At 71.6% G+C, this 115,343-nt stretch carries 94 protein-coding genes, 2 tRNA genes and 3 pseudogenes (1 of these 99 only partly in view); 56 read left to right on the top strand and 43 right to left on the bottom strand.

All coding sequences use genetic code 11. From position 1 onward, the window contains the following. The 8 genes from ACYVMZ_RS04605 to ACYVMZ_RS04570 form a co-directional block, all read right to left on the bottom strand. On the bottom strand, window positions 1-931 hold the 5' portion of the coding sequence (locus tag ACYVMZ_RS04605; protein ID WP_461075652.1) for an FHA domain-containing protein. Its footprint begins 377 nt before the window's first position; the window shows 931 of its 1,308 coding nt (coding positions 1-931); its start codon is at window positions 929-931; its stop codon lies off the left edge, out of view. A gap of 21 nt (window positions 932-952) precedes the next feature. Beyond that, window positions 953-2,299, bottom strand: coding sequence for a vWA domain-containing protein (locus ACYVMZ_RS04600; protein ID WP_461075650.1), 1,347 nt, complete (start codon window positions 2,297-2,299; stop codon window positions 953-955). Window positions 2,300-2,399: 100 nt separating this feature from the next. Beyond that, a complete protein-coding gene (locus ACYVMZ_RS04595) occupies window positions 2,400-4,031 on the bottom strand; it encodes a PP2C family serine/threonine-protein phosphatase (RefSeq protein WP_461075648.1) in 1,632 nt (543 codons plus the stop codon). 3 nt (window positions 4,032-4,034) lie between these two features. Beyond that, on the bottom strand, window positions 4,035-6,617 hold the full coding sequence (locus ACYVMZ_RS04590) for a serine/threonine-protein kinase (RefSeq protein WP_461075646.1): 2,583 nt from the start codon (window positions 6,615-6,617) through the stop codon (window positions 4,035-4,037). 22 nt (window positions 6,618-6,639) lie between these two features. Continuing rightward, window positions 6,640-7,986, bottom strand: coding sequence for a coiled-coil domain-containing protein (locus ACYVMZ_RS04585; protein ID WP_461075644.1), 1,347 nt, complete (start codon window positions 7,984-7,986; stop codon window positions 6,640-6,642). A 131-nt stretch (window positions 7,987-8,117) separates the two neighbouring features. Then, window positions 8,118-9,173, bottom strand: a complete 1,056-nt coding sequence (locus ACYVMZ_RS04580; protein ID WP_461075642.1) for a glutamate ABC transporter substrate-binding protein — start codon at window positions 9,171-9,173, stop codon at window positions 8,118-8,120. 53 nt (window positions 9,174-9,226) lie between these two features. Continuing rightward, on the bottom strand, window positions 9,227-10,675 hold the full coding sequence (locus ACYVMZ_RS04575) for a hypothetical protein (protein WP_461075640.1): 1,449 nt from the start codon (window positions 10,673-10,675) through the stop codon (window positions 9,227-9,229). 305 nt (window positions 10,676-10,980) lie between these two features. After that, window positions 10,981-12,075, bottom strand: coding sequence for a mechanosensitive ion channel family protein (locus ACYVMZ_RS04570; RefSeq protein WP_461075638.1), 1,095 nt, complete (start codon window positions 12,073-12,075; stop codon window positions 10,981-10,983). Window positions 12,076-12,391: 316 nt separating this feature from the next. On the opposite strand from ACYVMZ_RS04570, the gene ACYVMZ_RS04565 reads away from it, so the two are divergent. Then, window positions 12,392-12,928: an HNH endonuclease gene (locus tag ACYVMZ_RS04565; protein ID WP_081237222.1), complete on the top strand. Its 537-nt coding sequence runs from the start codon at window positions 12,392-12,394 to the stop codon at window positions 12,926-12,928. Between the two features lie 168 nt (window positions 12,929-13,096). On the opposite strand, the gene ACYVMZ_RS04560 is transcribed toward ACYVMZ_RS04565, so the two are convergent. From ACYVMZ_RS04560 to ACYVMZ_RS04545, 4 genes are all read right to left on the bottom strand, one after another. Then, a complete protein-coding gene (locus ACYVMZ_RS04560; protein WP_461076343.1) occupies window positions 13,097-14,476 on the bottom strand; it encodes an FtsX-like permease family protein in 1,380 nt (459 codons plus the stop codon). 17 nt (window positions 14,477-14,493) lie between these two features. Further along, entirely contained in the window at window positions 14,494-15,180 is a 687-nt protein-coding gene (locus tag ACYVMZ_RS04555) for an ABC transporter ATP-binding protein (RefSeq protein WP_461075635.1), read from the bottom strand. After that, the gene (locus tag ACYVMZ_RS04550) at window positions 15,177-15,710 is read right to left on the bottom strand and encodes a PadR family transcriptional regulator (protein ID WP_461075633.1); all 534 of its coding nucleotides are present in this window, start codon (window positions 15,708-15,710) and stop codon (window positions 15,177-15,179) included. Before ACYVMZ_RS04550 ends, ACYVMZ_RS04555 begins: the two co-directional genes overlap by 4 nt. 115 nt (window positions 15,711-15,825) lie before the next feature. Beyond that, window positions 15,826-18,690: a beta-N-acetylglucosaminidase domain-containing protein gene (locus ACYVMZ_RS04545; RefSeq protein ID WP_461075631.1), complete on the bottom strand. Its 2,865-nt coding sequence runs from the start codon at window positions 18,688-18,690 to the stop codon at window positions 15,826-15,828. A gap of 242 nt (window positions 18,691-18,932) precedes the next feature. Between ACYVMZ_RS04545 and ACYVMZ_RS04540 the strand changes: the two genes are divergently transcribed. The 3 genes from ACYVMZ_RS04540 (at window position 18,933) to ACYVMZ_RS04530 (ending at window position 21,751) form a co-directional block, all read left to right on the top strand. Beyond that, window positions 18,933-19,175, top strand: coding sequence for a hypothetical protein (locus ACYVMZ_RS04540; protein WP_461075629.1), 243 nt, complete (start codon window positions 18,933-18,935; stop codon window positions 19,173-19,175). After that, window positions 19,176-21,260, top strand: a complete 2,085-nt coding sequence (gene malQ, locus ACYVMZ_RS04535) for a 4-alpha-glucanotransferase (protein ID WP_461075627.1) — start codon at window positions 19,176-19,178, stop codon at window positions 21,258-21,260. 215 nt (window positions 21,261-21,475) lie between these two features. Further along, a complete protein-coding gene (locus ACYVMZ_RS04530; RefSeq protein WP_461075625.1) occupies window positions 21,476-21,751 on the top strand; it encodes a hypothetical protein in 276 nt (91 codons plus the stop codon). 126 nt (window positions 21,752-21,877) lie between these two features. On the opposite strand, the gene ACYVMZ_RS04525 is transcribed toward ACYVMZ_RS04530, so the two are convergent. Then, window positions 21,878-22,489, bottom strand: a complete 612-nt coding sequence (locus ACYVMZ_RS04525) for a TetR/AcrR family transcriptional regulator (protein ID WP_461075623.1) — start codon at window positions 22,487-22,489, stop codon at window positions 21,878-21,880. 155 nt (window positions 22,490-22,644) lie between these two features. On the opposite strand from ACYVMZ_RS04525, the gene ACYVMZ_RS04520 reads away from it, so the two are divergent. Next, window positions 22,645-24,099, top strand: coding sequence for an FAD-dependent monooxygenase (locus tag ACYVMZ_RS04520; RefSeq protein WP_461075621.1), 1,455 nt, complete (start codon window positions 22,645-22,647; stop codon window positions 24,097-24,099). A gap of 13 nt (window positions 24,100-24,112) precedes the next feature. Here ACYVMZ_RS04520 and ACYVMZ_RS04515 read toward each other — a convergent pair whose 3' ends face one another. Then, window positions 24,113-24,622 (bottom strand): MarR family winged helix-turn-helix transcriptional regulator, encoded by a 510-nt coding sequence (locus tag ACYVMZ_RS04515; protein WP_461075619.1) that lies wholly within the window; start codon window positions 24,620-24,622, stop codon window positions 24,113-24,115. A gap of 105 nt (window positions 24,623-24,727) precedes the next feature. On the opposite strand from ACYVMZ_RS04515, the gene ACYVMZ_RS04510 reads away from it, so the two are divergent. Continuing rightward, entirely contained in the window at window positions 24,728-25,699 is a 972-nt protein-coding gene (locus tag ACYVMZ_RS04510) for an EamA family transporter (protein WP_461075617.1), read from the top strand. Between the two features lie 135 nt (window positions 25,700-25,834). On the opposite strand, the gene pepN (ACYVMZ_RS04505) is transcribed toward ACYVMZ_RS04510, so the two are convergent. After that, window positions 25,835-28,429 carry an aminopeptidase N gene (gene pepN, locus ACYVMZ_RS04505; RefSeq protein WP_461075615.1) on the bottom strand — a complete coding sequence of 865 codons (2,595 nt, stop codon included), beginning with the start codon at window positions 28,427-28,429 and terminating at the stop codon, window positions 25,835-25,837. A gap of 201 nt (window positions 28,430-28,630) precedes the next feature. Between pepN (ACYVMZ_RS04505) and ACYVMZ_RS04500 the strand changes: the two genes are divergently transcribed. Beyond that, a complete protein-coding gene (locus ACYVMZ_RS04500) occupies window positions 28,631-29,107 on the top strand; it encodes a DUF1203 domain-containing protein (RefSeq protein ID WP_461075613.1) in 477 nt (158 codons plus the stop codon). Here ACYVMZ_RS04500 and ACYVMZ_RS04495 read toward each other — a convergent pair. After that, window positions 29,104-30,120 carry an aspartate-semialdehyde dehydrogenase gene (locus ACYVMZ_RS04495; RefSeq protein ID WP_461075611.1) on the bottom strand — a complete coding sequence of 339 codons (1,017 nt, stop codon included), beginning with the start codon at window positions 30,118-30,120 and terminating at the stop codon, window positions 29,104-29,106. The two genes, ACYVMZ_RS04500 and ACYVMZ_RS04495, sit on opposite strands and share 4 nt — an antisense overlap. A 335-nt stretch (window positions 30,121-30,455) precedes the next feature. Here ACYVMZ_RS04495 and ACYVMZ_RS04490 point away from each other — a divergent pair, with 335 nt between their 5' ends. Both ACYVMZ_RS04490 and ACYVMZ_RS04485 read left to right on the top strand, forming a co-directional pair. Next, the gene (locus tag ACYVMZ_RS04490) at window positions 30,456-30,995 is read left to right on the top strand and encodes a sigma-70 family RNA polymerase sigma factor (protein WP_461076341.1); all 540 of its coding nucleotides are present in this window, start codon (window positions 30,456-30,458) and stop codon (window positions 30,993-30,995) included. Between the two features lies 1 nt (window position 30,996). Further along, window positions 30,997-32,226, top strand: coding sequence for a hypothetical protein (locus tag ACYVMZ_RS04485; RefSeq protein ID WP_461075609.1), 1,230 nt, complete (start codon window positions 30,997-30,999; stop codon window positions 32,224-32,226). A gap of 149 nt (window positions 32,227-32,375) precedes the next feature. Here ACYVMZ_RS04485 and ACYVMZ_RS04480 read toward each other — a convergent pair whose 3' ends face one another. From ACYVMZ_RS04480 to ACYVMZ_RS04460, 5 genes are all read right to left on the bottom strand, one after another. After that, the gene (locus ACYVMZ_RS04480; RefSeq protein WP_461075607.1) at window positions 32,376-32,624 is read right to left on the bottom strand and encodes a hypothetical protein; all 249 of its coding nucleotides are present in this window, start codon (window positions 32,622-32,624) and stop codon (window positions 32,376-32,378) included. A 115-nt stretch (window positions 32,625-32,739) separates the two neighbouring features. After that, on the bottom strand, window positions 32,740-33,099 hold the full coding sequence (locus tag ACYVMZ_RS04475) for a hypothetical protein (RefSeq protein ID WP_461075605.1): 360 nt from the start codon (window positions 33,097-33,099) through the stop codon (window positions 32,740-32,742). 124 nt (window positions 33,100-33,223) lie between these two features. Beyond that, a complete protein-coding gene (locus ACYVMZ_RS04470; protein WP_461075603.1) occupies window positions 33,224-34,204 on the bottom strand; it encodes a LuxR C-terminal-related transcriptional regulator in 981 nt (326 codons plus the stop codon). 370 nt (window positions 34,205-34,574) lie between these two features. Next, window positions 34,575-37,889 (bottom strand): S8 family serine peptidase, encoded by a 3,315-nt coding sequence (locus ACYVMZ_RS04465; RefSeq protein ID WP_461075601.1) that lies wholly within the window; start codon window positions 37,887-37,889, stop codon window positions 34,575-34,577. 237 nt (window positions 37,890-38,126) lie between these two features. Next, window positions 38,127-38,669: a CGNR zinc finger domain-containing protein gene (locus tag ACYVMZ_RS04460; protein WP_461075599.1), complete on the bottom strand. Its 543-nt coding sequence runs from the start codon at window positions 38,667-38,669 to the stop codon at window positions 38,127-38,129. Between the two features lie 116 nt (window positions 38,670-38,785). Here ACYVMZ_RS04460 and ACYVMZ_RS04455 point away from each other — a divergent pair, with 116 nt between their 5' ends. The 4 genes from ACYVMZ_RS04455 (at window position 38,786) to ACYVMZ_RS04440 (ending at window position 42,607) form a co-directional block, all read left to right on the top strand. Then, window positions 38,786-39,229 (top strand): VOC family protein, encoded by a 444-nt coding sequence (locus ACYVMZ_RS04455; RefSeq protein WP_461075597.1) that lies wholly within the window; start codon window positions 38,786-38,788, stop codon window positions 39,227-39,229. Window positions 39,230-39,231: 2 nt separating this feature from the next. After that, the gene (locus ACYVMZ_RS04450; protein ID WP_461075595.1) at window positions 39,232-40,116 is read left to right on the top strand and encodes a pyridoxamine 5'-phosphate oxidase family protein; all 885 of its coding nucleotides are present in this window, start codon (window positions 39,232-39,234) and stop codon (window positions 40,114-40,116) included. 27 nt (window positions 40,117-40,143) lie between these two features. Then, window positions 40,144-40,587 carry an NUDIX hydrolase gene (locus tag ACYVMZ_RS04445; protein ID WP_461075593.1) on the top strand — a complete coding sequence of 148 codons (444 nt, stop codon included), beginning with the start codon at window positions 40,144-40,146 and terminating at the stop codon, window positions 40,585-40,587. Window positions 40,588-40,840: 253 nt separating this feature from the next. Then, window positions 40,841-42,607 (top strand): TIGR03767 family metallophosphoesterase, encoded by a 1,767-nt coding sequence (locus ACYVMZ_RS04440; protein ID WP_461075591.1) that lies wholly within the window; start codon window positions 40,841-40,843, stop codon window positions 42,605-42,607. A gap of 108 nt (window positions 42,608-42,715) precedes the next feature. Here ACYVMZ_RS04440 and ACYVMZ_RS04435 read toward each other — a convergent pair whose 3' ends face one another. Further along, window positions 42,716-43,765, bottom strand: a complete 1,050-nt coding sequence (locus tag ACYVMZ_RS04435; RefSeq protein WP_461075589.1) for a hypothetical protein — start codon at window positions 43,763-43,765, stop codon at window positions 42,716-42,718. Window positions 43,766-43,966: 201 nt separating this feature from the next. After that, the gene (pepN, locus tag ACYVMZ_RS04430) at window positions 43,967-46,567 is read right to left on the bottom strand and encodes an aminopeptidase N (RefSeq protein WP_461075587.1); all 2,601 of its coding nucleotides are present in this window, start codon (window positions 46,565-46,567) and stop codon (window positions 43,967-43,969) included. A 194-nt stretch (window positions 46,568-46,761) separates the two neighbouring features. On the opposite strand from pepN (ACYVMZ_RS04430), the gene ACYVMZ_RS04425 reads away from it, so the two are divergent. Then, window positions 46,762-47,424: a mycothiol-dependent nitroreductase Rv2466c family protein gene (locus ACYVMZ_RS04425; RefSeq protein WP_461075585.1), complete on the top strand. Its 663-nt coding sequence runs from the start codon at window positions 46,762-46,764 to the stop codon at window positions 47,422-47,424. 3 nt (window positions 47,425-47,427) lie between these two features. Here ACYVMZ_RS04425 and ACYVMZ_RS04420 read toward each other — a convergent pair whose 3' ends face one another. From ACYVMZ_RS04420 to ACYVMZ_RS04375, 10 genes are all read right to left on the bottom strand, one after another. Next, window positions 47,428-47,649, bottom strand: coding sequence for a hypothetical protein (locus tag ACYVMZ_RS04420; protein WP_461075583.1), 222 nt, complete (start codon window positions 47,647-47,649; stop codon window positions 47,428-47,430). Window positions 47,650-47,664: 15 nt separating this feature from the next. Continuing rightward, window positions 47,665-48,774: a glycerophosphodiester phosphodiesterase family protein gene (locus ACYVMZ_RS04415; RefSeq protein ID WP_461075581.1), complete on the bottom strand. Its 1,110-nt coding sequence runs from the start codon at window positions 48,772-48,774 to the stop codon at window positions 47,665-47,667. A 104-nt stretch (window positions 48,775-48,878) separates the two neighbouring features. Then, the gene (locus tag ACYVMZ_RS04410; protein ID WP_461075579.1) at window positions 48,879-50,303 is read right to left on the bottom strand and encodes an FGGY family carbohydrate kinase; all 1,425 of its coding nucleotides are present in this window, start codon (window positions 50,301-50,303) and stop codon (window positions 48,879-48,881) included. An 18-nt stretch (window positions 50,304-50,321) separates the two neighbouring features. Then, entirely contained in the window at window positions 50,322-51,353 is a 1,032-nt protein-coding gene (locus ACYVMZ_RS04405) for a 2-hydroxyacid dehydrogenase (RefSeq protein WP_461075577.1), read from the bottom strand. After that, window positions 51,350-52,426, bottom strand: coding sequence for an ABC transporter ATP-binding protein (locus tag ACYVMZ_RS04400; protein WP_461075575.1), 1,077 nt, complete (start codon window positions 52,424-52,426; stop codon window positions 51,350-51,352). Before ACYVMZ_RS04400 ends, ACYVMZ_RS04405 begins: the two co-directional genes overlap by 4 nt. 15 nt (window positions 52,427-52,441) lie before the next feature. Further along, complete coding sequence (locus tag ACYVMZ_RS04395) at window positions 52,442-53,245, bottom strand: DeoR/GlpR family DNA-binding transcription regulator (protein ID WP_461075573.1); 804 nt, start codon at window positions 53,243-53,245, stop codon at window positions 52,442-52,444. After that, complete coding sequence (locus ACYVMZ_RS04390; RefSeq protein WP_461075571.1) at window positions 53,242-54,333, bottom strand: ABC transporter ATP-binding protein; 1,092 nt, start codon at window positions 54,331-54,333, stop codon at window positions 53,242-53,244. Before ACYVMZ_RS04390 ends, ACYVMZ_RS04395 begins: the two co-directional genes overlap by 4 nt. Next, window positions 54,330-55,160, bottom strand: coding sequence for a carbohydrate ABC transporter permease (locus ACYVMZ_RS04385; RefSeq protein WP_461075569.1), 831 nt, complete (start codon window positions 55,158-55,160; stop codon window positions 54,330-54,332). Before ACYVMZ_RS04385 ends, ACYVMZ_RS04390 begins: the two co-directional genes overlap by 4 nt. Continuing rightward, window positions 55,157-56,035 (bottom strand): carbohydrate ABC transporter permease, encoded by an 879-nt coding sequence (locus ACYVMZ_RS04380; protein WP_461075567.1) that lies wholly within the window; start codon window positions 56,033-56,035, stop codon window positions 55,157-55,159. Before ACYVMZ_RS04380 ends, ACYVMZ_RS04385 begins: the two co-directional genes overlap by 4 nt. 2 nt (window positions 56,036-56,037) lie before the next feature. Continuing rightward, a complete protein-coding gene (locus ACYVMZ_RS04375) occupies window positions 56,038-57,459 on the bottom strand; it encodes an ABC transporter substrate-binding protein (protein WP_461075565.1) in 1,422 nt (473 codons plus the stop codon). A gap of 163 nt (window positions 57,460-57,622) precedes the next feature. Between ACYVMZ_RS04375 and ACYVMZ_RS04370 the strand changes: the two genes are divergently transcribed. From ACYVMZ_RS04370 to ACYVMZ_RS04360, 3 genes are read left to right on the top strand one after another with little or no spacing between them, the layout of a single operon-like run. Next, window positions 57,623-59,116: an FGGY-family carbohydrate kinase gene (locus tag ACYVMZ_RS04370; protein WP_461075563.1), complete on the top strand. Its 1,494-nt coding sequence runs from the start codon at window positions 57,623-57,625 to the stop codon at window positions 59,114-59,116. Then, window positions 59,113-59,736, top strand: a complete 624-nt coding sequence (locus tag ACYVMZ_RS04365; protein WP_461075561.1) for a histidine phosphatase family protein — start codon at window positions 59,113-59,115, stop codon at window positions 59,734-59,736. The genes ACYVMZ_RS04370 and ACYVMZ_RS04365 overlap by 4 nt, the downstream gene beginning before the upstream one ends. 12 nt (window positions 59,737-59,748) lie before the next feature. After that, window positions 59,749-60,525 (top strand): SAM-dependent methyltransferase, encoded by a 777-nt coding sequence (locus ACYVMZ_RS04360; RefSeq protein ID WP_461075559.1) that lies wholly within the window; start codon window positions 59,749-59,751, stop codon window positions 60,523-60,525. Between the two features lie 120 nt (window positions 60,526-60,645). On the opposite strand, the gene ACYVMZ_RS04355 is transcribed toward ACYVMZ_RS04360, so the two are convergent. Beyond that, window positions 60,646-61,293, bottom strand: a complete 648-nt coding sequence (locus ACYVMZ_RS04355) for a superoxide dismutase (protein WP_461075557.1) — start codon at window positions 61,291-61,293, stop codon at window positions 60,646-60,648. 139 nt (window positions 61,294-61,432) lie between these two features. Further along, complete coding sequence (locus ACYVMZ_RS04350) at window positions 61,433-62,821, bottom strand: amino acid permease (protein WP_461075555.1); 1,389 nt, start codon at window positions 62,819-62,821, stop codon at window positions 61,433-61,435. 354 nt (window positions 62,822-63,175) lie between these two features. Here ACYVMZ_RS04350 and ACYVMZ_RS04345 point away from each other — a divergent pair, with 354 nt between their 5' ends. Further along, window positions 63,176-63,760 (top strand): biotin transporter BioY, encoded by a 585-nt coding sequence (locus tag ACYVMZ_RS04345; RefSeq protein WP_461075553.1) that lies wholly within the window; start codon window positions 63,176-63,178, stop codon window positions 63,758-63,760. A gap of 9 nt (window positions 63,761-63,769) precedes the next feature. Here the strand turns inward: ACYVMZ_RS04345 and ACYVMZ_RS04340 are convergent, their stop codons facing one another. Both ACYVMZ_RS04340 and ACYVMZ_RS04335 read right to left on the bottom strand, forming a co-directional pair. Beyond that, complete coding sequence (locus ACYVMZ_RS04340; protein ID WP_461075551.1) at window positions 63,770-65,089, bottom strand: FAD-binding oxidoreductase; 1,320 nt, start codon at window positions 65,087-65,089, stop codon at window positions 63,770-63,772. A 182-nt stretch (window positions 65,090-65,271) separates the two neighbouring features. Beyond that, a complete protein-coding gene (locus ACYVMZ_RS04335; RefSeq protein ID WP_461075549.1) occupies window positions 65,272-66,789 on the bottom strand; it encodes an amino acid permease in 1,518 nt (505 codons plus the stop codon). Between the two features lie 217 nt (window positions 66,790-67,006). Between ACYVMZ_RS04335 and ACYVMZ_RS04330 the strand changes: the two genes are divergently transcribed. Then, the gene (locus ACYVMZ_RS04330) at window positions 67,007-67,492 is read left to right on the top strand and encodes a ribose-5-phosphate isomerase (protein WP_461075547.1); all 486 of its coding nucleotides are present in this window, start codon (window positions 67,007-67,009) and stop codon (window positions 67,490-67,492) included. A 508-nt stretch (window positions 67,493-68,000) separates the two neighbouring features. Further along, on the top strand, window positions 68,001-68,810 hold the full coding sequence (locus ACYVMZ_RS04325) for an Fpg/Nei family DNA glycosylase (RefSeq protein ID WP_461075545.1): 810 nt from the start codon (window positions 68,001-68,003) through the stop codon (window positions 68,808-68,810). 102 nt (window positions 68,811-68,912) lie between these two features. Here the strand turns inward: ACYVMZ_RS04325 and ACYVMZ_RS04320 are convergent, their stop codons facing one another. Further along, a complete protein-coding gene (locus ACYVMZ_RS04320) occupies window positions 68,913-70,169 on the bottom strand; it encodes a GNAT family N-acetyltransferase (RefSeq protein ID WP_461075543.1) in 1,257 nt (418 codons plus the stop codon). Between the two features lie 162 nt (window positions 70,170-70,331). Between ACYVMZ_RS04320 and ACYVMZ_RS04315 the strand changes: the two genes are divergently transcribed. From ACYVMZ_RS04315 to ACYVMZ_RS04300, 4 genes are all read left to right on the top strand, one after another. Next, window positions 70,332-71,510: a SpoIIE family protein phosphatase gene (locus tag ACYVMZ_RS04315; protein ID WP_461075541.1), complete on the top strand. Its 1,179-nt coding sequence runs from the start codon at window positions 70,332-70,334 to the stop codon at window positions 71,508-71,510. Window positions 71,511-71,815: 305 nt separating this feature from the next. Then, the gene (locus ACYVMZ_RS04310; RefSeq protein WP_461076339.1) at window positions 71,816-72,574 is read left to right on the top strand and encodes an ABC transporter ATP-binding protein; all 759 of its coding nucleotides are present in this window, start codon (window positions 71,816-71,818) and stop codon (window positions 72,572-72,574) included. Beyond that, a complete protein-coding gene (locus tag ACYVMZ_RS04305; RefSeq protein WP_461075539.1) occupies window positions 72,574-75,009 on the top strand; it encodes an FtsX-like permease family protein in 2,436 nt (811 codons plus the stop codon). The genes ACYVMZ_RS04310 and ACYVMZ_RS04305 overlap by 1 nt, the downstream gene beginning before the upstream one ends. Then, window positions 75,006-75,467, top strand: a complete 462-nt coding sequence (locus ACYVMZ_RS04300; protein ID WP_461075537.1) for an HD domain-containing protein — start codon at window positions 75,006-75,008, stop codon at window positions 75,465-75,467. The genes ACYVMZ_RS04305 and ACYVMZ_RS04300 overlap by 4 nt, the downstream gene beginning before the upstream one ends. 25 nt (window positions 75,468-75,492) lie before the next feature. Here the strand turns inward: ACYVMZ_RS04300 and ACYVMZ_RS04295 are convergent, their stop codons facing one another. Continuing rightward, the gene (locus ACYVMZ_RS04295; protein ID WP_461075535.1) at window positions 75,493-76,617 is read right to left on the bottom strand and encodes an acyltransferase family protein; all 1,125 of its coding nucleotides are present in this window, start codon (window positions 76,615-76,617) and stop codon (window positions 75,493-75,495) included. Between the two features lie 694 nt (window positions 76,618-77,311). Here ACYVMZ_RS04295 and ACYVMZ_RS04290 point away from each other — a divergent pair. The 4 genes and pseudogenes from ACYVMZ_RS04290 (at window position 77,312) to ACYVMZ_RS04275 (ending at window position 78,904) form a co-directional block, all read left to right on the top strand. Further along, complete coding sequence (locus tag ACYVMZ_RS04290) at window positions 77,312-77,506, top strand: hypothetical protein (RefSeq protein ID WP_461075533.1); 195 nt, start codon at window positions 77,312-77,314, stop codon at window positions 77,504-77,506. 110 nt (window positions 77,507-77,616) lie between these two features. Then, window positions 77,617-78,004: pseudogene (locus tag ACYVMZ_RS04285) on the top strand (protein kinase domain-containing protein); the annotation flags it as partial. Between the two features lie 271 nt (window positions 78,005-78,275). Next, complete coding sequence (locus ACYVMZ_RS04280) at window positions 78,276-78,446, top strand: hypothetical protein (RefSeq protein ID WP_461076378.1); 171 nt, start codon at window positions 78,276-78,278, stop codon at window positions 78,444-78,446. Window positions 78,447-78,514: 68 nt separating this feature from the next. Further along, entirely contained in the window at window positions 78,515-78,904 is a 390-nt protein-coding gene (locus ACYVMZ_RS04275; protein ID WP_461075531.1) for a hypothetical protein, read from the top strand. 186 nt (window positions 78,905-79,090) lie between these two features. Here ACYVMZ_RS04275 and ACYVMZ_RS04270 read toward each other — a convergent pair. Further along, a tRNA-Gly gene (locus ACYVMZ_RS04270) sits at window positions 79,091-79,161 on the bottom strand. 153 nt (window positions 79,162-79,314) lie between these two features. On the opposite strand from ACYVMZ_RS04270, the gene ACYVMZ_RS04265 reads away from it, so the two are divergent. The 5 genes from ACYVMZ_RS04265 (at window position 79,315) to clpX (ending at window position 84,077) form a co-directional block, all read left to right on the top strand. Continuing rightward, window positions 79,315-79,391, top strand: a tRNA-Pro gene (locus ACYVMZ_RS04265). Window positions 79,392-79,594: 203 nt separating this feature from the next. Then, window positions 79,595-80,998 (top strand): trigger factor, encoded by a 1,404-nt coding sequence (gene tig / locus ACYVMZ_RS04260; protein WP_461075529.1) that lies wholly within the window; start codon window positions 79,595-79,597, stop codon window positions 80,996-80,998. A 215-nt stretch (window positions 80,999-81,213) separates the two neighbouring features. Beyond that, entirely contained in the window at window positions 81,214-81,819 is a 606-nt protein-coding gene (locus ACYVMZ_RS04255; RefSeq protein WP_461076337.1) for an ATP-dependent Clp protease proteolytic subunit, read from the top strand. A 110-nt stretch (window positions 81,820-81,929) separates the two neighbouring features. After that, window positions 81,930-82,610: an ATP-dependent Clp protease proteolytic subunit gene (locus ACYVMZ_RS04250; RefSeq protein ID WP_461075527.1), complete on the top strand. Its 681-nt coding sequence runs from the start codon at window positions 81,930-81,932 to the stop codon at window positions 82,608-82,610. A 180-nt stretch (window positions 82,611-82,790) separates the two neighbouring features. Continuing rightward, window positions 82,791-84,077: an ATP-dependent Clp protease ATP-binding subunit ClpX gene (gene clpX, locus ACYVMZ_RS04245; RefSeq protein WP_381016319.1), complete on the top strand. Its 1,287-nt coding sequence runs from the start codon at window positions 82,791-82,793 to the stop codon at window positions 84,075-84,077. Between the two features lie 68 nt (window positions 84,078-84,145). On the opposite strand, the gene ACYVMZ_RS04240 is transcribed toward clpX, so the two are convergent. Beyond that, the gene (locus ACYVMZ_RS04240) at window positions 84,146-85,123 is read right to left on the bottom strand and encodes a hypothetical protein (protein ID WP_461075525.1); all 978 of its coding nucleotides are present in this window, start codon (window positions 85,121-85,123) and stop codon (window positions 84,146-84,148) included. A gap of 138 nt (window positions 85,124-85,261) precedes the next feature. Between ACYVMZ_RS04240 and ACYVMZ_RS04235 the strand changes: the two genes are divergently transcribed. The 16 genes from ACYVMZ_RS04235 to ACYVMZ_RS04160 all read left to right on the top strand — a co-directional run bounded on the left by ACYVMZ_RS04235 (window position 85,262) and on the right by ACYVMZ_RS04160 (window position 103,370). Then, complete coding sequence (locus ACYVMZ_RS04235) at window positions 85,262-87,886, top strand: valine--tRNA ligase (RefSeq protein WP_461075523.1); 2,625 nt, start codon at window positions 85,262-85,264, stop codon at window positions 87,884-87,886. Window positions 87,887-88,069: 183 nt separating this feature from the next. Next, the gene (gene folC / locus ACYVMZ_RS04230) at window positions 88,070-89,590 is read left to right on the top strand and encodes a bifunctional tetrahydrofolate synthase/dihydrofolate synthase (RefSeq protein WP_461075521.1); all 1,521 of its coding nucleotides are present in this window, start codon (window positions 88,070-88,072) and stop codon (window positions 89,588-89,590) included. 10 nt (window positions 89,591-89,600) lie between these two features. Continuing rightward, entirely contained in the window at window positions 89,601-89,951 is a 351-nt protein-coding gene (locus tag ACYVMZ_RS04225) for a DUF4233 domain-containing protein (RefSeq protein ID WP_461075519.1), read from the top strand. A gap of 56 nt (window positions 89,952-90,007) precedes the next feature. After that, window positions 90,008-90,421: a nucleoside-diphosphate kinase gene (gene ndk / locus ACYVMZ_RS04220; protein WP_461075517.1), complete on the top strand. Its 414-nt coding sequence runs from the start codon at window positions 90,008-90,010 to the stop codon at window positions 90,419-90,421. 269 nt (window positions 90,422-90,690) lie between these two features. Then, window positions 90,691-91,710: a rod shape-determining protein gene (locus ACYVMZ_RS04215; RefSeq protein WP_006133575.1), complete on the top strand. Its 1,020-nt coding sequence runs from the start codon at window positions 90,691-90,693 to the stop codon at window positions 91,708-91,710. A 263-nt stretch (window positions 91,711-91,973) separates the two neighbouring features. After that, window positions 91,974-92,948, top strand: a complete 975-nt coding sequence (gene mreC / locus ACYVMZ_RS04210; RefSeq protein WP_461075514.1) for a rod shape-determining protein MreC — start codon at window positions 91,974-91,976, stop codon at window positions 92,946-92,948. A 13-nt stretch (window positions 92,949-92,961) separates the two neighbouring features. Further along, complete coding sequence (gene mreD, locus ACYVMZ_RS04205; RefSeq protein WP_461075512.1) at window positions 92,962-93,630, top strand: rod shape-determining protein MreD; 669 nt, start codon at window positions 92,962-92,964, stop codon at window positions 93,628-93,630. Between the two features lie 224 nt (window positions 93,631-93,854). Further along, complete coding sequence (gene mrdA / locus ACYVMZ_RS04200; protein WP_461075510.1) at window positions 93,855-96,101, top strand: penicillin-binding protein 2; 2,247 nt, start codon at window positions 93,855-93,857, stop codon at window positions 96,099-96,101. Further along, on the top strand, window positions 96,098-97,300 hold the full coding sequence (gene rodA / locus ACYVMZ_RS04195) for a rod shape-determining protein RodA (RefSeq protein WP_461075508.1): 1,203 nt from the start codon (window positions 96,098-96,100) through the stop codon (window positions 97,298-97,300). The genes mrdA and rodA overlap by 4 nt, the downstream gene beginning before the upstream one ends. A 53-nt stretch (window positions 97,301-97,353) precedes the next feature. Next, window positions 97,354-98,925: a CYTH and CHAD domain-containing protein gene (locus ACYVMZ_RS04190; RefSeq protein WP_461075506.1), complete on the top strand. Its 1,572-nt coding sequence runs from the start codon at window positions 97,354-97,356 to the stop codon at window positions 98,923-98,925. A 72-nt stretch (window positions 98,926-98,997) separates the two neighbouring features. Then, window positions 98,998-100,932: a TIGR03960 family B12-binding radical SAM protein gene (locus ACYVMZ_RS04185; RefSeq protein WP_461075504.1), complete on the top strand. Its 1,935-nt coding sequence runs from the start codon at window positions 98,998-99,000 to the stop codon at window positions 100,930-100,932. A 2-nt stretch (window positions 100,933-100,934) separates the two neighbouring features. Continuing rightward, window positions 100,935-101,123, top strand: coding sequence for a hypothetical protein (locus ACYVMZ_RS04180; protein WP_461075502.1), 189 nt, complete (start codon window positions 100,935-100,937; stop codon window positions 101,121-101,123). Between the two features lie 168 nt (window positions 101,124-101,291). Continuing rightward, a complete protein-coding gene (locus ACYVMZ_RS04175) occupies window positions 101,292-101,498 on the top strand; it encodes a hypothetical protein (RefSeq protein ID WP_210989046.1) in 207 nt (68 codons plus the stop codon). Continuing rightward, the gene (locus ACYVMZ_RS04170) at window positions 101,482-102,006 is read left to right on the top strand and encodes a DUF6879 family protein (protein WP_461075500.1); all 525 of its coding nucleotides are present in this window, start codon (window positions 101,482-101,484) and stop codon (window positions 102,004-102,006) included. The genes ACYVMZ_RS04175 and ACYVMZ_RS04170 overlap by 17 nt, the downstream gene beginning before the upstream one ends. Next, a complete protein-coding gene (locus ACYVMZ_RS04165) occupies window positions 102,003-102,836 on the top strand; it encodes a helix-turn-helix domain-containing protein (protein ID WP_461075498.1) in 834 nt (277 codons plus the stop codon). Before ACYVMZ_RS04170 ends, ACYVMZ_RS04165 begins: the two co-directional genes overlap by 4 nt. Before the next feature lie 291 nt (window positions 102,837-103,127). Further along, complete coding sequence (locus tag ACYVMZ_RS04160; RefSeq protein ID WP_461075496.1) at window positions 103,128-103,370, top strand: DUF7848 domain-containing protein; 243 nt, start codon at window positions 103,128-103,130, stop codon at window positions 103,368-103,370. 420 nt (window positions 103,371-103,790) lie between these two features. On the opposite strand, the gene ACYVMZ_RS04155 is transcribed toward ACYVMZ_RS04160, so the two are convergent. Beyond that, window positions 103,791-104,381, bottom strand: coding sequence for a hypothetical protein (locus tag ACYVMZ_RS04155; protein WP_461075494.1), 591 nt, complete (start codon window positions 104,379-104,381; stop codon window positions 103,791-103,793). Window positions 104,382-104,457: 76 nt separating this feature from the next. Between ACYVMZ_RS04155 and ACYVMZ_RS04150 the strand changes: the two are divergent. Then, window positions 104,458-105,429: pseudogene (locus ACYVMZ_RS04150) on the top strand (restriction endonuclease); the annotation flags it as partial. A 37-nt stretch (window positions 105,430-105,466) separates the two neighbouring features. Here the strand turns inward: ACYVMZ_RS04150 and ACYVMZ_RS04145 are convergent. After that, a pseudogene (locus tag ACYVMZ_RS04145) lies at window positions 105,467-105,595 on the bottom strand (ABC transporter permease); the annotation flags it as partial. Between the two features lie 60 nt (window positions 105,596-105,655). Between ACYVMZ_RS04145 and ACYVMZ_RS04140 the strand changes: the two are divergent. The 6 genes from ACYVMZ_RS04140 to obgE all read left to right on the top strand — a co-directional run bounded on the left by ACYVMZ_RS04140 (window position 105,656) and on the right by obgE (window position 115,084). Then, on the top strand, window positions 105,656-106,852 hold the full coding sequence (locus tag ACYVMZ_RS04140) for a hypothetical protein (protein WP_461075492.1): 1,197 nt from the start codon (window positions 105,656-105,658) through the stop codon (window positions 106,850-106,852). A gap of 48 nt (window positions 106,853-106,900) precedes the next feature. Next, entirely contained in the window at window positions 106,901-107,686 is a 786-nt protein-coding gene (locus ACYVMZ_RS04135; protein ID WP_461075490.1) for a TIGR03936 family radical SAM-associated protein, read from the top strand. Between the two features lie 260 nt (window positions 107,687-107,946). Continuing rightward, the gene (locus ACYVMZ_RS04130) at window positions 107,947-112,629 is read left to right on the top strand and encodes an Rne/Rng family ribonuclease (RefSeq protein WP_461075488.1); all 4,683 of its coding nucleotides are present in this window, start codon (window positions 107,947-107,949) and stop codon (window positions 112,627-112,629) included. A gap of 262 nt (window positions 112,630-112,891) precedes the next feature. Beyond that, entirely contained in the window at window positions 112,892-113,212 is a 321-nt protein-coding gene (gene rplU / locus ACYVMZ_RS04125; RefSeq protein ID WP_315878054.1) for a 50S ribosomal protein L21, read from the top strand. A 14-nt stretch (window positions 113,213-113,226) separates the two neighbouring features. Further along, entirely contained in the window at window positions 113,227-113,481 is a 255-nt protein-coding gene (gene rpmA, locus ACYVMZ_RS04120) for a 50S ribosomal protein L27 (protein WP_073938528.1), read from the top strand. A 157-nt stretch (window positions 113,482-113,638) separates the two neighbouring features. Beyond that, window positions 113,639-115,084: a GTPase ObgE gene (gene obgE / locus ACYVMZ_RS04115; protein ID WP_461075485.1), complete on the top strand. Its 1,446-nt coding sequence runs from the start codon at window positions 113,639-113,641 to the stop codon at window positions 115,082-115,084. The last annotated feature ends 259 nt before the right edge of the window (window positions 115,085-115,343 follow it).

The raw sequence follows: 115,343 nt of genomic DNA, 5'->3' as shown, positions 1-115,343 counted from the left end.
CCGGGCCGATCGTCGCCGTCCAGGTCGTCGGCTGCTGGGGCTGCTGAGGCTGCTGCGGGAAGCCGCCGGGGCCGGGCGGGGCCTGGGTGGCGCCGGGCTGCGGATAGCCGTAGCCGCCGCCCTGACCCGGGCCGTTCGGACCACCCGGGCCGCCAGGACCGCCAGGACCGCCAGGACCAGGACCAGGACCACCGGGGCCGCCGTGGCGGGTGGACGACGGCGGGGAGATCACCCAGTCGTCGTCACCGCCGCCGTAGGGCGGACCACCCGGCTGCGGCCGGTGGGTCTCCTGCGGGAATCCGGGCGGGGCCGGCGGGCCGGACTGCTGGTACCCCTGCGGGCCGCCCCCGGGTCCGCCGGGGCCGGGGCCACCGAAGCCGGGCGGACCGGGAGGTCCGGGCGGGCCGGAGGGACCCGAGGGCTCGCCGCCGAAGGGCGGGCCCGGCGGGATCGGCTCGGCCGGCCGGTTCATCTGCGAGGGGCGGGAGCTCTGGTACTCGTACGAGTCACCGCCGCCGTAGGACGGAGCCGGGCCGGGCGGCTGCTGGAAGCGCACGCCCGGGCCGGGCGCCGGCGGGCGCGGCGCGGCGGGCGTGTACGAGGTCGCCGTGTTGGTCAGGAAGTTCCACCGGCACTCCTCGCAGAACGGCGCACCGCCCTCACGCGGCGTACGGCACTGCGGGCACAGCTCCGGCTGCGGGTCCGGTACGGCGGACAGGTGCGGGCGCCCGCCGGGCTGGCCACCGGGACCGCCGCCGGGGCCACCCGGCCCACCGGGACCACCGGGGCCGCCGGGCGGCGGGAAGCCGTAGCCGCCGCCCGGCGGGGGCGGCGGGGGCGGAGGCGGAGGCACGGCACCGGCCATGCGGTGACCGCAGACCTCGCACCAGTCGTCGGAACCCGACTGGTGTCCGTTCGGGCAGGTCGGCATGTCGGCGCTTCCCTCTCTACGTCACTTCTTCACACGAACAGTCTTGGTGGACCGGGTCTCGAGCGTCATCTCGTCGGCCTCCTCGACCTTCGCCTTCAGTCGCACAGTACCGGTCGCGGCATCGACCACGTCCACCACCTTCGCAAGCAGTTTCGCAGTATCCGCGTTCCCGGAGGCACTGGCGAGCTGAACGGCCCGGCCCAGTTTGGCCGTTGCTCCGTCGATGTCTCCTGCTTTGCGTAGATCGAGACCTTGCTGGATGACTTGTGCCAGTTCGGCCTGCCCGGTGTAGTGGGCGACTTGGGGGTTGATCGACGTCGAGGCGGCCATGTCGTCCGTCCACACGGCCCGTACCAGGCCCTGCGCGCCGAGGTTCTGGACGCTGCCGTCGGGCTGCGGGATGACGAGGGAGATCCGGGCGGCGAGCATCTCCTGCCCGATGTTCGCGGCCGGCACCTCGACGCAGACGTGGTAGTCACGGGACTCGTCCCCCCAGGAACCCAGGGGGTAGTCGCCCGCGCGCGGGCCCGCCTCGGTGCGCCGGTCGGTCAACTCCTCGACGGTGGGCGCGACCTGCTTGACGAACTTCACCGTCGTGCCGACCGGGGTCCACAGCCGCAGGGAGACGTCCGCGACCTCCTTGCCCATCGCCGTCTCCATCATCTGCGTGAAGTCGGCGGCCAGTCCGGCCGGGTCGGCGACGATGTCGGCGCTGCCGAGCAGAGCGGAGGCGATCCCTGTGACTTCTTTCACTTCCCAGTCGGTGCCCACGCCGCGCGCGTCACACGTGAAGCGCCCGGCGCACGCGTCGAGCGCCGCCTTGAGGTCCTCGGGCGACTCGTGCTCGTTGCGGCCGTCGGTGAGCAGGATGCCGTGCCGGATGGTGACGTCCGCGGAGGACAGCAGACGGTCGGCCAGCCGGAGCCAGGTGCCGATGGCCGTACCGCCGCCCGCGCTGAGCTTGCGCAGCGCCTGCTTGGCCTGCTCGCGGGTGGTGGCGTCGGCGACCGCGAGGCGCCCGCCGCCCGGGTAGACCTCCTTGGCGACGTGGGTGCCGCCGATCACCGCGAAGTGCACGCCGTCGCGCAGGGTGTCGATCGCGGCGGCCGTGGCGTCCCGGGCGTTGCGCATCTTGGTCGGCGGGTAGTCCATCGACCCGGAGCAGTCGACCATGACCGCCACGGCGGCGGACGGGCCCTGGCCGGGCGCGTACAGGTGGGGCGCCGCGACCGCGCTCCCGATCGTGCCGCCCCCGGTCGCGGTCACCGTGACGATGGCGTTGACCTCGCGGCCGCCCTCCGGCAGGTACTCGTTCTGGTACACGTCCACCGAGAACTGCGGCACGTTGGACTTCGAGAAATTGGCCATGCCTGCTTCGCTCCCCCTTGGAAAGCCCCCACCGGAGCGGGGCGACGACGGTGTGCGGACCGGTCCCCTCCGGTCCGCTGAGGCGTCCCCGTACGCGGCCTCAGGCCGATCCTGCCCCCTGGGGCACGGCCGGGAACGGCACGACGGCCACTGTTACGTTGTCGTGGCCCCCGCCGTCCAGGGCGTGGCCGACCAGGACCCGGGCGCTGTGCAGCGGGTGCGTGGCGGCGTCGAGCGGCACGACCTCGGCCATCTGCTCGGCCGCCTCGGCGTAGTTCCACAGTCCGTCGGTGCACACCACCACCACGCCCGGCCGGTCCGGCTTGAAGGACGCGGTGTGCGGCTCCAGTTCGTAGGCGTCCGCGCCGAGCCAGCCGGTGATCGCGTGGGCGCGGTCGTCGGCGTACGCCTCCGCCTCGCTCATCAGGCCCGCGGCCACCATCTGCGCGGCCCACGAGTCGTCCTCGGTGAGCCGGGCCGGGGGCGCGCTGCGGTCGACCGGGACCCAGTAGGCGCGGCTGTCGCCGACCCACCCGACGACCAGCAGGCCGTTCGTCACCACGGCGCCGACCAGGGTGCAGGCCGGGGCGTTCTGGTGCGGGGCGTGCTCGCGGGCCGTGGCCGGTTCGTTCGCCAGCGCGTTGACGGCGCGTGAGGCGGCGACGATCGCGTCGTGCATCGCCTGCTGGGGGTGCGTGCCGCGCGGCAGGGCGGCCAGCAGTGACTCGCTCGCCGCCTTCGACGCCGCGAGCGAGGCGTCGTCCGGGCGGGTCGCCGAGGAGACGCCGTCGCAGACGATCGCCACGGAGGCGGGGGAGCCGTCGGGCAGCGCGGTGCAGCCGATGGCGAACGCGTCCTCGTTGCGGTGGTGGCGCAGGCCGCGGTCGCTGACCGCGGCGACCGGGCCGGATTCCTGCTCCATGTGGTCCCGTTCGCGCGGCTGGGCGTGGCCGCAGTTCTCGCAGTAGCCGTCGTGGTCCACATGGCCGGCGCGGCAGGCGACGCACACCTTGCCGCCCGCCGCGGCCTGCGCCGCGAGCTCGGCGGCCACCCGCGGGTCCGGGGCCTGGAGCGGATACTCCTCGGGTTGATTCGGATGTGCGCCGGGCTGCGCGGGGCCCGCGTCGGGCCGCGCCGCGTGGGCGTCGGACAGGTGGCCGTCGGGCTGCGGAGGCCGGTCGAACCGTACGCCGGAGGCCGGGGGGACTGGTGGCGGACCGGCGGGCGGGGGCACGGGCGGGGACACCGACGGCTGGGGCTGCTGCGGCGCGCCCGGGGGCGGGGACACCGGCACGCCCGGCTGCGGCGGCACGGGGACGGCCGCGTACGGCGGCACGGGGGTGCCCGGCTGCGGCGGCAGGGCGGTGCCCGGCGCCGGGGCGTGGGGCACGCCCGGGGGTGTCGCCTGCGGCGGCTGCGGTGGCAGGGCGGAGCCGCCCGAGTCCGTGCCGGGCAGGTCCGTCGGCAGGTGCACCGGGGCCGGTCCGCCGGAGCCGTCCGGGCCGGCGGTGGGCCAGGCCGCGTCGGCGGGCGGCGCCGAGGGGGGCTCGGGGTACCCCCGGCCCGGAGCGCCCGGGGGCGGCACCGAGCCGTTCATGGTGACGGTCGGGTTGTCCTGAGGCCGCGCGGGCACGGCGGACAGGTCGTATCCGCACGCTCCGCAGAAACGGTCACCCGACTCGAGGGGTTCCTCGCAGCTCGGGCAGGCGGACAACTGCGGCATCTGCGACATCAACTACACCCACGTCCGGGGGCGGTAACGGTTGGCACGTTCCACCAGGTCGATCCTCTCCTCGCCGCCCCGTGCGAGCCGGGCCAGCGTGCGGTACGAACGCTCCAGACCGAAACGCAGACCCCGCTCGTCCAGGCCGCTGCCGAGCAGCGTCCGTCCCCCGGAGCCGGGCGGGGCGGAACCCTGGCCCCCGGAGAGTACCCAGTCCAGCGCGCAGCCGAGGACTTCGGCCGACAACTGCTCACGGCGCGCCGGATCCAGACCGTACGCCTCCAGCGCCTCCACCTGCCCGGCCGCGGCGGTCAGGTCGTCCAGGAACGGCACGTCCGAGGCGGTCGCCGTACGCTGCCTCAGGCGCGCCCGTACGGCGGCCACGCGCGCGGCCGTGTAGTGGATGGACGACTCCGGCACCGACTCCAGCGTCCGTACGGCACTCCGCCGGTCGCCGGTCGCGAGCTGCACACGGGCCAGGCCGAACGCGGCGCTCACATAGCTCGGGTCGGTCGACCACACCAGCCGGTAGTACTCGGCGGCGTTGTCGAACTGCCCCAGCACCTCCGCGCACAGGCCGAGCGCCAGCTTGGGCGCGATCTCGCCGGGGAAGGCGTCGTAGATCGCGTCGAAGGCGAGGGCGGCGCCCTCGTGGTCGCCGGTCACCAGCGCGGCCACGCCCCGGTACCAGACCACCCGCCAGTCGTCGGGCCGCTCCTCTTCCAGCGTCACCAGGGCCCGCAGCGCGGCGGTCGCGTCGCCGGTCTCCAGCCAGGCCCGGATCTGCCGCAGCCGCGTCTCGATCGACGGGGCCGGGGCGGCGGCGAGGGCGCCGATCAGTTCGGCCGGGGCGGAGGTCATCAGGCCCGCCAGAAAGCCCGCGTTGGGGTCCGACGGGTCGACGTGGGGGACGGGCAGGGCGAGGGCGGCGGCGGGGGCGTTGACGGGTTTGACGAGCCCGGCGCCCCCGGTGAGGGCCGGGGGGACGGGGGCCGGGGATGCGGCGGTCCTTCTCCTGGCCGGCACCGCCCGCGCCCCCAGCCGCGACACCTCGCCGTCCAGCCGCGGGAACAACTCCGCGTCCGTGACCTTGAGTTCAGGACCGAACAGCGTGGACAGCGCGGGCCGGGCGCGGCCCGTCTGGAGGGAGACGACCTCCCGCAGCACGCCCGTGAGCTGCTCGGACATCTCCTGCGCGGAGGCGAACCGGCGGGCCGGGTCGGGGTCGGTGGCGCGGACCAGCAGGCGGTAGAACGACTCGTACTGCCGGAAGACCTCGATGTTGTCCGGGTCGGGCAGCAAGTCCGCGTAGACGGTCGTGTAGCCCTGGAAGTCGAAGGTGAGGACGGCGAGAGTCCGGGCGACCGTGTACAGGTCGGACGCCACCGACGGGCCGACCTCGGCGACCTCGGGCGCCTGGTAGCCGACCGTGCCGTAGATGGCCGACTCGTCGTCGTCCATGCGGCGCACCGCGCCCATGTCGATCAGCTTGAGCTGGTCCTCGGTCTGGATCGCGTTGTCGACCTTGAAGTCGCAGTACAGCAGGTTGCGGCTGTGCAGGTGGCTGAGCGCCTCCAGCGCCTCGATGCCGTACGCGCACGCCTGCTCCACCGGCAGCGGGTCCCGCTTGCCGTCGGGGGTGCGGCGGGCGTTGGCGATCTCCTTCAGGGACTTGCCGCCGACGTACTCCATGACGATGTAGCCGTCGAGGGAGCCGGTGCGCTGGTCGAGGTGCTCGACGAAGTTGTAGATCCGCACGATGTTGGCGTGCTCGATCTCCGCGAGGAAGCGCCGCTCGGAGATCGCCGCCGCCATCGCGTCCTGGTCGCCGGTGTCCAGCAGGCCCTTGAGCACCACCCAGCGGTCGGAGACCGCCCGGTCGACCGCGAGGTAGATCCAGCCCAGGCCGCCGTGCGCCAGGCAGCCGACCACCTCGTACTGGCCGTGCACCACGTCACCGGCCTTCAGCTTCGGGACGAACGAGTACGGGTGGCCGCACTTGGTGCAGAAGCCCTCCGTGCGTCCCGGGCGGCCGGCGCGCGCCCGGCCCACCGGCGCCCCGCAGTCCGAACGCGAACAGAACCGCTTCCGCTCGGGCACCTCGGGGTTCTCCAGGACCATCGCGCGCGGGTCGGGGCGCGGGATCGGCGGGACCTGGACCAGCCCGGCGCCCAGGCGCCCCCGGGCCGAGGAACCGGCGGTGGAGCCGGAGCTGCGCACCGACACCGAGCGGCCCGTCGACTTGCCCGACAGCGAGCGCGACAGCCGTCCCGACACCGAGCGCCGCGACTTCGACGACTGGGACGACGTACGCGAGGAACCGCGGCTGCCGGCGCGGGAACTGCCGCTGCCGCCGGAGCCCCGGGAGCCTTTGCCGCCGCCGGTGATGCCGGTCGGGGGCGAGCCGACCATGCCTTCCCCAAGCTCTCGGCTGCGCTCGAGCAGGGGAGACCCCGATGCCGCGACGACCGGGGCCAGACCGCAGGTGTCGCAGTACAGCTCGCCGCCGCCGACGTCCTCGTACGTCCCGCCGCAGCCCGGCCGCTGGCAGGTGCGCTGCGCCTGGCTCGGCGCCGGGTTCTGTGCCTCACTCATGACGCTGCCTCCCCCTTGTCGCTCATGCGCCGGGCCCCCTCCGGTCCTCCGGCACACCCTGCCCGGGCACCCGCGGTGCGGTGCCGAGCAGTTCGGCCGCCGCCTGCTGGTAGCGCAGCACGGCCTGTTCGGCGGCGCGCAGGTCGCAGGGCGCGCTCCACAGCATGCGGCGCGCCTTCTCGTACCGCTCGACCAGCAGCGGGTCCTCCGCGAGGCCGTGCCGGGCGACCTTCGCCTTGTACGCGTCGAGGCGGCCGCGCAGCTCCGCGCGGACCGCCAGGGGCGCGGTGACCGCGGTCAACGACTCGCGGGCGCGCATCAATTCGTCCTCCGCCTTCTGCTCCAGCGACTCCAGGAGCGGGGACAGGCGATGCCACTGGGCCTGTCTGCGGTACTCGGCGGCCGTCGCCAGCTGCTCCTGCAGCGCGGTCGGCGGTCCGCTGACGACCGGCACCTCCGTCGCGGCGATCTTCGCGAGGACCTCGCCGCGCGCGGTGCGCGCCTCGGCGAGCGTACGGTCCGCGCGGGACAGCACGTCCCGCAGCCTGACGATCCGCTTCTCGGCGTCCTGACGCACCGTCAGTACGGCGTCGATCTCGCGGCGTACGTCCTCCAGGGCGCGCGCCTCCCGGTCGTACACCGTCGTGTCCGGCTTGCCGCCGCCCGGGGCCGAACTGCCCTCGGCGGGCACCCAGAATGCCAGCGGGTCGGAGACCACCTCCTCGCGCAGCTTCGTCAGCGTGCGCGTGATGCGCTCCAGGTCGTCGCCCGCCGGGTGCTCACCGGGGCGCACCCCGACCGAGTGCGCGAGCCGGCGGGTGCGCTGGAGTTCGGCGGACAGTAAGTCGATACGGGCGGGCAGCGCCGACCAGACCGCGTCCGCGGCGACCACCACGTCCAGGCTCGTCGCGTACAGCTCGTTCATCCGGTCGACGAGGGTGGCGAGCGAGTAGCGTTCGCTGAGTTTGTTCGGACCGCCGTGCAGCGTGGGGGCGTTGGCGATTGCCGTCGCGGTCGCTGTCGCGGATCCGGCGATGGTGACGGACTCGCCGCGCAGCAGCTCCGTCAGCTCCACCAGGTCCTCGCGGCTGGACCAGCGGCGGCGGGCGCGGATCTCCCGGGCAGTGCGCAGGGCGTCCGTGTACGCGTCGAAGTACGTCCACAGCAGCGTGATCGACGCCTCCGTGGCCGTCCAGCGCTCCTTGGTGACGCCGGTGAGCTCGGCGCCTTCGAGGAGTCTGCGGCCCGCGTGGTCCTGCAGGGCGAGGAGCGAGGTCTCGATCGCCTCGTGCTCCGCGCCGAGCCGCGCCAGCGCACGGTCCACCTCGTCCCGGTCCATCACCGGCCCGGTGGGTCCCGTGTCGCCCATCGATCACCTCTCGCTGCGTTCAGTTCATTGACGGCTTCGACGGATGGTTCGGTTTGTTCAACTGGTTCGGCTGGTTCGGCTGGTTCGGCTGGATCGGTTTGTTCGGCTGGATCGGTCAGCGCCTGCGCGGTTCAGCTCTTGCGCAGGTACTGCGGTGGCGGCGGTGCCGACTTCGCCGGGTCGTCGCCCAGTGTCGCCGACAGCCACCGCTCGTACGACGCCTGCCAGCCGTTCGCGGTGTCCCTGCGGTAGTCCACCAGGATCTGGTTCACCCGGCGTACCAGATCGTCCGCGTCCTTCTTCATCGCCACCCCGTAGTACTCGGTCGTGAACGGGTCGCCCTTGAGCCGGACCGTCGGGTCCTGCGCGGCCTGGCTCGCGGCGAGCGCGCCGTCGGTGACCACGGCGTCGACCTCGCCGAGTTGCAGACGCACCAGGCAGTCGAGCTGGTTGGGCACGGTGGTGGAGATGTCGGCGGAGGCGGGCAGGTCGCCCTTCTTCCTGCCCTCCTCCAGGTTTGTGTACGCCGTCGAACCCGCCGCCGTGCAGATCTTCTTGTCCGCCAGCGTCTCGTTGTAGCCCGTGATCGGGGTGGACTTGGGGGCCAGGACCTGCTGGCCCGTCCTGAAGTACGGGGCGGAGAAGGCGACGTCGGCCAGGCGCGTGCAGTTGATCGTCATCGTACGGACGACCATGTCGACCCGGCCGTCCTGGATCGCCTGGATGCGCTGGTTGGTGGGGATGGCCTTGAACTGCACCGCGTCCGCGTCGCCGAGGATGTCCTCGGCGATCCGGTGGACCAGGTCGATGTCGAAGCCCTCCAGGTCGCCGGACGAGCCGCTGTTGGGGTTGCGGTAGCCCCAGCGGTAGCTGTTCTGGTCGACGCCCACGACCAGCTTGCGCTTCTCGCCCTGGCGGTTCTTGATCGCCTCGATGGCCGGGCCGTCCGCGGAGGACGGGGACAGGGTCTGCCGCTCGGGATCCGTGCAGTTCTCCTCGGCTTTGACCTGGGTCCTGGCCTGGCCGGCCGGGGTGACGTCCTGGCCGGTGGTGGCCGTGCCGCCGTCGTCGCGTGATCCGGCCAGCGGCAGCAGCAGGGCGAAGGCCAGCGCCAGGGCGCAGACGGCCGCCATCGCACCCACACCGCCCCAGCCCTTCAGGCCGGCCCGCAGACGTCGCGCTCGCATCGTCACGCCCCCTTTCACCTCTGACCCGATCTCTGCCCTGTTCTCCGCCCCGTTCACCGGTACTCCGACAGCCTGCGGCCGATGCCGAGCACCGCGCCGGCCGCGCCCAGTACCGCGAGGACGGCGGCGCCCACCGGCAGGCCGGTCATCGCGTCCCGGCCGTCGCCGGCCGCCAGCTTGAACTCCTTCTCCTCGTGGGCGAGTGCCACGCGGAGGTTGTCGTCGACATTGTCGAAGCACTCGCCGGTCGCGCCCTCGGCGCCGATCACCCTGTTCAGCGCCGCCTGGTAGTCGCCGCGCTCGTCCTGCTCGCGGGCCGCCTCGTGGCGCTTCTTCCACTCCGTCATGTTGCCGACGGCCTGTGTGACCGGCTGTTGGCCGGCCTTGTCGTCGGCGAGTTTCCCGGCGGCGGCCAGGCCCTTGCCGAGCGCGTCCATGTCCTCCTCGAAGAAGGAGTCGTAGAGGTCGCCGCCCGACTTCGTGGTCTCCGCGCCGCGGGCCACCAGGGTCAGGTTCTCGTTGCCGCGGGCCTTGAGGGAGGCGATGCGGGCGTCGTGCAGGACGTTCAGCGAGCGGACGCCGTGGTCGTAGGAGTCGTTGAGGCCGGCGCGGGCGATGCTGTGGCCGACGACCAGCCAGAGCAGGACGACGGTGGCGGCGGCCGTGGCGGCCACCAGGCCGTGGTTCAGGACGCGGTTGGTGCGCAGGTAGTTGCGGTGCTGGGCCCAGGCGAGCGCGGCGAGCGCGACGACGCCGAGGGCGATGGCCGCCCAGGGGTAGGGGGTCGCGTCCGCGTAGTCCGCGCGCAGGCGCTGGTTCTCCTTCTTGTAGAGGTCCTCCGCCGCGGGGAGCATCTGGTTCTGCATCTTGTCGTTCGCGTACCGCAGGTAGGCGCCGCCGACGGGGAAGCCCTGGCGGTTGTAGGTGCGGGCGCGTTCGACCAGACCCTTGTACTCGGGCAGCAGGCGGTTGAGCTTGGCGATGGTCGCCGCGGAGGGGGAGTCGGGGTCCGAGTTGGCGGCCGCGTTGACGAGTTTCGCGGCGGCCGTGCGGATGTCTCTCTCGTAGCGGTCGCGGCTGGCCTTGGTCTCCTGGCCGCCGGCGAGGAAACCGCTGGAGGCGGCGGTGTTGGCGTCGGCGAGGGAGCGGTAGATGTCGGCGGCGTCCGAGCTGAGGGGCTGGCTGCTGGTGAGGACGTCGTCGGCGGCGGCCGCGCGGTCGGTCATCTGCCAGGCGGTGACGGCGCCGAAGGTGATGACGAGGAGGGCGAGGACGGCGCCGATGATGCGCAGGCGGCCGGGTTCGGTGGTGGCCGCCGCGCGGAGCTGGTCCAGGCCCTCGGCGAAGGCGGTACGGCGGGGTTCCGGCGGTGCGGCGGGTGGGGGTGGGGTGAGGGAGCCGCTGCCTTTGGTGGGCTGCGGTGGTACGGCCGGCAGTGTGGGCAGGCCGGTGCCGTGGCCGGGTTGTGGTGGTGCTGCGTTGCTCGTCGGCGGTTGTGTCACTGCTGACCTCCCCCATGGTCATCCGTCGCCGCAAGTATCGCCGCCGGGACTGACATCCGCACCGGCCTTGGTCGCATCTTGATCGGATCGACGCCCGTGCCGCATCACCTCTGCCCAGGAACACGTCGCGGGAATCTGTGCGGTTCCCCCGTAGGGGTGATGCCTGCGAGGGCCTGCGCGGGTGGGGCGGGGGCTGGTGGACAGCCCCCGGCGCAGCCCCGCCCCCCACCGGGCCGGCGGGGGTGTGGAAGTACGGACCGGTGGGGTGTGGAGGTACGGAACCGGTGGTGGAGGTACGGGTTCCGCTACTTGACGGTGCTGGGCGGGGTGAGCGGGGAGGCCGCGGCGGCCTGCGGGGATGCCGTGTTCGCGTACGCCGACGGGGGCGCGACCGCCGCCGTCGGGTCCGGCGCCGGGTCCTCCTGCGCGGGAGCGGTCGCGCCGCCGACGATCCGGATGTCCGCCGCGTCGAACGCGCGCTTGACGCGCCAGCGCAGTTCGCGCTCGACCGACAGGGCCTTGCCCGGCATGGTCTTGGCGGACAGGCGCACCACCATCGAGTCCAGGAGCACGGAGTCCAGGCCGAGGACCTCGATCGGGCTCCACAGGAGCTCGTTCCAGGGCTCCTCCTTGCCCATCTTCTCGGCGACCTCGTCCAGGGTGGTCTTCACCTTGTCCAGGTCCTCGTCCGAGCGGACCGTGACGTCGACGCCCGCCGTCGCCCAGCCCTGGGAGAGGTTGCCTATGCGCTTGACCTCGCCGTTGCGGACGTACCAGATCTCGCCGTTGTCGCCGCGCAGCTTGGTCACCCGCAGACCGACCTCTATCACCTCGCCGGAGGCGACGCCCGCGTCGATCGTGTCGCCGACGCCGTACTGGTCCTCCAGGATCATGAAGACACCCGAGAGGAAGTCCGTGACCAGGTTGCGGGCACCGAAACCGATCGCGACACCGGCGACACCGGCCGAGGCGAGCAGCGGGGCCAGGTTGATCTGGAACGTGCCCAGCACCATCAGCGCCGCCGTGCCCATGATCAGGAAGCTCGCCACCGAACGCAGCACCGAGCCGATGGCCGCAGCCCGCTGCCGGCGGCGCTCGGCGTTGACCAGCAGCCCGCCCAGCGCCGTGCCGCCCGTCGCGTCGGCGGGGCGGTTCATGCGGTCGATCAGCTTGGTGATGGCCCGCCGCACCGCGACTCTCAGCACCGCCGCTATCACCAGGATGAGCAGCACCCGGAGGCCGATCGCGAGCCAGGTCGACCAGTTCTGCTCGATCCATCCGGCGGCGTTCGTCGCGCTCTCCTGGGCGTCCTGGAGCGTGGGCACGGTCGGCGCCTGGGTCTCCGAGGGAGACGGCGACGGCGACGCACCGGCGGCCGGTAGGACGGCGGACAAGGACACGGCAGGTACCTCCAGGTGCAGCGGTCTGCCCCGCACGGCGCGGCGGTCAAGGCCGTCGAGATCACGGGATGGTCACCGGACGGGCAGAACCACCACACTAACGGGGCATTGTGTGTGCCCCTGCCGGATGTGTGAAGGAGAGACCATGCTCACCTGGGCTTGAACAGGCCATGATCCGGGGGATGAATCAGGTGTGGTCGAAAACACTCCCAGCCCGTTACCGGGACATGGTGGCGCTTCCACCAGGCATGAGGGGAGACTGACTACGAATCGTCCCGGCGCGAGCCACGCGCCGCCGGCGTACAAGGAGGCATCCGTGCCGCATGTCCTGGTCCTCAACGCGTCGTACGAGCCACTCGGTGTCGTACCGCTCCGCCGCGCGCTCGTCCTCGTCCTCGAGAACAAGGCCGTATGCCTCGAGGAGTCCGGCGCCTATCTGCACAGCGCGACCGTTACAGTCCCCGCACCCAGCGTGGTCCGGCTCAAGCGATTCGTCCGGGTTCCCTATCGGGGGCCCGTTCCTCTGACCCGCCGGGCCCTGTTCGCCCGCGACGGGGGCCGGTGTATGTACTGCGGTGGCGTCGCAACCAGCGTCGACCACGTCATCCCGCGCAGCCGCGGGGGCAAGCACGTCTGGGACAACGTGGTGGCCTCGTGCCGCCGCTGCAATCACGTGAAGGCCGACCGTCACCTCTTCGAGCTGGGCTGGCGGCTGCGCCACAAACCGGCTCCGCCCACCGGCCTGGCCTGGCGCATCATCGGGACCGGCCATAGGGACCCGCGCTGGCTGCCGTACTTGCAGCCGTACGGCGCGGACGACGCACTGGCCCGGATCGACGGCATCTCCGCCTGACGACGATCCGGGCCTTCGTGTTGCCCGTACGGTCGTGAACCGTGCCCGTACGGCCGTGATACGTGCTCGTACGGCGGGATCCGGGCCCGTACGGCTGTGAACCGGCCCCGGGGACCCCCTCCGTTCCCCGGGGCCGACCGGTCATCCGGCGCTCACCCCCTACGGCGCTCACGCGTACCGCAGCTCCGCCGGGCGTACCGAGCGGCGCAGCAGCGGCAGGGAGGTGGCCGCGGCCAGCAGGCAGGTGGCGTAGATCACCACGGGCACCAGGAGCGCCGCCCAGGGCGTCGACCAGCCGCCGCCGTCGGCGAGCGCCGCGTACCAGATGCCGATCGCCGCGCCCCCGACGCCGGCCAGCAGCACCGCGGGTGCCAGCGGCAGTGCGGTCTCCAGCAGCAGCGCCCGCCCGAGCACCGCGCGCGGCACCCCGGCGGCGGCCTGCGCGGCCAGACCCCGGCGGCGGGTGGCCAGCGACTCGGCGGTGCCGACGGCGAGACCGGACAGGGTGATGACGAGGCCCACCGCGACGGCGGCGGCCGTCAGGTCGAGGCCGGTGGTGTAGTAGGTGATGCTCTCGGCCAGGTGCTTGTCCGAGTGCAGCACCTCCAGGAGCACCTGCCGGATGCCCGTGAAGCCGGTCCCGATGATCGTCACCAGCAGCACCGCCGCGTGCGTACGGGCCGCCGCCCACGGGTCGTCGCGCAGCCGCTCCGCCGCGATCAGCGTCGCCGCCGACCGGGCCCGGGCCGCGAGCAGCCGCCCGGTGAGCTTCGCCGTGGCCCCCGCGAGCCACACGGCGCCCGCAGCGACCACCAGCACCAGGCCGAACAGCGCCAGCGGCGGCTTTCCGTCGGGCCTGCCCGGCGAGCCCGTGGACGTGGTGGTCACCGCGAGCACCGCCACCGCCCCGACCAGCAGCACCCCCGCCAGGAACAGCAGCGCCGGACCCCGGCCCGTACGTGGGCCGACACGGCGCACCCAGCCGAGCGGCGAGGCCACCACCCGGCGCAGCGCCAACGCGCCCGTCGCCGCGCCCAGCACCGGCACCGCGAGGGCGACCAGCGCGATGCCCGACCAGGTCAGGGCGGTCGGCCGGTCCCACAGGCGCAGCACGAGCAGTACCGAGAAGACGGTGGCGACCGCCGAGCCGAGCAGACAGGCCAGCCCGGTCTCCATGGCGGCGATCCGCCGCACCTGCCAGGGGGACGCCCCGGCCAGCCGCAGTCCCGCCAGCCGCCGGTCGCGGTGCACGGCCCCGATACGGGCGCACTGCCCGAGGAACCCGAGCACCGGGACCAGCAGGAGCAGCAGACCGACGATGACCCCGGCGCGCGTCCCAGCCTCGTCCAGCAGGCCCGCGCCGAAGGACACGCGGTGACGGCCGCGCGCCGAGGCCAGTGTGACGGCGGCGAGCGCGAACCCGGTCGCGAGCGCCGCGCCCGTCGCCGTGAGCGTGATCCGCCACCACTCCCCGCGGTCGGACCCGCGGGTGAGCTGCCAGGCCAGACGCAGATCGGACCGCAGGGACCTGAGGGACTTCGGGAACATTCGGGACGTCAGGAGCTTCACGCGGTCACCCCCAGCGGGACCACGGCGCCGTCCCGCAGCTGCACTTCCCGGTCCGCGTACGCCGCCACCTGGGCGTCGTGCGTGATCAGCAGCACCGCCGTGCCCGACTCGCGGGCCGTGTGCGTCAGGGCGGTCATCACCTGCTCGCTCGCCAGCGAGTCCAGCGCCCCCGTCGGCTCGTCCGCGAAGACTACCTTCGGACCGGTGACCAGGGCCCGGGCCAGCGCGGCGCGCTGGGCCTGGCCGCCGCTCATCTCGCCCGGCCGCAGCTCCTCCTGCCCGCGCACCCCGAACCGCTCCAGCCACTCCCCGGCCCGCGCGCGGGCCTCGGCGCGGGTGGCGCCGCCCAGCATCAGCGGCAGGGCGACGTTGTCGAGCGCCGTCAGCTCGGGAATGAGCTGCCCGAACTGGAACACCACACCGAACTCGGTGCGGCGCAGCTCGCTCAGCCGCTTCTCGGACAGCTCCTCCAGCCGCTCACCGCCGTACGTCACCGAGCCGGCGTCCGGGCGGACGATCCCGGCCAGGCAGTGCAGCAGCGTCGACTTGCCGCTGCCGCTGGCGCCGGTCACGGCGAGGATCTCGCCGGGGTGCAGGTCGACCGAGGCGCCGCGCAGGGCCTGGGTCCGGTCGTGCGCCTTGGCGAGGTCACGGGCCGCCAGGAGCGGCACTGGTTTGTTCATGCTGCGTCGACCTCCGCGGTCAGGGTGGTGAGCCGGGCCGCCGTGGTCGTCATCCAGCGGAGGTCGGCGTCGAGGTGGTTGAGGGCGAAGTCCGCCGAGAGCACGGTCGCCAGATCCGAGCCCTTGGCGGACTTGACCGCCGTGAGTTCGCGCATCCGCTCCATGTGGGCGGCGCGCTGGGCCCGCAGGTAGGTGGCCGGGTCGCCGCCCGACAGGATCGAGACGACGACCTTGGCGAAGATCTCGTTCGTCACGAACGGTGCGGGCGGGGCGATCTCCCCGGCCCACCGGGACAGCTCGCGGGCGCCCTCGTCCGTCGAGCGGTACATCGTCCGCTCCGGCCCGCCGTCGGAGTCGGTGCCCTCGACCTCCGCGAGGCCGTCCCGGACCAGGCGCTGCAGGGTCGTGTAGACCTGCCCGTAGGCCAGCGGACGGGCCTGCGGGAAACGTTCGTCGTGGCGTCGCTTGAGGTCGTAGCCGTGGCTCGGACCCGAGGCGAGCAGGCCCAGCAGGATGTGGCGGGTGCTCATGGCGATCATTATGTACTCAGTACATGTACTGAGTGAATAGTGGCATCGAAGAAAAAGAACCTCGTGGGTCCGTCGGATCTGTGGGTTTGTCGATCCGCGGGGCCTGCCGGATCCCTCAGGACTCGGTGGTGACGGCGTACGCCTCCACCGACCACAGCGAATACCCGTACGGCGTGGCCCGCTGCTCGCCCTGCACGCGCACGTACCGCACGTCCCGTTCGTCCATCCGTACGGTCTCCCGCCCGCCCCGGCCGTCGCGCACCGCCGCCGCCGTGCGCCAGCGGCGGCCGTCCGCCGAGACCTGGATGCGGTATGCCGACGGGTACGCGTCCTGCCAGCTCAGCACGACCCTGCCCAGCCGCGCCGGCCGGGCCACTTCGACCTGCCACCAGGCGCCGTCGTCGACGGGGGAGGACCAGCGCGTCGCCGGGTCGCCGTCGATCGCCGCCGGTGCCGGGAAGTCGGGCGTCTCGTCGGCCGAGGAGCTCGCCCGGCCGCCGCGTGCCAGGTCGGGCCCGCCGGTGCGCGGGACGGCGCGGACGGTGAGGGTGCGGCTCGTCTCCCCGAACGCGAGCCGGACGTCGTACGACCGCATCGGCGTCCCCGGCTCCACGGTCACCTCGACCGGGACGTCCACCGTCGTGCCGCGCGGGACCGTCAGCGCGGTGCGCGGGACCCGGACCTGTACGCCCTCGGGCGCTTCGACGGTGAGCCGCCCACGGGCGTCGGCGGGCCGCAGCGAGCCGATCCGGGCCTTCAGGCGCTCCGTACGGCCGATCTCGACGTCCGGGCGGTCGCGGGTCACCGTCAGGGAGGTGGCGGGGGAGTCCGCGAACCACGGGATCACGTGCCGGACCCGGGCGGGGGCGCGGGCGGTGACGCGCACGGCGTCCACGCGCTCTCCGGCGCGCAGTTCGGTGGCGCCCGTCCCGGCCAGGTCGCCCACCCGCCGCCAGCCCGCGCCGGGCACGTGGACCTCGACGGTCCCGCCGGTGCCGGGCTCGGTGAGGACCGTGACGGCGGCCAGGGAGCGGGGGTGCGGGAAGCGGAGGGTGCGGGTGCCGGCCGTGTCGCCGGGATTCCCGGGCGGCTCGTGGTCGATGCCCGCCCACGCCTGGTACGCCTTCTGCGCCTGCCGCAGGAACGGGTCCAGCACGCCCTGCCCGACGGTCACCCGGCCCGGCTCCAGCCGCGCCCTCAGCCGCCCCAGCGTCCGGTACGCCGTCCAGGCCGCCGTCGTGTCCCCGGCGCTCTGGGCGCGCAGCATGTCGAGCGCCGTCGTGCCCGCCTCGCCGTAGCGCGCCAACTGCTCGGCCCAGGGGGCCACTTCGGCGGCGAGGGCGGTTCCCCTCAGCCGCTGCGGCAGCTCACGCAGCACCGTGAACGCCTCGCGCAGCCCCCGGTCGGCACTCCGGTCCCCGGCGGTGCGCGCACGCCAGAACGCCTCGATCAACGGGCGCAGATACGCCGACTCCGCACCGCCCAGCACCGAGGACGCGTCGTTCCCGGCGAGGGCGGTCAGGGCCTCCTCGCGCCGGGGGTTTCCGCCCGCCAGGTCGGCGATCGCGGCCCGCCAGGACTCCTGGGGGCGGTAGTCGCGCGGGTTCCAGGCGTAGTCGGCGGCGGTGAACAGCGGGATGCGGGACGCCTCCGCCTGCTGCATCGCGTTGGCGAGCAGGGCGGCCGAGCCGGTGGCGACGGCCGGTTCGCGGCCCTGGTAGGGGCCGAGGAAGATCCGGCCGGGGGCGTAGTCGTTGACCGGGTAGTTGTCCATGGTGACCAGCGGATGCCCGAACACGGCCCGCGCTTCGGCCAGTTCGCGCCCGGTGATGGTCCGGGGGACCACCCCGACCCCGGTCCACGCCACCTGCACACCTTCGTCCAGTTCGGCGGCCAGCGCGCGCCGGTACTCGGTCGTGCCGTTCTCGTAGTACTCGGTCGGCATCAACGACAGGGCGACCGCACCGGGGTGACGGTCCGCCAGGTGCCGGGCCACCGCGTTCGCCACCCGCGCCTGGGCCCGCGCCGCCGCCTCGGGGCCGGACCCGAACCGGTCGGCGTCCGCTTCGCAGTGCCACTCGCTGTAGCTGACGTCCTGGAACTGGAGCTGGAAGGCGCGCAAGCCCAGCGCCCACATCGCGTCGAGCTTGCGGGTCAGCGCCCGCAGGTCGGCCTCCGACGAGAAGCACATCTCCTGGCCCGGCGCCACCGCCCAGGCGAGCGTGACGTGGTTGCGGCGGGCCCGCTCGGCCAGTTCCCGGAACTCCGCGCGCCGCTCGGCCGGGTACGGCTCCTGCCAGCGGGCCTGCCGGTAGAGGTCGTCGCCGGGGGCGTAGAGGTACCGGTTCTGCTTGGTGCGGCCCATGAAGTCCAGCTGCGCGAGCCGCTGCCCGTGCGTCCACGGGGTGCCGTAGAAGCCCTCGGTGATGCCGCGCACGGCGGTGCCGGGCCAGTCGCGGATGTCGACGGCGGCGATCGTCCCGTCGGGGCGCAGGAGTTGCCGCAAGGTCTGGACGGCGTGGAACAGGCCGTCCGCGTCGGCCCCGGTGAGGGAGACGGTGCCCTGGCCGACGGTCAGCCGGTACCCGCCGGCGGGGAGGGCGCCCCGGGTGTCGCCGTGCGGCTGCTGCGTCCGGGCGCGCACCACCAGCGCGCCCGGGGACTCCTGATCGCCGGTGATCCGGCGTGCGCCCGCCTGTCGCAGCAGGTCGCGCAGGGCATCGACGGCGTACGGATCGGCTGTCGGGTCCGTGAGCAGCGCCACCTGGCCGGTGACCGTGGCGGGGGCGCCGTTCGCGCGCAGGGAGTGCGGGCGTGGCCAGACGGAGGCGTCGGCCCCGGTGCTGTCGGCCGTGCCGGTGAGGGCCGTGACCGGGTCCGGGGCGGGCGGGGCCGCCACCGCGGCGGGAGCGGCACCCAGGGTTCCGGCGACGACGGCGAACGCGAGAGCGGCTGCCCTCTTCCCACGCCGTGGCTGCACAGGCCCCCTCCTGATGGTCGACGCCCCTGTCCGCCCTGTGACAGAGGGATCGAGCCCACCATCCGCCCGGGGGAGGTGTCAACGAGAGTGGCCGTAGTGACTGGTTTGCCGGAATCTGGAGAGAGGGGAGGGGGGCAGAATGTGACCAAAGGCACGATGTCCGTCCTGGGGCGTCTGTCGTCGCGCCCGCTGGGTAGGGCTGCGGTAACCCCACCGAAGCCGTACTCGACAAGGAGACCCCCGTGGCTGCCATGGCACACCTTCCGCTCCCGGCCCCGTCCAAACCCAGGGCGGAGATGTCCGCCGAGCCCGAGACCCCCCATTTCTGCGTCTTCAGCGCGGAGCGCACCTGCGCCGAGGCCCCGCTGACCAGCGAACCGCCCCTGCCCGACGCCGAACCCCTCACCAGTGAGCCGCCCCTCGCCGACGCCGCCCCGCTCACCAGCGAGCCCTCGGCCGTCGTCCCGGACTTCACGAGGCCCTAGATGAGCGCGCCCCGGCCGGCCGAGCCCTGCACCGAGGACCTGTCCCGGCTCGCCGTCCTGCACGGCGTGGCCACCTCCTACAGCCCGTCCCCGGACCGTACGGTCGCGGCCTCGGCCACGGCCGTCACTCTGACCCTCGCCGCCCTCGGCGTCGACGCGAGCACGCCCGGCGCGGTCCGCGCCGCGCTCGCCGCCCGCGAGCGGGAGCTGAGCGAGCGGCTGCTGCCCCCGACCGTGGTGTGCTGGAGCGGGAGCACGCCGGCCGCCCTGACCGCGCTGCCCGGGGGCACCGGACTGCGCATCGAGACCGAGCAGGGCGAGACGCGTGCCTCCGCCGAGCAACTGCCGCCCGGTGTCCACCGGTTGACCGCCACCGCCCCGGACGGCCGGACCGCCGAGGCCCACCTGGTCGTCGCCCCGCCCCGGCTGCCCACACCCACCGGACGCTCGTACGGGCTCCTCGTCCAGCTGTACTCCCTGCTCTCCCGCCGCTCCTGGGGCATGGGCGACCTCGGTGACCTCGGCGAACTGGCCGGCTGGGCCGGGCGGGCGCTCGGCGCCGGGTTCGTCCAGGTCAACCCGCTGCACGCGGCCGTACCGGGCGCCCCCACCGACCCCTCCCCGTACCGGCCCTCCTCCCGCCGCTTCCCCGACCCGATCCATCTGCGCGTCGAGGAGATCCCCGAGTTCGCGTACGTCGAGGACCGCGACCGCGTGCGGACGCTGCTGGAGAGAGCGGGCCGGCTGCGCGAGGCCGTGCTGGAGAAGGGCGCCCTGATCGACCGGGACGCGGTGTGGGAGCTCAAGCGGGAGGCGCTGGAGCTGGTGCTCCAGGTGCCACTCGGCCCCGGCAGGCGCGCCGCCTACTGCGACTTCCTCGCCGAGCAGGGGCAGGCCCTGGAGGACCACGCCACCTGGTGCGCGCTCGCCGAGGTGCACGGCTCCGATGGGCACCGGTGGCCGACCGGCCTGCGCGATCCGCGCTCGGCCGACACCGTCCGGGCCCGCAACGGCCTGCTGGACCGGGTCGACTTCTGGTCGCGGCTCGCCTGGCTCACCGACGCCCAGCTCACCGCCGCCCAGCGCGCCGCCCGCGAGGCCGGGATGCCGGTCGGGATCGTGCACGACCTCGCGGTCGGCGTGCACCCCGGCGGCGCCGATGCCTGGGCGCAGCAGGACCACTTCGCCGCCGGGATGTCGGTGGGCGCCCCGCCCGACGCCTTCAACGCGCGCGGCCAGGACTGGGGACTGCCGCCCTGGCGCCCCGACCGGCTGGCCGCGTCCGGCTACGCGCCCTTCCGCGACCTCCTGCGCGCGCTCTTCCGCTACGCCGGCGCCCTGCGCATCGACCACGTCATGGGCCTGTTCCGGCTGTGGTGGGTGCCCGAGGGGCGTCCGCCGACGGAGGGCACGTACGTCCGCTACGACGCCGAGGCCATGCTCGCCGTCCTCGTGCTGGAGGCCTCCCGGGCCGGGGCGCTGGTCATCGGCGAGGACCTGGGCACGGTCGAACCCGGGGTGCGCGAGGCGCTGCGCGAGCGCGGGGTGCTCGGCACGTCGGTGCTGTGGTTCGAGCGGGACTGGGAGGGCGACCGTCTGCCCCTGCCGCCCGACCGCTGGCGCGCCGACTGCCTGGCCACCGCCACCACCCACGACCTGCCGCCCACCGCCGCCCGCCTCACCGGCGAACACGTCGACCTCCGCGACAGCCTCGGCCTGCTGACCCGCCCGCTGGCGGAGGAACGGGCCGAGGCGGCGGCGGACACCGCCGAGTGGCTGGCGCTGCTCACCCGGCTCGGGCTGCTCCGGGGCACCGGCGGCACCGACCCCTCCTCCGAGGAGGCCGAGATCCAGGCCGTCCACCGCTTCCTGCAGCGCACCCCCGCCCGCCTGATGGGCGTCTGGCTCCCGGACGGCGTCGGCGACCGCCGCCCGCAGAACCTGCCGGGCACCTGGGACCAGTACCCGAACTGGCGACTGCCGATCGCGGACGCGCAGGGGCGCCCGATGACGCTGGAGGAGCTCGCGGCCTCCCCGAGGCTGCACGCACTGATCGACGTCCTGCGGGAGAGGGGAGCCCCGTGACGGCCCGGTGCTCGGTGGCGGCCCGGTGCTCGGTGGCGGCCCGGTGTCCGATGGCGCCCGAGTGCCGGGTGGCGCCCCGAGACCGACCGGGTGACACCCCGAGTGCCCCGTGACGCCCCGGTGCACGGTGTCGGCCCGATGCCCGGTGGCGCCCCGCGCTCTCCTACGGCACCCCGGCCGCGCGCCCCCTCCCGGCATTCGATACTTTTGGCTCCGTGGACAAGAAGAACGCCCTGCGCGCCGGCGCCCTGGCCGCCGGTACGACGCTGATGATGCTGCTCATGTCGTCCCCCGCGCTCGCGCTGACCCGCGACGACGGCGACGACCCCGGCCCGGGCCTGAGCGTCATCGAGACGCTGGGTCTGTTCGTCGTGGCCCCGACCGTGCTGTTCGTGGTCATCGCGGGCCTCGTCATGGTCCTCGACCGCTCCAAGGAGGAGCACCGGGTGACCAGCCGCAACATCAAGACCAAGGCCGACGCGAAGGCCTGACACGGGCCTCCCTTCGAGTCCGCCGCAGACCTGACCGAGGGCGCCGTCTCCGGCGTACGTACGCGCACACGCAGCCGTACGTGCGTACGCCGGAGACGGCGCCCTTTTGTCTGCCCGGGCGGGCCCTCACGGATGCGGCGCCGTCAGGTAGCGCTGCACCGTCGGGCCCAGCCAGGCCACGATCTCCTGCCGGGTCAGCGCCACGGCCGGTGAGAAGCGCAGCACGTACCGGGCGAGCGCCAGTCCCAGCAGCTGCGCGGCCATGAGCGCGGTTCGCGCCGGGGCCTGCTCCGGATCCGGGCACACCTCGCGGGTGACCGCCAGCAGCTGGTCCCGGAAGATGCCCTGCATGCGCTCGGCCCCGGCCTGGTTGGTGACGCCGACCCGGAGCAGCGCGGTGAGCACCTCGTTCTCCTCCCACAGGCCGAGGAAGTGCGACACGAGGGTGGCGCCCACCTCCTCCCGGGGCAGCGCGCGCAGGTCGGGCAGCTTCAGGTCGACGGCGACGGCGGCCGCGAACAGGCCCTCCTTGGTGCCGAAGTAGCGCATCACCATCGACGGGTCGATCCGCGCGTCCTTCGCGATGGCGCGGATGGTGGCCCGCTCGTAGCCGTCGGCGGCGAAACGCTCGCGGGCGGCGTGGAGGATCGCGGCACGGGTGGTGTCGGAGCGGCGGGCGGGAGCGGACGGCCCTGAGGGTCTGCTGCCGGGCGCACTGCCGGGCGCGTTTTCGGTCATGCCCACGAGCGTAGGCCAACACCTATGGGCCAACAACTGTTGACGTCGTTGCGGGGGCGTCCTACGTTGGTCAACAGACGTTGGCAAACAGGTGTTGGCAGCGGCTGTTGGTCCACGAGTGTCGACCCACGTACGTTGGCCCCAGGGAGGCCCTGATGAACGGCACCACCCGCACCGTGATCGTCGTCGGCTCCGGCCCCACCGGTCTGCTCCTGGCCGGCGACCTCGCCACCGCCGGCGTCCCCGTCACCGTCGTCGAGAAGCGCCCGCGCGAGATCAGCAACCTCTCCCGCGCCTTCGTCCTGCACGCCCGCACGCTGGAACAGTTCGACGCCCGGGCCGTGGCCGACGAGCTGGAGCGGGTGGGTCGGCGGCTCGACCGGTTCCGTCTCTACGGCCGCCTCAGCCTGGACCTCTCCGTGCTCCCCTCCCGCTTCCGGCACATCCTCGTCCTGCCGCAGTACGAGGTGGAGAAGGTCCTGGAGCGGCGGGCGTCCGAGGCCGGCGCGGAGTTCCGGTACGAGACCGAGGTGACCGGGCTGACCCAGGACGCGGACGGCGTGACGGTCCAGGTCCGCGGCCCCGGCGGCGGCGCGGAGGCGCTGCGCGCGGCGTATGTCGTCGGCGCCGACGGGATGCGCAGCACCGTGCGGAACGCGGTCGGACTGCCGTTCCCGGGCCGCTCGGTGATCCGCTCCGTCATGCTCGCGGACGTCCGGGTGACCGAGGAGCCCGGGGAGCTGCTCACCTTCGACGCCGTCGGCGACGCCTTCGCCTTCGTCGTCCCCTTCGGCGACGGCTACCACCGCGTCATCTGCTGGGACCGCGGCCGCGAACTCCCCGACGACGCGCCCCTCGACCTCGACGAGATCAAGGAGACCACCCGGCGCGCCCTCGGCCGTGACTTCGGCATGCACGACCCGCGCTGGATGTCCCGCTTCCACAGCGACGAACGGCAGGCGCCCGCCTACCGGGCCGGCCGCGTCTTCCTCGCCGGGGACGCCGCGCACGTCCACACCCCGGCCGGCGCCCAGGGCATGAACACCGGCCTGCAGGACGCCGCCAACCTCAGCTGGAAACTGGCCGCCGTCCTCAAGGGCCACGCGGACGACGCCCTCCTGGACACCTACCAGGCCGAACGCCATCCCGTCGGCAGGACGGTGCTGCTCAGCAGCGGCGGCATCGTGCGCGCCGCCATGGCCAGGCGGCCCTGGACGCGCGCCCTGCGCACCGCCTTCGCCGCCTTCCTCGACACCGCCGGCCCGGCGCAGCGCAAGGCGCTCGGCCAGGTCACCGGCATCGGCTACCGGTACGCCGCACCCCGCGGCGCGCACCGCTTCACCGGCCTGCGCGCACCCGACATCGCCCTCGCCGGCGGCGGCCGCCTCCACGAGGCCCTGCGCGGCGGCCGGTTCGTGCTGATCACCCCGCGGGCGTGCGAGATGGCGGGCGAGGCGGACGGCGAGCGCAAGGACCGGCTGGCCGTCGAGCGCTGGGCGAGCGACCGTCGTACGACCGTGCTGGTCCGGCCGGACGGGTACGTGGCGTGGGCGGCGGACTCCGCGGACGTACGGGCGATCGAGGCGGCGCTCGCGGCCCACGTGGGGTGAGGACCGCCCTGACTCACCTCTCGGTGGCGAACAGCAACTCCCGCAGCAGGTCGGCCAGTTGGCCGGCCTGTTCGGCGCCGAGGGCGGACAGCGCCTCGGTCTGTACGGCCAGCCCCGCGCCGACCGCCTCGTCGATCAGGTCCAGCCCCTGCTCCGTGAGCGTGACCTGGAGCCCCCGGCGGTCGTGTGGGTCGGGGGAGCGGCGCAGCAGGCCGGCGCGTTCGAGTTTGTCGAGGCGGCCGGTCATGCCGCCGGTGGTGAGCATCAGGGTGGCCGAGAGCTGGCGCGGGGAGAGCGTGTAGGGCTCGCCCGCGCGGCGCAGGGTCGCCAGGACGTCGAACTCGCCGCGGGAGATCCCGTACTTCGCGTACGCCTTCTCCATCCGGTCGCCCATCGCGCGTGAGATCCGGTAGATGCGGCCGAAGATCTCCATGGCGGCGGTGTCGAGATCGGGCCGGACCGCTGCCCACTGGTCGATGATCGCGTCGACGGGGTCCTTGCGCTGCTCGGGGCGTTCGCTCATGGGCCCGAGTATCGGGCGCCTTCGGGTCACCCGCAAGAAAGTTGCTTGACGGAAAGTTGCTTAGCGTTAAGCTACTTGCTACTCACCTACTCGAAGGGTGCGCCCATGCGTCCCCCCACCTCGAACCGCGCCACGCTCACCGTCCTCACCGCCCTCGCCCCGATCTCCTGGGGCACCACGTACGCCGTCACCACCGAGTTCCTCCCGCCCGACCGCCCCCTGTTCACCGGCCTCATGCGCGCCCTGCCCGCCGGGCTGCTCCTGCTGGCCCTCGCCCGGGTGCTGCCGCGTGGCGCCTGGTGGTGGAAGGCGGCCGTACTCGGCGCGCTGAACATCGGCGCCTTCTTCCCGCTGCTGTTCCTGTCCGCGTACCGGCTGCCCGGTGGCCTGGCGGCGGTCGTCGGCTCGGTGGGGCCGCTGTTCGTGGTCGGCCTCTCGGCGCTGCTGCTGGGGCAGCGGCCGACGGCGCGCACGCTGCTCACCGGGGTCGTGGCCGCGTTCGGCGTGAGCCTCGTCGTCCTGAGGGCGGCGGGGGCGCTGGACGCGCTCGGCCTGCTCGCGGCCCTCGCCTCCACGGCGTCCATGTCCACTGGCACCGTGCTCACCAAGCGATGGGGGCGCCCCGACGGGGTCGGCCCGCTGGCGCTCACCGGCTGGCAGCTGACCGCCGGCGGACTGCTCATCGCCCCGCTGGCCTTCCTCGTCGAGGGCGCGCCGCCCGCGCTGGACGGCCGGGCGCTCGGCGGCTACCTGTACCTCGCCCTGGCCAGCACGGCGGTCGCGTACTGGCTCTGGTTCCGCGGTATCGGCCGGCTCACCGCCACGCAGGTCACCTTCCTCGGCCCGCTGTCCCCGCTGACCGCGGCCGTGGTCGGCTGGGCGGCACTCGGGCAGGCGCTGACGCCGGTGCAGGTGGCGGGCATGGTGGTGGCGTTCGGGGCGACGGTGGCGGGCCAGATCGGGCCTCGGGCCGGACGGGAATCCCGGGCCGGACGGGAGCCGGAATCGTTCACCATCGCTGAAAGGAATCCGCGGAAGGATTCGATGGACCTGACAGGCCCGGCGCTGCGACGGTGAGGGCGCCAGCCGTCACCCGATCAGCGAAGCCCGTCCGGACACGCCCAAGGGGCGCCCGGCACACAGCACCGGGCGCCCCCGTCGACGCACGGACAGACGTGTACGGACAGACGTGTACGGACAGACGTACCGGCGCTACTCCCCAGCCGCCGCGTCCGCCCGCTGCGCCCGCAGTGCCCGCTCCACGCCCGCCCGGGACTCCGAGACGAGCCGGCGCAGGGCCGCGTTCGGCTCGGCGGAGGACAGCCAGGCGTCCGTCTTGTCCAGGGTCTCCTGGGAGACCTGGATCGACGGGTACAGGCCGACCGCGATCTGCTGGGCCATCTCGTGGGAGCGGGACTCCCAGATGTCCTTGACCACTTCGAAGAACTTGTCCGCGTACGGCGCCAGCAGCTCGCGCTGGTCGGTCTGGACGAAGCCGGAGATGACCGCCTCCTGGACGGCGTTGGGGAGCTTGTCGGAGTCGATGACCGACGCCCACGCCTCCGCCTTGGCCTCCGGGGTGGGGCGGGCCGCGCGGGCCGTGGCGGCGTGGCGTTCGCCCGCCGCCGTCTTGTCGCGCTCGTACTCGCCCGCGATCTCCGTCTCGTCGAAGCGGCCCACCGCCGCGAGCCGCTGGACGAACGCCCAGCGCAGCTCCGTGTCGACGACCAGGCCCTCGATGGTCTGCAAGCCGTCCAGCAGGCCCTCCAGCAGGTCCAGCTGCTCCGGCGTGCGGGCCGTCGCCGCGAACGCCCGCGCCCAGGCCAGCTGGTGGTCGCTGCCCGGTGCGGCGGCCCGCAGGTGGGCCAGGGTGGCGTCCGTCCAGCGGGTCAGCAGCGCCCCGCGGGCGGCCGGGTCGGCGTACAGGTCGATCGCCAGCTTCACCTGGCGGTGCAGCGACTGCACGACACCGATGTCGGACTCCTTGGCGATGCCGGACAGGACCAGGGAGAGGTAGTCGCGGGCCGGGAGCTCGGCGTCGCGGGTCATGTCCCAGGCCGACGCCCAGCACAGGGCGCGCGGCAGCGAGGCCTCGAAGTCGCCCAGGTGCTCCGTGACGACGGCCAGCGACTTCTCGTCCAGGCGGACCTTCGCGTACGACAGGTCGTCGTCGTTGAGCAGGACGACGGCCGGGCGGCGCCTGCCGACCAGTTGCGGTACGGCGGTCAGTTCGCCGTCGACGTCCAGCTCGACGCGCTCGTCGCGGACCAGCTTGCCGCCGGCGGTGTCCGTGTCCGGAGCGGACAGCTCGTAGAGGCCCACCGCGATCCGGTGCGGGCGCAGGATCGGCTCGCCCTTCGCACCGGCCGGGAGCGCCGGGGCCTCCTGCCGGATCGCGAAGGACGTGATGACACCGTCGGCGTCCGTCTCGATCTCGGGGCGGAGGATGTTGATCCCCGCCGTCTCCAGCCACTTCTTCGACCAGGTCTTCAGGTCGCGCCCGGAAGTCTCCTCCAGCGCGCCCAGCAGGTCGGACAGGCGCGTGTTGCCGTACGCGTGGCGCTTGAAGTACGCCTGCACGCCCCGGAAGAACTCGTCCTCGCCGACGTAGGCGACGAGCTGCTTGAGCACCGAGGCGCCCTTGGCGTACGTGATGCCGTCGAAGTTGACGAGCACGTCGTCCAGGTCGCGGATGTCCGCCATGATCGGGTGCGTGGAGGGCAGCTGGTCCTGCCGGTACGCCCAGGTCTTCATCGAGTTGGCGAACGTGGTCCACGAGTGCGGCCAGCGCGAGCCGGGGGCCGCCGCCTGGCAGGCGATGGAGGTGTAGGTGGCGAACGACTCGTTCAGCCACAGGTCGTTCCACCACTCCATGGTGACCAGGTCGCCGAACCACATGTGGGCCAGCTCGTGCAGGATGGTCTCCGCGCGCACCTCGTACGCCGCGTCGGTCACCTTCGACCGGAACACGTACTGGTCCCGGATGGTCACGGCACCGGCGTTCTCCATCGCGCCCGCGTTGAACTCCGGTACGAACAGCTGGTCGTACTTCTTGAACGGGTACGCGTAGTCGAACTTCTCCTGGAACCACTCGAAGCCCTGCCGGGTCACCTCGAAGATCGCGTCCGAGTCGAGGTACTCGGCGAGCGAGGGACGGCAGTAGATGCCGAGCGGGACGGACTGGCCGTCCTTCTCGTACACGCTGTGCACCGAGTGGTACGGGCCGACGATCAGGGCCGTGATGTACGTCGAGATGCGCGGCGTCGGCTCGAACTCCCAGACGTTTCCCTTCGGTTCGGGCGTCGGAGAGTTGGAGATGACCGTCCAGCCCTCGGGCGCCCTCACGGTGAACTGGAAGGTGGCCTTCAGGTCCGGCTGCTCGAACGACGCGAACACGCGGCGCGCGTCCGGCACCTCGAACTGGGTGTAGAGGTAGGCCTGGTTGTCGACCGGGTCGACGAACCGGTGCAGGCCCTCGCCGGTGTTGGTGTACGCGCAGTCGGCGACCACCCGCAGGATGTTGCGGCCCTTGAGCAGGCCGGGCAGGGCGATGCGGGAGTCCTCGAAGACCTCGGCGGGGTCGAGGGAGTCCCCGTTGAGGGTCACCTCGTGCACGGTCGGGGCCACCAGGTCGATGAAGGACTCGGCACCGTTCTCGGCGGCGACGTCGAAGCGCACCGTGGTCACGGACCGGTAGGTGCCGCCCTCTTGCGCGCCGGAGAGGTCGAGATCGATCTCGTACGAGTCAACGGTGAGCAGCTTCGCCCGCTGCTGCGCCTCTTCGCGAGTCAGGTTTGTGCCAGGCACGCGGTCATCTCCTCGGTACACCTCGTATGTGTCGGTCTGGTCATCCTTCCATGCGCATGGGGCGATCTGGGGTGGCCCGGGCCCGACCGTGGGGAACGGGAGGGGAAACCCTCTACCGGGGGACCGTCACAGCGACCCCTGCGGAACTCGACGTCCGGATTCCGCCGGTGCCCCGGGCCGGCCGGCGCGAGCCTGAGGTGCATGACGACGTACGTCGCACGCCCCATCCCGGCACCGGTCCTCAAGGAACTGCGCACCGCCGACGACGCCGGCCGCCCCATGGACCCCGTCACCGGCGAGGAGGGCGGCACCCCGCTGCGCTGCTGCCTGCGTCACAGCGCGCCGGGTGAGCGCATCGCGCTCGTCTCCTACGCCGCCCTGCGCCGCTGGGCTGCCGAGACGGGCGCCGACCCGGGCCCCTACGACGAACTGGGCCCCGTCTTCATCCATGCCGAGGAGTGCGCGGGGCCGCAGGGCAGGACCCTCCCCTTCACCAACAGCCACCGCGTCCTGCGCCGTTACTCGGCCGAGGGGCACATCCTGGGCGGGGAGCTGGTGGAGGGACCCGAAGCGTTCGAGACAGGTCTCCTGAACGCGTTCGACGACCCGGCCGTGGCGCTCGTCCACGTCCGGGCCGTCGAGTACGGGTGTTTCCTCTACGAGGTGCGCAGGTCCTAGCCGCGCAGCTCCGCCGCCACCAGTTCCGCGATCTGCACCGCGTTCAGCGCGGCGCCCTTGCGGAGGTTGTCGTTGGAGACGAACAGCGCCAGGCCGTTGTCCACCGTCTCGTCGCGGCGGATGCGGCCGACGTACGACGGGTCCTTGCCGGCCGCCTGGAGCGGGGTGGGGATGTCGGACAGCTCCACGCCCGGGGCGTCCTTCAGCAGCTCCGTCGCGCGCTCGGGGGTGATCGGGCGGGCGAAGCGGGCGTTGACCTGGAGGGAGTGGCCGGAGAAGACCGGGACGCGCACGCAGGTGCCGGAGACCTTCAGCTCGGGGATCTCCAGGATCTTGCGGGACTCGTTGCGGAGCTTCTGCTCCTCGTCGGTCTCGTTCAGGCCGTCGTCGACGAGGTTGCCCGCGAAGGGCAGCACGTTGAAGGCGATGGGGCGCTTGTAGACACCGGGCTCGGGGAAGTCGACCGCATCTCCGTCGTGGGTGAGCTTGTCGGCGTCGGCGACCACCTTCTGCACCTGGCCGTGCAGCTCGGCGACGCCCGCGAGGCCGGAGCCGGACACCGCCTGGTAGGTGGCGACGACCAGGGCCTCCAGGCCCGCCTCCGCGTGCAGCGGCTTCAGGACCGGCATCGCGGCCATCGTCGTGCAGTTCGGGTTGGCGATGATGCCCTTGGGGCGGTTCGCGATCGCGTGCGGGTTCACCTCGGAGACGACGAGGGGGACCTCCGGGTGCCTGCGCCAGGCGGAGGAGTTGTCGATCACGACCGCGCCCTGGGAGGCGACCTTCTCGGCCAGCGCCTTGGAGGTGGCGCCGCCCGCGGAGAACAGCACGATGTCCAGGCCGGTGTAGTCGGCGGTGGACGCGTCCTCCACGGTCACGCCGTCCAGCACCGTCCCCGCGGAGCGGGCCGAGGCGAACAGGCGCAGCTCGTCGACCGGGAAGTTCCGCTCCGTGAGGATCCTGCGCATGACCGTGCCGACCTGTCCGGTGGCTCCGACGATTCCGACCCTCACAGCGACTCCCTGTCTCGTTTGTGTCTGTATGGCTTGACCGAGGCTTTTCCATGATGCGGCCGACCACGGCCCGCCTGTCCACTTTTTTGGGCGGGGTGCCCGGGGAATGGGACGGCCCGGCTCGGCCGGCGGTTGCGGACATCCGGCGTCCACCCCGCTGAGCTGGAGAAATTCATCCGCCGGGCGCCCCGCACCGCAAGCTCGCCTGCCCGGTGCCGTCCCTGGCATACGAGGGTGTGACGTACGCCTCCGTGTCCGCCGGAAATCCGTCCGAACGCTCCGAACGTATCGCCCCGTCGCGGCGTCGTAGGAGAAACACGGTGAGGGGGTGGCTTGTGCTGCGGGGAAGGACCCGGCGCGGCCGCGGGGGGTACGCCGGTACGGGCGACGATCCGCTGGACGCGGCCCAGGAACGCCGGGTGCGGGCGGTGCTCGCACTGGGCGGGGTACCGCAGGCGGACCTGCTGGACGGGGTGCAGCAGGTCCGCCTGCGGCTGCTGGAGCGTGCCGCGCGCGGGCAGGAGGCGCCGCGGGACGTCTCGGCGTGGGCGGCGGTCGTCGCCTCCAACCTCGCCATGGACTGGCACCGGGCCAAGCGCCGCCAGGAGCGGCTCGGGGAGCGGCTGGCGTCCCTGCGGCAGCCGGAGCACGCCTCCTCCGGAGAGGACACCCGCCTGCTCTCCCTCGCCGTCGCCCAGGGCCTGGACGAGCTGCCCGACGCCCAGCGTCAGGTGCTCGTCCTGCGCTTCTTCGCGGACCTGCCGGTGCGCTCGATCGCCGAGCAGCTCGGCGTCCCGGAGGGCACGGTCAAGAGCTGGCTGCACACGGCGGTACGGGCCCTGCGCGCCCGCCTGCACGAGGACGAGGTGGTGTGACGTGACCGCCCGCAAGGACGACAGGGACGACCGGCGCGATGCCGGGCACGACGGCGTCACGTACGACGGAGCCGTGTACGACGGCATGGACGCGCTGATGGCGGCGCTCACCGACGATCCGGTGCCGGAGGAGGCCCTGCGGGACCCGGACTTCGTGACCGCACACCGGGCGGCAGCCGCCGACGTCGCCGTGCTGAGGGAACAGCTGACGCTGATCGGGGAGACACTGGCGCGCGGCGGCGAGGCGGCGGCGGACGCCGGGGCCGAGGCGGGGGACGCGGCCTGTGCGGGACGAGGCACGGCCACGCAGCCGGAGGCCGCGACGCGCCCCAGGCCCGAGGCGGGGCCCGGGACGGCCTCCGCTTCGCCGGTGAGGCCGGTGTCCGCGTCCGAGGCTGAGCTGGGGGCGGGCTCTGCCGCGCCGGAGGTGTCTGGGCTCGGGTCCGAGGCTGAGGCTGGGGTGGGCCCTGTTTCGCCGGTGCGGCCGGTATCCCCGTCTGAGGCCGTGGTGCGGGCGGCCTCTGCTTCGGCGCCGGGGGATGGGTCCGGTTCCGAGGTAGAGCTCGGGGCGGCGGCCGCTGCTTCGTCGATGACGTTCTCTCCTACGGCCGACGCCGAGCCCCGGACGGCCTCCGCTGCACCCGTCACGCCCATGGCCGAGCCCGGTGCCGAGGACGACACGGGTCCCCGCTCGCCGGTGAGGTCTGTGCCCGCGCGGGCGCCCCGGCGGTCCCGTCGGCCGTTGGCCGTCGTCGTCGGTGCTCTCGCCGCGGCTGCGGCCGCCGGCATGGTCGTCGGGTTGGGGTGGCTCGTCGTTCAGGCGGGGAGCGGGACCCACGACACGGCGAGTGGCAGCAGTGCGGACACGAGTGCCGAGGAGGCTTACGGCGGCGGCTTCGGCAGTGCTCGCTACCTCGTCTGTGCCCGGGTCGTCGCCGAGGGCACCGTCGTCGCGGTGGAGCCGCTGCCGGGGGGCGTCCAGGACCGGGTCACCCTCGAGGTGAGCCGTTCCTACCAGCCGGAGAAGCCGGTGAAGGGCACGGACGAGGTCACCTTCGTGCGGGAGGAGGGCGTCCATCCCCGGCTCCATGAGGGGGACAAGGCCCTCGTCGGCCTGCCCCGGGGCGGAGCCCTGCCCGACGCCCTGTTCGTCACGCAGAAGGACATCGCCCGCGAACGGGCGTGGATCCTGCGGGAACTGCCGAAGGCGAGGGAGCTGAGCTGCGAGTAGGGGTGGCCACGCCCGGCTGAGTGAGCGAAAGGGGCGGGGTGTCCCCCAGGCACCCCGCCCCTCGTTCTCAGCCCGGCCGTAAAGCCTCCACAGCCTCCGCTGCCTCCAAAGCTTCTACAGCCTCTGCGGTCCCTAAGCCGCAATTGCCCCTACGGCTTCTCCTTGTCCCACACCCAGCTGCCCTTGTCGTCGCCGGGCTGCGTCGGCTTGGGAAGCCCGGGCTCGCCGGGTTCGTCCGGTTCGGTGCCGGTGGCCGCCGCCTGCGCGGCCCGTACGACGGGAGCGCCGTCCGGGTCCGGGGCATGGGTGGTCCCGAGTACCAGGGGCAGTGCCAGCGCGGCGATGGCTGCCGCGGTGCCGATGGCCGTCCGGAGGGCTCGCCCCGTGATGTGTGTCATCCTGCGCCTCTGTCTTCCTTCGTCGCTGGTCGGCAAGCGTGCGCCGAGCACGATCATGCGGACTGCGCCTGCCGGTGTCAGCAGTTCCCGGTGGCCTCAGGGGGACATGGCACCGTCATGCCAGCCACGCGTCGGGGGGCCGCACGGGCCGGCGGCCGCTCAGATACCGGTCGGGCTCGCACTCTCCGAGCACCCAGCCGGGCAGCAGGCCCGGCAGGCTCAGCCACCGGTTCCAGCCGCCCCGGGCCCGGGTCAGGGCGTCGTCCAGGGTCGCGGCCTCGACGAAGGTCATACCCACCAGACGCGAACCCCACCGGGCCATCGACACGTGGGCGATGCCCGGCTGCGGTGCGGTCCGGGTGCAGTGGGCGATCGCGTCGAGCTGCCGGTCACCGGGCATGCCGGCCGGCGGGCCGGGGCCGTCGGGGACGGCGGGTTCGGGTGAGGGCAGGAGAACGACCTTGACTGCGTACACCCGCCCGACCCTAGGCACGCGACGAGCCCCGCGCCGACGCCTGACGCCTGTCAGCCCCCGGTCATGGCAAGGAGCGGCCAGCGCACCCGGCCCGGCGCAGGAGTCGGCCGGTGCGTGCCCGGGGTCACAGCCAGCCGCGCCGTACGGCCTCCGCGCCCGCCTGGAACCGGCTCTGCACCCCGAGGCGCCGTTGCAGATCCGCCGTGTTGCGGCGGACCGTGCGCAGGGAGACCCCCATCTTTCGGGCGATGCCCTCGTCGGTCAGACCCGCCGCCAGCATCTTGAGCAGGGCCGTCTCCCGGTCGGTCGGCGCGTCCTCGGGGGCGTCCCGCGGCGCCGTGCCGAGCGGTCGCGCGCTCTCCCACACCAGGTCGAAGAGCTCCTCCAGCGCCCGCACCATGCTGGGGTAGCGGATCAGCAGGGCGCCCTTCCTGCTGTCGTCGGCGTCGATGGGGATCACGGCCGCCGTGTGGTCGCACAGGATCATCCGCATGGGCAGCGTGGGCACGGTCCGCGTCTCGCCGCCGACGGAGGCGAGCCATGTGGCGTACTCGACGGTCGCGGAGTCGTTGCGGACGCTGTCCAGGTAGACGGTCCGCATCCGCACCCCGCGCGCGAGGTTCTGTTCGTCCAGCGGCCTGCCCGCCTCGAGCGCCGCGGCGCTGAGCGCCCCGCCGGGCACGAACGTGCACACCTCGGTTTCGGCGCGGTGCGCCAGCTCCATCAGCCGCACGCGCACCGCGTCGACGCCTTCCAGCCGCTCCACCCCGCTGTCGCCGAGGCCCGTGGCGTGGGTCGCGTACTCGGAGGTGAGGGCGGCCAGCGCGGCCCGTTCCTGGGTCAGCCGGGCGCGCTGCTCGTCGAGTTCGGCCTCCTTGCGCAGCAGCAGCGGGGCGAGGACGACATCGGGGCTGACGGGAACGAACTGGTGGTCGGCTGCCTCGTGCAGCAGGGACAGCTGGGTGAGCCGGTCGAGTGCCGAGCGCACCTCGGCGGAGCTGAGGCCGGTCTCCCGGGCGATGTCCTCCAAGGTCCAGGACGGGTGCAGCAGCAGGGCCCGGTAGACGTCGTGGGTCGGCCCGTCGATGCCGATGGTCTCCAGCACGGTCGGTTCCCCCTGGCAAGGTCGGCGACTGGTCGGGTCAGGTGGGCCGACGGTACCCGAACTTCCGTACGGAACCGGAGGGATTGCTTCGCTGGCAGCCCCCGGCCATGGCCCCCGTGTGCCAGGTGACGGGGGCTCCCCGACGTGCCCGGCGGGCCTAGTGTCAAAGGCGCCGGGAGGCGAACAGGATGTTCCGCTTCTTCTCCGGGCTCGAGCGTCGCGCGCTGTCCGGCCGACAGTGAGCGACGTACGCCGGGAGGTGTCCCCGCGCGCACGGGGGTGCGGGGACGGGAACGGGGCGGGTGTCACAGGGGAGCACCCGCCCCGTTCCGTGTTCACGGCAGGGCAGCCGTCGGCCGGAGGCCGGCCGTCAGCCGGTGACCTTCTCGATGACGACCGTGCCCAGGCCGGCGGCGCTGCCGCGGGCGTTGACCAGCCGGACCTCACCGAAGAACTGCCGGCCCGCCGGACCGGCCGCCTTGACCAGGACCTCGGCGGAGACCTTCGCGGAGGCACCGCTCGCCAGCGACACCGTGGCGCCGGAGTCGACGTTCACCGAGCCCAGGGCGGAGGTGAAGTAGACGTCCTTGTAGGCGTACGTCGTCGAACCGGACGGCACGTCGTAGCCGTCGACCCGGATCGTGTAGGTGCCGGCGGCGGGCTTGGTCAGGCTGACCGACTCCTCCGAGTCGCCGTCGGCGGACTGGCCGACCGTCACCCCGTCCTTGAGGACCGTCAGGTCGAGGTCGGCGCCCTGGTCGGAGACCTTGCCGATGGAGACGTCCAGCCGCTCCGCGCCCGCGGGCACCTCGACCGTCGTGGTGCGGACGGCCTGGTGGCCGATGGTCGGCGTGCCGAGCGCGGCCGAGCCCAGCGAGCCGCCCTCCAGCTTGCCCTCGAGGGCCGCGAAGCCGTTGGTCACGGTCCAGTCGGCGGCGACCGGGGTGCCGGTCTTCGCCTCGGGGACGGTGGTCACCGCCGGGTCGAAGGCGGCGCCGAGCACCGACACGTCCAGCGTGAACGGGTTGTCGAGGTGGGGCGAGGTGCGCCGCGACTCGACCTCGATCTCCCAGACGCCCGGCTGCGGATCGGTGTAGGTCCGCAGGTCGGGACGGCAGGTGTTGGGGCTCGACGGCGAGGAGTAGTTCGCGTAGCAGTAGATCGTCGCGCTGTCCTCGACCGGGACACCGAACGGGTGCAGGGAGATGAAGCGCGTCTGGCTCTGGTCCTTCAGACCGCCGAGGGCGACCTCCAGGGTCTTGGCGCCCTCGGGCACCGTGACGAAGTACGAGGTGCTGCTGTTGCGCTGCACCGAGGAGGAGGCGGAGAAGGAGTACGACGGCTTCGCCAGCTCGTGCGCGGCGACGACCGTGGTGAGGATCTGCTTGTCGACGCCCTCGGTGCGCTCGTCGTCGGCCTCCAGGATGGCGCTGTGCACGCCCGCGGTCCGCGCCCGGGCCTGGACCTTGACGGTGACCGGCTGGTTCAGCGGCAGCACGACCTCGTCGTCGCCGAGGAGACGGAAGGTGCCGTCGTTGTTCTTCCAGTCCAGCTCGTGCCGCAGCGGGCGGTCGGGTCCGCTGGTACGGGTGACAGTCACTTCGTACGTCTTCTTCTGACCGGCCTTCAGGCCGCCCTCGCGGTCGTAGAGGCCGGTGCCGAAGCCCGGGGTGGCCAGGTGCTGTTCCATCGCGGTGTCGACCGGGGCCTTCACCGTGTAGGCGTGCGCGGTGGCGCGGTCCTTGATGGCGTCCCAGGCCTGCACGATCCGGATCAGGCCGGCGCCCTGCTCATGCGCCTGCACGCCCTTGATCTGACGGGCGGTGCTAGTCAGCGCGGTGCGCAGGGTCAGCGGGGACAGGTCGATCTTCCGCTGCTCGGCGGCCGACAGCAGCAGCGCGCTCGCGCCGGCGGCCTGCGGGGAGGCCATCGAGGTGCCCTGGAGCATGCCGTAGCCGGGCGGCAGCGTGTAGCCCGCCTCGGCGACCGGCGCGCCGGGCGCCCAGGTCTGGATGGTGTTGACGGCCGCGCCCGGGGCCGAGAGGGTCGGGGCGAAGCCGCCGTCCTCGCGGGGGCCGCGCGAGGAGAACGGCATCATCGCGTACTTCTTCTCCACGACGGAGCCGTAGTTGGCGGCCCAGGTCTCCCTGGAGACGGAGGCGCCGACGGAGATGACCTTGTCGGCGAGCGAGGGGTCGCCGATGGTGTTCGTGCCGGGGCCCGAGTTGCCCGCGGAGATCACCAGCTGGACGCCGTACTCGTCGATGAGCCGCGTGTAGAGGCGGGCGCGGGCGTTGTTGCCGTCGTTCAGCGGCGGCAGGCCGCCGATCGACATGTTGACGATGTCGACGCCGCGCCTGGTGACGAGGTCGATCATGCCCTCGGTGAGCGCGATGTTGGTGCAGCCGCCGCTCCACGTGCAGGCGCGGGACGAGACGAGCTTGGCGCCGGGGGCGGCGCCGTTCATCTTCCCGCCGAACAGGCCGTTGGCGGCGGCGATACCGGCCACGTGGGTGCCGTGCCGGCCCGTGATGACGCCGATGCTGACGTAGTCCGCCTTGTCGCCGGCCGCGTTGTAGGGGACGTCCTTGCGGATCTCGACGACGAAGGGGATCCGCTCGGCGATCGGCGTGTCCGGGTTGTCCGTGCCGAAGTAGCCGATCTGGAAGCCGTCCTTGTACGGCTTCATCGCCTCGTTGTCGGTGAAGTCGCCGTCGGCGTCGAGGTCGACGCGGGCCGTGCCGGTGGCCGGGTCGTACAGCACACCCCACACGTCGGTGGTGTCGCCGTCGCGGTTCAGGTCGCCGGCCATGTCGCCGCCCCGGGTCGCCGACTCGGCGAACGTCCGGAACTTGAACGAGCCCTCGGGCGCCTGCCACGTCCTGCCCCCGGCGGTGAACACCGGGCCGGTCACCGCGGTGGTCATCTGCAGCCACGTGCCGTCCCGGTCGGCCACCGGGTCGGTGGCCGTCACCCAGTCGGTGATCTTGCGCTCGCCGGTGGTGGTCTTCTGCAGGGCGGGGTGCGCGATGTCGACGCCGGAGTCCAGGATGCCGATGGTCACGCCACGCCCGTCGTACGTGGGGTGGTCCGCCACGAAGGAGACGGCGCCGGTCTCGAAGGACGGGTTGTACGGGTTCGCGGCCGGTGTGGTCTTCCCGGGTGCCGCATACCCCGCACCGGCCGCCGAGGAGTCCTGGGTGCCCTTGGCTCCCGTGGCGTCCGGGGTCGGGTCGTCCAGTTTGATCTCCTGCTTGAGGTCGATCCCCTGGACGGAGGAGAGCTTCTGGGCCGCCGCGATGGCCTTGTCCGCCCGCGCGGTGGGGACGGTGGCCCGGACGTAGCCGAGCTTGTCGACGGTCTTGCCGACCAGGCCGCCGTCGACCGCGTCCAACTGCTCGGCGACCTGTTCGGTCTTCCCGGGCGCGGTGGCGATCATCATCGTGACGTTCTTGTCGCCGTCGGCCTTGGCCTCGGCGAGCAGGTCCGCGTCGTCGGAACCGAGCTTGTCGTGCGCGGACTTGACGTCCCGGTCGGCCGGGGCGGTGGCGGACGGGTCGTCGGCGGCGAAGGCCACGGGTATCGGCCCGGCCGCGCAGAGCGCGGCGACGAGACCGGCGGCCACGGCGATGCGCGCCACGCGTCTCGTGCCCGGTATCGGGTCGCGCTGGGGGGTGAGGGTCATCGGCATCCCTTGGAGTAAAGGAACGAGCGGTGAGCGACCGGGTCCGATCGGTCCTGGCCGCGACGGTCCGGAACGAGGTCCCGGACGACCGCTCAGCTTTACCCAAGGGGCGATTGTTTGGGGAGTGTTGACCCAATCGCAATGGATGTATGGGGAAAACCCGCTATCCCCTTTGGGGAGATGGGCCCCGAAGGCGACAAGTCGCCCATGACCGCCACACCCGGGGTGAAGCCCCCGTCAGGCGTCCTTGGTCCGTGCGTAGTGGCGGGACGCCTTCGCGCGGTTTCCGCAGGCCGCCATGGAGCACCAGCGGCGGGTGCCGTTCCGTGAGGTGTCGAAGAAGTGCAGGATGCACGCCTCGTGGGCGCAGCCGCGGATCCGGTCGGGCGCGGTGGCCAGCAGCTCCAGGTAGTTGCGGGCGGCCAGCCAGGCGGGTCCCCAGGTGTCGTCCCCGAACTCGGCCCGCTCGCCGGGCCCTTCGGCGGTGAGCGTGGCGCGGATCCGCCCGTGCGCGAGGACGGCGTCGACGGGCCCCGCGCCGTCCTCCAGGGACCCGTCCACGGCCTTCAGCAGGGCGTCCCGCGCCTGAAGGGTGTGCCGCAGGGTCGTCGCGTCGGCGGCGAAACGGCCGTCGAGCCCGTTCGCGGCCAGCCACACCGCCAGCCCGTCGGTGTCGGCGAGCAGATCCCGCACGGCACCCTCCTGCATCCACCGCGTGTTGAGCAGGTCGAGGGCGAGGGGTTCGCCGGTGAGCGGACGCGGATCGTGCGCGGCGGACATGAGGGCTCCCTTCCGGTCTAACCAGTAAAGAGTACGTCACCGGTTGACGGCCTGGTCGTCTAACCGCTAACGTGCATGACAACGGTTAGATCAAATTGAGATCAAAGGGAACTTCAATGACCTTGCGCACCGGCCACATCGGCCTCAACGTCACCGACCTCGACCGCTCACTCGCCTTCTACCGGGACGTCCTCGGCTTCGCCCTGATCGGCGAGGGCAAGGAGGAGGGCAGGCGGTACGCGTTCCTCGGCGACGGCAGCCGCCTGGTGCTCACGCTCTGGCAGCAGGCGGAGCGGCCGTACGCCGCCGACCGTGCGGGGCTGCACCACCTCGCACTCGAAGCCGACTCGATCGAGCAGGTCAGGGAGTACGAGTCGGCCCTGCGCGCGTACGGCGTCGACTTCGCGTACGACGGTGTGGTCGCCCACCACGAGGGCGCGGCCTCCGGCGGCATCTTCTTCCACGACCCCGACGGCACACGGCTGGAGATCTCGGTGCCGAGCGGAGCACAAGGCGCGTCCGCGCCCAGTGAGTCGGCTCCGACCTGCGGGTTCTTCTAGACATGAGCGTGTACCACAGTGGCTCGCGGGCGGTGCAGGACCGGGTCGGCGTCCGCGCGGCCGCCGACCACGTCGGCCGGTCCATCGGCCAGGGCATCAAACCGGTGGCCGCGGCCTTCTTGGAGCTCCAGCCGCTGCTGGTCCTCGGCGCCGCCGACCCGGCGACGGGCCGGGTGTGGGCCTCCCCGCTCACCGGCACGCCCGGCTTCGTCCGGGCCACCGGCCCCCGGCAGATGTCAGTGGCGGGCGGCGTACGGCCGGCCGACCCGCTCGCCACGGCCTTCACCACCGAGGGCACCCCCGTGGGCACCATCGCTCTCGACCCCCGCACCCGCCGCCGCATGCGCCTCAACGGCCGGTTCCGGCCCACGGCCCGGGGCTTCGCGGTCGAGGCCGGCCAGGTGTTCTCCAACTGTCCCAAGTACCTGCAGAAGAGACAGTCGTACGAGACCGTCGACCGGACGCCCGGCCCGCCGCGGCGCGGTACGGAACTGGTCGCGGAGCAGGCCGGGTTCGTCGCGGCGGCCGACACCTTCTTCATCGCCACCGTGCGCGACGGCGGCGCCGACGCCAGCCACCGCGGCGGCAACCCCGGCTTCGTACGCGTCGACTCACCCCGCGAGCTGAGCTGGCGCGACTACCCGGGCAACGCCATGTTCCTCACCCTCGGCAACCTGGCGGCGGACCCCCGCGCGGGCCTGCTGTTCCTAGACTGGACGACGGGCAGGGCCCTCCAGCTCACCGGCGAGGCGCGCACACGGTTCGCCGCCGACGGGGGGCGCCGGGTCCGCTTCACCGTCACGGAGGTCCTCGACACGCCGGGCGCGGTGCCGCTGCGCTGGTCCGCGCCCGAATACTCACCTGCCAATCCGGACCCGGCCGGTTAACGTCCCGGTGTGCGGAGGAAGTTGAGGGTGGCGGCCTACGCCGTGTGCGTACGGGACGGACAGAGCCTGCTGGCCCGGTCACCGGCGCCCGACGGCACCCCCGAGTGGGTGCTGCCGGGCGGCGGCACGGAGCACGGCGAGGATCCCTACGACACCGTGCGGCGGGAGGTGGAGGAGGAGACCGGGTACCGCATCGAGGTCACCGGGCTGCTCGGCGTGGACTCGTCCCACCGGACGTTCCCCGGCCGCTTCCCCCGGCGTACCGTCGACCATCACGGCGTCCGGCTCGTCTACGAGGGCCGGGTCGTCGGCGGCGAACTCCGCAACGAGGTCGGGGGCTCCACCGACCTGGCCGCCTGGCAGGACCTCGACGCGGTACCCGGCCTGGTCCGCGTACGGCTGGTCGACATCGCCCTGCGGCTGTGGCGGGAACGGCCCGCGGCCGGGCGTCCGACAGCCGTCGAGGAGTAGGTCCGGAAGCCGTCCGGAACAGGTCCTGTACCCGGGAAAATGAACGCGGAGTGACCGCTTCCCGGCCGTCCCGGGAGCGGCCGTCGACGCGCTGGGTAGTCCAAGATCCACGTACGGTGATCGGCGCTGCGCGTTGCCGCCACGTTTACGCGCAGGTCATCCCCGGTGCCAACGATCCAGTACGAGCGGGATGTTCGCGAGTCGAACGCCCCGCGACCACTGCCGACGCGTTCGCACTCGGGGAGAGAAGCGCATGTCGCGCACACGCTCAGTCGCCGGTTCCGCACTGGGGATCCACCGTCGTTCCGTCCTCGCCGCCACCGGAGCGGTCGCCCTGTCCGCGGGCGTCGGCTACGTCCTGCGGCCCAGCGACAGCCAGGCCGCCACCGGCACCGCCGCCTCCGAGGTGCACGGGTCCGTGCTCGCCTCCTCGCGGCAGGCACCGGCCGCGCCGCTCGCCCCGTACACCAGGGGCACCACCCTCGCCTCCGTCGCCGCCGCGCGCGGCAGCTCCGGCTACCGCCGCCTCGGCGCCGGCCCCGGCTGGAAGCGGGTGGTGCGCGGCGAGCTGGCCGCGCCCAAGTCCGGCCGCGCCGGCCGCCGTACCGCGCTCGCCGCGTTCGTACAGCTCACCGACCTGCACCTCATCGACGCCCAGCACCCGCTGCGCCTGGAGTACCTGCGCTCGACCGACGTGCGCGCCTGGCGGCCGCACGAGGCGCTGACCGTGCAGGGCGCGATCGCGCTCGTGGAGCGGATCAACGCGCTGCGGGGCGCCCCCGTCACCGGTGCCCCGCTGCACTTCGCCATGACCACCGGCGACAACACGGACAACAACGCCAAGTCCGAGCTGGAGTGGTTCCTGACGGTCATGAGCGGCGGCCGGATCACCCCCAACACCGGGGACCCCCGCCAGTACGAGGGCGTCCAGAACAGCGGCCTGAAGCTGTACTGGCAGCCCGACGCGGCCGTGCGCGACGCCGACAAGCAGCTCGGCTTCCCGCACCTGGACGGCTTCCTGAAGGCGGCCATCCGCGAGGTGCGCAGCCCCGGCCTCAACCTGCCCTGGTACTCGACCGTCGGCAACCACGACTCCATGCCGCTCGGCTGCTACGCCTCGCACGGCGACTCCTACCTCACCGAACTCGCCATCGGCGGGAAGAAGCTGATGAGCCTGCCCGCGGCCGAGGCGAAGAAGCTCCAGGACGCCATCAAGAACGCCAAGGACCCCAGGGGCGTCCAGTACGCCGGCTTCCTCAAGGCCCACGCCCGCGCCATGCGCTCGGTCACGCCCGACGAGCAGCGCGCCCCCTTCACCCCCGCCGACTACCTCAAGGCCCACCTGGACCCGGCCCACCGGGGCCTCGGCCCGGTCGGCCACGGCTACTCCAGTGCCAACCTCGACGCGGGTACCCAGTACTACGCCTTCCGCATCGCCGACGACGTCATCGGCATCAGCCTCGACACCACCGACCCGGGCGGCCACTACGAGGGCTCCATCGGCACGGCCCAGCTGAAGTGGCTGGAGCGGACGCTGCGGCAGAACAAGGACTCCTACGCCATCGTCTTCAGCCACCACACCAGCAAGACGATGCGGAACACCCGGCCGGACCCGGCCCGCCCGGGCGAGCGCCGCCACAACGGCCAGGAGGTCCTCAACCTGCTCGGCCGGAACCGCAACGTGCTGGCCTGGATCAACGGCCACATCCACCGCAACGTCATCACCCCGCACGCCGGGTCCGGCGGCCGCTCCTTCTGGGAGATCTCCACCGCCTCCCACGTCGACTACCCTCAGCTCGCCCGCGTCATCGAGCTGGCCGACAACAAGGACGGCACGCTGTCGCTCTTCACCACCCTCGTCGAGTCCTCGGCCCCGCACCGCACGGACTTCACCGACCTCTCCCAGACCGGCCTCGCGGCCCTCTACCGCGAGCTGTCCCTCAACGCCCCCGGAGCCCGCCAGGACCTGGCCGGCGACCCGGAGGACCGCAACACGGAGCTGGTGCTGAAGAAGGGCTGAAACAGGCTCAACCGCCCCACGGGGCATCACCGTTCCCGCACGAGGAGGGGCCGCCGGGCGACCCCGGCGGCTCCTCCTCTCCCCTCCTGATGCCGAACCGGTCCGTCATCACCGGGGCAGCACCACGACATGCGCGGCCGGGTCGCGGTCGCCGGACGCCATCAGGGCCGTACGGACCACCGTGGCCTGCTGTTCCATCGCGTCACGGAGCTTCTTCGGGGTGATGTGGACGACCGTGATGCCGAGGCGTTCCAAGTGCTCGCGCTTGCGGGCGTATTCCGACCACAGGGCGTCCTCCTCCTGCCTGAGGCCCGGACGGGGTGCCCGGGTGTCCAGCTCCACCGCCACCGCCTGGTCCGGCCAGTAGGCGTCCAGGCCGCCGAGGTACGGCCCGCCGGGCAGGCGCAGGTCGACGTTCCAGACCGGGTCGGGCAGGCCGTACTCGCGCACCATCAGGTACAGCCGCTCCTCCGAGATCGCCCGGCCCTCGGCCAGCAGCAGGTCCACCGCGTCCACCACGTGCGGCCGGCTCAGCAGCCGTGCCTGGGTCAACTCCCTCACGACGGCCGACGGTTCGCAGTGGCCGCCGCGCACTGCCTCCGTCATCAGCCGGTGCACCGCGCCCGCGTCCTCGAGCCCCGCCACCGCGTCGGCGAGCGCGCGCGGAACCGGGGCCACCGGCAGGCCGGTGACCTGCTCCGGGGCGGGCAGTGCCGCGGTGCGCACGATGCGCGCGCAGCCCGTCGAGCGCAGCCGGCGCAGCCGCGGGACCAGGACGTCGATGGTGTCCAGGGACGGCAGCGGGGGAGCGGAGGCGAAACCGTGCAGGGTCAGTGCGGCCAGCCCGGTGATCATCACGTCCGCGTAGCCGGGGCCGGGCGCCCCGTCCGCGCCGGGCTGGGCCGGAACCCCGGTGCCCCGCTCCCGCGCCGCGTACAGCAGCACTGCGTGCAGCCGCTCCTCGCTGGTCGGCGGGCCGGGGTGGAACAGGACGACGCCCGGGAGGAGTTGCTGCCAGGGGCCGCCGGGGCGGCACTGCTCGTTCGTCTCTGCGGTCGTCATGCCGTGCGAGCGCAGCTGCGCGACCGTCATGACCCGGCGCCGGCCGTCGGCCAGGTGGTGGAGGGGGCCGGGGAAGAGCGGGGTGTTGTGGTTCATGGCCCCGAATTTCCCGCGCCCGGCCCGTCCCTTAACCCCTGTTACACGCCTGTCGACAAACAAGGACAAGCCAGCACTAAAGGACGCGTGTTCGGTTGCCGAAAACCCCTGGTCCGTTCTGGTGCGGGCCAGGGGTTACGGCCTCATTGCCTGAATTTCGTAACGGTCACCGACGACCCAAGCTCAGGCCAAAGCTGCTGGTCAGCGGGCCGCGGCCGCGGCGGACAGGTCGCACGCCTGTCCGCGCAGCGCCCGTGCGAGGTCGTCCCGGGCCTCCAGGACCAGACGGCGCAGCGCCGGCGCCGCGTCCTCGTGGGCGGCCAGCCAGGCGTCCGTCGCGTCCAGCGTCTCCGGGGAGTCCTGGAGCGAGGGGAACAGGCCCCGCACCACGTCCATGCCGATCTGGATCGACCGCTCGGTCCACACCCGCTCGATCGCCGCGAAGTACTTCGGCGCGTACGGCGCGAGCAGCTCCCGCTGCGAGGCCTGTGTGAAGCCCGCGATCGTCGCCTCGACCAGCGCGTTGGACAGCTGGTCGGACTCCACGACCTGCGCCCACGCCTGCGCCTTGACGGCCTCCGAGGGGCGGGCGGCCAGGCAGCGGACCTGGTGGCGCTTGCCGGACGCGGTGTCGTCCCGGGCCAGTTCGGCGGCGAGCACGGCCTCGTCCGCGACCCCGTGCGCGGCCAGCGGCTCCAGGAACGCCCAGCGCAGCTCCTGGTCCACCTCCAGCCCGTCGATCTTCGCCGTGCCGTCCAGCAGCCCCCGCAGCAGCTCCAGGTCGGCGGGCGCCGACGCCACCGTCGCGAAGAACCGCGCCCACGCCAGCTGCTGTTCGCTGCCCGGCTCGGCGGCCCGCAGCTCCCGCCGCGCACCCTCCGCCAGCAGCCGCCCGCCCGTCTCCCGCCACTGGGGCGCCACGTAGTGCACCAGCGCCGAGTTCGCCCAGGCGTGCAGCATCTGCAGCACCCCGATGTCCGACTCGCGCCCCGCGAACCGCAGCACCAGGTCCACGAAGTCCCGCGCCGGCAGCAGCGCGTCCCGCGTCATGTTCCACAGCGCCGACCAGCACAGGGCGCGGGCGAGGGGATCGGTGACCTCGCCGAGAGACGCACGCAGCGTCTCCAGCGACGTGGCGTCGAAGCGGGTCTTGCAGTACGTCAGGTCGTCGTCGTTGACCAGCACCAGCTCGGGCGCGTCCGCACCGGCCAGTTCCGCTACGACCGTCCGCGCACCGTCGACGTCCACCTCGGCGCGCGCGTACCGCTCCAGCGCCCCTGCGGCGCCCCGCCGGTACAGGCCCACCGCCACCCGGTGCGGCCGCAGCTCCGGGTGGTCCGCCGGGGCAACTGCAGCGGCTTCCTGGAGAACGGCGAGCTCATCGACACGCCCCTCCGCGTCCAGCAGCACCTGCGGCGTCAGCGAGTTGAGGCCCGCCGTCTGGAGCCAGGACCGCGCCCACGCCCCCATGTCCCGCCCGCTGGTCTCCTCCAGCACCGACAGCAGGTCGCCCAGGCGCGTGTTGCCGTACGCGTGCCGCTTGAAGTAGCGCCGGGCGCCCTCCAGGAAGGCGTCCTGGCCGACGTACGCCACCAGCTGCTTCAGCACGGAGGCGCCCTTGGCGTAGGTGATGCCGTCGAAGTTCAGCTTGGCGTCCTGCAGGTCGCGGATGTCCGCGGTGATCGGGTGTGTGGACGGCAGCTGGTCGGCCCGGTACGCCCACGCCTTGCGGCGGTTGGCGAAGGTGATCCAGCCGTCCTTGAAGCGGGTCGCGCCGACCAGCGAGAAGGCGCCCATGAAGTCGGCGAAGGACTCCTTCAGCCACAGGTCGTCCCACCACTCCATGGTGACCAGGTCGCCGAACCACATGTGCGCCATCTCGTGCAGGATCACGTTGGCCCGGCCCTCGTACGAGGCCCGCGTCACCTTGCCCCGGAAGATGAACTCCTCCCGGAACGTCACCAGCCCCGGGTTCTCCATCGCGCCCAGGTTGTACTCGGGCACGAACGCCTGGTCGTACTTGCCGAAGGGGTACGGGTAGTCGAAGTGGTCGTGGAAGAAGTCCAGGCCCTGCTTGGTGACCAGGAAGACGTCCTCGGGGTCGAAGTGCGGCGCGAGGCCCTTGCGGCACAGGGCGCCGAGGGGGATCTCCAGCCGCGTGCCGTCCGGGAAGACCCGTTCGTAGGTGTCCGTGACGTAGTGGTACGGGCCCGCCACCACGCACGTGATGTACGTCGAGATCGGCTTGGTCTCCGCGAACCGCCACACCCCGTCGGCGCGTGCGCCCACGCCGTTGCTCCACACCGTCCAGCCCTCGGGCGCCCGCACCTCGAAGCGGAACGGGGCCTTGAGGTCCGGCTGCTCGAAGTTCGCGAAGACACGGCGGGAGTCGGCCGGCTCGTACTGCGTGTAGAGGTAGACCTCGCCGTCCTCCGGGTCGACGAAGCGGTGCAGGCCCTCGCCGGTGCGGGAGTAGGCGCACCGGGCGTCGACGATCAGCTCGTTGTCGGCGGCCAGGTCCTCCAGCAGGATCCGGGAGCCGTCGAAGACCTGGCCGGGGTCCAGATCCCGGCCGTTGAGCGTGACGGCCGTAACACTCGGCGCGATCAGGTCCGCGAAGCTGCTCGCGCCGGGCTCGTTGCAGCGGAACCGGATCGTGGTGACCGAGCGGAAGGTGCGCGGCTCGTCGCCTTCCTGCCCGCCGACCGCGGACCGCAGGTCGAGGGACACCTCGTACCCGTCGACGGACAGCAGGGCGGCCCGCTCCCGGGCCTCGTCGCGGGACAGATTCTCACCGGGCACGGGCGGCACTCCCTCGAATGTCGTGCGAATGTCGTGGACGGACGGCTGAACAGGACCGATCCTGCCACGCGCTTTTGACACGGGGCAGCCGGGAATGGGACGGGCGCGGGGGATGTTGCGAGTTCAAAGACCGCCCTGGCCGAGACCGCCCTGGCCGTTTTTCGGTGTCCGATACCCGATTCCCGAGGAGAAGCATGTCCGAGAGCGCGACCGCGTCCGGCAAGACCCCCGTCGACTTCTGGTTCGACCCGCTGTGCCCCTGGGCGTGGATGACGTCCCGGTGGGTGCTGGAGGTGGAGAAGCTGCGGGACATAGAGGTCCGCTGGCACATCATGAGCCTGGCCGTGCTGAACGAGGACAAGATCGACGAGCTGCCCGAGGAGTACCGGGAGATGCTCGCCACCACGGCGTGGCAGCCGGTGCGCGTGGTGACGGCGGCCTGGCAGAAGCACGGCGCCGAGGTCCTCGGCCCGCTCTACACCGCGCTCGGCACCCGCTTCCACAACAACGGCGAGGGTCCGACCCTGGAGGCGATCGCCGGCGCGCTGGCGGACGCCGGTCTGCCCGCCGGCCTCATCGACTACGCCGAGCAGGAGGACTTCGAGTTCGAGGCCGAGCTGCGCGCCTCCCACAAGGAGGGCATCGAGAAGGTCGGCCAGGAGGTCGGCACCCCGGTCATCGCCGTGCCCGGCCCCGACGGCGAGCAGATCGCGTTCTTCGGCCCGGTCGTCACGCCGGCCCCCAAGGGCGAGGAGGCCGTCCGCCTCTGGGACGGCGCCCTCGCCGTGGCCTCGGTCCCCGGCTTCTACGAGATCAAGCGCACGCGCACCAAGGGCCCGGACTTCAGCAACCTGTAGGGGTCACTTAGCGGCGGCGGCCGGAATCCGGAGCTCCTCCGGAAGAAGGCCGCCGTCGCTCTGCTTGTCCCAGGGCTGGTACCACCGGCAGCCGACGGCCGTGCAGCGCCACAGGTCATGGGTGTAGGGATGTTTCTCCTTGACCGCCGCCCTCTCGCTGTCGTCGAGCTTCCTGAACACCTGCATGCTGCGACAGGTCCGGCAGTTCTTGTCCCGGAAAAACATCAGCCCTCCTGGCCATCACCGCCTGGCCAGCACCGCCAGGTCCGGGAAGTCGGTCACGACCGCGTCGACTCCCAGCTCGTAGTACAGCGCGTACTCCGCGAACGCGTCCCCGAAATCGGTCGCTCCGGTACCGCGCCGGAAGTCCGCCGGCAGGAACTGGTTCTCCGCGCGGAAGGTGTACGGGCCCACCCGCAGGCTGGCCGCGTGAGCGTCCGCGAGGAGGGAGGTGCCGAGGAGCGACGACTTGTCCGGGCCGATCCAGTGCGCGTACGCGGCGATCCGCGCCAGCCCCGCCGGGGTCATCATGTCCTTGTACGTCGTCGGATCCCCGGAGGACACCAGGTCGTACGGCCCACCCGTGGTGCCCAGCGCCTGCCACAGCGGCACGCCCAGCCGCTCGGCCGCGATCCGCTTCAGGCTCGTCGGCTCGAAGGACTGCACGACGCACTCGCGCGGGCCCAGCCGGTTGCGCCGGATCGCGGCCGCCAGCTTCGGCTCCAACGCCAGGCCGATCGACCGGAAGTACGTCGGGTGCTTGGTCTCCGGGAAGACGGCGATCGTCCGGCCGTACGCCTTCGACAGCCTGCGCGCGAGGTCGACCACCTCCTGGAAGGTGAGCACCTCCTCGCGGCCGTCGAACACGGTGTTGCGGTTGCGGACCTGCGGCAGACGTTCCACCGCCCGCAGCGTCTTCAGCTCCGCCAGCGTGAAGTCCTCGGTGAACCAGCCCGTCACCGACCGTCCGTCCACCGTCTTCGTCGTGCGGCGGTCCGCGAACTCCGGGTGTGCGGCCACGTCCGTCGTCTGCGAGATCTCGTTCTCGTGCCGGACCACCAGCACATGGTCCTTCGTCGGCACCAGGTCCGGTTCGATCCAGTCGGCGCCGGTCTGCACGGCGTACGTGTAGGAGGCCGCCGTGTGTTCGGGGCGCCAGCCGGCCGCGCCACGGTGGCCGATGACGAGCGGGCGACGCGGCCCGCCGGCCGCCTCGGCGGTCGTCGTGGTGGTCGTGGTCGTGGTCGTGGTCGTCGCGGCCGCCGCGTTCGTCGCGGGCACGACCGCGGCCGCCGACGTGGCAGCGGCCGCGAACAGGACGGATCGGCGTCTCGGGTGCTGGGCGGTCATGCGCATCCCCTTCTGCGGTCGGGCGGTCGGCGTCCGATGGTGGGCGTGCGGGGCGACGTGCGGATGGCCGTGAGGTGAAGGGCGCGGGGCGCCGCGGCCCGGGGTCAGCGCCGCGCCCGTTCCCGCGCCTGGGCCAGTCGGTCCACGTGCTCCTCGTACCCCTTCGCGTAGTACGCCGCCCGCGCGCCGTCCGGCTCGACGACCGTCGTCGGCCGCGCCCACGCCTGAGCGTCCAGCGCCACCCCGTGGCGCTCGGCCGCCGCGAGCACCGCGCCCCGCGCGCCCACCTCGCCCTCGACGACCCTGAGCGGCCGCCCGAGGACGTCGGCGAGCAGCCGCATCCAGGCCGGGCTGCGGGTACCGCCGCCGCAGACGGCCAGCGTCCCGGTGAGCCCCGCCGCCTCCAGGCAGTGCCGGGCCGCGTAGCCGATGCCCTCGCAGGTCGCCCGGACCAGATCGGCGCGGGTCGACTCCAGCGAGACGCCGGCCAGTTCGGCCCGCAGACGTGGTTCGACGAAGGGCGCCCGCTCGCCCGAGGGCGCGAAGTACGGCAGCACCCGCACCCCGTGCGCCCCCGGCGGGGTGCCGGCCAGCAGCCCGTCGACCTCCTCGTGGTGGACGCCCGTCGTCGACAGCACCCAGTCCAGCGCCGCCGTACCCACCATCGCGGGCATCGCGCGCAGCCAGTGCCCGGGGCGGTCGGTGCTGATGTACAAGCCGGCCGGTTCGCCGGTCAGGTCGAGATCGGTCGTCGCGACCAGGCTGGCCAGACAGGTGCCGACGATGAGGAGCCCGTCCCCGGGGGACGTCACCCCCGCTCCCAGCGCGCAGGCCGGCAGATCGTACGGCCCGTTCGCGATCCGCGTCCCGGCCGGCAGTCCCTCGCCGCGCGTCCGGGCCGTCGCGAGCGGATCGCTGACGGGAGCGAGGAGGCCACGCCGGTGGGCCAGCCCCAGCAGCTCGACGACCCGGTTGTCGTACGTCCGCGTGCGCGGGTCGAGGAACGGCATCGACGCGTCCGACACATCCGTCGTCGGACCCGCCCCCGTCAGCCGCTGGAACACCATGTCCTTGCAGTACAGGGCGGCCTTCGCGGCATCCAGCGCCTTCGGTTCGTGGCTGTCCAGCCACGCCAGCAGCGGCCCCGGACACCCCGGGAACAGCGCGCTCCCCGTCCGCCGGAACACCGTCTCGAAGGTGCCGTCCGCCAGCCACCGGTCGACCAGTTCGTGCGCCCGCCCGTCCATCCAGGAGGCCGCCGGCCGCACCGGCCGCCCCTGCGCGTCGACCAGCCACACCCCGTCGCCCTGCCCGGTCAGCCCGGCCAGCTCCACCGGCTCCGGCACCCGCGAGGTCAGCTCCTCCAGCACGGCGACGACCGCCGCGTACACCTTCTCCATGTCCTGCTCGACGAACCCGTCGTGCAGGGTGAGGCCCACCGGGCGCGCCGCGACGGCCAGTTCACGGCCCGAGCCGTCGAAGGCGGCGGCCTTCACCATGGACGTGCCCACGTCGATACCGACGTACATGCCAGCTCCTCCCGGTCGTCACGTCAGGCAGTGGGCCAGCCGCTCCCCGCGCACCCAGCGCCCCACCTCCGCCGCGGCGATCCGCGCCGCCTTCTCGGCCACCGCGCGCGACGCCCCGCCCAGATGCGGGGTGAGCACCACCCGGTCGGCGAACCCGAACAGACGTGACCCCGCCGGGACCGGCTCTCGCGCGTACGTGTCGAGCGCCGCCGCCGACACCTGCCCGCTCTCCAGCGCGTCGCACAGCGCCTCCTCGTCCAGCAGCGGGCCGCGTGCCGCGTTCACCACGACCGCGCCGCGCGGCAGCAGGGCCAGCTCGCGGGCGCCGATCAGGCCGCGGGTCTCGGGGGTGAGGCGGGCGTGCAGGGTGATGGCGAGGGAGCGGCGCAGCAGCTCCTCCAGCGAGGCCACGCGCAGCCCGTGGATGTCGCCGTGCACGTACGGGTCGTACACCATCACCCGCGCACCGAAGGCGCACAGCACGCGCGCGACCCTGCTGCCGACCGCCCCGTAGCCGACCAGCCCGACGGGCAGGTCCTCCAGCTCCAGGCCGCTGTGCTCGTACGTGTAGTACGCCGCCCCCTCCCAACTCCCCTGCCGGGCCAGCAGGTCGTGGGCCTGGGGGATGCGACGCAGGGCCGCCAGCATCAGGCCGAGGGTGAACTCGGCGGTGGCGGCGGCATTGCGGCCCGGCGCGAAGCACACGCGTACGTCACGGTTCTTGGCGGCGTCCAGGTTGACGTTGACCGGGCCGCCTCGGCACACCACGACCAGGCGCAGGTCGGGGCAGGCGGCCAGGACCCGTTCGGTGACCGGGCCCATCTGCGTGACCAGGACCTGCGCCCCGGCCAGCGCCTCGATCAGCTCGTCCTCGGCGTCACTGGCCTCCTGCACCTCGGCCACCGGGCCGAACGGCTCCAGGGGCCAGCCGAGGGTCAGTTCCCTTACGTCGACGGCCTGTTCACGCAGCTCGTCGCCGACCGCCCGCGCGATCAGCGACGGCAGGACGAAGTGGTCACCGGCGGCCACGACACTCAGCTGGTCGGTCATCGCAGGGAGTCTCCCGTCTCGGCGTCGAAGACATGGGTGTGGTGGGTGTCGGCGGCGACGTGCACGCGCTCGTCGGGGGCGAGGCGTACCTCCGGGTCGGTGAGGACGACCAGGTGCCGTGCCACGCCGTCGAGGGCCAGGGTCGCGATGCCCGCCTCCAGGAGGGGCTCGTGGGCGACGACCCGGGCGGGCAGGCCGTCGGACGCGAGCCGGAGATCCTCCGGGCGGATCCCGACCACCACCTCGCGCCCCTCCGTCACCGGCACCGGCAGCGCGACCCGCACGGAGCCCGAGAGGCGGGCGTGGCCGTCACCGGTGACGATCCCCGGCAGCTGGTTGATCGCGGGCTCGCCGACGAAGTCCGCGACGAAGACGTTGGCCGGGCTGTCGTAGATCTCGTACGGGGTGCCGAGCTGCTGGATGACGCCGTCCTTCATCACGGCGATCCGGTCGGCGAGCGAGAGGGCCTCCTCCTGGTCGTGCGTGACCAGGATCGTCGTGTGGCCCAGGTCCTTCTGGATGCGTTTGAGTTCGCGGCGGGTGGTGTCGCGCTGGGCCGCGTCCAGGTGGGAGAGGGGTTCGTCGAGCAGGAGGACGTCCGGTTCGCGGATCAGGGCACGGGCGAGGGAGACGCGCTGTTTCTGCCCGCTGGACAGGCCGGCCGGGCGGGCGTCGAGGAGGTCGGTGAGGCCGACCCGCTCGGCGATCTCCGTCACCTTGCGGTCGACGTCCCCGCGGGCCGCCCTCCTGCGGGCCTTCAGCCCGAACGCCAGGTTCTCCGCCACCGTCAGCGGTGGATACAGCGCGTAGTTCTCGAAGGCGACCCCGACGTTCCGCCGCTGTGCCGGCCGCTCCACCACCGACGCCCCGCCGACCAGGATGTCCCCGGCGGTCACCGTCTCCAGCCCGGCGATCATCCGCAGGGTCGTCGACTTGCCGCACCCCGAGGGACCGAGCAGCCCCAGCAGTTCCCCGGACTCCAGACTCAGGTCGAGGCCGCGTACCGCGTCCACCGCCGGACGCCCCCGCGACCGGTAGGACTTGCGCAGGTCTCGTAACTCCAGTGCCGTCATCGCCGCCCTCCGTGGTCACGTGCCGCCGCTGGTCGCGCACACCTCGTAACGCACCTTGTGCTCGTCCAGGTCCCGCAGCGCCTCCGCCGACGCCCCGTCGTCCACCAGGAGCAGGTCGAAGCGGGACAGCGGGACGACCCGGTGCAGGGCGACCCGGCCGAGCTTGGTGTGGTCGATCAGCAGGATGTTCCGCGCGGCCGAGTCGAGCATCGCCCGCTTCACGGACACGATGTGCTGTTCCTGGTGGTACGCGTAACCCCCGTGCAAGGCCGACGTCGACGCGAAGCAGACGTCCACTCGCAGCTGCTCGATCGCCTCCACGCAGGACACCCCCAGGAAGGAGGAGTGCAACGGGTCGTAGTCGCCGCCTAGCGCCATCAGATGGATGCCCCGCTGGTCCGCCAGCAGGTTGATCGCCTCCAGGAAGTTGGTGACGACCGTGAGCGGGGTGATCTCGCCGAGCCGGAGCCCGCGGGCTATCTCCAGGGTGGACGTCGAGTCGTCCAGCATGATCGCCATGCCGGGCTCTATCAGCCTGAGCGCCTGCTCGGCGACGGCGGCCTTCTCCCTGCGCATGGTCTTCAGCCGGTACTGCACGTTCGACTCGAACACCCCGGACGGCTGCGCGGTCACCCCACCCCGGAACTTCCGTACGATCCCCTGCCGTTCGAGCTCGTCGAGGTCCCGGTGGATGGTCATCAGGCTCACCCCGAACCGCTCGGCGAGCTCGGCCGCCGTCGCCGAACCGTCGGCCAGCACCTGCTCGGCCATGGCGGCCTGCCGGGCCGCGGGTCCCTGCTGTGCACCACTGCTGCTCATCGCGGGCTCTTCTCGATCCGTCGTCCTGGGCGCTTTGGCCGGTCGGCCTCGAACAGCAGCAGGTTCTCAGGCCGGACCGTCAGCCGGACCGGATCGTCGGGACGCAGACGCGCCGCGTCGGCCCGCGGCGCGACCAGCGACACGTGCTGCGCGCCGAGCCGCACGGTGACCTCGACGGAACGGCCGAGGACCTCGGTGACATAGACGGTGCCGGTGAGCTCGTGTCCCGGGCCGGTGAGGGAGATGTCCCGGGGACGTACGCCGATCAACACCTCCGTGCCCGGGGACGCCTCCGCCCCGATCGGCAGCTCCACCGTCCCGTCCGCCGACCGGAACCCGCCGCCGTCGGTGACGGTCCCCGGCAGCAGATTGATCCGCGGCCGTCCGAAGGCCCGCGCGACCTCCGTGTCGTACGGCCGGTACCAGATCTCCTCCCGCGTGCCCGTCTGCACGATCCGGCCGTCCCGGATGACCCCGATCCGGTCGCCGAGCGCCAGCGCCTCCACGGAGTCGTGGGTGACGTACAGGGTGGTCGTGCGCTGCACCGCCCCGATCGCCTTCAACTCGGCCCGCATCTGCTGGCGCAGCTTGGCGTCCAGGTGGGAGAGGGGCTCGTCGAGGAGAAAGGCGCGGGCGGGCCGGACCAGCACCCGGCCGAGGGCGACGCGCTGCCGCTGACCGTTGGACAGCTGACCCACCGGCCGGTCCAACAGGCCGCTGATGCCGAGGAGTTCGGCCACCGCGCCGATCCGCTGCCGGGCCTCGGTGGCGGGCAGACGGTGGCGGGGCGAGCGCAGCGGCGAGGCGAGGTTGTCGTACGCCGACCGGTGCGGATAGAGGGCATAGCTCTCGAAGCACATCGCCACACCCCGGTCGTACGGTTCGACGCCGGTCATGTCCTCGCCGTCCAGCTCGACCGTGCCGGAGTCGGGCGGTTCCAGCCCGGCGACGGTCTTGAGGGTCGTCGTCTTGCCGGCACCGGACGGGCCGAGCAGGCAGAAGAACTCGCCCTCGGCCACCTCCAGGTCGAGCCCGTCGAGGGCCACCGTCTTCCCGTACGTCTTCCGTATCCCCCGCAGCCCGATCACGACTTGACCGCCCCGAACGACAGCCCCCGCACCAGATACCGCTGGATCGTCAGCGCGAGCAGCAGCGGCGGTACGACGGACACGAGCGCGGCGGCGGCCGTCAGGTTGTACTTGGGCCGGTCCCCGCCGAGGAAGGACAGCGCGCCCACCGTCACCGTCTGGGCCTCGTTGGAGGTGAGGATCAGCGGGAAGACGAAGTTGTTCCAGGCGAAGATGAACGCCAGCAGCGACACGGCCGCGATGCCGGGCTTGACCAGGGGCAGGGCGACTTTGAAGAACGCCTGCTTGCGCGTGTAGCCGTCCAGCAGGGCCGCCTGCTCCAGCTCGGGGGTGAGGTCCGCGAAGTACGACCGCATGATCCACACGACCAGCGGCAGCGTGACCAGTTGCAGCACCCACACCATGCCGACGTACGTGTCGAACAGCCCCAGCTTCTGGTACAGCACGAACAGTGGGATGATCACGGTGAGTTCGGGCGCGAAGCGGAACGACAGCAGCGTGAACATCAGGTTCTCGGAGCCCTTGAACCGCCACCGCGCCGAGGCGTACGCCGCCGGCAGCCCGACCACGAGCGACAGCGCCACCGCCCCCACCGACACCACCAGGCTGTTGACGAAGAACCGCACGAACGGGATGCCCTCGCTGTCGCCGAGGACCGTCCGGTAGCCGTCGAGGGTGGGGGAGAAGGAGAAGTACGTGCTGAAGAGCTGGTTCGCGGGCTTCAGCGACAGGATCACCATCCAGGCGATCGGGAACAGGGCGAAGACGAAGTAGAGGATGAGCGCGGCATCCGCCAGCCACCCCACCAGGCGTTTCCCACCGGTCACTTGACCACCTCCGCGGCCCGCCGCTGGATCCGGCCCAGGTGCCGCACCAGCACCATCGCGGCGAGGTACACCACGGCCCACAGCACGATCGTGTAGCTGATCCCGAAGGAGTAGCGCTGGAAGCGGATCGCCTCCAGGTAGGCCCGGATCTGGAGGACGACGGTGGAGTCGCCGGGCCCGCCCTCGGTGAGGGCGTAGATGATGTCGAAGACCTTCAGCGAGTCCATGAACCGGAAGATCACCGCGACGAGGACGTACGGCCACAGCATCGGCAGCGTCAGCCGCCGGAACGTGTACCACCAGCCCGCCCCGTCCACCGCCGCCGCCTCGAAGGGCGACGTGGGCAGCGACCGCAGCCCGGCCAGGGCCAGGATCGCCACGAACGGCGTGTAGACCCACACGTCGACGGCGATGGACGACAACAGCGCGCCGGTCGGCGTGTCCGTCCACTGCACGTCACCGAGCCCGAAGGGTCTCAGCAGGTGGTTGACGACCCCCACCGACGGCTGGAGCATCAGCTTCCACATGATCGCCGCGATCACCGGGGCGATCATCAACGGCAGGATCAGGATCTTCTCCAGGATCCGTCCGACGAGGCTCGACCGGTGCAGCAGCAGGGCGACGGCCACGCCCAGCACGGTCTCGACGGCGGCGGCTCCGACCGCGTACAGCACGGTCACCCAGGCCGAGTTCCAGAACGCCTCCTGCGTGAAGACGGTCTGGTAGTTCTCGAACCGCACCATGTCCGGCTGCGGTTTGCTCGCCGAGAAGTCGAACAGCGTGTAGTACAGCCCGAGCCCGAAGGGATAGAGGATCCCGCACGTCAGCAGCAGGGCCGGGACGATCAGGACGTACGGGCGCAGTGCGAGCCGCACGGTTAGCCCACCTTGCCGGCGAGGCCGTCCGCCAGCCCGTCGAGGACCGACTCCGCGCTCTTGCCGCCGTAGATCTCCTGGAGGGCCGCGGCCCAGCTGGTGGTGGCGTCGAAGAACTCCGCCTGCGGGGTGAACTGGATCTTCGTCTGGTCGACGACCGTCTCGAAGGTCTCGATGAAGCCCGGCAGGTGCCTCATCTTGTCCTTGTAGGCACCGTCCTCGGCGACCGACCTGCGCACCGGGTCGATGTGGTGGTGCGTGACCGCGCTCTTCCGCAGATGCTCCTTGCCGGTCGCCCACTGCAGGAACAGCCAACTGGCGCTCTTCTTCTTGCTCTTCGCGTTCATGCCGAGCGACCAGATCCACATGTTGGTCGCCAGGGACCCGTCCGGCCCCTTCGGGCCCGGGTGGAAGGCGATCTTCCCGGACGCGGGGCTGGCCCCCTTCACGGCCTGGAAGTAGGCGGCCGTGTCCGCGTCGAACAGCATCCCGGCCTTCTTCGCGCCCAGGTCGCTCGAGCACTGGTACCAGGTGTACGACGTCCACGACGGCGGCCCGCCCTGCTTGACCATGCCCGCCCAGTCCTCGGTGAACGCGACGGCCTCGGGGCTGTTCATGGCGGGGGTGAGCCTGCCGCCCTCGACGGTGAAGTCCTTGAGACCGTTGCGGGCGTACATGGTCATGAAGCCGGGGTGGATGGTGGCCCAGCTCCTGGAGCCCCGTACGGCGATCCCGTACATGCCGTCGTAGCCGGCGCCCGGCGCCTTCCGCTTGATGGTCCCGGCGAGTTCGCGCAGCTCGTCGAAGGTCTCGGCGGGTTTCAGCCCGAGTCTTGCGAACACCTCGGTGTTGTAGGCGACGACGTTCGTCTCCCAGCCCCACGGCAGCGCGTACTGGCCGCCCTGACCGAGCGGCGCGCCCGCCTTCAGGGACCACTGGTCGGCCTGCAGCAGGTTCGGGAAGAAGTCGGCCTGGTCCCACTCGTCGCCGGTGGCCGAGGAGTTGCGCATCCAGGGCCCGAGGTCCTCCAGCCAGCCCGGCGGGCCGTACTGCCAGACCATGTACGCGCCGAGCATGAAGACGTCGTAGGAGGCCCGCCCGCTGGACAGGTCCACGGTGAGCTTGTCGAAGTAGTTGTCCTCGGGGAAGACGTCGTACTCGACCTCGATGCCGGTCTGCTCGGTGAAGGACTTCAGGTCGGCGAGGAGGGCGTCCGTGTACGGGTGCTTGTTCAGCAGCGCCTTGACGGTCGTGCCCTTCTCCCGCTTCCAGTCGAAGGAGCCGGTGACGTCGTCGGCGGCCGAGCCGTCGCCCTTGCCGTCGTCCCCGCCGAATCCGGCGCCGCAGGCCGTGAGGAACGGGGCGGCGGCTGCCGCGGCGGTCAGGGCGAGGAAGCGCCGGCGGTCGTGCACGTGCGTGTCCATCCGTGACCTCCGTGGGTCCAGACCGGTCTGGGTTAACACGTCGAGTCGACTCGTCAACAGAGGGTGGAACGGCGGAAGTTGGCCGTCAATCCCTCGCGCACGGGAAAATCTCAATGCAGAGTGAGAAGTTAACAGGCCCGTGCGCGACACAGGGGAGGTCCGGATGCCGGACGACCGTGAGGCATGGCTGGGCATCGACCTCGGCACGCAGAGCGTCCGCGTGCTGGTCGTCACCGCCGACGGCACGGCCCTCGGCAGCGGCTCCGCCCCGCTGACGGGCCGCCGGGACGGCGTGCGGCACGAACAGGACCCGCGGCAGTGGTGGGAGGCGGTGTGCACCGCGTCGCGGTCCGCGCTCGGCCGGGTCACCGGCGGCGTACGGATCGGCGGGCTCGCGGTGTGCGGGACGTCCGGGACCGTCCTGCTGACGGACGGCTCGGGCCGCCCGGTGAGCCCCGCGCTGATGTACGACGACGCCCGCGCGGCCGGGGAGGCGGCCCGGGCGCGCGAGGCGGGGCTCGCGGTGCAGGACACCTGGGCGCTGCCGAAGGCGTTGTGGCTGGCCGCGGAGTACGGCCCCGGCTTCCGCCTCGCCCACCAGCCCGACCTGGTCGTCGCCCGCCTCACCGGCGAACCGCCCCCCGCCGACTCCAGCCACGCCCTCAAGACCGGCTACGACCTCCGGCGCGACGCCTGGCCCGAGGCGGCCCTCGCCGAACTGGGTCTTGCTGACGGCCTGTTGCCGGACGTCGTACGCCCCGGCACCCGGCTCGGCGAGGTCCGCCCTGCCGCCGCCGACGCCACCGGCATCCCCGCCGGCACACCGGTGATCGCCGGGATGACCGACGGCTGCGCGGCCCAGATCGCCTCGGGCGCCCTGCGGCCCGGCTCCTGGAACTCGGTGCTCGGCACCACCCTCGTCCTCAAGGGCGCCGCCCGAGCACCCGTCGGGGACGTCACCGGCGTCGTCTACAACCACCGCGCCCCGGACGGCACCTGGCTGCCGGGCGGGGCGTCCAGCGTGGGCGCCGGGGCGCTGACGGCGGCCTTCCCCGAGGCCGACCCCGCCGCCATGGACGCGCGGGCCGCCGCTCACGAGCCGTCCGGAGCGGTCGCCTACCCGCTGGTGTCACCGGGGGAGCGGTTCCCCTTCCTCGCCCCCGGCGCCACGCCCCTCCTCCTCGGCGAACCCGCGAACGACGCCGACCGGTGGGCCGCCCTCCTCCAGGGCGTCGGCCTCGCGGAGCGCCTGTGCCTGGACTACCTGCACCACCTCGGCGCCCCCCTCGACGGCCCGCTCGCCTTCACCGGCGGCGCCGCCCGCAGCCCGTACTGGAACCAGCTGCGCACCGACATCCTGGGCCGCCCCGCCCGCATCCCCGAGCAGACCGAACCGGCGCTGGGGATGGCCGCGCTGGCGGCGTACGGCGTCGCCGCGACGCGCCGGAGCCCAGCCACCACCGCCCCCACCCTCGCCGACATCACCGACCGCATGGTCCGTATCCGCACGGTCCTCACCCCCCGCCCCGACCGCACGGCCCGCTTCACCGAGCCGTACGCTCGGCTCGTCGACGCACTGGAGGCGCGCGGCTGGCTGCCCGCCCCGGTCGCGGCACACGCCCGTACCCGCCTCGACCTGGACACCGCGCAGTCATGAGCACGACCCTCCTGCTGGCCCGGCACGGGCAGACCGTCTGGCACGCCGAGAACCGTTACGCCGGGGTCAGCGACATCGCCCTCACCGACACCGGCCGCGCCCAGGCCGAGGCGCTGGGCCGCTGGGCCGCCGCCCACCCCGTCGACGCCGTCTGGACGTCCCCGCTGTCCCGCGCGATCGCCACCGCCGAACCGGCTTGCCGCGCCCTGGGGCTGACGGCCCGTCGCGAGCCCGGCCTGCGCGAGTGCGACTTCGGGGTGGTGGAGGGCCGGACGCTCGCCGAGTTCGCGGCCGAGGACCCCGAACGGGCCGCGGCCTTCCGCGCCGATCCCGTCGCCCACCCCTTCCCCGGCGCCGAGGACCCCCGCGCCGCGGCCGCCCGCGGGAGTGCCGCCCTGCGCCGCATCGCCGCCGCACACCCCGGTGAGCGGGTCCTCGTGGTCGCCCACAACACCCTGCTGCGGCTGGTGCTGTGCACGCTGCTGTCGATCCCGGCGCGGGAGTACCGCAGAGTGTTCCCGCGGCTGCGCAACGCGGCGATCAGCGAACTCCGCATGAACAGCGACGGTTCCGCCGCACTTCTCTCACTCAATGTGCCGTGCGAGCCGGATGCGCCGTAGCACCATGGGCCCATGACGCAGATCGACACGTCGGTGCCGCACTCGGCCCGGATCTGGAACTACTGGCTGGGCGGCAAGGACAACTACCCGGTGGACGAGGCGGCCGGCGACGCCTACACCGCCGTCTTCCCGGGCATCGTCACCATCGCCCGCAGCAGCCGCGCCTTCCTCGGGCGCAGCATCCGGTACCTGGTGCGGGAGGCGGGCGTACGGCAGTTCCTGGACGTGGGCACCGGTCTGCCGACCGTCGACAACACCCACGAGGTCGCCCAGCGCCTCGCCCCCGAGTCGCGGATCGTCTACGTCGACAACGACCCGCTGGTCCTCGCCCACGCCCGTGCCCTGCTCACCTCCACCCCCGAGGGCGCGACGGCGTACGAGGACCTCAGCCTCGACGAGCCCGAGCGGATCCTTCAGGCGGCGGCCAGGACGCTCGACCTCGGCCGGCCCACCGCCCTGATCCTCAGCGGCATCCTGGGCCACGTCGCCGACCACGACCGGGCCCGCGACCTCGTCCGCCGTCTGCTGGCCGGCCTGCCCTCCGGCAGCTACCTGTCGCTCAACGAGGGCTCGCGCGGCACCGACCCGGCCTACGAGCAGGCCCAGGACGCCTACAACGAGACCGGCGCGGTCCCGTACTTCCTGCGCCCGGTGGAGCAGATCGAGGCCTACTTCGAAGGCCTGGAGCTGGTGGAACCGGGTGTGGTGTCGGTGCCCCTGTGGCGCCCGGAGCCCGGCGCGCCCACCGAGCCGATCGGCCAGCACGGCGGCCTGGGCCGCAAGCCGTAACGGCGCCGTGCACGGAGGAAGCCCCCGCGAGTCCCGTCCTCGCGGGGGCTTCCCCTTTCCATCCGCCTGCCCGCGTGAAGGGTGAGAAGACGATCACGAGGCAGGACGTTCACCGGTGCTTCAGGGGGCGAGCAGCAGCACGTCCGCGCGGGACTTCGCGGCCTCGTAACGCCGCGCCACGTCCTGCCAGTTGACGACCTGCCACATGGCCTCGATGAAGTCCACCTTCTGGTTGCGGTACTGCAGGTAGAAGGCGTGCTCCCAGGCGTCGAACACCAGGATCGGGGTCGCGCCCTGGCCGACGTTGCCCTGGTGGTCGTAGACCTGCTCGACGATCAGCCGCCCGCTGAGCGGCTCGTACGCCAGCACGCCCCAGCCCGAGCCCTGCGTCGTCGCGGCGGCCTTGGACAGCTGCGCCTTGAAGGCCGCGAACGACCCGAAGGACTCGGCGATCGCATGCGCCAGCTCACCCACACCGTCCTGCTCCAGCGGCTCGCCGCCGCCGTCCTTCGGGCCGGTCATGTTCTGCCAGTAGATCGAGTGCAGGATGTGCCCGGAGAGGTGGAAGGCCAGGTTCTTCTCCAGGCCGTTGATCGAGCCCCACTGCTCCTTGTCCCGCGCCTCGGCCAGCTGCTCCAGCGTGTCGTTGGCGCCCTTCACATAGGCCGCGTGGTGCTTGTCGTGGTGCAGCTCGATGATCTCGGGGCTGATCACGGGGGCGAGTGCGGAGTAGTCGTACGGCAGGTCAGGCAGTGTGTAGACGGGCATGGCGGGTCCCCTCCGAACCTCTTATTGCAAAGAGCTTGCAACTGCACGCTAGCAGCAGGAGGGTGGGAACGGGTGCCCAGGGCACGCAAAAAGGCCCCCGCGTGTGTCACACGGGGGCCTCTCAAAAGGCGACGGAGGGTCAGCTCCTGGCGCGCGCCTTCTGCCAGGCGTACCCGACCACCGCCAGGAACAGCGTCATCCCGCCCGTCGAGTACAACTGCACGCGCGTGTCCGGCTCCCGGGCCATCAGCACGAAGATCCCGGCCATGCCCGCGAGCGCGACCCACGTCAGCCACGGGAACGCCCACATCCGTACGGCCAGCCTCTCCGGCGCCTCCCGCTCCAGCCGGCGGCGCAGCCGCTGCTGCGAGACGGCGATGAAGGCCCAGACGACCAGGATCACCGCGCCGATCATGTTCAGCAGCCAGGAGAAGACGTCGTTCGGCCGCCAGTAGCTCAGCAGCACGCACAGGAAGCCGAAGACGGAGGAGGCGAGGACGGCGATCCGGGGCACCCCGCCCGAGACCCGGCCCAGCGCCCTCGGGCCCTGCCCGCGCTCCACCAGCGAGTACGCGATGCGCGAGGCGCCGTAGATGTTGGCGTTCATCGCCGACAGCAGCGCCACCAGCACGACGACGTTCATCAGCTGGCCGGCGCCCGGGATGCCGAGCTCGTCGAGGGCGGCGACGTACGGGCCCTTCTCGACGACCTCCTTGGAGTCCCACGGGACGAGGGTGACGATGACCGCCATCGAGCCGATGTAGAACACCGCGATGCGCCACATCGCCGTCCGCACGGCGCTCGCCACGCCCTTGACCGGGTTCTCCGACTCGGCCGCCGCGATGGTGACCGTCTCCAGGCCGCCGTAGGCGAACACGGACGCGAGCAGGCCGATGACCAGGCCCTCGCCGCCGTTGGGGAGCAGGCCTCCCTCGCCGGTGAGGTTGCTCAGGCCCGGGGAGTCCGTGCCGGGCAGGACTCCGGCGATCGCCAGCCCGCCGAGCACCAGGAACAGCGTGATCGCGCCGACCTTGAGCGCGGCGAACCAGAACTCGAACTCGCCGAAGTTCTTCACAGCGGCCAGGTTCGTGCCGCAGAAGGCGACCATGAACAGCGCCACCCACGCCCACTCGGGCGTGCCCGGCAGCCAGCCGCTGACGATCTTCGCGGCGCCGATGCCCTCCAGCCCGACCGCCGTGCACAGCAGCACCCAGAACGACCAGCCCGCGGTGAAGCCCGCCCACGGCCCGATCGCGCGCTCGGCGTGCGCGGAGAACGAACCCGACGACGGATACGCGGCCGACATCTCGCCCAGCATCCGCATCACCAGCATCACGAGGAGGCCGGAGAGGGTGTAGGCGAGCACGATCGACGGCCCGGCGGCGGCGATGCCCGCGCCGGATCCGACGAACAGACCGGCGCCGATCACCCCGCCGAGGGCGATCATCGACAGATGGCGCTGCTTCAGGCCGTGGGAGAGGGAGGCGCCGTCCGTGCCGGGCGGCGTCTCGGTGGTGGTGCTGGGCATGGGCGCGGTTCGTCCAAGGCGTGAGATGGGCAAAAACGCCCACAGTCTGGGCAGCCGACCCGGTCCGGCGGGCGGGCTGTTCAGCATGCGGACACGAGGAACACGAAGCGTACGGGACCGCTCACCGACCCCGGCTTGGCGGAACCCTACAGCCCCGCCTGCCCGGCCCCGCGTGACCCAGACGTCCTCACCTCAGTGACCCGTATCACGCCGTACCAGGTGTAACCCACAACCTTTGTCCGGAGTCAACCAAGCCGCCGATCCCGCCTTTGTCGGGCAGCGACGGTGATCGGGCCGAACGCCCTGGGTTAGCGTCACCCTGTCCCGAACTGTCCTCACCTCCGCGGAGTCCCCATGAGCACCGTCGCCGCCGCCCCCGCCCGCACCGGCCAGGTCCTCGCCGACCTCCTCCCGGCCTCCCGAGTCCGGGACGTCGCGCTCGTGCTCGGCGGTGCCGTGCTCACCGGCCTCGCCGCGCAGATCTCCGTGCCCGTGCCGGGCTCCCCGGTGCCGGTGACCGGCCAGACCTTCGCCGCGCTGCTCGTCGGCACGGCCCTCGGCGCGGGCCGCGGTTTCCTCTCCCTCGCGCTGTACGCCCTGGCCGGGATGGCCGGCGTGCAGTGGTTCGCGGGCGGGGCCTCCGGCGTCACCGCCCCCTCCCTCGGCTACGTCCTCGGCATGATCCTCGCCGCCACCGTCGTCGGCGCCCTGGCCCGCCGCGGCGCCGACCGGTCGATGCTCCGCATGGCCGGCGCGATGCTGCTGGGCGAGGCGGTCATCTACGCCGTCGGCGTGCCCTACCTGGCCCTCGCCACCGGCATGTCCGCCACCGCCGCGATCGCGGCCGGCCTCACCCCGTTCCTGATCGGCGACGCCCTCAAGGCCGCCCTGGCGATGGGCGCGCTGCCCACCGCCTGGAAGCTCGTCGGCAAGCGCTGAACCAACGGTTCAGCGAAGGTGGTTCCCGCGGAAGAGGTTCGCCGGGTCGAAGCGCTCCTTCAGCCCGGCGAGCCTCTCGCGCGTCACGGAGTCGTACAGCCCTTCCGTACGATCCCCCGCGCCGAAGGCGAAGTTGAGCGAACGCCCCAGTGCCGAGGCCTCCATCAGCGCGAAGGCCGGGTCCAGCAGGGCGCGGGCCCGCTCTCGCCCGCCCACGGTCAACAGGGTGAGCAGAAACCGCCCGTTCCGGTACGGCACCGCGTTCGGCGCGGACTTCGTCAGCGCCCCGCCCAGGTGCCGTACCCCGACGACGCACAGGGCACCGGCGTCCGGCCCGGTCCGGCCGAGCAGCTCGACGGCCGCCGGGACGTCCAGCTCGCCGAGCACCACGCCCTCCCCGTAGTAGGCGTGCGGAACGTCCGGGTCACTGTGGATGGTGTGGCTCTCGGCGTACGGCATCTCCCGCAGCGAGTCGGTGAGCACCGGCCCGATGCCGCGCAGCGGGGCGACGAGCCGGTCACCGTCGGAGCCCGTGCAGGCGACGCGTACGGAGATCTCGTACCGGCCGCGCAGATGCGGGGGCAGCCCCGGGTCATCCGGAGAGAAGACGGCGGCGAAGGACGACGTCACCGTGTCGGGCACGGTCCGCGTCCACTCCTCGTACGCTCGCAGCACGACCGCCGGGTCGACCACGCGGCCGTCGAAGACGAGTGAACCGCCGTACAGCGTCCGCACCGGCACGAGACCGATCTCCAGCTCGGTGACGATGCCGAAGGCGGGCCCGCCGCCGAGCAGGGCCCAGTACAGGTCGGGTTCGGATTCCCGGGTGACGTGGCGCGTCCGCGCGTCCGCGGTGACGACGTCCAGCGAGCGCACGTGGTCGGCCGCGTACCCGAACTCCCGGGCGAGGAGGCCGAGTCCGCCGCCCAGCGTGTACGACACGGCACCGACACCCGGCGCCGACCCGTTCAGCGGCGCCAGCCCGTACGGCTCCGCGGCGGCGATCACCTGGCCCCAGCGCACGCCCGCCTGGACGCGGGCGGTGCGGGCGACGGGATCGACGGTCACCCGGTCCATACGCCTCGTCGTGACGAGCACACCGCCCTGCGAGGGGCCGGGCGTCCCGTGCCCGGTGGCCTGCACGCCGATCGGCAGGTTCCCGGTGGCCGCATGGCGTACGGCGGCGACCACGTCGCCGGCCGAGGCCGCGGCGACGACGAGTTCGGGGCGCTGGGCGAACCCGGTCTGGAATCCGCTGAGTTCGTCGTCGTAGCCGGGGTCGCCGGGGCGCAGGGCGAGCAGGTCAGTGGAATGGCTCTTCGCGGTCATGCCGTGGATCCTGGCCCGATAACCTGACAGGTGCCGTCAGGTTATCGGGCGGTGCCGAACGGCACAGGTGCTTGCCGGTCCCTGGTCACGAAAGAGGGCCTGCGGTGCACCCAAGCACCGCAGGCCCCACGAACCACCGAACCGCGGAACCACCGAACCGCAGAACCGCGGAACCGCGGAACTCAGCCGGTCGAGACCTCGTCCGAGACCTTGTCCTGGTCCCCGGCACCACCGTCGGCGCCACCTGCGGCAGCACCCGCCGCAGCACCCGCGGCGGCCCGACGCCCACCGACCTTCTCCTTCACGAAGGCGATGGCCAGCACGACCGCCGCGACCAGCAGCGACAGCAGCACGGTCCGGCGCCCGTCGTGCTCGGTGTCGGTCAGCATGTAGCCGAGCACGAACACGATCAGCGCGGCCGTAGCCCAGGTCAGATACGGGTACAGCCACATCTTCACGACGAGCTTCTCCGGCGCCTCCGCCTTGATGATCTTCCGCATGCGCAGCTGCGAGAAGCAGATGACGAGCCAGACGAACAGGGCCACGGCACCACTGGAGTTCACCAGGAACAGGAAGACGGAGTCCGGGAACTTGTAGTTGAAGAACACGGCGACGAAGCCGAACACGACCGAGGCGATGATCGCCGTACGCGGCACACCCTTGCCGGTCGTCCGTGCGAACGCCTTCGGGGCGTCCCCGCGCTCGCCGAGCGAGAAGGCCATGCGGGAGGCGGTGTAGAGCCCGGAGTTGAGGCAGGACAGCACGGACGTCAGCACGATGAAGTTCATGATCTGACCGGCGTGCGCGATGCCGAGGGAGTCCAGCGCGGCGACGTAGGAGCCGTTGTCGGTGATGGACTTGCTGTCCCACGGCAGCAGGGACACGACGACGAAGATGGAGCCGAGGTAGAAGACGGCGACTCGCCAGATGATGCTGTTGGTCGCCTTGGTCACGGCCTGCTGCGGGTTCTCCGACTCGCCGGCCGCCAGCGTGGCGATCTCGCTGCCCATGAAGGAGAAGACGACGAGCAGTACACCGGTGAGGATGGCCCCGGGCCCGTGGGGCAGGAAGCCGCCGTGCTCGGTGAGGTTGCTCAGCCCGGCCTGGTCACTGTCCACACCCGGCAGCAGCCCGAAGACCGCCAGCCCGCCGATCACGATGAAGGCGGCGATGGCGACGACCTTGATCCCGGCGAACCAGAACTCGAACTCGCCGTAGGACCCGACGGACACGAGGTTCGTCGCGGTCAGCACCACCATCACGATGAGCGCCCACGCCCACTGGGGTACGGCGGGGATCCACCCCTCGAGGATCACGGCTCCCGCGGTGGCCTCCACCGCCAGCACCACCACCCAGAAGAACCAGTAGAGCCAGCCGATGGTGAAACCGGCCCAGGGCCCGAGCGCACGGTCGGCGTGCGCGGAGAACGACCCGGAGGTCGGATTGGCGGCCGACATCTCCCCGAGCATCCGCATCACCAGCACCACGAGCGTGCCGACGAGCGCGTACGACAGGAGGATGCCGGGACCGGCGGTGGCGATACCGGAACTGGAACCGACGAACAGCCCGGCTCCGATGACACCACCAATGGCGATCATCGACAGATGGCGGTTCTTGAGGCCTGCCTGGAGACCGGAACCGGGTTCTCCGGGGTCTCCGTGGCCGCTTCCGGCCTTCGTCAGGGTCGGCTGCGAAGTCATGGGACGGATTTCCTTTGCGCCGGTTGCACTGGATCCCGTACGAGCGGTGTACGAGCGATGTACGAGCCGGTCCAGTGAATCGGAGGTGTCGGAATTCGGGAACCTTTGAATCCGTATTGTTACTTGAGGTTTCCCTGAGGTTCTTGAGTGTTGCTCACGCTTTTCAGGATCGGCACCCCGGGCTGCTGCCCCGAAACAGCCGTGTCACACTCGTCCCATGCGCGTGTACCTCGGCTCGGACCATGCCGGCTACGAACTCAAGAACCACCTCGTCGAATGGCTGAAAGCGGCGGGCCACGACCCCGTCGACTGCGGCCCGCACATCTACGACGCCCAGGACGACTACCCGCCCTTCTGCCTCCGCGCCGCGGAGCGGACGGCCGCGGACCCCGACGCCCTCGGCATCGTGATCGGCGGCTCCGGCAACGGCGAGCAGATCGCCGCGAACAAGGTGAAGGGCGTCCGTGCGGCCCTGGCCTGGAGCGAGGAGACGGCGGCCCTCGGCCGCCAGCACAACGACGCGAACGTGGTCGCGGTGGGTGCGCGCATGCACACGCTGGACGAGGCGACCAAGTTCGTGGAGACGTTCCTCAACACGCCCTTCTCGGGTGACGACCGTCACATCCGCCGCATCGACATGCTCGCGACGTACGAAACGACCGGAGAGCTCCCGCCGATCCCGGCACACCACCCGCAGCCGTAGCCATAGCCATAGCCATAGCCATGCAGGGTCGCTGACCAGCGGGGTCGGTGCTGCCTGGGCGGGGCGGCCGTATCGGGCTGTGTCGGGTGGGGGCAAGCCCTGGGGTGCAGGGGGCGGAGCCCCCGTCGGGGCCCGGGGGCGGAGCCGCGGACATCCTCTGCTTCTTGGCCGACTGCGTCGGGTGGGTAGGTGGGTAAGCGTCCGGGGGTGCAGGGGGCGGAGTCCCCGCCGGGGTCCCGGGGCGGAGCCCCGGAGCAAGGCCGGCCTCTTGGCCGACCGTGTCGGGCGGACAGGTGGGCAAGCGTCTGGGGGTGCAGGGGGCGGAGTCCCCGCCGGGGTTCCGGGGCGGAGCCCCGGAGAGCCTTCTACTTCCTGGCCGATTGTGCCGGGCGGTGGGTGGGCAAATCCCGGGGTCCCGGGGCGGAGCCCCGGAGCAAGGCCGGCCTCCTGGCCGACCGTGTCGGGCGGGCGGGTGGGCAAAGAAGCACGTAACAAGAAGGGGCACACCGTGCCAGAAGGGCACACGATCCACCGCCTGGCCAAGGACTACACCGTCGCCTTCGCCAACGGCAAACCCGTCCACGTCACCAGCCCCCAGGGCAAGTTCACCGACGCCGCAGCCCTCCTGGACCGCACCCCCCTCCACACCGCCGACGCCCACGGCAAACACCTCTTCCTCGGCTTCGCCGCCTCCTGGATCCACATCCACCTCGGCCTCTTCGGCAAGGTCACCTTCGGCCCGGCCCCCGCCCCTGCCCCCACGGACACCGTCCGCCTCCGCCTCGCCAACGACACGTCGTACGTCGACCTGCGCGGCCCCACCACCTGCGCCCTGATCACGGACCCCGAGAAGCAGGCGATACACGACCGCCTGGGCCCCGACCCCCTCCGCCCGGACGCCGACCCGGACGCCGCGTACCGGCGCATCTCCCGCAGCCGTACGACGATCGCCGCCCTGCTCATGGACCAGAAGGTCATCGCGGGCGTGGGCAACGTCTACCGCGCCGAGGTCCTCTTCCGGCACCGCATCGACCCGTACCGCCCGGGCAGGGACATCACCCCCATCGAGTGGCACGCCATCTGGACCGACCTCGTCGAGCTGATGCACGAGGGCGTCCGCAACAACCGCATCGACACCGTCCGCCCGGAACACACCCCGGAGGTGATGGCCCGCCCGCCCCGCGTCGACGACCACGGCGGCGAGGTGTACGTCTACCGCAGGGCCAACCAGCCCTGCCACATCTGTGGCGGCGAGATCCGCACCGCCGATCTCGCCGCCCGCAACCTCTTCTGGTGCCCCACCTGCCAGAAAAATTGACCTGCCATCACAGGCCTACAACCTGACACTGCCCCGCCATCAGAAGCCCTGCAGCCGCTCCCCCCCAAAGGGACCCTCAAAGGGACCCCTCAAAGGGACCTCTCAAAACCCATGCGGCAACCACGGCGCCACCCCACCCCCGAACCCCACCGCCGCCTCGGCCAACGCGCCCCCCCGCACCTCCCGCACCCGCCCGGCAGCCCCCAACGCCACCAGACTCACACCCCCGAGATACGCCGCCCCCAACTCCCGTACGGACAACGCAAGATCCGCCGCGTCAGACGTCCGCACGCAGGACGCCCCCTTCGCGTCCCCGGTCAGCCGCCAACGCCCCACGTTCCAGGGACAGAAGGAGTCCTCCACCTCGAACACCACATCCACCGGCGCCTGATACGTCCGCGCCTCCAGCGCGGCCCCGACATCCACCAGCCGTACGTACAACTCGTCCCGCACCCGCGTCCGGCACCGCCGAATGTCGGACACCTGGTACTGCCAGGCGTCGTCGACCGGCCGCCCCCGCACCACCAGCGTCGTCGTCAGGTCGATCCCCCACAGGAACCGCCACAGCGCCGCGTCCGCCGCCGCATCCACCGCCGCCAGATCCTTCAGAACGACCGTGCCGTCGTGCCCGGTGACACCCCAGCCCAGCTTCACCCGGAACCGCGCGTACCCGACCGTCTCACCGCCCCGCTCGGCGACGACGCACTGCAACGGCGACGCCCCGTCCCGCCCGCTCTCCGGGTCGAGCAGCGCCACCCGCTCCCACCCGGGCCGCCGCTCCAGCATCCCCGGCCGCAGCGGCACCAGCCGCGCGTACACCGCCTCGCAGGCGTCGAGGACGTCGGCGGGCGCCGCGTACCGCAGCCGTACGTCGTCGGTACCGTCCGGCACCGACAACCGCACCCGGCTCGTGTCGATCTCCGCGTTGAGCTGGAAGGCGGCGGCCCCGTACCCGAACCGGCCGTAGATCGCCGGCTCGGAGGCCGTCAGCACGGCGAGCGGCTCGCCCCAGGAACGCACGTCGTCCAACTGCCGCCGCATCATGGACGTCAGGACCCCGCGCCGCCGGTGCGTGGCGGCCACGCTGACCATGGTGACGCCCGCGGCCGGCACCGAGGCGCCGCCGGGCACGGTCAGCCGGAACGTGAACGCCCCCGCCGTCCCCACGCAGTCGGCCCCGTCCCAGGCACCCAGAGACCGGTCGAACTCGGTCAGTGAGTCCCACATCTCGCGTTCCTCGGCCGACTCCGGGATGCCGCCGAAAGCGCGGATCAGGGTGTCGTACCACGTGTCCCATTCGTCCTGCCGCAGCACCCGCAGGTCGGTCGCAAGTCCAGTGTCCGTGGAGTCAGTGCCCATGGGCCATGCCTATCAAGGCGATGCGGGACGAGCGAGGGAATTTCTCCCGGGCGGCGGCGCGGCGGCTCTCTGTGCCGTTCACTGTGAAGTCGGCCCTCGGACGGGGGACAAGTGGGACCTCCCGTGCCATGCGGCTGGTCGGATGGATAGGGTCCCGAACTAATGGCAGCAGGACGAGAGCGGCGTGCGGAAGCCGAGACGTTCACGGCCCGGTTGAAGAAACAGTGGCACCGGGCCCGCGTCGGCATGCGCCGGGCCGCCGTCGACTACTTCCGTGGTGACGGCTCGGACTGGGTCGCGCTGGCCGGCCTGCTGCTGATGATCCCGCTGATCGCGACCGCGACGCTCGCCAACTCGGTGTGGTTCTCACCGGCCGCGCTGGTCCTGCCGATCGTCGCGGGCGGCCTGCTGCTGCGCCCGGCGAGCCTGCTCGGCCTGTACGCGGCGGCGGCCACGGCCCTCATCGTGGAGTCGGTGCGGCTGGGCCCGTACACGGAGGGCCCGTCCCGAGTCACCCCGGGTGTCGTGCTGGTCGTTGCCGCCTGCGGCTTCTTCGGTCTGCTGCTCGCCCAGTTCCGCAGCCGGGTCGGCGTGCCCTGGCGGCGCGGCGGCACCATGCTGTTCGACCTGCGCGAACGCATCCGGGTGCAGAGCAAGTTGCCCAAGCTGCCGGACGGCTGGCACCGGGAGATGGCCCTGCGCCCGGCGGGCGGCCAGTCCTTCTCCGGCGACTTCGTGGTGGCGGCCAGGACGAACGGAGGCCGCACCCTGGAGGTCGTCCTCACGGACGTCTCGGGCAAGGGAATGGACGCGGGTTCACGCGCCCTGCTCCTGTCCGGCGCGTTCGGCGGCCTCCTGGGCTCGCTCCCGCCCCACGCCTTCCTGCCCGCCGCCAACGGCTATCTCCTGCGACAGGACTGGGAGGAGGGCTTCGCGACCTCCATCCACCTGGTCCTGGACCTGGACTCCGGCGACTACGAGCTCTACTCCGCGGGACACCCGCCGGGCCTCCAGCTCAGCGCGGGCAGCGGCCGCTGGGAGGAGAAGGCGGCGGAAGGGCCGCTCCTCGGCGTCTACGACGGCGCCCAGTTCGACCCCGTGAAGGGCTCACTGCGCCCGGGCGACGTGCTGATGCTGTTCACGGACGGCCTGGTGGAAACCTCCGACCGCGACATCGTCGAGGGCATCGACCGCCTCACCGGCGAAGCCGACCGCTACGTCGCAGGCGGCTTCCACGGAGCCGCCTGGCACCTCATCGAGGCGGTCGCCAAGGACGTCAACGACGACCGGGCGCTCCTGCTGATCTGCCGAGAGGGCCCGACAGCGGCAGCGGCCCGCTGACGACTCCCACCGCGCGCACCGCTGACATCGGCCGCGCCACCGGGTATCCCGCACGACCACCGGGTATCCCGCACGCCCACGGTGGGGTTTTCCCCAGTGCGACTGTGCGGTCGCCCTCATGGCCCGCCCCCGCTCCGGATCCGTACGTTCGAAGCATCACCAGCGGCGAACGCGCACCGGCGATCGACGACGAACGCTCACCGGCGAACGACGGCGAACGCGCACCGGCGATCGACGGCGAACGCGCACCGGCGATCGACGACGAACGCGCACCGGCGAACTACGCGGACTCGGAAGGACAAACCATGGCAGGCGACTGGGCCGTAGAACTGCACGCCCTCCGCAAGCGCTACGGCCGCGGCTCCACCGCCGTCCAGGCCCTGCGCGGCATAGACCTCACCCTGCCCCACCGCAGCTTCACGGCCGTCATGGGCCCCTCCGGCTCCGGCAAGTCCACGTTCCTGCAGTGCGCCGCCGGCCTCGACCGTCCCACGGCCGGCACGGTCCGCCTCGGCGGCACGGAGATCACGGGCATGAGCGAGAACAAGCTCACCGCCCTGCGCCGCACCCGCATCGGCTTCGTCTTCCAGGCCTTCAACCTCCTGCCGTCCCTCACGGTCGAGCAGAACGTCGCCCTGCCGATGCGCCTGGCCGGCCACCGCCCCGACCGCCACCGCGTCGCGGACGTGCTGACCCAGGTCGGCCTCGCCGACAAGGCCCGCCGCCGGCCCGGCCACCTCTCCGGCGGCCAGCAGCAGCGCGTCGCGATCGCCCGGGCCCTCGTCACCCGCCCCGACGTCGTCTTCGCCGACGAGCCGACGGGCGCCCTGGACACGACCACGGCCGCCGAGATCCTCACCCTGCTCCGGCAGTCCATCGACGTCCACGGCGCCACCGTCGTCATGGTCACCCACGACCCCTCGGCCGCCGCCTGGGCGGACCGCGTGCTGTTCCTGGCCGACGGCACGATCGTCGACCACCTCGACCACGCCCCCGCCGACCGCATCGCCGCCCGTATGACGTCCCTGACCACACCCCGGTCCTCTGTGGGGGCGGCGGCCTGATGTTCGTCCCCAACGGCCTCGCCCGCGCCGCCATCCGTTTCCGGCCCGCCGCCTTCGCCGGGACCTTCGTCGCGCTGATGCTGGCCGCGGCGATCGTGTCGGCCTGCGGCATCCTCCTGGAGACGGGCCTGCGCGCCAAGGTCCCGCCGCAGCGCTACGCGCACGCCCCCGTCGTGGCCGCCGCCGACCAGCGCGCCGGGAAGACCGACGCGAGCGAACCGGTCCCGGACCGGGCCCGCCTCGACGACTCCCTGGTGGCGAAGGCCGCCTCGGCGCCCGGAGCACGCACGGCGGTCGCCGACGTCACCTTCCCGGTGCACGGCCCGCGGGGCACCCTCACCGCCCACGGCTGGGGCTCCACCGCCTTCACCGGCGAACGCCTCACCTCCGGCCGCGCCCCGCACCCCGGCGAGGTGGTCACCGGTCACGGCACCGTCGGCGACCGGATCACTCTCACCACCCCAGACGGCCCCCGCACCTACCGCGTCTCCGGCACGACGCACGGCCCGTCCACCGCAGCGAACACCGTCTGGTTCGCGGACGACGAGGCCGTCCGTCTCTCCGGCCACCCCGGCCGCATCGACGCCATCGCCGTCCTCCCGAAGCCCGGCGTCAGCACCGAAAGCCTCACGTCCCAAGTCGCCCGAGCCCTGGGCGACGAGGCCGAGGTCCACACCGGCGACGACCGCGGCGGCGTGGAGAACCGCGCTCTAGCCGAAGCCCAGGAGGTCCTCACCGGAATCGGCGGCTCGTTCGGCGGCGTCGCCACATTCGTCGCCGTCTGCACCGCCTCCGGCACCGTCGCCCTCGCCGTGGGCCGCCGCGCCCGCGAGTTCGCCCTGCTGCGCGCCGTCGGCACCACCCCGCGCCAGGTCCGCCGCACCATCGCCGCCGAGGCACTGCTGGTCGCCCCGCTCGCGGGCGCCGTCGGCTGCCTGCCCGGACTGGCCCTGGCCGCCTGGTGGTTCGGGCAACTGAAGGACAAGGGCGCGATCCCGCAGCCGGTCGACCTGGCCGTGTCCTGGATCCCGCTCCTGTCCACGGTCGGCACCGTCCTGGTCACCGCCCTGCTCGCCGGATACCTGGCCGCGCACCGCAGTTCACGCATCAAGCCGGGCCAGGCGCTCAGCGAGGCGTCCGTGGAGCGCCTGCGCCCGGGCTGGATCCGTACGCCGCTGGGCGTGGCCGCCGCGGTCGGCGGCTTCGTGTGCGCGGGCCTCGCCGCCTCGCTGACCGGGGAGGACGCGGCCAACGCGGCGCTCGGCGTGGTCATGCTGTTCATGCTGGCCGTCGCGCTGCTCGGCCCCCTGGTCGCCAGCGCCTGCGCCGCCCTGTTCGGGCTTCCGCTGCGGGGTGCCGGCGCCCCGGCAGCGCTCGCCGCCGCCAACTCCCGCAGCAACGCCCGCCGTCTGGCCTCCGCGATCACCCCGATCGTGCTCGCCATGGCCTTCTCCTCCGTGCTGGTCTTCCTGCACACCAGCGAGGAGAGGGCCACCCGGGACCAGCAGCGGGCCGGCATCACCGCCGACCACATCGTCACCGCCGACCAGGGCCTGGCCCCGGACGCCGTACGACGGGCCGAGCACAGCCCCGACGTCACCGCCGCCGTCGGTCTACTGAAGACCGAGGTCCTCGTCCCGGCCCCGGGAGGGGTGCTGGAGTCGGCCTCCGCGCAGGGCGTCACGGGATCCGCCCGCGCCCTGACCGCCGTACAGGACCTGGACGTCGAGCGCGGGCGGCTCACCCTGAAACCCGGCGAGGTCGCCCTCGACGCCTCGCTCGCCGGCAACGCGGACATCGACGTCGGCGACCGCGTCCCCCTCTACCTCCCCGACGGCACGAGGGCGACCCCGCTGGTCGTGGCGACGTACGGCCGCGGCATGGGGCTGTCCCAGGTCACCCTGAACCGCGCCGACCTGGCCGCCCACGTCAGCTCCGCCTTCGCCACCGAACTGTGGGTCAAGGGCGGCACACCGGACCCCCTCAAGGCGCTCGGCACGGTCCAGGACCGCGCCGACCACGCCACCGAGCAGAACCTGGACCGCAAGCTCAACGCCTGGGCGAACACGGTCATGGCGGCCGTCCTGGGCGGCTTCGCGGCCGTCGCCGCCGTCAACACGCTGGTGATGACGGTCCTGGACCGCCGCGGCGAGCTCGGCACGCTCCGCCTGCTCGGCTCCACCCGCCGCCAGGTGCTGCGCATGATCCGCTGGGAGGCCCTCCTGGTCGCCGCTGCCGGCGTCGTCCTCGGCACGGCGATCGCGCTGGCCACGCTCGTCCCGATGATGAACGGGCTGACGGGCCGGGGGCCGTACATACCCCCGCTGGTGTACGGCTCGTTCGTCGGCGCGATCCTCGTACTCGGCCTGGCCGGGGCCACCCTCCCGGCCCGCGCGGCACTGCGCGCGAGGACAGGGGAGACACTGGGGGAGTGACCGAGACATCCCGAACCCCGCTGACCCTGGCCGAGGTCGAGGCCACCGCCCGCGCCGTGCACGCCGGCCAGACCGACAAGGCGGGACGGCCGTACGCCGAGCACCTGCGGGCCGTGGCCGAGGGCGTCCGGGCCCGCGGCGGCGACGAGGAGCAGATCGCGGCGGCCTGGCTGCACGACGCGGTCGAGGACGACGCCCTCTCCGAGCGCTGGCTGCGCGAGGCGGCACTGAGCCGCCGTACGAAGGACATCGTGCGGGCGGTCACCAAGCGGGCCGGGGAGCCACCCGAGGCGTACGCCGCTCGCATCCTCGCCACGCCCGGCGCGCTGCTGGTGAAGGAGGCGGACCTGGCGCACAACGCCGACCCGGCGCGCCTCGCGGTGCTCGACGAGGCCACCCGGACACGACTGACCGAGAAGTACGCACGGATGCGCGCACTTCTCGGTCTGAGCGGCTGAAAACCTGAGCGGTGTCTAGCGGTGTCTAGGCGTCGACCTTCTCGCGCGCCGCGCTCTCGCGCTTCCCGGCCTTCTCGCGCTGCTCCCGCTCCCGGGCCAGCTCGGCCGCGTCCCGCTTGAACGCCCACTCCATCTTCGGCTCCATCGCGAACCGGAAGACCCGCTGGACGGGCTTGGTGCACAGCAGCGTCACGGCGGCGGCCGCGAGGACGGTCACGAAGATCTCGCCGAGCGGGCGGTGCAGCCACGTGGGCTCGAACCAGCCCTGGTAGTCACCGGCCTTCACCAGGAAGCCGTGCAGCAGGTAGCCGTACAGCGTGCCCGCGCCGAGGGCGGTGAACCACATGTGGCGGCGCGGCACCCAGGCGAAGAAGCAGGCGGTCAGCAGCAGCGAGCAGCCGAACAGGGCGAGGACCATGACCGGGCCGGTCCACCAGGGCGCGCCGAGCTCCTGCGCGGAGTCGCGGTGGTAGAACCACGCGGTGTTCATGTGCGGCACCGCCCACCAGCTGAAGGCCAGCGCGACGGCGAACACCGGCACCGAAAGGATCCGCACCGAACGCCGGCGCACCATCTGGAAGTGCTCGGGCTTCATCGACAGGCCCAGCACGAAGAACGGCAGGAACTGGAGCACCCGCTGCAGATCCAGGTCGTCGCCGATCTCGGGCGCGGCGGACGCCACCATGGCGAGGCCGAGCGCGAGCGGCAGCGGGTGGCGCACCAGCTTCCAGATCGGGGTCGTCAGCCGCCAGATGAACAGCGCGCACAGGAACCAGGTCAGGTACCAGGGGTCGAGGAGGCTGATCTCCTGGTGCGGGTCGTTGTCGATGACGCGCTTGAAGAGCGGATAGGCGGTTTCGAAGACGATGTACGGCACGGCCACGCCGGTGATCAGGCGCTTGAGCCGGTCGGGGCGCATGTCGAAGCTGCGCGAGAAGTAGCCGGAGATGATGATGAACGCCGGCATGTGGAACGCGTACACGACCTGGTAGGCGGCCTCGAGGATCCGGCTGTCGCCCTTGAGCGGCTCCCAGGCGTGGCCCATGGCCACCAGCACGATCGCCAGGTACTTCGCGTTGTCGAAGAACGCGTCGCGCTGCTTGCCGTTCTGCTTGTTCTGCGGGCTTTGCGGCGAGCGCGGGCTCGGCACTCCGTCCGCCGGCGACTGTGCCGGGGGAAGTGGCGCCCTGCGGTGGCCGTACGGTCGCAGCGAGTTCGTCACAGGCCCTCCCACCAGGAACTGGGGGAGAACATCCGGGACCTCGCTGCGCTTGCGGGGGACGAGGCAGCGTGGAACATCTGAGGCACCCTAGCGTCGTATGCGGCAATCCGTAAAACGCTCGACGTCATTCCTGGTTAATCGCTGCGAGTACCCCGGATTACGGGCAGTTGACAGTGTTGTGGACGTGACGATCAACACATTGCCGAAAGGTGATTGTGCACATCATATGCGCCTCGCTTGTCATGATTCATCCGGACTAAACCACCCATAAGACCAGCAGCCGACTCCGGTGGAATGTCTGCTTCATGCTCCTTCGCGGGCTTGTCTCCGGAGTCGTTGGGATGTCTGTGGCGGCAATTCGAATTAGCTGCGAACGCGTTGTGTGGAGACGGAAACGATCCGACCCAATTCCCTGTGCGGGTGCCCTGTCGAATTACTGTGCGGAGCAAGGCCGTTGGCAGCTGCGCACGCGGGCGCACGCGCGCGCCCGACCGTGGTGTTCCGGACGAACTGTCACCCGCCGCATAGGGCGGCCTGGTTGGTGGCACGATGGTCCTGGCGGGGGTGCGCGGGGTTGCATCCCCGGGCCGGGAGAGCGGACCGACCGAGGGTGTGATCAGTTGTGGCCATTTCACTGTCTGTGGTGCTGCTGTTGGCGATCATCCTGATAGTGCTGATGCGAGGGGGCTCCCTCAAGGCAGGTCCCGCGATCGTCGCGGTGCTCTTCGGCTTCTTCCTGGCCTCGACCGGCATGGCCGACGACATCCAGCGGTTCCTCAACTCCATAGCGGAAACCATCAATTCGATTCAGTTCTAGCCGTACGGTCGAGCCGTTACGCCCGGTCGGCGGTCACCGGGGGCAGGAAGCGGGGGGAACGTACCCGGCCCTCCCTCGCTCTCGGCTTCGCTGGAGCGGGAGGTGTCCCCGTGGCGCCGGGCCGCCGCCTCGCGGTGAAGGTCGTGCACGGCCAGTACGCCGACGACGACGAGTTCCGCACCCGTGTTCCGCCGCGAGGTGGCCGCCGCCCGCCAGGTCAGCGGCGCCTTCACCGCTCCCGTCGTGGACGCGGACGCCGACGCTCCCCCACTGCCTTAAGGGCGTGGGAGGTACCCCCATCGCCCCTGGACGGCCACGCTCTGCATCCCGGGCCAGGACCTCGGCACCCGCATCCGCGAGCACGGCCCCCTGCCCCCCGGGCCGCGCGAACTGGCCGCCGGCCTCGCCGAGGCCCTGCGCGACATCCACCGCGCGGGCGTGGTCCACCGGGACCTGAAACCGGCCAACGTGATGCCCGCCGAGGACGGCTCCCGCGTCAGGGCGAGCCGCAACTCTCCGGAGTCCCGGACGAACTGCTCCCTTTCATTCGCTTCATCCGCGTCTGCCTGGAAAGCACCCCAAGTCCCGCCCCACCCCGGACGATTCCTGCGCCTGCTGTGCGACGGCCGCCTGCCCGAGCCGTCCCCGGAGCCCGGGGGCCCGTGGTCCGAGCCGGGGAGCGGACCGCGAAGAACAGCCCCCGCCCCCCTGGCACGACGGCGCCCAGCCAGGGCCCGCCCGGCCGCGCGGCCGCCGGTATCTCGTCGCCGTGGCCGCCGCGGCCGTCCTCCTCGCCACGACGGCCACCTCCGTCGCCCTTCTCCGCGACAGGGACGACGACCCCGCACCCGCGGCCACCTCTGCCCCGGGTGACCTCCCTGAGGGCTGGCAGCCCTGGGCCGCCAAGGCGAAGGCCGCGGAAGGCCCGACGGAGCCCTGAGCTCCGACGGCTCCTTGTGGCGCCGCGCCGCCGTCGGCACGCCCCTCATATGTGCCGACGCCGACATCATGGCCACCCGCTTCGACCTCGCCGACGGCCGCACCACCTGGTCGCGGCCCGTCGACGCCACGCCCGACGCGTCCTACGGCCACGAGGGCACGATCATCGGAACCGCCGGCGACCGCGTCTTCGCCGACGGGGCCGACGAGCGGGAGAGGGCGGAGGGCGGCCTGCCGACCCGCTACACGATCGAGGCCCCGGCCGCCGACACCGGCAAGGTGCTCTGGCAGACGGAGACCGGCGACGGCGACATGGCGAGCGCACCCGCACAGCGAGCACGGCCCGGCCGCAGCCGTCCCCGAAGGCGTGGTCACGCTCTGCGGCGGCCAGTGCGAGCAGTACGCCCTGCTCGACGCCGAGAACGGCGAGGTCCGCCGCGGCCCGGCACGCCTACCTGATCTGCGCGACCGGCGTGGACAAGGAGAGCACCGCCCGCACCAGCGCCTCGCAGCTCGCCCCGGCCATCCAGCGCCTCGCAGCTCGCCCCGGCCACCGGAACCGGGCACACCCGGTCCGAGAACCGGGAACACCGGCGAAACACGTCGGGCCCGGTTCCGCAGAACCGGGCCCGACGACCAGCGCAGAGCGGGCGACGGGAATCGAACCCGCGTAGCCAGTTTGGAAGACTGGGGCTCTACCATTGAGCTACGCCCGCACACAACGCGCCGCAGGTCAGCCGACCGCGGCACAGAAGGCATCGTAGCGGGTAGTCCCCCTTCACCGCACACCTTGTTCCCGCCCGCACCGGCGCCCGGGAAATGCGGCGGTTCCAGGGCCCGGCGGCATGTACCCTACGTGTCGCACCAGACGGGGTGTGGCGCAGCTTGGTAGCGCGTCCGCTTTGGGAGCGGAAGGCCGTGGGTTCAAATCCCGCCACCCCGACCAGCCACCGGATCACCTGGGGTGATCGCCGCCTGATCACCTCGGGTGATCGCCTTTTGGGCGGTGTAGCCGCTGCCGTTACTATGCAAGCTGCACGCCCGTGTGTCTCAGGTCTGAAGTCCTCTGAAGCCCTCCGGGCGGCGAAATCCGCCGGACCTGTCTGGCTCCGGCAGAAACCAAGAAGTCAGCCACAAGGAGACCGAACCGTGAAGAGCGCCGTGGAGACCCTGAACCCGACCCGGGTTCGGCTCACTGTCGAGGTGCCCTTCGAGGAGCTCAAGGACAGCCTCGACGCGGCGTACAAGAAGATCAACCAGCAGGTCACGGTGAAGGGCTTCCGCAAGGGCAAGGTCCCGGCCCGTGTCATCGACCAGCGGTTCGGCCGCGGCGCCGTGCTGGAGGAGGCCGTCAACGACGCGCTCCCGAAGTTCTACACCGAGGCGGTCAACGAGGCCGAGCTGAGCCCGCTGGGCCAGCCCGAGGTCGACATCACGGAGCTGAAGGACGGCGAGACGCTGAACTTCACCGCCGAGGTCGACGTCCGGCCGGCCATCGAGATCCCGGACTACTCCGGCATCGAGGTCGAGGTCGACGCCGTCGAGGTCACCGACGAGGACGTCGAGAAGTCGGTCGAGCAGCTCCGCGAGCGCTTCGCCTCGACGACCCCGGTCGAGCGCGCCGCCGAGGACGGCGACGTCGTCACCATCGACCTGGAGGCCAAGGTCGACGGCGAGGTCCTCGAGGACGGCGTCGCGAACGGCGTCTCCTACACCATCGGCTCGGGTGAGCTGCTGGACGGCATCGACGACGCCGTGAAGGGGCTGTCGGCCGGCGAGGAGGCCACCTTCACCTCCGAGCTCAAGGGCGGCTCGGCGGCCGGCAAGGAGGCCGAGGTCACCGTCAAGGTCACCCAGGTCGCCAAGCGGGAACTGCCCGAGCTGGACGACGAGTTCGCGCAGCTCGCCTCCGAGTTCGACACCCTCGAGGAGCTGAAGGCCGACAGCCGCAAGCGCCTGGAGAGCATGAAGCAGTACGACCAGGCCACGCAGGCCCAGGAGCGCGTCCTGGAGAAGCTGCTGGAGCTGGTCGAGGTCCCGGTCCCCGAGAAGCTGCTCGAGGACGAGATCAACACCCGTAAGCACAACCTCGAGCACCACCAGCTCGGCCAGATGGGCCTCACCCTCGACAAGTACCTGGAGATCCAGGGCAAGACCGCCGAGGAGTTCGAGGCCGAGACCCGCGAGGCCGCGGTCAAGGGCATCAAGACGCAGTTCGTCCTCGACGAGCTGGTCAAGCAGGAGAAGCTCAACGTCAACCAGGAGGAGCTCACCGAGCACCTCATGCGGCGCGCGGCCTCCTCCGGCATGTCCCCCGACCAGTTCGCCCAGGCCGTCGTCGAGGGTGGCCAGGTGCCGCTCCTGGTCGGCGAGGTCGCCCGCGGCAAGGCCCTGGCCGTCGTGGTCGAGAAGGCCACGGTCAAGGACACCAACGGCGAGATCATCGACCTGGATGACGAGGAAGAGGAGACCGAGGCCGCCGCCGAGGCCTCCGACGCCGAGGCCACCGAAGGCGAGGCCGCCGAGGCCGCCGAGGACAAGCCCGAGGCCTGATCCTCACGGCACCTCGTGACGCAGGTACGACGGGCCCCGGGAACATCGTGTCCCGGGGCCCGTCGTCGTTTCTCCACGGCGCTACGCCCCCGGCGAACACCCCCCGCTACGGGATTCCCCGAAGGGACCCCCGCGTTAGGGTCCATGAATACGCAGAACACGTGAGACGGCCCGGCGCCGTCGTAAGACGAGCAGGTGGATACGTGACGAATCTGATGCCCTCCGCCGCCGGCGAGCCCTCCATCGGTGGTGGCCTCGGCGACCAGGTCTACAACCGGCTGCTCAACGAGCGGATCATCTTCCTCGGCCAGCCGGTCGACGACGACATCGCGAACAAGATCACCGCGCAGCTTCTGCTCCTTGCCTCCGATCCGGACAAGGACATTTACCTGTACATCAACAGCCCTGGCGGTTCGATCACGGCCGGCATGGCGATCTACGACACCATGCAGTACATCAAGAACGACGTGGTGACGATCGCCATGGGTCTGGCTGCCTCGATGGGCCAGTTCCTGCTCAGCGCCGGCACCCCCGGCAAGCGTTTCGCGCTGCCGAACGCCGAGATCCTGATCCACCAGCCGTCCGCCGGCCTGGCCGGCTCGGCCTCGGACATCAAGATCCACGCCGAGCGGCTGCTGCACACCAAGAAGCGCATGGCCGAGCTCACGGCCCTGCACACCGGACAGACGGTCGAGCAGATCACCCGCGACTCGGACCGCGACCGCTGGTTCGACGCCCAGGAGGCCAAGGAGTACGGCCTCATCGACGACGTGATCGCCACGGCCGCCGGCATGCCGGGCGGCGGCGGCACCGGGGCCTGAGAGGCCCCCCACGGGGCCTCAGCGGCCCCGTGGGGCCCTGCGAGCCCCGTCAGGGCCCAGCGACCCCAGACAGCCCCAGCCGACCGCCTCAGCCCTTTTCAGGAGACACCGTGAACGAATTCCCCGGCAGCGGCATCCACGACCGCACGCGTGCCGAGTACACCGGCCCCGCGGCCGAGTCCCGCTACGTCATCCCGCGCTTCGTCGAGCGCACCTCCCAGGGCATCCGCGAGTACGACCCGTACGCGAAGCTCTTCGAGGAGCGCGTGATCTTCCTCGGCGTCCAGATCGACGACGCCTCCGCCAACGACGTCATGGCGCAGCTGCTGTGCCTGGAGTCGATGGACCCCGACCGGGACATCTCGGTCTACATCAACAGCCCCGGTGGCTCTTTCACGGCGCTCACGGCGATCTACGACACGATGCAGTACGTGAAGCCGGACATCCAGACGGTCTGCATGGGCCAGGCGGCCTCCGCCGCGGCCGTCCTGCTGGCCGCCGGCACGCCCGGCAAGCGCATGGCGCTGCCCAACGCCCGCGTGCTGATCCATCAGCCGTACAGCGAGACCGGCCGCGGCCAGGTCTCCGACCTGGAGATCGCCGCGAACGAGATCCTCCGGATGCGTACGCAGTTGGAGGAGATGCTGGCCAAGCACTCCACGCAGCCGATCGACAAGATCCGCGAGGACATCGAGCGCGACAAGATCCTCACCGCTGAGGACGCGCTCCAGTACGGCCTGATCGACCAGATCATCACCACCCGCAAGATGGACAACGCCACACTGCGTTGATCCAGCAGGCTGTATCGTCTGCCGCCCCTTGGCATGGTTTGGCGCGGTTCACGTCAAAGCGAACCGTGCCAAGGGGGGCCCGAACGGGGGGCCCGGCAAGGTACCGTCGGACATAAGGCAGCACCAGGAGCCGCTGGACTTCGACGTCCAGGCGTCTCCCAGGCGAAGGGGAAGCACACCGTGGCACGCATCGGTGACGGCGGCGATCTGCTCAAGTGCTCGTTCTGCGGAAAGAGCCAGAAGCAGGTCAAGAAGCTCATCGCAGGGCCCGGTGTGTACATCTGCGACGAGTGCATCGATCTCTGCAACGAGATCATCGAGGAAGAACTCGCGGAGACCAGCGAGGTCCGCTGGGAGGAACTCCCGAAGCCCCGCGAGATCTACGAGTTCCTCGAGGGGTACGTGGTCGGCCAGGAGGCCGCCAAGAAGGCCCTGTCCGTCGCGGTGTACAACCACTACAAACGGGTCCAGGCCGGTGAGAACGGCGGTGCCCAAGGCCGCGACGACGCCATCGAGTTGGCGAAGTCCAACATCCTGCTGCTGGGCCCCACGGGCTCCGGCAAGACCCTCCTCGCGCAGACCCTCGCGCGCATGCTGAACGTGCCGTTCGCCATCGCCGACGCCACGGCGCTCACGGAGGCGGGCTACGTCGGTGAGGACGTCGAGAACATCCTGCTGAAGCTGATCCAGGCGGCGGACTACGACGTCAAGAAGGCCGAAACCGGGATCATCTACATCGACGAGATCGACAAGGTCGCGCGGAAGAGCGAAAACCCTTCCATCACGCGCGATGTGTCGGGCGAGGGCGTCCAGCAGGCCCTGCTCAAGATCCTCGAGGGCACCACGGCCTCGGTCCCGCCGCAGGGCGGCCGCAAGCACCCGCACCAGGAGTTCATCCAGATCGACACGACGAACGTGCTGTTCATCGTGGGCGGTGCCTTCGCCGGACTGGAGAAGATCATCGAGGCCCGGGCCGGTGCGAAGGGCATCGGCTTCGGCGCGCAGATCCGCTCCAAGCGCGAGATGGAGTCCAAGGACCAGTTCCAGGAAGTCATGCCGGAGGACCTGGTCAAGTTCGGCATGATCCCCGAGTTCATCGGCCGCCTCCCGGTCATCACCTCGGTCCACAACCTCGACCGCGAGGCCCTGCTGCAGATCCTCGTCGAGCCGCGCAACGCGCTCGTCAAGCAGTACCAGCGCCTCTTCGAGCTCGACGGCGTGGAGCTGGACTTCGAGCGCGAGGCCCTGGAGGCCATCGCCGACCAGGCCATCCTCCGCCAGACCGGCGCGCGGGGTCTCAGGGCCATCATGGAAGAGGTCCTCCAGGGCGTGATGTACGAGGTTCCGTCCCGCAAGGACGTGGCCCGCGTCGTCATCACGGCGGACGTCGTCCTGTCGAACGTCAACCCGACGCTGATCCCGCGGGATGCGCGGGGACGGGGGCCGGGCGAGCAGAAGACGGCGTAACCCCCGGACATACGGCAGGGGCCCCGGTCAACTGACCGGGGCCCTTTCGTCGTTGAGGGTGTGCGGCGTCAGGCCTTGACCCGGATCTCCTCGCGGAGCTTGGTGGTGATGTCGACCGTGGTGTCCTTGGGCACGCCCGTGCCGGCGTTGTCACCGGGCGAGACCATGGCGACCGTGCTGTAGTCGGCCCAGGCGCAGAACCAGTCGGTCGACTGCTTCTTGGTCAGCGCGTTGGTGCTCTTGGTCGACTGGCACTTGGCGACCGCGCCGTCGATCTCGACCTCCTCGGGTTCGCCGACCAGTTCCGCGTTCTGCATGCCGCCGGTGTTGCTGGTGGAGCTCTCCTTGGCCTCCTTCTGAATGGAGGCGAAGAACTTGTCCAGAACGGCCTGCGGGTCGTCGATCTTCCCGTAACCACCCACCATCGTGACGCCCTTGGCGGTCAGCAGCTCGGAGCGGTCGGGAATCGTGGAGGGGTCCGACGGGTCGTAGTCGCTGAAGTCGGCGGTCGACCACTGGCCGACGACGGCCGTGCCGTCCTTGACGCCGCTCTTGGCCATGTCCTCGGCGGTCTCGGAGTCACTGGACTGGTTGCCCTCGCCGACCCGCTTGTACTCGCTGAGCACGGTCGCCGGCGTCGTCAGCTTGTGTGCGCCGTCGTCCTCAAGGCCGCCCGCCCCGCCGCCCCCGCCGATCACGAAGTACGCGCCCACAGCGATCGCCGCGACGACGGCGACGGCCCCGATGATCAGGCCGGCCTTCTTCTTGCCACCACCCGGCGCCGGCGGCTGCGGCACGCCGTACGGGGCCTGGCCGTAGGGCGGCTGCTGGCCGTAGGGCGGCTGCTGTCCGTAAGGGGCCTGGGGCGGAACACCCTGCGGGGGCTGCTGCGGGTAGCCGTAACCGGGCTGGGCGGGCGGAGCCTGCTGGGGGTAGCCGTAGCCGGGCTGGGGAGCCTGCGGCGGCTGGCCGTACGGTCCCGGCTGGCCGTACGGTCCGGGCTGCTGGGGCTGCCCGCCGTACGGGCCCGGCTGGTTGTAGCTCATGTTCTGGGTTCCCCTCCAGATGCTTATGTGTTTCAGCCATCCTGGCGCAGACACGGCGTGTGCATGGCATCGGGGGCCCCACCGTTACAAAGGAATCGCGTTTCGGGACTCGGTCGTGACACCTCTAAACTGACCCCCGTGACCGAGAACACTCAGCAGCCGCAATCAGCGCCCACGACCGAACTGCCGACCCAGTACACGCCGGCCGAGGTAGAGGGGAAGCTGTACGAGCGCTGGGTAGAGCGGGGCTACTTCGAGGCGGACGAGAAGAGCGACAAGCCCCCATACACCATCGTCATCCCGCCGCCGAACGTCACCGGCTCGCTCCACCTGGGGCACGCCTTCGAGCACACCCTCATCGACGCCCTGACGCGCCGCAAGCGCATGCAGGGTTACGAGACGCTGTGGCAGCCCGGCATGGACCACGCCGGTATCGCCACGCAGAACGTCGTCGAGCGGGAGCTCGGCAAGGAGGGCAAGTCCCGCCACGACCTGGGCCGTGAGGCGTTCGTCGAGCGGGTCTGGCAGTGGAAGGCCGAGTCCGGCGGGCAGATCTCCGGGCAGATGAAGCGGCTCGGTGACGGCGTCGCCTGGTCACGTGAGCGCTTCACCATGGACGAGGGCCTGTCCGAGGCCGTCCAGACCATCTTCAAGCGGCTCTACGACGACGAGCTGATCTACCGCGCCGAGCGCATCATCAACTGGTGCCCGCGCTGTCTGACCGCCATCTCCGACATCGAGGTGGAGTACCAGGACGACGACGGCGAGCTCGTCTCCATCCGCTACGGCGAGGGCGACACGTCCATCGTCGTCGCCACCACCCGCGCCGAGACGATGCTCGGCGACACCGCCGTCGCCGTCCACCCGGAGGACGAGCGGTACCGCCACCTCGTCGGCACGGAGATCGAGCTGCCGCTGACCGGCCGCCGCATCCCGGTCGTCGCCGACGAGCACGTCGACCCCGAGTTCGGGACGGGTGCCGTCAAGGTCACCCCCGCCCACGACCCGAACGACTTCGAGATCGGCCAGCGCCACGACCTCCCGGCGCTCACGATCATGGACGAGCACGCGGTCATCACCGCCCATGGCCCCTTCCAGGGTCTGGACCGGCTCGAGGCCCGCTCCGCCATCGTCGCCGCGCTGCGCGCCGAGGGCCGGATCGTCGCCGAGAAGCGGCCGTACGTCCACTCGGTCGGCCACTGCTCGCGCTGCAAGACCACCATCGAGCCCCGCCTGTCCATGCAGTGGTGGGTCAAGGTCGGCCCACTGGCGAAGGCCGCCGGTGACGCCGTCCGCGAGGGCAAGGTCAAGATCCACCCGCAGGAGATGGAGAAGCGGTACTTCGACTGGGTCGACAACCTCCACGACTGGTGCATCTCGCGCCAGCTGTGGTGGGGCCACCGCATCCCGGTCTGGTACGGCCCGAACGGCGAGGTCGTCTGCGTCGGTCCGGACGAGGAGCCGCCGAGCGGCGAGGGCTGGTACCAGGACTCCGACGTCCTGGACACCTGGTTCTCCTCCGGCCTGTGGCCGTTCTCCACGCTGGGCTGGCCCGAGCGGACCGAGAGCCTGCAGAAGTTCTATCCGAACTCCGTCCTGGTCACCGGCTACGACATCCTCTTCTTCTGGGTCGCCCGGATGATGATGTTCGGCCTGTACGCCATGGACGGCACCCCGCCGTTCCACACCATCGCCCTGCACGGCATGGTCCGTGACCAGAACGGCAAGAAGATGTCCAAGTCCTTCGGGAACGTCGTCGACCCGCTGGACTGGATGGACAAGTACGGCTCCGACGCGCTGCGCTTCACGCTCGCGCGCGGCGCCAACCCGGGCGTCGACGTCCCGATCGGCGAGGACTGGGTGCAGGGCTCCCGCAACTTCGCCAACAAGGTGTGGAACGCGACGCGCTTCGCGCTGATGAACGGCGCCACGGTGGCCGGCCCGCTGCCGGACCCGGCGAAGATGTCGTCCACGGACCGCTGGATCCTCTCCCGGCTGAACTCAGTGGTCGCCGAGGTCGACGCGTACTACGAGGACTACCAGTTCGCGAAGCTGTCCGACTCCCTGTTCCACTTCGCCTGGGACGAGGTCTTCGACTGGTACGTCGAGCTGTCCAAGACGACGTTCGCCGCGGGCGGCGAGGCGGCCGAGGTCAGCAAGCGGGTCCTCGGCGAGGTCCTCGACGTCACCCTGCGTCTGCTGCACCCGGTCATGCCGTTCGTGACGGAGACGCTGTGGACCACGCTGACCGGCGGCGAGTCCGTCGTCATCGCCGAGTGGCCCACGGACGGCGGCTTCCGTGACGCGGACGCCGAGCGGGAGATCGAGACCCTGCAGTCGCTGATCACCGAGGTCCGCCGCTTCCGCGCGGACCAGGGCCTGCAGCCCGGGCAGCGGGTCCCGGCCCGGCTGGCCCTGGAGGGCACGGCACTGGCCCCGCACGAGCCCGCCATCCGCCAGCTGCTGCGCCTGCAGCCGGAGGGCGAGGCCTTCACCGCCACGGCGACCCTGCCGGCGGCGGGCGTGGAGGTCGCGCTCGACCTCTCCGGCGCGATCGACGTGGCCGCGGAGCGCAAGCGCCTGGCCAAGGACCTCGCCGCCGCCGAGAAGGAGAAGGCACAGGCCACGGCCAAGCTGGGCAACGAGGCGTTCCTCGCCAAGGCGCCGGAGCAGGTCAAGGAGAAGATCCGGACGCGCCTGGCCAAGGCGGAGGAGGACATCGCCCGCATCCAGGCCCAGCTGGAGAAGCTGCCCCAGGCGTAAGGGTGCGTACGGGGTGAGGGCCCCCGGAGCTGCCGAGCGCCGGGGGCCTTTCCCTGCCCGCAGGGGGCGCGGGGCTGTATCGATATGCGGCTCCGCCGCGTGCGCGAGCAACCACGGACGAACCCGCAGCCGCCGAACGAGACCAGCGACCCCCCTCGACGGGCGCCGCCTTAGACTGGCCCCGTGAGTGAGCTCCCCCCGAACGGTGACGACGCCCAGCCCGACCCCCTCGACCCCTTCGAAGAGATCATCGCGGAGGAGACCAACCGCGACCCCGATCTCGCGGTGATCGAGGCCGGCAGCCGTACCCTGCGCACGCAGGGCGGACCACCGCAGGCCGACGTGCCCGCGCGGCCCGAGGACCCGGAGGTGGACGCGGCCCTGCGGGAGGTCGAGGCGGAGCTCGCGACCCGCTGGGGCGAGACCAAGCTGGAGCCCTCCGTCAGCCGGATCGCCGCGCTGATGGACGTCCTCGGCGAGCCGCAGCGGTCGTATCCCTCCATCCACATCACCGGGACCAACGGCAAGACCTCCACCGCCCGCATGATCGAGGCGCTGCTCGGCGCCTTCGACCTGCGGACCGGGCGGTACACCTCGCCGCACGTGCAGTCCGTCACCGAGCGGATCAGCCTCGACGGCGCCCCCATCTCCGCCGAGCGGTTCGTCGAGACGTACCAGGACATCAAGCCGTACGTGGAGATGGTCGACTCCCAGCAGGAGTTCCGGCTGTCCTTCTTCGAGGTGCTCACCGGCATGGCGTACGCCGCGTTCGCCGACGCGCCCGTGGACGTCGCCGTCGTGGAAGTGGGCATGGGCGGCAGCTGGGACGCCACCAACGTGATCGACGGGACCGTCGCCGTCGTCACGCCCATCGACCTGGACCACACCGACCGGCTCGGCGCCACGCCCGGCGAGATCGCGACCGAGAAGGCCGGGATCATCAAGCAGGACGCGACCGTGATCATGGCCCAGCAGCCCGTCGACGCGGCGCAGGTGCTGCTGAAGAAGGCCGTGGAGGTCGACGCGACCCTCGCCCGAGAGGGGCTGGAGTTCGGAGTCGTCTCACGGCAGGTCGCCGTCGGCGGGCAGCTGCTGACGCTGCGCGGGCTCGGTGGTGAATACACCGACATCTACATCCCCCTGCACGGCGCCCACCAGGCGCACAACGCCGCCGTCGCGCTCGCCGCCGTCGAGGCCTTCTTCGGCGTGGGCGCCCAGCGGGCCGAGACGCTCGACGCGGACACCGTGCGCAAGGCGTTCGCGTCCGTCGCCTCCCCGGGGCGGCTGGAGGTCGTACGGCGCTCGCCGACCGTGGTGCTGGACGCCGCCCACAACCCGGCGGGCGCCCGGGCCGCCGCCGAGGCGATCGGGGAGGCCTTCCAGTTCAGCCGACTCATCGGGGTCGTCGGCGCGAGCGGCGACAAGAACGTACGGGGGCTGCTGGAGGCCTTCGAACCGATCTTCGCCGAGGTCGTCGTGACCCAGAACTCCAGCCACCGCGCGATGGACGCCGACGCGCTGGCCGCGATCGCCGTCGAGGTGTTCGGCGAGGAGCGCGTCCAGGTCGAGCCCCGGCTGCCGGACGCGCTGGAGGCCGCGATCACGCTCGCCGAGGAGGAGGGCGAGTTCGCGGGCGGCGGTGTGCTCGTCACCGGCTCCGTCATCACCGTCGGCGAGGCCCGACTGCTCCTGGGAAAGGGCTGAGTTCTCAAAGATGCGTACGCTCTGCTCCTCGACCCTGATCGGCGAGGTCTTCATCATCGGCTTCGCCGGGCTCGTCGCGATGAAGGACCCGGACCTGTCCGTCAGCACGGTGTGGACGGTGTGCGGCGTCGCGATGTTCCTGTGCCTGGTGCTGTGCGGGCTCGTCACCCGGCCCGGCGGAGTCGCCCTCGGCTGGGCCCTGCAGATCGCCCTCGTCGCCTCCGGCGTCTTCGTCCCGCTCATGTTCTTCCTGGGGGCGATCTTCGCCGCGCTGTGGTGGGCGTCGGTGCACTACGGGCGGAAGGTGGACGAGGCCAAGGCCAGATTCGCTGCCCAGGCCGACCAACCTGACGCTGCGTGAGCACGACCTTGTAACCTCATCCTCCCGCACATCCTTTGATTCCAAGGAGCCCCGCCGTGACCCAGCGCACCCTCGTCCTCCTCAAGCCCGACGCCGTCCGTCGTGGCCTGACCGGCGAGATCATCAGCCGTATCGAGCGCAAGGCCGGCTGGCAGATCACCGCGCTGGAGCTGCGCACCCTGGACCAGGACACGCTGGAACAGCACTACGGCGAGCACAAGGGCAAGCCCTTCTACGAGCCGCTGGTGGAGTTCATGGCCTCCGGCCCGGTCGTGGCGATGATCGTCGAGGGTGAGCGGGTCATCGAGGGCCTGCGCCAGCTGGCCGGCCCGACCGACCCGATCGCCGCGCCGCCCGGTTCGATCCGCGGCGACTACGGCGTCATCGTCCGCGAGAACCTGATCCACGCCTCCGACTCCGAGGAGTCCGCCGAGCGCGAGGTGAAGATCTTCTTCCCCGGCCGCGCCTGACGCGCGTGCGGCGACGGAAGTCCGGGGGCCGGGCCACCGCCCCCGGGCTTTCTGGCATATGCGTGGCGATCGAGGGAACGATGGTCCCCGAACGCTCGTCTCCAGAAGCGAACCCGCCCTGCATCTGCTGACAATGGCGGAGACCCTCCCGCAGTGTTCGCGAAGGCGCGTCTACGATGGAAGCCTTCACGTCACAGCACCCACCACGCCGACCTGAAAAGCCCTCAAAAGCTCCTGGGAAGGCCAGACGAATCCTGATGGGGAACTCAATGTCGTTCATCGGCCGTGACATGGCTGTCGACCTCGGGACCGCCAACACGCTGGTGTACGTCAGGGGTCGCGGGATCGTACTCAACGAGCCGTCCGTCGTCGCGATCAACACCAACACCGGTGGCATCCTCGCGGTCGGCGCCGAAGCGAAGAAGATGATCGGGCGCACGCCCGGCAACATCGTTGCCGTGCGTCCGCTGAAGGACGGCGTCATCGCCGACTTCGAGATCACCGAGCGGATGCTCCGCTACTTCATCCTGAAGATCCACAAGCGGCGCTATCTGGCTCGTCCGCGGGTCGTCGTCTGTGTGCCCTCGGGCATCACCGGCGTCGAGCGCCGCGCCGTCATCGAGGCGTCGTCCCAGGCCGGCGCCCGCCAGGTGCACATCATCGAGGAGCCCATGGCCGCGGCCATCGGCTCCGGCCTGCCGGTCCACGAGGCCACGGGCAACATGGTGGTCGACATCGGCGGCGGCACCACGGAGGTCGCGGTCATCTCCCTCGGCGGCATCGTCACCGCCCAGTCCATCCGCGTCGCCGGCGACGAACTGGACAACGCGATCATCCAGCACATCAAGAAGGAGTACTCCCTCCTGCTGGGTGAGCGGACGGCCGAACAGATCAAGATCACGATTGGTTCGGCGTACGACCTCGACACCGACGAGCACACCGAAATCCGCGGCCGGGACCTGGTCTCCGGGCTGCCGAAGACCGTCGTCATCTCCGCCGCCGAAGTGCGCAAGGCGATCGAGGAGCCCGTCAACGCCATCGTCGACGCCGTCAAGACGACCCTCGACAAGTGTCCGCCGGAGCTGTCCGGCGACATCATGGACCGGGGAATCGTTCTGACCGGCGGCGGAGCACTGCTGCGCGGGCTGGACGAGCGGCTGCGCCGCGAGACCGGTATGCCGATCCACATCGCCGAGGACCCGCTGGACAGCGTGGCGCTGGGCTCCGGCAAGTGCGTCGAGGAGTTCGAGGCACTGCAGCAGGTGCTGGACGCCCAGCCGCGCAGATGACGCAACTCTTCGATTCCGCCGTACGGGACGATCTCCGCTCGTACGGCGGATCGTTGATATCGAGGCATAAGCTCACCCATAACGAACTCCCATAACGGGCTCATCCATAACGGGCTCATCCACAACGGGCTCATCCGTAACGAGCTCACCCATAACGAGGTCCCCGACAACGGGCTCTTCGCAAAGGGACGAGTTCGGCCACAACACCTGAACAACCCGACACCTCATACCCGTTCTCGACGAGGAAGGCACGGCCGCCGCACGTGAGGGACACACGAGAGAGCCGGCTGCTCCTGGTGCTGCTGATCGCCATCGCTTTCGCGCTGATCACGGTGGACATTCGTGGCGGGGAGGACTCACCGGTCGACGGTGCCCGGCGGGCCGCGGCCACGGTCTTCGGTCCGATCGAGAACGGGGTGTCCACCGCGGTCGACCCGATCGGCAACGCGGTCGCCGCGATCCGCGACTCCGGCGAGCGGCACGACCGGCTCGCCCGGCTGGAGAAGGAGAACGCGGCCCTGAAGGCCCGGCTCGGCAGCGACGACCGCAGCCGCAGCCGCCTCAAGCAGCTCGACAAGATCCTGAAGATCGCCGGCCAGGGCCAGTACGGCATCAAGGGCGCCGAGGTCATCGCCATAGGGGCCGCACAGGGCTTCTCCTGGACCATCACCATCGACGTCGGCGTCAACGACGGCATCAAGCGCGACATGACCGTCCTCAACGGGGACGGGCTGGTCGGGCGGGTGACGACCGTCGGGCCCAACACCGCGACCGTGCTGCTCGCCAGCGACCCCGACTTCACCGTCGGCACCCGGATGGAGGGCAGCGACGAACTCGGCTTCGCCTCCGGGCAGGGTGACCGCCCGCTGCGCGTCGAACTCCTCAACGGAAAGGCCGAGGTGAAGAAGGGCGACCGGCTCGTCACCTTCGGCTCGCAGGCGGACCGGCCGTTCGTGCCCGGTGTGCCGGTCGGCGTCGTCTCCCGTGTCGACCCCTCCGGCGGCGACCTGACCCGCACTCTGTACGTCACGCCGTACGTCAGCTTCACCAAGCTCGACATCGTCGGCGTCGTCGTCCAGGCCCCCAAGAAGGACCCACGCGACACGGTGCTTCCGGCCAAGCCCAAGCCGACCCCCAGGCCGACCGTGACGGTCACCGTGACGCCGGGCGCCGAAGACGCCCAGGTGCCTGGCGACGGTCAGGCGTCCGCCGACGGCCAGACCCAGCAAGAGCAGTAGGAGCTGTCACCCCATGCGCCTCAACCGGATCCTGCTCTCCTCGACCCTGGTCGTCGTCGCCCTGGTGATTCAGGTGAGCGTCCTCGCCCGCCTCCACCTCCCGGGCGCCGTACCCGACATACTGCTGCTCACCGTCCTCGGCCTCGCCCTGGTCTACGGGCACGTCGGCGGCGCCCTCATCGGCTTCGGCGCCGGACTGCTCGCCGACCTGGCGCCGCCCGCCGACCACGCGGCCGGACGCTACGCGCTGGTGCTGTGCGTCATCGGCTACCTCGCCGGCCTCGTCAAACCCGAGACCGGCCAGCTCAAGTCGGCCACCGGCCCCATGGTCGTGGTCGTCGCCGCCGCCATCGGCTCCACCCTGCTGTACGCCGGGGTCGGCGCTCTCGTCGGCGACACCGCCGCCCGCCATGTGGGCCTGGGCAGCCTGCTGTTCACGGCCGCCCTGTACGACCTGCTGCTCGCCCCGTTCGTCGTCCCCGGGGTGATGGCCCTGGCCCGGCGCGCCGAGAACGATCCGCTCGCCGAAACCACCTCCGCCAAGACCACCGACATCTCCTCCGGCTGGCTCTCCAGCGGCACGGGCCTCAGGATCGGCGGACAGCGGGGCGGGCTGCGGGTGAAGGCGGCCCGGGCGCGGATGGCCCGCGCGGGGCGCATCAAGGGGGTCAAGCGGCTGTGACGGCAGGGAAGTTCACCGGAACGGGTGAGGCCGGGCGGAACCCTGCCGGGCGGGCCCGCCGTTCATCACTCGTACGCACGCACGCAGCACTCGTACGCACGCACCCATCAGACGTACGCACGCACGCATCGCGCGTACACCCGCATGCGTCTCATGGACACACGCGCTCGACACTCTTCGTACCCACACACTCGCACGCGCACTGAGAGGGGGAGGCAGCCGCAGTGACCAACATCCCTGAGACCGGGCGCAGTCCACGGGTCCAGATCCGGCTCGTCGTCATCCAGGTCCTCGTCCTCTCCCTCCTCGGCACCCTCGGCGGACGCCTGTGGTACCTGCAGATCCGCGAGGGCGAGGCCTACGCCAAGGAGGCCTCCGGCAACCACGTCCAGCAGGTCGTCCAGCCCGCCGTACGCGGCTCGATCCTGGACGCGCGCGGGGTGCCGCTCGCCGACAACGAGACCCGGCTGGTGGTGTCCGCCTCCCGCACCGACCTGCTGAAGATGAAGGACGACGGCAAAGCCGTCCTGACCAAGCTGGCCGGCGTGCTGGGCATGACGCCCAAGGAGGTCATGGAGAAGGTCCGGCTGTGCGACGCCAAGACGCCCCAGCCGTGCTGGAACGGCTCGCCGTACCAGCCGATCCCCATCACCGACGAGGCCACCCCCAAGCAGGCTCTGCAGATCCGTGAGCGCGCCGAGGACTTCCCCGGCATCACCGCCGAGCCCCAGGCGGTACGCCGCTACCCGAGCCCCGCCCAGGCCAACACCGCGCAGGTCCTCGGCTACCTCTCGCCCGTCACCGACGAGGAGCTGCAGAAGGCCCAGGACACCGACTCGCCGTACCTGCGCTCCGACCAGGTCGGCCGCTCCGGCCTGGAGCGCGAGTACGACAAGGAGCTGCGCGGCAAGGCCGGCGTCACCCGCTACGAGGTCGACAACCTCGGCCGTGTCATCGGCCAGGCGGAGGCCGACCCCGCCCAGCCCGGCGACAATCTCGTCACCAGCATCGACGCGCGCGTCCAGCGGGTCGCCGAGTACGAGCTGAACGAGGCGATGAAGACCGCCCGCAAGGAGCACGACCGGAACACCGGCACCAACTACAAGGCCGACTCCGGTGCCGTCGTCGTCATGGAGGCCAAGACCGGACGGGTCGTCGCCATGGCGTCCAACCCGACGTACGACCCGAACGCCTGGGTCGGCGGCATCTCCGCCAAGGACTACGCCAAGCTCACCGGCAAGAAGTCCAACTACCCGCTGCTCAACCGCGCGATCCAGGGCCAGTCGGCACCGGGCTCCATCTTCAAGGTGATCCCGACGGCCGCCGCCGTCAACGCCGGCTACTCGTTCAACGGTCCCTACAACTGCTCCAGCAGCTACTCCATCGGCGGCCAGGTCTTCAAGAACTTCGAGTCGCAGAACCACGGCCCGATCAGCCTCGGCCGCGCCCTGGAGGTCTCCTGCGACACCGTCTTCTACCGGCTCGCCCACGAGGAGTGGAAGCGCGACGGCGGCACCAAGCCGAAGAAGAACCCCAACGACTGGTTCTACAAGACCGCCCACCAGTTCGGCCTCGGCAAGGAGACCGGCATCGACCTGCCCAACGAGGTCACCGGCCGCGTCCCCGACCGCCAGTGGAAGCTGGACTACTGGAAGGCCAACAAGGACGCCTGGTGCAAGACCGGCAAGAAGGACGGCGACTACGCCCAGCGCATCGCCTACGAGAACTGCCTCGAAGGCAACCGCCTGCGCGCCGGTGACTCCGTCAACTACTCCATCGGCCAGGGCGACACCCTCGTCACACCCATCCAGATGGCCACCATCTACGCGGCCATCTCCAACGGCGGCACTCTCTACACCCCCACCGTCGGCAAGGCGGTCATCAGCGCCGACGGCAAGCACGTCACGCCGATCAAGCCCAAGTCGCACGGCAAGCTGCCGATGACGCAGAAGACCCGTGACGAGATACACGAAGCCCTCGCGGGAGTCGCCACCCGCGGTACGGCCGCCTGGCGGTTCGGCGGCTGGCCGCAGGACAAGATCCCGATGCACGCCAAGACGGGTACCGCCGAGGTCTACGGCAAGCAGACGACCTCGTGGTTCGCCACGTACACCAAGGACTACACGGTCGTCATGACGATCTCCCAGGGCGGTACCGGCTCCGGCGCCTCGGGTCCGGCCGTCCGCAACATCTACAACGCGCTGTACGGCGTCTCCCCGGACGGCGAGATCGACAAGAAGAAGGCGCTGCTGCCCACCCCTCAGAAGGCCCTGCCGAAGGTCAGGACGGACGGCACCATCGCCGCCCCGAAGATCCCCAAGGACCCGGCCAAGGACCAGCGGGCCACCGAGAAGGACGAGAACGCCCTGACCGACCCGACGCAGCCCGCGACGGCACCGCCGCCGTCGCCGGAGAACCGTGACACCCGCAGGCGGCGGCGCGGGCGGCCGAGCCGGAGGTCGGCGACATGACCGGCGGCGTGAACAGCTTCCAGGTCTCCGGGTACGGGCCCGAGCGGTCCGGCTGGACGCGGATCCTCGCCCGCGACTCGGTGGCCCGCCGGCTCGACTGGCCGATACTGCTGTCGGCGACGGCCCTGTCGCTGCTGGGCTCGCTCCTCGTCTTCTCGGCGACCCGCAACCGCACCGAGCTCAACCAGGGCGACCCGTACTTCTTCCTGGTCCGCCACCTGCTGAACACCGGCATCGGGTTCGCCCTGATGGCCGGCACGATCTGGCTCGGCCACCGCACCCTGCGCACGGCCGTGCCGATCCTGTACGGCGTCTCGGTCTTCCTGATCCTGCTGGTGCTCACCCCGCTCGGCTCCACCATCAACGGCGCCCACTCGTGGATCCAGATCGGAGGCGGCTTCTCGCTCCAGCCCTCGGAGTTCGTGAAGGTCACGATCATCCTGGGCATGGCGATGCTGCTGGCGGCCCGGGTCGACGCGGGCGACAAGCAGTACCCCGACCACCGCACCGTCGTGCAGGCCCTCGGCCTGGCCGTCGTGCCCATGCTGATCGTGATGCTCATGCCCGACCTCGGCTCGGTCATGGTCATGGTGGTCATCGTCCTCGGCGTACTGCTCGCCTCCGGGGCGTCCAACCGATGGGTGTTCGGCCTGATCGGCGCGGGCCTGATCGGCTCGATCACCGTCTGGCAGCTCGGCGTGCTCGACGAGTACCAGATCAACCGCTTCGCCGCCTTCGCCAACCCCGAGCTCGACCCCGCGGGCGTCGGCTACAACACCAACCAGGCCCGTATCGCCATCGGCTCCGGGGGCCTGACCGGTGCCGGGCTCTTCCACGGCTCGCAGACCACCGGCCAGTTCGTGCCCGAGCAGCAGACGGACTTCGTCTTCACGGTGGCGGGGGAGGAGCTCGGCTTCGTCGGCGGCGGCCTGATCATCGTGCTGATCGGCATCGTGCTGTGGCGGGCCTGCCGGATCGCCCGGGAGACGACCGACCTGTACGGCACGATCGTCGCCGCGGGCATCGTCGCCTGGTTCGCCTTCCAGACCTTCGAGAACATCGGCATGACGCTGGGCATCATGCCGGTCACCGGCCTGCCGCTGCCGTTCGTGTCGTACGGCGGCTCGTCGATGTTCGCGGTGTGGATAGCGGTGGGCCTGTTGCAGTCGATCCGGGTGCAGCGGCCGATGTCCGCCTGAGCGAGTGGGGCGGACCACTGCCGCCCCACCCCCGCGCGGACTAGATTCCGTCCATGGCGGACACCAAGCGCGAGATAGAGCGGAAGTACGAGTCCGAGGACAGCGGCCTGCCCGACCTGACCGGCGTCGCCGGGGTCGCGACCGTCCTCGACAAGGGCGTCGCCCACCTCGACGCCACCTACTACGACACCGCCGACCAACGCCTCGCCGCCTCCGCCATCACCCTGCGCCGCCGCACCGGCGGCTCCGACGCGGGCTGGCACCTGAAGTTCCCCGTCGCCCCCGGCGTCCGGGACGAGATCCACGCCCCGCTGTCCGACACCGTCCCCCGCGCCCTCGCCGGGCTGGTCCGCTCCCGCGTCCGCGACGCCGAGCTGCTGCCCGTGGTCCGGCTGCGCTCCGACCGCGACGTACGCCACCTCGTCGACGCCGACGGCGGGCTGCTCGCCGAGGTCAGCGTGGACGCCGTACGCGCCGACCGGCTCACCGGCGACGGCGGCGAGGCGCAGTGGACCGAGATCGAGGTGGAACTCGCCGACGGCGGTGATCCGGCCTTCCTCGACAAGGTCGAGAAGCGGCTGCGCAAGGCGGGCGTACGGCCGTCCGCGTCGGCGTCCAAGCTGGCGCGGGCGCTGGCGGAGACCGCCCCTTCGGGGAAGGCCCGCTCGCGGAAGGCCCCGGGGAAGGCCCCTTCGGGCAGGAAAGAGAAGCCGGAGAAGCGGCGGGAAAGCCCGGCGAAGGCCCTGGCCGGTCCCGTCACCGCGGGCGACCACGTCCTGGCGTACGTCCGCGCCCAGCGGGACGCGATCGTCGAGCTCGACCCGGCCGTGCGGCGGGACGAATACGACTCGGTGCACCGCATGCGGGTCGCCACCCGGCGGCTGCGCAGCGCCTTCCGCTCCTTCGACAGGGTCCTCGACCGGGCCGTGACCGACCCGATCGACGAGGAACTGAAGTGGCTGGCAGGGGAGTTGGGCGTCGATCGCGACCAGGAGGTGCTGACCGAACGGTTGACGGCAGCCCTGGACGCACTCCCGCGCCACCTCCTCACCGGCCCCGTCCGCACCCGCCTGCGCACCTGGTCGCACGCCCGGCGCGGCGGCTCCCGGCGCCGCCTGATCGCCGTACTCGACGGCAGGCGGTACCTGGCGCTGCTGAACACGCTCGACGCCCTGATCGCCGAGCCGCCGCTGCTGAAGGCCGCCGCGGGCAGACCGGAGAAGGTGATCGCCAAGGCCGTACGGAAGGACTTCGGGCAGGTGGCCGCGCTCGTCGAGCAGGCCCTCGAGCAGCCGCCGGGCGGCGAGCGGGACCTCACCCTGCACGAGGCCCGCAAGAAGGCCAAGCGGACGCGCTACTCGGCGGAGGCCGCCGTGGGCGTCCTCGGGTATCCGGCGGCCGGCCTGGTGAAGTCGATGAAGTCCCTCCAAGGCCTCCTGGGCGACCACCAGGACAGCGTGATGACCCGCGAGGCCCTGCGCGACCTGGCCCACCAGGCGCACGCGGCGGGGGAGAGCGCCTTCACGTACGGCGTCCTGTACGGGCGTGAGGAACGGCACGCGGCGGAGGTGGAGAGGCGGCTGCCCGCGGCCTGGCAGGCGATCACGGACGGGACCGCGCTCTGAGGCGTGCGGGGGACCTCTCCGGCCGCGTTAGGCTAAATGGTCACCCCTGTCAGCACACAAAGGTTCCGCGAGATGCCTGCCGAAGCCGCTGAGTCTGTCTTCCCGCAGCTCGAAGCACTGCTCCCGCATGTGCAGAAGCCGATCCAGTACGTCGGCGGAGAGCTCAACTCCACGGTCAAGGACTGGGACTCCTGCGACGTCCGCTGGGCGCTCATGTACCCCGACGCGTACGAGGTCGGGCTGCCCAACCAGGGCGTCATGATCCTCTACGAGGTGCTGAACGAGCAGCAGGGCGTCCTCGCCGAGCGCACCTACAGCGTGTGGCCGGACCTGGAGGCCCTGATGCGGGAGCACGGCGTCCCGCAGTTCACGGTGGACAGCCACCGGCCGGTCCGCGCCTTCGACGTGCTCGGCCTGAGCTTCTCCACCGAGCTCGGCTACACCAACATGCTCACGGCCCTGGACCTGGCCGGCATCCCGCTGGAGGCCAAGGACCGGACGCTGGACGACCCGATCGTCATGGCCGGCGGGCACGCCGCGTTCAACCCCGAGCCGATCGCCGACTTCATCGACTGTGCGGTGATCGGTGACGGCGAGCAGGCGGTCCTGGAGATCACCGCGATCATCCGCGCCTGGAAGGCGGAGGGCCGCCCCGGCGGCCGCGAGGAGCTGCTGCTGCGCCTGGCGAAGACGGGCGGGGTGTACGTCCCCGGCTTCTACGACGTCGAGTACCTGCCGGACGGCCGTATCGCCCGTGTCGTCCCGAACCGGTCGGGCGTCCCGTGGCGCGTGTCCAAGCACACGGTCATGGACCTCGACGAGTGGCCGTACCCCAAGCAGCCCCTGGTCCCGCTCGCGGAGACGGTCCACGAGCGCATGTCGGTGGAGATCTTCCGCGGCTGCACCCGCGGCTGCCGCTTCTGCCAGGCCGGCATGATCACGCGCCCGGTGCGCGAGCGCTCCATCACCGGCATCGGCGACATGGTCGAGCAGGGCCTGAAGGCGACGGGTTTCGAGGAGGTCGGCCTGCTGTCGCTGTCGTCCGCGGACCACAGCGAGATCGGCGACATCGCCAAGGGCCTCGCCGACCGCTACGAGGACGACAAGATCGGCCTGTCGCTCCCCTCCACCCGCGTGGACGCCTTCAACATCGACCTGGCGAACGAGCTGACGAGGAATGGGCGGAGGTCAGGCCTCACGTTCGCCCCGGAGGGCGGCTCGGAACGCATCCGCAAGGTCATCAACAAGATGGTCTCGGAAGAGGACCTGATCAGGACCGTGGCGACGGCCTACGGCAACGGCTGGCGCCAGGTGAAGCTCTACTTCATGTGCGGCCTGCCCACGGAGACCGACGACGACGTCCTCCAGATCGCCGACATGGCGACCCGCGTGATCCAGAAGGGCCGCGAGGTCTCCGGCTCCAACGACATCCGCTGCACGGTCTCGATCGGCGGCTTCGTCCCCAAGCCGCACACCCCCTTCCAGTGGGCCCCGCAGCTCTCCGCCGAGGAGACGGACGCCCGCCTGGCCAAGCTGCGCGACAAGATCCGCGGCGACAAGAAGTACGGCCGCTCGATCGGCTTCCGCTACCACGACGGCAAGCCCGGCATCGTCGAGGGCCTCCTCTCCCGCGGCGACCGCCGCATCGGCGCGGTCATCCGGGCCGTCTACGAGGACGGCGGCCGATTCGACGGCTGGCGCGAGCACTTCTCGTACGACCGCTGGATGGCCTGCGCGGAAAAGGCGCTGGAGCCGTACGGCGTGGACGTCGACTGGTACACCACCCGCGAGCGCACCTACGAGGAGGTCCTGCCCTGGGACCACCTGGACTCGGGGCTGGACAAGGACTGGCTCTGGGAGGACTGGCAGGACGCCCTCGACGAGACGGAGGTCGAGGACTGCCGGTGGACGCCGTGCTTCGACTGCGGGGTGTGCCCGCAGATGGACACGGCCATACAAATCGGCCCCACCGGCAAGAAACTGCTCCCGCTCACGGTCAAGAAGTAGCCGTGACCAGCGGCGATGCCATCCAGCGGATGGCTGAGGCGCTTGCCGGCGTACCCGAGGCGGACCGCATCGAAGCCCTCCGTGGCCTCGGAGCGAAGGAGCGCGAGCAGGCTCCCCGCCACCAGCGGCGCACGCCGCTCCCCACCCCTCGGCGGGACCCGGGCATCGTCTCGGCGGTCGAGTGGGTGTAGGCGTTGAGAGGCGTTCGGACGATCAGGTCCGGGCGCCTCTCGGCGCTCCTGGGGTCCTGTTTATGCGACAACGTGCATGAGTCACGTCTGTGCATGGACGGCCGCGGGCGGCCCCCGTACGGTCCTCTCAGGCGGCCCGCCCGGGCCGACAAGTCAAGGGGGTTCCGCATGGCACGCGAAGAACTGACTCGGCTGACTGGCAACGGCAACGGCACGTGTGGAGAGGATGACTGCCCGAACGTCTACCGCACCGCTTCCGGCTCCATCGTGGTTCAGGGCGACGTGTCCGACGCCTTCACTCCCCCGCAGGGGGAAGGGCTCGTGGAGATCCCCGAGAGCGTTCTTCGGGAGGCCGTTCGTGCTCTTGGATGGTGACGAGTGGCGGGCGATGCTCCGGGGCTTCCAGTCGGAAGCGTGGCGGCTGGAGACCCTGCCCCAGTACCTCGTGCCGCAGGAGGCGGAAGAGCTCGAAGCCTTCCGGGCAGGCAAGCGCGTCGACCCGCACGCCTACTCGTCCGCGTACACGGAAGACCTGAAGCGGTTGCGCGGCGAGGGTAAGAGCAAGGGGCGAGTGCACGTCCTGACTCGACCGCTCTCCGAGTACCTGCGCTTCGAGTTCTCCCGGTATTACGCCCCGCACGTGCTCGCTGGGGAGGACATCCGCATCCTTGACGTGACCGAGCGAGAGAACCCGTTGTCGGAAGTCGGGGACTTCTGGATGTTCGACCGCTCGACGGTCGTCCTGATGCACTACGAGGGCGACGGCACGCAGATCAGCCGGGAGCTGTACGAGGGTGACCCTGCGCCTTTCATCGAGTGGCAGCGCATCGCCGTTGCCGAGTCGGTTCCCTTCCCGGAGTACGCGGAGCGCGTGACGGAGTGACGTTCGAAGCTGAGCAGCTTGGCGAGTCTGGCACCGAACTCGCCTCTCTGCTTCGGGACTTGCGCAAGCAAGCCGGCCTCTCAGGGGACCGGCTCGCAGCGCGCTGCAACATGTCCCAGTCGAAGGTGTCTCGCATCGAGAACGGCCGGACACGGCCGTCCCTGGTCGACGTCGAGCAGATCTTGCGAGCGCTGGAAGCTCCGCCGGAACTGGTCGTCGAGGTCTCCGCCCTTGCCAGGATGGCGAACACCGAGTGGCGGAACCTCCGAGAGCTTCGCCGCAAGGGGCTGGGTACGAGGCAGGCTGAGCTGAAGTCGCTCGAAGCGTCGTCTACGCACCTGCGCTACTTCCTGCTCTCGATGGTTACCGGCCTGCTCGCAACCCCGGAGTACGTACGGGCGAGCCTGGCTCACTCGACGGCCGACACTAGCAAGGCACTGGCGGGGAAGCTGGGGCGGCAAGCCGTTCTCTATGACGCCTCGAAGCGGTTCACGTTCGTTCTGACCGAGCAGGCGGTTCGGTGGCCGGTCGTCTCCCCACTGGCACTGGCCGAGCAGATGGACCGGCTGGCGTCCCTGTCCTACCTCCCGAACGTCCAGATCGGCGTGATCCCCGTAGGGACACCGACTCCCCGAACCCCTCTGAGTACGTTCACCATCTACGATGCCGCGTTGGTCACCATCGAGACGACGGCGGGAAGTCTCGTACTCCGCGACGGCCGAGACGTTCAGGCGTACCTGAAGGAGTTCGCCGGGTACGAGGAACACGCCCTCTTCGGCGAAGACCTTCGGGCACGGCTCGCCGAGTGGTCCGCCGCTTGCCGTGCATGACTTCAGTCGACTACGCGACTGAAGCGCCATCCCGTGCGCTCCCCGGGGGATCATCCTTCGGCAGGCGAACAGTCGGGAGGTCGCACGGATGAGCACGCCCAAGACGACGATGGCAGGGCCAGTGAACCTGACCCTTCCGGAGGGAGACCCGAACCCTGTCGCGGGATGTCGGCAGTGCCTCGGCGTCGCCGTGACCCGAGCCAACGCCCGATCAGTCGGCGACTACTCGAAGGCGACGGACGCGAACGTCGTGCTCCGCACGCACCTCCGGGAAGACCACGGGGCCGAGTGATGTCGCGCGCGGTCCTGCGGTTCGTGACGCACCGGATCACGCAGCATCCGGACACGGACGTGACCTTCGAGGCGGAGTGCCTGCACTGCAAGTGGAAGGCGGAGCCGTCGACGGACAGTGCGGCGGTCGATGTCGAGTGCATGAGTCACACCGGCCTGAGTAACCACCGTGGATTCCGGCGGGTCTGTACGTCGTTCGCCATGGTCGTGCGGGCCGAGCAAGACAGACCCCCGGGGCACTGAGGGACGGCAAGCACCACAGACCAGAGGTGCACTGGAAGGGGCGCAGCGCGAGCGACATGCGCCCCCGTGCTGGCCCCTGTCGGCTTTCCCCGTGGTTCGGGCAGAGGCCAGCATCGTTGCAGCCGTCAGACAGCGTTGTACGTCCTTGTACGACAACGGCCCCCGGTGTAGAACCGAGGGCCTGTCTGAACTGCTGTGCGCCTGTCTCAGGCGCTTCCGAGGTAGGGTTTTCGAGACGGGTTTTGAACAGAGCTGCGTCTCCCCGTGGGGGCGCGCTGTCTCGCGTCTCACAAACCTTGGTTATTGAGACGATCTTCAGCGGTCACCCGCTGTGCCGATCGCGAGCTGGTGCTCCATGGTGTTGTTGGCCGGAGTGGAGTCGCACGTCATCGTTCGCTGGCGCATACGTCAGGCCGTGTCTCACTCGGCCGTGAACGCCTCGGTCTCATAGCGCGCCATCGCCTCTCGGCGTTCCTTCGCATACTGGGCTTCAACGGCCTCGGCCGTGATGCCCATGCTCTCCATGAGGGGGTCCAAGACCCTCTCGCTGAAGCGTTCATCTGTCTGCGTGAGAAGTCGACAGTCCGCTTTCAGGTCCCTGCACAGCTTGGTCCGGCCAGCCTCGCTGACCATTTCTTGGATGCGCTCGCGCCAGGAGTTGTGAACCAGGTCGTTACGCCGTTTCAGGCTTCGGGTGAGGTCGTCGACGACCTCTGGGTAGGCGCTGGTGTACGGCTCGACGCGTTTGATGAGCTTGCCCATCATGTCCTTGAAGCCTTGAGCCCAAGGGTCGCGGATGAGCTGTTCCCCCTGCTCCCTCGCCGTGGTGATCTTGGTGAGCGCGAGGGTGTTGACCAACGAGTGCTCAAGGCAGTTGGCCTTGTAGATGGCCAGCCCGAAGAGGGCGTACATGGTCTTGTGGTCCGTGTCGTTGTCGTACTCGTTGTCCGGCTCAGGCTCCGGCTCCTCGCGCCAGGTCGGCTCATGCCTCACCACGTACAGTCCATCCATGCCTTCCAGTGTGCTGGCAAGGCGAGCCGACTCGTAGCGAATTCTGGGCGCTTGGCTACTGGCCCCTGAGCCGACGCAGCCCCAGGACGTCGGAAGTCGTGTGGCCACCCATGGCGGTGACGAAGAGCCGGACCTGTATGACATGGATCCGATCGCCTTCGAGTCCCTCGTCGCCGATCTGTTCCGTGCCATGGGGATGCAGGCCGTGACGACTCAGCGCTCGAACGACGGTGGCGTGGATGTCGACGCGCTGGACCCGACTCCCATCAGAGGGGGGAAAATCGTCGTCCAGGTGAAGCGCTACCGCAGCACCGTGCCGCCGACGGCGGTGCGCGATCTGTACGGCACGGTCCAGGACGTAGGCGCCAACAAGGGCGTCCTGGTGACCACGTCGGGTTTCGGCCCGGGCTCGCACACCTTCGCTCGCGGCAAGCCCTTGGAGCTCATCTCGGGCAGCGAGCTCGTCGACCTGCTGCACCGGCATGGGCTTCGTGGACGCCTGGCGGAGGGAGGACGAGCGGCCCCAGCGCAGCAGGCGCCGTCTGGTCCTGGTACTCCGGCCGATGACTACAACGTGCTGGGCATGACATGGTCCGGCGACGTCGCGTTGGACGTATGCGCGCTCGTCTGCCGTGGCAACCGAGTCCTCAGCGAAGACCACTTCGTCTTCTTCAACAACCCGCAGACCCCGGACGGCTCCGTACGAGCAGTGCCGGCAGCGGCGCCGGACAAGGCAGCGATTCGTGTTTCCTTCGATGGGCTGCCGGCGGGGGCTGACCGGTTCGTGCTGGTGGCGGCTGTTGATCCGGAGGTCAACCCGGAGGCCGACCTGTCCGGGTTCACCGATGCCTGCATCCGGCTGCTGGACCCGACGATGACCGAGCTCGGGCGGCTTGAGGTCTCCGACGGTCGTGCCCGAGAGACCGCGTTGGTGCTCGGCTCCTTCCGGCGCAGGCCCAGCGGGGACTGGGACTTCGTGCTGGGCGGGAAGGGCTACACGGGAGGCTTGGAGCAGCTCGTTCAGGACTACGGCATCGAAGTGGAGTAACGCCACTGGTCTCATCTGCGTACCGTGAGGGCGGGCGTCAGCGTCGCAGCGCCTCGGCTGGCTGCACCCTGCTGGCACGCCAGGACGGACAGAGCCCGGCGAGCAGGCCGGTGAGCAGACCGACCAGCGGGGCCGTCAGAACGGTGCCCGGATGCACCACCGGCGTCGAGCGGGGCGAACATTGCGGTACTGGATCCGGACGGGCCGCTGAGGCGTCTACGTCGGTATGAATCTGGAGAAGCCGCCCGCCGAGGACATCGCGCGGCCTGAGTCGCCCGAGCGGTCCGTGCCCGCCGCGAAGCAGTCCTCGTCGCCCGAAGGGTGTCTGGCCGTCGCCATCCGTGTTCCCGTGCGGATCGTCGTGCTCGTGCTGGTCGTGCCGGTGCGGATGGTGTGGGACGCGCTGGTCGTCGGCGGACGGCTTCTGAACGACGCGGTGCTCAGGCCGTTGGGGCGGGCGCTGCTGTGGCTCGGTCGGGCCGTCTTCGTGTGGCCGTTCCTCGGGCTGTGGCGGTACGTCGTCGTACCCGTCGGCAAGGCGCTGGCCTGGCTGGGGAACGTGCTCGTCGTCGTCCCGCTCGTGTGGTTCCACCGGCACGTGCTCACGCCCCTCGGGCACGGCCTCGCGTGGGTCGGGCGGGGCGTCTGGGGCGCGCTCGCGTGGGTCGGGCGGGGGATCGGGGCCGGGCTGGCGTGGGTGTACGCGCGTGTGCTGACGCCCGTCGGGCATGCGGTGATGTGGGTCCTCAGGGGGCTCGGCGCCGTGCTCGCCGCCATCGGGATCGGTGTGTACACGGCCGTGGCGTGGCTGGTGCGGTATCTCGTCGTCGTGCCCGCGGTGTGGTTGTACACGTGGGTTCTCGCACCGGTCGGGCGGGCGATCGTGTGGTGCGCGAAGGGGCTGGTCTGGCTCGGGAGCGTGATCGTCACCGGGATCGGTGTGGCGCTGTACTGGATCGCCCGGATCCTGTTCGTGCTGCCCGCGCTCGCCGTGTGGCGCTGGGTTCTCGCGCCCGTCGGACGTGTCCTCGCCGTCGTCGGGCGGGAGATCTGGGACGCCCTCGGGCACGCGTGGCGGGTCGCCGGGCGTATCTCGCTCGCCGTCGGGCGGTTCCTCGCCACCCTCTTCCGGTGGATCTTCGTGGAGCCGGTGCGGTGGGCGTACCGGAGCGTGCTGACGCCTGTCGGGCATGTCATCAGGGATGCCGTGCTGCGACCCGCCGCCGAGGCCGGGCGGAGTGTGGGACGGGCCACCCGGCAGGCCCTCGCCTCCGCCCGGGAATCCGTACGGCAGGCCCGTGCCGACTTCCGGCGCATGCTGTTCGGGGAGCCGCGGCAGCCGCAGCCGGTGGCCCGCCGGGAACCTTCGGGCCGAGAGGCACGTACTCTTGGTAGCAGTACGACCGCTCTCACGAAGGACTGAACGACACTGGGCAAGCGACAGCCCGAAGGCCCGCCGCCCGCACCCGCGGTGCAGCGCATCCGACTGCGCTACACCAAGCGCGGCCGCCTCCGGTTCACCAGCCACCGTGACTTCCAGCGCGCCTTCGAGCGTGCGTTGCGCCGTGCCGAGGTGCCGATGGCCTACTCGGCGGGGTTCACGCCGCACCCGAAGGTGTCGTACGCCAATGCCGCACCCACCGGCACGGGCAGTGAGGCGGAGTACCTGGAGATCGCGCTCACCGAGCCGCGTGACCCGGAGCAGCTGCGCGTCCTCCTCGACGAGTCGCTGCCCGCCGGGCTCGACGTCATCGAGGCGGTCGAGGCCCGGACCTCGGGGCTCGCCGACCGGCTGACGGCCTCCGTGTGGGAGCTGCGGCTGGACGGCGTGGACCCCGCCGAGGCCCGGCGCGCGGTGGAGGCCTTCAACGCGGCCGAGACCGTCGAAGTGCAGCGCCTCACCAAGAACGGCGTCCGCACCTTCGACGCCCGGTCCGCCGTCGCGAGCCTGGAAAGCCTCGACAGAACAGAAACGCTCGGTTCGCAGGCTGATAGGCCGACCGACCAGCCCTGTGCGATACTGCGGCTGGTTGTTCGGCACGTGACGCCTGCCGTACGACCCGACGACGTCCTGTCCGGTCTCAGCGCCGTGGCCGACCTGGCGCCGCCGGTCCCCGCAGCGGTGACCAGGCTGGCGCAGGGGCTGTTCGATGAAGAGACCGGCACGGTGACCGACCCGCTCGCGCCCGACCGCGAGGCAGCAGCGACCGAGCCACACACGGCCGGCGCCACTGCCGCCGCGACGGCGCCGGCGTAAGGAAGGTTCCGCGTAGGGACGGACGTCGAAGCGCCGCCCTCGAACTCGGGAGCCACCTGGGTCGGGCAGCGCACCGACCAGAAGACTTTCGCCAGGCCGTACGCATTCGGCGTACGGAACCGGCGAGACAGGACACAGAGAGCTCCCGTGCGGCGCCCGCGCCCCGGACGGCGGCAACCGCGCACCGCGCGAGCCGCGGACGTCACCGGCATCGCCGGACCAGGTGCGGCGCCCGGGAGCCTGACGGGAGAAATGCCCGCATGCTCGAGCCGATCGAACCCACCGAGGGTTCCGAACTGAACACCCCCAGCGACACCCTGCCGCCGCGCCGAAGGCGCCGTGCCGCATCCCGCCCGGCGGGGCCGCCCGCCACCACCACCTCCGACGCCCCGGTCGAGACCGTGGCCCCGGCCCTACCGCCCGCGCAGTCCGTCGACGCGATCGCCGAGACCGACGTGACAGACGTGACTGAGGTGACGGGGGAGATTGAGGCGGCCCAGGACGCCGTAGCCGCCGCCGAGACCGACGAGGCCGCGTCCGCCGGCCGTCGGCGCCGTCGGGTCGTCCGCCGCGCGTCCGCGCCCGCCGGGTCCCCGGCGTCGGCGGAGGTGGCCGAGACCGTCGTGCCGGTGACCGCGGCTGCTTCTGCTGCCCTGGTCGCCGCGGAAGCGGAGGAGCAGGCCGAGGAGCAGGCCGAGGTCTCCTCGCCTGCGGAGACTTCCGAGAGCGCAGCTCCTCGGCGTTCCCGGCGTCGTGCCACGCGCAGCGTGGCCTCGCCGACCGGGGCCTCGGCGGAGGCCGAGTCCGCCGCGGCGCCGGCTGCGGTGGAGAACGCCGAGGCTGGTGAGGCACCGGGCGTCGCCGCGAGTGCCGTGAGTGCCGCCAGTGTCATGGGTGCAGCGAGTGCCCAGAGCGGCGAGGGTGCCGATAGCGCCCAGAGCGCCGAGAGCGCCGAGAGTGCCGAGATGTCCGCGGAGGCCGGTGAGGAGGCCGCTCCGCGTCGGGCCCGTCGCCGGGCGACGCGTCGCGTGTCCGCGCCCGCTGGAACCCCTGCACCGGCCGAGTCGGCCGAGGCGTCGTCCGTCGCCGGGAGTGGTGAGGTGCCCGAGCCGGTGGTGGCCGCCGAGGCGGGGGAGCCGGTGGCGTCTGCGGAGGCCGGTGAGGAGGCAGCTCCGCGTCCGGCCCGTCGCCGGGCGACGCGTCGCGTGTCCGCGCCCGCTGGAACCCCTGCACCGGCCGAGTCGGCCGAGGCGTCGTCCGTCGCCGGGAGTGGCGAGGTGCCCGAGCCGGTGGTGGCCGCCGAGGCGGCGGAGCCGGTGGCGTCCGCCGAGGCCGGTGGGGAGGCCGCTCCGCGTCGGACGCGTCGCCGGGCCTCGCGACGTGCCTCCGCGCCCGCCGGGACGCCTGCGGCTGCGGAGGCGGCCGAGGGCGCCGACGTTGGTGAGCCCGCGCGGCGTGCCGAGTCCGGCACCGGCACCACCGCGGCGTCCGCCGAGGCCGCCGCGTCCTCCTCGTCCGCCGAGGAGGCGAACATCCCCGTGACCGACACCCCCACGACTGAGACTCCCGCGCCCCAGACCCCCGCCGAGGCCGCTCCCGCCGCCGAGGCGGGAGCCGCGCAGGCCGGAGAGGAAGCCGCTCCGCGCCGTGCGCGCCGCCGGGCCGTGCGCCGGGCCGCCACCGGATTCGCCGAGCCCGCGCAGCCCGCCGCTGCGCCGGTCGCCGAGCCGGAGGTGCCGCAGCGGCCGGCGCGGCCCGCCGTGGCGGTGTTTCAGCCGCCCGTGTTCACCGAGCCGAAGTTCCAGACGCCGGAGCGGGCCGCCGCCGAAGCGGCCGCCGAGGCCGCCGAGGTCGAGGAGCCCGAGGAGACCGCGGGGACCGAGGAGTTCCCGGAGGAGCAGCCCACCGCGGGGCGTCGCCGCCGTCGGCGCCGCGGTTCCGGTTACGGCGATGAGCCCGAGGCCCAGGCCGCCGAGACGTCCGCCCGGACCTCCGCCGAGGACGAGGCGGAGGAGGACGAGGAATCGGCCGAGGAGTCGGCCGAGGACCACGTCGGCGACGAGCAGGAGGAGACCGAGGGGACCGGGTCGCGCCGGCGCCGTCGCCGTGGTGGCCGTCGCCGTCGCCGCGGCGAGTCCGCCGACAGCGACAGCGAGGCCGGTGAGACCACGGACGCCGAGGCCGAGCGGCTCGCCGCCGAGCAGGCCGCCCAGGACGCCGAGGACACCGCCGAGCAGATCGAGGACGACGCGGAGGACAGCGACGAGGCCGCGGAGTCGGCCGAGGGCCGCGAGGAGTCGGACGGCGGTACGGGCTCCACCAGCACCCGTCGCCGTCGCCGCCGTCGGCGCCGCGCCGGCGAAACGGCCGTCGACGCCGAGCCCGCCGCCGACGACCCCGAGCGCACCGTCGTCAAGGTCCGCGAGCCCCGCAAGCAGTCCGAGCCGTCCGACGAGGTGCAGTCCATCAAGGGCTCCACCCGTCTGGAGGCCAAGAAGCAGCGCCGCCGGGAAGGCCGCGAGCAGGGCCGCCGCCGTGTTCCGATCATCACCGAGGCCGAGTTCCTCGCCCGGCGCGAGGCCGTCGAGCGCGTGATGGTCGTCCGGCAGAACGGCGACCGTACGCAGATCGGCGTCCTGGAGGACGGCGTGCTCGTCGAGCACTACGTCAACAAGGAGCAGGCGGTCTCGTACGTCGGCAACGTCTACCTCGGCAAGGTGCAGAACGTGCTGCCCTCGATGGAGGCCGCCTTCATCGACATCGGCAAGGGCCGCAACGCCGTGCTCTACGCCGGTGAGGTCAACTTCGAGGCGCTGGGCATGGCCAACGGCCCGCGCCGTATCGAGTCCGCCCTGAAGTCGGGCCAGTCGGTCCTGGTCCAGGTCACCAAGGACCCGATCGGGCACAAGGGCGCCCGCCTCACCAGCCAGGTCTCCCTCCCGGGCCGCTACCTCGTGTACGTGCCCGAGGGCTCGATGACCGGCATCAGCCGCAAGCTGCCCGACACCGAGCGGTCCCGGCTGAAGACCATCCTCAAGAAGATCGTCCCCGAGGACGCGGGCGTCATCGTGCGCACCGCCGCCGAGGGCGCGAGCGAGGACGAGCTGCGCCGGGACGTCGAGCGGCTGCAGGCGCAGTGGGAGGACATCCAGAAGAAGGCCAAGAACGGCAACGCGCCGACGCTGCTGTACGGCGAGCCGGACATGACCGTCCGGGTCGTGCGCGACATCTTCAACGAGGACTTCTCCAAGGTCATCGTCAGCGGCGACGACGCGTGGCAGACCATCCACGGGTACGTCTCGCACGTCGCGCCCGACCTGGCCGACCGGCTGCAGAAGTGGACGAGCGAGGTCGACGTCTTCGCCACGTACCGGATCGACGAGCAGCTCGCCAAGGCCCTCGACCGCAAGGTCTGGCTGCCCAGCGGCGGTTCGCTGGTGATCGACCGGACCGAGGCGATGGTCGTCATCGACGTCAACACCGGCAAGTTCACCGGCCAGGGCGGCAACCTCGAGGAGACCGTCACCAGGAACAACCTGGAGGCGGCCGAGGAGATCGTGCGCCAGCTGCGGCTGCGCGACCTCGGCGGCATCATCGTCATCGACTTCATCGACATGGTGCTGGAGTCCAACCGGGACCTGGTGCTGCGGCGCCTGCTGGAGTGCCTGGGCCGGGACCGTACGAAGCACCAGGTCGCCGAGGTGACCTCGCTGGGGCTCGTGCAGATGACCCGCAAGCGGGTCGGCCAGGGGCTGCTGGAGTCGTTCTCCGAGACCTGCGTCCACTGCAACGGCCGCGGTGTCATCGTCCACATGGACCAGGCCGCCGCCACCGGTGGCGGCGCCAAGCGCAAGAAGCGTGCGCGTGCCGGAGCCGCCGAGCAGGAGGCGGTGGCCGCCGTGGCGACCGCCGAGACGCCCGAGCAGGAGGCGGAGGCCGAGCTCGCCGCCGAGGTGGCCGAGCCGGTCGCGCTGCCCGAGCCGGCCTTCGCGCCGGACGAGGAGCTGTACAGCAGCGCCGCCGAGGCGGAGGCCGCGGCCACCCGCGGGCGTACGCGGCGCCGGGCGAGCCGGCGGGCGTCGGCTCCGGCGGGCGCGCCGAGGAGCGAGGCGGCGAAGTCCGCCGAGCCGAAGGCCGAGGAGACCAGGGCCGCCGTGCCGACCGCACAGGACGTGACCGCCGAGGAGGAGGTCGCGCGTCCGGTGCAGCCGGAGCCGGCCGCCGAGGCACACGCCGAGCCGGTGGCCGTCGAGGACCCGGTCGTCGAGGCCCCTGCCCCGGCCGAGGCCGCTCCGGCCGGGGAGGCCGCGCCCAAGGGCCGTACCCGGCGTCGGGCGACCCGCAAGGTGACCGCTCCGGCCGGTTCCCCGGCGGGGGCCGAGGCGGCCGTGGTGACGGTCCCCGAGACCGCTGCCACGCCGTCCGAGCCGCAGACCGAGGAGGCCCCGGCCCCGCAGGCCGAGGCGTCCGAGGCACCCGCCGCGAGCGCCGCCCCGGCGAGGCCGCGCCGCCGCGCCGTGCGCAAGCCCACCGCGCCCACCGCATCCGAGGAGGCGGCCGTCGTGGTCGTCCCGTCGGCATCGACGGAGGTGGACAAGGCGGCGGACACGGCCACGGACAAGGCCGAGGAACAGGCCGGGGAGAAGGCCGCGGAGGCCGCCGCTCCGGTCGCTCAGCCGGAGGAGGCCGCCGAGGCACCCGCCGAGGGCGCCGAGGACACGGCTCCGGCCAAGAAGACCGCGGCCCGTAAGACGGCCAAGAAGGCCACGGCGAAGAAGGCCGCCACCAAGAAGACCGCGGCGAAGAAGACGGCCGCGAAGAAGACGACGGCCAAGAAGGCGGCGAAGACCACCAAGACGGCCGCCAAGAAGTCGACGTCCAAGAAGACCGCGGCGGCGCAGCAGACGGTGTCCTCCGTCACGACCGCCACGGACGAGGGCTGACACCCGCCGGGGCGTGCGCGGACATCCGCGTACGCCCCGGACCGCGGCCGGCGTGACCGGTCGCACACCTGCGGGACCCGGCCCGGTTTGACCCCTTCGGCCGCGGGCCCGTAACCTTGACCGTCGGTCGGCGTGTCCCCTGACGCGCCACATCCCCGTAAACCTCATCCTCCCGAGCGCCGGGCGCTCAGGAGAGGCCGTCCGCTTGTCGGGCGGCTGGCCTGCGGGGGTGCCGTTTCCCGAGCGAGAGAGTGAGTTCCGCGTGTACGCCATCGTGCGCAGCGGTGGTCGCCAGCACAAGGTTGCTGTCGGCGACATCGTTGAGGTTGACAAGATTTCCACTGCCAAGGTTGGCGACACGGTCGAGCTCTCGACCCTGCTCGTCGTTGACGGCGACTCCGTGACCAGCGACCCGTGGGTGCTGGCCGGCATCAAGGTCCAGGCCGAGGTCGTGGACCACCACAAGGGCGCGAAGATCGACATCCTTCGCTACAAGAACAAGACCGGCTACCGCCGTCGTCAGGGCCACCGCCAGCAGTACACGGCGATCAAGGTCACTGAGATCCCCACGGCTGCGAAGTAAGGGACTGAGGAGAGATGGCACACAAGAAGGGCGCATCGTCCACCCGGAACGGCCGCGACTCGAACGCCCAGCGGCTCGGCGTGAAGCGCTTCGGCGGTCAGGTCGTCAACGCGGGTGAGATCCTGGTCCGTCAGCGTGGCACCCACTTCCACCCGGGCGCCGGCGTCGGCCGTGGCGGCGACGACACGCTGTTCGCGCTGCAGGCCGGTGCGGTGCAGTTCGGCACCAGCCGTGGCCGCAAGGTCGTGAACATCGTCCCGGTCGCCTGAGTCGCCCGAACCCCCTGATTCACGGCTCGACTGATTCACGGCTCGACCGAACGTTTCGCGAGGCGGACCTCACTTCCCGTAACGGGAAGCGGGTCCGCCTTTCGCGTGTTAGTGAAAAGACACAGAGACATCCTGTTCCCACTGGAGGCACTGAACCATGACCACCTTCGTGGACCGCGTCGAGCTGCATGTCGCCGCGGGTAACGGAGGCCACGGCTGTGCCTCCGTCCACCGTGAGAAGTTCAAGCCGCTGGGCGGTCCCGACGGCGGCAACGGCGGGCGAGGCGGGGACGTGATCCTCACCGTCGACCAGTCCGTCACGACGCTCCTCGACTACCACCACTCCCCGCACCGCAAGGCCACCAACGGCAAGCCCGGCGAGGGCGGCAACCGCTCCGGCAAGGACGGGCAGGACCTGGTGCTGCCCGTGCCGGACGGCACCGTCGTGCTCGACAGGGCGGGCAACGTGCTGGCCGACCTGGTCGGGCACGGCACGTCGTACATCGCCGCGCAGGGCGGCCGGGGCGGGCTCGGCAACGCGGCGCTGGCCTCCGCGCGGCGCAAGGCGCCCGGGTTCGCGCTGCTCGGCGAGCCGGGTGACGTGCGGGAGATCGTGCTCGAGCTGAAGACCGTCGCCGATGTGGCGCTGGTGGGCTACCCGAGCGCCGGCAAGTCCTCTCTCATCTCGGTGCTGAGCGCGGCGAAGCCGAAGATCGCCGACTATCCGTTCACGACGCTGGTGCCGAACCTGGGCGTGGTGACGGCCGGCTCGACCGTGTACACCATCGCCGACGTGCCCGGGCTGATCCCGGGCGCCAGCCAGGGCAAGGGGCTGGGGCTGGAGTTCCTGCGGCACGTGGAGCGGTGCAGTGTGCTCGTGCACGTGCTGGACACCGCGACGCTGGAGTCCGACCGTGACCCGGTGTCCGACCTCGACGTCATCGAGGAGGAGCTGCGGCAGTACGGCGGGCTGGACAACCGTCCGCGGATCGTCGTCCTGAACAAGGTCGACGTGCCCGACGGCCGGGAGCTCGCCGAGATGGTGCGGCCGGATCTGGAGGCTCGCGGATACCGCGTCTTCGAGGTGTCGGCGGTGGCGCACATCGGGCTCAAGGAGCTGTCGTACGCGCTGGCCGACCTGGTGGCGAAGGCGCGGGCCGCCAAGCCGAAGGAGGAGGCCACGCGGATCGTCATCCGGCCCAAGGCCGTCGACGACGCGGGCTTCACCGTGACGCGCGAGGAGTCCGGCGGCGAGCCGCTGTTCCGGGTGCGCGGCGAGAAGCCCGAGCGCTGGGTGCGGCAGACCGACTTCAACAACGACGAGGCCGTCGGATACCTCGCGGACCGGCTCAACCGGCTCGGTGTGGAAGAGGAGCTGATGAAGGCCGGAGCCCGGGCGGGCGACGGTGTCGCCATCGGCCCCGAGGAGAACGCGGTCGTCTTCGACTGGGAGCCGTCCGTCATGGCCGGGGCCGAGATGCTCGGGCGACGGGGTGAGGACCACCGGCTGGAGGGCGTACGGCCGGCCGCGCAGCGGCGGCGTGACCGGCAGGCCGAACGGGACGAGGCGCAGCAGGAGTTCGACGACTTCGAGCCGTTCTGAGGCACACCGCAGGGCAACCAGCCTTGCTCATCGCGGTCGGCGGTGCGCTGACCGCCGTCCCCCGACAGGAGCCCCGGGCCGAAAGGTCCGGGGCTCCTGCCGTTTCCGGCCCCTGTCGCTCCGGGGCACCCACCCCCACGACCGTCGTGACAGCGAACCGCACGACGGCCTTCGGCAACACCGTCCTCGGCACCGTCGGGGCGAACCCCTGTTCCGGTATCGGATTCTCGTACCGAACACCCCCTTGCTGTCCGGAAGC

It is taken from the genome of Streptomyces deserti (assembly GCF_054782695.1).
This window is presented reverse-complemented; position numbering and strand designations above follow the sequence as displayed.

What these genes read in the sequence shown, in the direction of transcription:
- ACYVMZ_RS04600 (WP_461075650.1), bottom strand. Translation starts at nt 2,299, where the DNA reads ATGGCCAATTTCTCGAAGTCCAACGTGCCGCAGTTCTCGGTGGACGTG.
- ACYVMZ_RS04595 (WP_461075648.1), bottom strand. Translation starts at nt 4,031, where the DNA reads ATGTCGCAGATGCCGCAGTTGTCCGCCTGCCCGAGCTGCGAGGAACCC.
- ACYVMZ_RS04590 (WP_461075646.1), bottom strand. Translation starts at nt 6,617, where the DNA reads ATGAGTGAGGCACAGAACCCGGCGCCGAGCCAGGCGCAGCGCACCTGC.
- ACYVMZ_RS04585 (WP_461075644.1), bottom strand. Translation starts at nt 7,986, where the DNA reads ATGGGCGACACGGGACCCACCGGGCCGGTGATGGACCGGGACGAGGTG.
- ACYVMZ_RS04580 (WP_461075642.1), bottom strand. Translation starts at nt 9,173, where the DNA reads ATGCGAGCGCGACGTCTGCGGGCCGGCCTGAAGGGCTGGGGCGGTGTG.
- ACYVMZ_RS04560 (WP_461076343.1), bottom strand. Translation starts at nt 14,476, where the DNA reads ATGTTCCCGAAGTCCCTCAGGTCCCTGCGGTCCGATCTGCGTCTGGCC.
- ACYVMZ_RS04555 (WP_461075635.1), bottom strand. Translation starts at nt 15,180, where the DNA reads ATGAACAAACCAGTGCCGCTCCTGGCGGCCCGTGACCTCGCCAAGGCG.
- ACYVMZ_RS04550 (WP_461075633.1), bottom strand. Translation starts at nt 15,710, where the DNA reads ATGAGCACCCGCCACATCCTGCTGGGCCTGCTCGCCTCGGGTCCGAGC.
- malQ (WP_461075627.1), top strand. Translation starts at nt 19,176, where the DNA reads ATGAGCGCGCCCCGGCCGGCCGAGCCCTGCACCGAGGACCTGTCCCGG.
- ACYVMZ_RS04525 (WP_461075623.1), bottom strand. Translation starts at nt 22,489, where the DNA reads ATGACCGAAAACGCGCCCGGCAGTGCGCCCGGCAGCAGACCCTCAGGG.
- ACYVMZ_RS04520 (WP_461075621.1), top strand. Translation starts at nt 22,645, where the DNA reads ATGAACGGCACCACCCGCACCGTGATCGTCGTCGGCTCCGGCCCCACC.
- ACYVMZ_RS04515 (WP_461075619.1), bottom strand. Translation starts at nt 24,622, where the DNA reads ATGAGCGAACGCCCCGAGCAGCGCAAGGACCCCGTCGACGCGATCATC.
- ACYVMZ_RS04510 (WP_461075617.1), top strand. Translation starts at nt 24,728, where the DNA reads ATGCGTCCCCCCACCTCGAACCGCGCCACGCTCACCGTCCTCACCGCC.
- ACYVMZ_RS04500 (WP_461075613.1), top strand. Translation starts at nt 28,631, where the DNA reads ATGACGACGTACGTCGCACGCCCCATCCCGGCACCGGTCCTCAAGGAA.
- ACYVMZ_RS04480 (WP_461075607.1), bottom strand. Translation starts at nt 32,624, where the DNA reads ATGACACACATCACGGGGCGAGCCCTCCGGACGGCCATCGGCACCGCG.
- ACYVMZ_RS04465 (WP_461075601.1), bottom strand. Translation starts at nt 37,889, where the DNA reads ATGACCCTCACCCCCCAGCGCGACCCGATACCGGGCACGAGACGCGTG.
- ACYVMZ_RS04460 (WP_461075599.1), bottom strand. Translation starts at nt 38,669, where the DNA reads ATGTCCGCCGCGCACGATCCGCGTCCGCTCACCGGCGAACCCCTCGCC.
- ACYVMZ_RS04455 (WP_461075597.1), top strand. Translation starts at nt 38,786, where the DNA reads ATGACCTTGCGCACCGGCCACATCGGCCTCAACGTCACCGACCTCGAC.
- ACYVMZ_RS04450 (WP_461075595.1), top strand. Translation starts at nt 39,232, where the DNA reads ATGAGCGTGTACCACAGTGGCTCGCGGGCGGTGCAGGACCGGGTCGGC.
- ACYVMZ_RS04440 (WP_461075591.1), top strand. Translation starts at nt 40,841, where the DNA reads ATGTCGCGCACACGCTCAGTCGCCGGTTCCGCACTGGGGATCCACCGT.
- ACYVMZ_RS04435 (WP_461075589.1), bottom strand. Translation starts at nt 43,765, where the DNA reads ATGAACCACAACACCCCGCTCTTCCCCGGCCCCCTCCACCACCTGGCC.
- ACYVMZ_RS04425 (WP_461075585.1), top strand. Translation starts at nt 46,762, where the DNA reads ATGTCCGAGAGCGCGACCGCGTCCGGCAAGACCCCCGTCGACTTCTGG.
- ACYVMZ_RS04420 (WP_461075583.1), bottom strand. Translation starts at nt 47,649, where the DNA reads ATGTTTTTCCGGGACAAGAACTGCCGGACCTGTCGCAGCATGCAGGTG.
- ACYVMZ_RS04415 (WP_461075581.1), bottom strand. Translation starts at nt 48,774, where the DNA reads ATGACCGCCCAGCACCCGAGACGCCGATCCGTCCTGTTCGCGGCCGCT.
- ACYVMZ_RS04410 (WP_461075579.1), bottom strand. Translation starts at nt 50,303, where the DNA reads ATGTACGTCGGTATCGACGTGGGCACGTCCATGGTGAAGGCCGCCGCC.
- ACYVMZ_RS04405 (WP_461075577.1), bottom strand. Translation starts at nt 51,353, where the DNA reads ATGACCGACCAGCTGAGTGTCGTGGCCGCCGGTGACCACTTCGTCCTG.
- ACYVMZ_RS04400 (WP_461075575.1), bottom strand. Translation starts at nt 52,426, where the DNA reads ATGACGGCACTGGAGTTACGAGACCTGCGCAAGTCCTACCGGTCGCGG.
- ACYVMZ_RS04395 (WP_461075573.1), bottom strand. Translation starts at nt 53,245, where the DNA reads ATGAGCAGCAGTGGTGCACAGCAGGGACCCGCGGCCCGGCAGGCCGCC.
- ACYVMZ_RS04375 (WP_461075565.1), bottom strand. Translation starts at nt 57,459, where the DNA reads ATGGACACGCACGTGCACGACCGCCGGCGCTTCCTCGCCCTGACCGCC.
- ACYVMZ_RS04370 (WP_461075563.1), top strand. Translation starts at nt 57,623, where the DNA reads ATGCCGGACGACCGTGAGGCATGGCTGGGCATCGACCTCGGCACGCAG.
- ACYVMZ_RS04365 (WP_461075561.1), top strand. Translation starts at nt 59,113, where the DNA reads ATGAGCACGACCCTCCTGCTGGCCCGGCACGGGCAGACCGTCTGGCAC.
- ACYVMZ_RS04360 (WP_461075559.1), top strand. Translation starts at nt 59,749, where the DNA reads ATGACGCAGATCGACACGTCGGTGCCGCACTCGGCCCGGATCTGGAAC.
- ACYVMZ_RS04355 (WP_461075557.1), bottom strand. Translation starts at nt 61,293, where the DNA reads ATGCCCGTCTACACACTGCCTGACCTGCCGTACGACTACTCCGCACTC.
- ACYVMZ_RS04350 (WP_461075555.1), bottom strand. Translation starts at nt 62,821, where the DNA reads ATGCCCAGCACCACCACCGAGACGCCGCCCGGCACGGACGGCGCCTCC.
- ACYVMZ_RS04345 (WP_461075553.1), top strand. Translation starts at nt 63,176, where the DNA reads ATGAGCACCGTCGCCGCCGCCCCCGCCCGCACCGGCCAGGTCCTCGCC.
- ACYVMZ_RS04340 (WP_461075551.1), bottom strand. Translation starts at nt 65,089, where the DNA reads ATGACCGCGAAGAGCCATTCCACTGACCTGCTCGCCCTGCGCCCCGGC.
- ACYVMZ_RS04335 (WP_461075549.1), bottom strand. Translation starts at nt 66,789, where the DNA reads ATGACTTCGCAGCCGACCCTGACGAAGGCCGGAAGCGGCCACGGAGAC.
- ACYVMZ_RS04330 (WP_461075547.1), top strand. Translation starts at nt 67,007, where the DNA reads ATGCGCGTGTACCTCGGCTCGGACCATGCCGGCTACGAACTCAAGAAC.
- ACYVMZ_RS04320 (WP_461075543.1), bottom strand. Translation starts at nt 70,169, where the DNA reads ATGGGCACTGACTCCACGGACACTGGACTTGCGACCGACCTGCGGGTG.
- ACYVMZ_RS04315 (WP_461075541.1), top strand. Translation starts at nt 70,332, where the DNA reads ATGGCAGCAGGACGAGAGCGGCGTGCGGAAGCCGAGACGTTCACGGCC.
- ACYVMZ_RS04310 (WP_461076339.1), top strand. Translation starts at nt 71,816, where the DNA reads ATGGCAGGCGACTGGGCCGTAGAACTGCACGCCCTCCGCAAGCGCTAC.
- ACYVMZ_RS04305 (WP_461075539.1), top strand. Translation starts at nt 72,574, where the DNA reads ATGTTCGTCCCCAACGGCCTCGCCCGCGCCGCCATCCGTTTCCGGCCC.
- ACYVMZ_RS04275 (WP_461075531.1), top strand. Translation starts at nt 78,515, where the DNA reads ATGGCCACCCGCTTCGACCTCGCCGACGGCCGCACCACCTGGTCGCGG.
- ACYVMZ_RS04255 (WP_461076337.1), top strand. Translation starts at nt 81,214, where the DNA reads ATGCCCTCCGCCGCCGGCGAGCCCTCCATCGGTGGTGGCCTCGGCGAC.
- ACYVMZ_RS04240 (WP_461075525.1), bottom strand. Translation starts at nt 85,123, where the DNA reads ATGAGCTACAACCAGCCGGGCCCGTACGGCGGGCAGCCCCAGCAGCCC.
- ACYVMZ_RS04225 (WP_461075519.1), top strand. Translation starts at nt 89,601, where the DNA reads ATGCGTACGCTCTGCTCCTCGACCCTGATCGGCGAGGTCTTCATCATC.
- ACYVMZ_RS04215 (WP_006133575.1), top strand. Translation starts at nt 90,691, where the DNA reads ATGTCGTTCATCGGCCGTGACATGGCTGTCGACCTCGGGACCGCCAAC.
- mreD (WP_461075512.1), top strand. Translation starts at nt 92,962, where the DNA reads ATGCGCCTCAACCGGATCCTGCTCTCCTCGACCCTGGTCGTCGTCGCC.
- rodA (WP_461075508.1), top strand. Translation starts at nt 96,098, where the DNA reads ATGACCGGCGGCGTGAACAGCTTCCAGGTCTCCGGGTACGGGCCCGAG.
- ACYVMZ_RS04190 (WP_461075506.1), top strand. Translation starts at nt 97,354, where the DNA reads ATGGCGGACACCAAGCGCGAGATAGAGCGGAAGTACGAGTCCGAGGAC.
- ACYVMZ_RS04185 (WP_461075504.1), top strand. Translation starts at nt 98,998, where the DNA reads ATGCCTGCCGAAGCCGCTGAGTCTGTCTTCCCGCAGCTCGAAGCACTG.
- ACYVMZ_RS04175 (WP_210989046.1), top strand. Translation starts at nt 101,292, where the DNA reads ATGGCACGCGAAGAACTGACTCGGCTGACTGGCAACGGCAACGGCACG.
- ACYVMZ_RS04160 (WP_461075496.1), top strand. Translation starts at nt 103,128, where the DNA reads ATGTCGCGCGCGGTCCTGCGGTTCGTGACGCACCGGATCACGCAGCAT.
- ACYVMZ_RS04155 (WP_461075494.1), bottom strand. Translation starts at nt 104,381, where the DNA reads ATGGATGGACTGTACGTGGTGAGGCATGAGCCGACCTGGCGCGAGGAG.
- ACYVMZ_RS04140 (WP_461075492.1), top strand. Translation starts at nt 105,656, where the DNA reads ATGAATCTGGAGAAGCCGCCCGCCGAGGACATCGCGCGGCCTGAGTCG.
- ACYVMZ_RS04130 (WP_461075488.1), top strand. Translation starts at nt 107,947, where the DNA reads ATGCTCGAGCCGATCGAACCCACCGAGGGTTCCGAACTGAACACCCCC.
- rpmA (WP_073938528.1), top strand. Translation starts at nt 113,227, where the DNA reads ATGGCACACAAGAAGGGCGCATCGTCCACCCGGAACGGCCGCGACTCG.
- obgE (WP_461075485.1), top strand. Translation starts at nt 113,639, where the DNA reads ATGACCACCTTCGTGGACCGCGTCGAGCTGCATGTCGCCGCGGGTAAC.